The sequence below is a fragment of the Pseudonocardia hierapolitana genome (assembly GCF_007994075.1).
Classification (GTDB): Bacteria; Actinomycetota; Actinomycetes; order Mycobacteriales; family Pseudonocardiaceae; genus Pseudonocardia; species Pseudonocardia hierapolitana.
The window spans coordinates 508,990-621,225 of the sequence record NZ_VIWU01000001.1 but is presented as its reverse complement, the minus strand read 5'-3'; the positions used below and the strand labels follow the sequence as shown (position 1 = coordinate 621,225).

Below are 112,236 nucleotides of genomic sequence, written 5' to 3'. Positions count from 1 at the left end.
CTGCCAGGACGATCCCGAGCGCGATCGCCCGGCCGCCGGGCAGCGCCGCGATCCACGCGCCGGGCAGCGGGCTCGCGGCCGGGGTCGGCACCGCCGCGAGCCCCGCGGGGAACAGCACGAGGTGCTCGAGCACCAGCCGGGGTGCGCGCAGCAGGTCGGACAGGCAGAGCAGCAGCGCGGGCCCGGCAGCGGCGGCGGCGAACCGCAGGGCCGGTCCGCCGGTCCGCGCCACCAGCACGACCAGTACGAGGACGACCGGCCACGCCGTAGGCTTGATCCCGGCCGCGACGCCGGCGAGCACGGCGGCCGCCGCCGTCGCCCGCGGATCGCGGACCGCCGTGAGGCCGACCGCCGCGACGAGGAGGCCGGCGAGCGCGAGGTCGTGTCCCCCGGTGGCCATGGTCAGGCCGACGAGGGGGTTGCCGGCGAGCAGCCAGGCCGGGAGGGACCGCCCGGCACCGCCGGCCAGCGTGCCCACCCCCACCGCGCAGCCGGCCACCGCCGCGGCGGCGAACGCGAGCCGGGCGTCGGTCAACCACACGTCGCCTGCCAGCGCCCGGGGCATCCCGAAGAGCGCCATGCCGGGCAGGTAGGGGAAGTAGCCGTCCGGACCGGCCGCGGCCCCCGACGGATAGGGGCTCCCCGTGGCGAGCCAGCGCCGTGCGGCGTCCTCGATGACCCAGACCTCGGGTTGGGCGAACGGGCCGGGCCCGGCCTTGCCGCCGCGGGCGAGCACGAGGGCCACCAGCGGGACGACCCCGCCGGCGAGGCCCGCCGCCCAGGGGGCGGCCGGTCGCCGCGCGAGCGGGGTCGCCGAGAGGAGCAGGTAGCCGCCCCCGGCGACGAGCCCCCAGATCCGGTGCGCGGGCTGGTCGGTGACGGCGGCGAGCCCGAGCGCGGCCACCGCGAACACGGCGAGCAACGCGGGCACGCGCGATCCCCGCGTTGCAGCATGGCCACCTTCACGCCATCTCGTTGCACGGAGGTGGCCATGCTGCAACGGGCCAGGGCGGGTCGGCACGCCGCTCGACGCTAGGAACGGCGGCGCGTGACGGCGTCCCGCCGGGGAGCCGTCCGCGGGCCCGTGGACGTGGCTCCGCAGGGGGACGTCCGGGCTGCCGCTGATCCGTAGCATCGGCGGCGATGTCCTCCGCCCCCGTGCTCGCGGCCCTCCGGAGCGCCGTGTGGCAGCTGCTGGCCGGTCCCGATCGGGCGGCGGTCGTCGTGCCCAACCGGGCCACGCGGATCGGGATCTGGTTCGGTCTCGCCGTCCTCTCCCTGATCGACCTCGTGCAGCTCGCCGGGGGCGGGGGCGACGACCAGCTCGTCGTCACGCTGCTCGCGCTCGCCCACGCCGGAGCGGTCGGGCTGGCGTTGCGCCTGCCGCTCACGGGCTGGCGCGTGTCGTTCGTGACGACCGCGGTGTCGCCGCTCCTCGTCTCGACGGCGGCGGTGCCCGGGCCGACGTCCACGCTGGTGCTGCACCTGGGCACGCTGTTCCTGCTCGCCGTCACCGTTCCGCCCGCTGTCGCCGCGCTCGCGGTCGCCGCCGCGCTGCTCGGCGGCGCCGGGTGGGCGCTCGCCGCCGGGACGCCCGGTGCGATCGTCGGCATCGCCGCGGCGCCGGTGCTGGTCGCCGGGCTCGGTGCGGCGCTGCGGTCGTTGCGCGGCACCGCCACCCGCCTCGCCGAGGCCGAGCGCGACACGGCCGCAGAGCAGGCCCGGCGCGCGGTGCTGGAGGAGCGCACGCGGATCGCGCGCGAGCTGCACGACGTGGTGGCGCACCACCTGTCGGCGATCGCCGTGCGAGCCGAGAGCGCACCGCACCGGGTGCCGTCGGCCGCGCCCGCCGCTGCGGAGTTCACGACGATCGCCGGTGCCGCGCGCGACGCGCTCGCCGACATGCGCAGGTTGCTCGGCGTGCTCCGTGCAGACGACCCCGACCGGCCCGGCGCACCCCTCCCGACCGTCGACGGAATCGCCGGCCTGGTCGTCGGCCTGCGCGGCTCCGGAATGGCCGTCGAGCTCGAGGTGGCCGGGACGCCGCGGCCGGTACCGGGGGACGTCGGGCTCGCGGCGTTCCGCGTGGCGCAGGAGGCGCTGTCGAACGCGGCCCGGCACGCCACCGGCGCCGCCGTGTCGGTGCGGGTGCGGTGGCTGCCCGACGCCGTGCGGGTGCAGGTCCACAACGGGGCCGGGGAGGACGCCGGGAGCGGCGGGGGCACCGGGCTCCTCGGCATGCGCGAGCGGGTGGCGGCCGTCGGCGGGTTCCTGGTGGCCGGGCCCGGCCCGGACGGCTACACCGTGGACGCGACCCTGCCGACGGGAGACCGGGGATGAGCCGGGAGATCGCCGTGCTCGTCGCCGATGACCAGGACATCGTCCGCGACGGGCTCGCCGCCGTCCTGGATGCGGCCCCCGGCATCCGCGTGCTCGACACCGCCGCGGACGGGCGGCAGGCCGTCGACCGGTCGCGCCGGCTGCGTGCGCTCGGCACCCCGGTCGACGTGGTGCTGATGGACGTACGGATGCCCGTGCTGGACGGCCTCGCCGCCACGAGGGAGCTGCTCGCCGACCCGGCGCAGCCGCCCACCCGGGTGCTCGTGCTCACCACGTTCGACCTGGACGAGTACGTCTACGAGGCGCTGCACGCCGGGGCGAGCGGGTTCCTGCTCAAGGACGCACCGACGGCCGAGCTCGCAGGCGCGGTGCGGGTGGTGGCGGCGGGGGACGCGCTGCTCGCCCCGACCGTCACGCGCCGTCTCATCGCCGAGGTCGCCGCGGGCGGACGCCCGAGCGGTCGCGAACAGCTCGCGGTGCTCACGGCGCGCGAGCGCGAGGTGCTCGGACTCGTGGCCCGTGGGCTGGCCAACAGGGAGATCGCGGCGGAGCTGGTGCTCGCCGAGGAGACCGTGAAGACCCACGTCGGCCGGATCCTCGCGAAGCTGGGCCTGCGCGACCGCGTGCAGGCCGTGGTGCTGGCGTACGAGTGCGGGCTCGTGGTGCCCGGGGCTACAGGAAGGCGCCCAGCATGAACAGGAGCGACTCCCACACGACCCAGGCCACGCCCAGGAGCAGCAGCACGACCACCGTGACCGCGGCCCACCACCGCCCGCCCTCGGCCCGGTTGGCGGAGTCGGCGAAGTCGCGGACACCCTCGAGGTAGCCCTCCACCGTGAAGGCGGGGCGTTGGCGCTGCATCCGGTCGAGGTGCGCGGCGAAGGCCTGGGCCTCCGGGTCGTCGGGGTCCAGCCCGAGCAGCTCGTCGTCGAACTGCCGGGATCGGCCCGGACGGTCCGGTTCGTGGAGATCGGGCATCCCGGCAAGGGTAGCGGGTAGCGTCCGCAGTCGTGGCGAGCAAGAGCGCGGCGGTGCTGCTGGCTGTCCCCGGCCCGGACGGCGACCGTGAGGTCCGGCTGACCAGCCCGGACAAGGTGTACTTCCCGGAGCGGGGGATCACCAAGGGCGAGGTCGTCGAGTACTACCGGGCGGTCGCGGCGCCGCTGCTGGGCGCGTTGCGGGAGCGTCCCACTAATCTCAAGCGCTACCCCGACGGCGTGGACGGCGAGTCGTTCTTCGCCAAGCGGCTGCCGAAGGGGGCCCCGCCGTACGTCGAGACCGTGCGCGTGACGTTCCCCAGCGGCCGCACCGCCGACTCGCTGTGCCCCACCGAGCAGGCCGTGCTGGTCTGGGCGGCCAACATGGGCACCTTCGACTTCCACCCGTGGCCGGTCCGGCGCGCCGACCCCGATCGCCCCGACGAGCTGCGCATCGACCTCGACCCGCAGCCGGGCACCGACTTCGCCGACGCCGTGGCCGTCGCCGCCGTGCTGCACGAGGTGCTCGACGAGGCCGGGCTGGTTGGCTGGCCGAAGACGTCGGGCGGGCGCGGTGTCCACGTGTTCTGCCGCATCCGCCCGGAGTGGGACTTCGTGGCGGTGCGGCACGCGGTGATCGCGATCGCGCGGCGGGTCGCCGACCGGCTGCCGGAGAAGGCCACCGTCGCGTGGTGGAAGGAGGAGCGCGGGGAGCGCGTGTTCCTCGACTACAACCAGGCCGCCCGCGACCGCACGGTGGCGTCGGCGTGGTCGGTGCGAGGCCGACCGCGCGCCACGGTGTCGATGCCGGTGACGTGGGAGGCGCTGCCGGACGTCGAGCCCGAGGACTTCGACGTGCGCACCGTGCCCGGGCTCTACGCCGACCACGGCGATCCGCACGCCGGCATGGACGAGGCGGTGGGCGGGCTCGAGACCGTGCTCGACTGGTACGCCGCGGACGAGCGCGACCGCGGGCTCGGCGACCTGCCGTATCCCCCGGAGTACCCGAAGATGCCCGGCGAGCCGATGCGGGTGCAGCCGAGCCGCGCCCGGACGCAGCCGGGCGACCCCGTTTGATCGGGACGGAGCCCACCGCCCGGTGGACGATGGGCTCCGGTTCGGCCTGCGTCAGACCGTGCGGCGGTCCCGGTCGACCAGGAAGCCGAGCGCGATCATGCCGACGGCAAGCACCAGGTGCAGCCAGTTGTCGGCCGTGTTGATCGGCACGAAGTTCACAGCGCTGCTCTGGTCGATCAGCAGCCCGTACAGCCACAGCACGGCGTAGACCGCGCCGCCGTAGATCAGGAAGTTGCGGGCCCCTGCCGCGCTGCGTGACATCGCCAACCCGGCGACGCCGAACAACAGGTGCACGATGTTGTGCAGCACCGAGACCTGGAACAGGCCGAGCAACATCGCCTCGGACTGGTGGCCGGCGAATGTCAGTGTGTCGAAGTTGGTGGTGATGCCGGGGATGAAGCCCAGAACGCCGACCAACAGGAACACGACACCCACGACGAGTGCGGCGAGCTGGATGGGCCGGCGGACGTTGACGGCACGGCTGCCTGGAGTGGCCATGGCGATCCTCCTCGGGAGGTTCCCGCTTCCTTGAGGAACTTCCTCGAGGGGCGAGGTACCCCCTTCGGAACGAAGCGAACGCATGGACCCTCAGCCGCTGACGAGGCGCTTCACGTAGCGGTGTGCCGGGACGTGGATGGGGCCGTCCGGCCCCTCCGCCCTGTGCTCGAACGGGCCCTCGTCGGTCCACCCGTTCCGCTCGTAGAACCGGCGTGCCCTGCTGTTGCCCGCGACGACGGCGAGCCACGCCCGGCTGTGCCCGTTCGCGCGGACGAGCCTCTCGGCCTCGGCGAGGAGGGTGGCCGCCACCGCCGTTCCCCGGTGGGCCTGCGCGACGTAGACCTGCTCGACCTCGTCGCCGACCACCATCACGAATCCCGCGACGGCACCGTCGACGACCGCGACCACCGTGTCGCCGGTCCGCTCGCCCGCGCGGACGTCGAACGATGCGTCCGTCCGCGCCGCGAGCAGCTCGCCGGGGACGTGGCCGAGGTGGCCGTCGCGCCAGCCGCTGCGCCAGATCCCGGCGACCGCGGGCGCGTCGTCGGGCCGTGCGGGCCGCAGGGTCACCACGCCGTCGCCGGTCGCCACGGCCCGGACACTACTGGTCGGCCGAACCCGGCTCCGCCATCCTGCGGTGCATCTTCGCCTTCAGGGCGTCGGGGATGACCTTGCCCACGGCCTCCTGCGCCCTCGTGCCCCGCGATCCGGCGACGACCCGCCGCTCGCCCTTCATGAGAGCCTCGAAGCCCTGCCTCGCGACCTGCCCGGCGTCGTCCTTGGACGACGCGCCGACCTTCGTGTCCTCCATGTCGGCGCGGCGGAAGAAGTCGGTCTCGGTCGGGCCGGGCATCAGCGAGGTCACCGTGACCGCGGTGTCGCGCAGCTCCTCCTGCAGCGCCTCGGCGAAGGACTGCAGGAAGGACTTCGACGCGTTGTAGACGGCCTGGAAGCTGCCGGGCATCGTCGAGGCGACCGAGGACGTGATCAGCACCCGCCCCTCGTCGCGGGCGGTCATGTCGCGCAGCACGTGCTTGGCCAGCCGCACGGTCGAGGTGATGTTGAGGGCGATGATCGCCAGCTCGTCGGCGAGCTCGGTGTCGACGAACGCGCCGCCCTTCCCGACCCCGGCGTTGAGGGCGACGGCGTCGAGCGGGCGTCCGGTGGCGGTGACCGCCGACCAGAGCTGCTCGACGCCATCGGCCGTGCGCAGGTCGGCGCGCACGGCGTGGACGTCGACGCGCGCGGTGCGCAGGTCGGCGGCCGCCGCGTCGAGCCGGGCGTCCTCGGCGGTGACGACGAGGTCGAACCCGTGCTCGGCGAACTCGTGGGCGAGCTCCCGCCCGATCCCGCTCGAGGCGCCGGTGACCAAGGCGAGTGGCCTGGTGGTGGACGAGGTCATGCGCGGGGGGCTACCCGGCCGGCGTTTCCGGCAACCCATCCGGGGAATGGCATGGGTCCGACGTCCGGATCGACCTCCCCGGGAGGAGTCCTCATGCGAGCGGTCACCTGGCACGGGAAGCGCGACGTGCGCGTGGACACCGTGCCCGACCCGACGATCCAGGCACCGACCGACGTGCTCGTGCGCGTCACCTCGTCCGGCATCTGCGGCTCCGACCTGCACCTCTACGAGGTGCTCGGCCCGTTCCTCGAGGAGGGGGACATCCTCGGGCACGAGCCGATGGGCGTGGTCGAGGAGGTGGGCAGCGAGGTCAACGCCCTGGCGCCCGGCGACCGGGTCGTCATCCCGTTCAACGTCTCCTGCGGCACGTGCTGGATGTGCGTGCGCGGGTTGCACTCCCAGTGCGAGACCACGCAGGTGCACGCCCACGGGAAGGGCGGGTCGCTGTTCGGCTACACGAAGCTCTACGGCCAGGTGCCCGGGGGCCAGGCCGAGTACCTGCGCGTCCCGTTCGGGGACACGCTGCCGATCAAGGTCCCGGACGGCCCGCCGGACGATCGTTTCGTCTACCTCTCCGACGTGCTGCCCACGGCCTGGCAGGCCGTCGAGTACGCGGCCGTGCCGAACGGCGGCTCGCTGCTCGTGCTCGGTCTCGGCCCGATCGGCGACATGAGCACCCGGATCGCCCGGCACCGGGGGACCGAGAACGTGATCGGTGTCGACCTGGTGCCGGAGCGGCTGGAACGGGCCCGCGCCCGCGGGATCACCGTGCTCGACCTGACCGATCACGGCCGGGACCTCGTCGACCACGTCCGCGAGCTCACCGGCGGGCGCGGGGCGGACGCGGTGATCGACGCGGTCGGGATGGAGGCGCACGGCTCGCCCATCGGGAAGCTCGCGCACCAGCTGACCGGCCTGCTGCCCGACGCCGTGGCCGCGAAGCTGATGGAGACCGCGGGCGCGGACCGGCTGAACGCCCTCTACTCCGCGATCGAGCTGGTGCGCCGCGGTGGCACGATCTCGCTCAGCGGGGTGTACGGCGGCATGGCCGACCCGCTGCCGATGCTCACCCTGTTCGACAAGCAGATCCAGCTGCGCATGGGGCAGGCCAACGTGCACCGCTGGGTGCCCGAGATCCTCCCGCTGCTCGTCGAGGGCGACCCGCTCGGCGTGGACGGCTTCGCCACCCACCACCTGCCGCTCGACGCCGCGCCCGAGGCCTACGCCACGTTCCAGGCCAAGAAGGACGGGATGGTGAAGACGCTGCTGCAGCCTGCGGCGGCCGGCGAACGTTCGTGATCACAACTCGCGCCGGGTCCACACGAACTTCGTCGGTCGCCCGCGCCAGTCGGTGATCACGGTCAGGTCGCCGTCCTCGAGCGCGCGCGTGCGGCGTTGTTCGCGCAGCGGGTCGACGGCCATGGTCTCCGGGTCGAGCGGCACGCCGCCGGCCTGCACCGGTCCGGGGAACCGGTGTCGTGGCCAGATCGGCTCGTCGAGCAGGTTGTCCCCGACCGCGACGCTCAGCAGCCCGGGGGCGGCGATCAGCCCGACCTCGTCCCAGACCGACACCCGCTCCGGGGTGCTGCGGTCCTCGGCACCGGGGATGGCCCTCCCCACCGCTTCGGTGCGGCTCGGTGGCCCGAGCACCGCCTCCAGGGCTGCGGGATCCGGCACCGGTACCCCGTCGAGGACCGGCCCGCCCGGCCCGAGATCCAGCTGCACGGCCAGTTCAGCGCGATCCGTCGATGCGATCGGTCACGTCCCGCGCGTCGGCCGTGCCGGCCGCGGCGGCCCGTAGCGATCGCATCGCGGTCCGGACGGCGTCCGCGGCCCCGCTCCGCCGTCGGGCGAGCGCGCGGGCAACGGCGGCGATCTCGTCGCCGGTCGCCACGACGTCGGCCGTCACCACATCAGCCGCGTCGGCGGTCAGGGCGGCACGGTCCTGGAACGGGCGACCCGTCCGGAGCGCCTCGGTGACCTCGTAGTGCGGGTGCAGTGTGGAGTCGGCCAGTGCATCCGAAAGGGCGCTGACCCCGTCGTCGAGGTGGTCCCCACCGCCGAGCGCGACGACGACGGACAGGTCGGGCGAGGCGAGCACCCGGGCCGCGGCCTCCGCGTGGTCCGCCCTCGCGGCGTGGTCGACCCACACCGCTGCCGAGCCGCGTGCGCGGGCCGGCAGCCCGTCGTGCCCGGTGAACAGAACGGCGACGTCGACGGCGTGCGATCCCGAGGTGGCGAACAGTGGCCCGTCCGGCCCGCGCAGCAGGGTCAGGCCCGCGACCCGGCTCTCGCCGGGATCGAGGTACCCGTCGGCGCCGTCGTCCAGGCATCGCACGATCGACCGGAACGGCCGCGGCGCGCCGCCGGGAGCGGTCACCGTCCCCTCGATGTGGCCGCCCTCGTAGCGCAGGCGGGTCGGGAACGGCAGTGGGTCGATGCCGATGTTGGTCACCCGGACCTCGACCCGCACCGGGGCGCCGATCGGGAAGCTGGACCGGACCGGGATCACGTCGACGCGGATGTCGTCCCGGTCGGCGACCGCGTCAGCGGTGGCCAGAGGCGTGGTGGTGTGCGCGGAGGCGAAGGGGAGCCCGCCCGGGCGGACGTAGATGTCGGGCCAGTGCTTGATCCGGTGCTTGTTCGTGGGGTGGAAATCCCACGTGATGTTGGTCGGGAACGGCTGCGTCGCCGTGCCCGCCGCCACGATCGTCGGCGTCGTCGTCATGAAGGTCGTCCCGGCGATGCCCTCGGACTCCTCGTGGATGAGGTTGAGGGCGTGCCCGAGCTCGTGCACGGCGGTCCGGAAGTACGGGTCGGCCTGCGTGCCGAAGCGCTGCCCGGCCGTCGTGCCCCACTGTGGATCGTTCGGGATGACCCAGTGCGAGGACAGGGCGGCACCCTCGCGGGGCACGTTGTTCGAGTCGGTCGCGAAGGCGTCGAACATGATCCCCCGCTCCGTGGAGTCCAGCCTGCGCACCGCGAGGATCATGTAGCGCCACTCCGCGTTCAAGTCGTTCTGGTCGCGCGAGGCGAGCAGCTGCGCGTGCAGCTCGGCGTCGCTCCAGGAGTCGCCGCTCGGCTGGGTGAGATTCGTGTTGCTCGCAGCCACGTCGGCTCGCCACTTCGAGCGGGCGAACACCGATGACCAGGTCTCCGTGCCGGTGGAGTCGCCCGTCGGGGGTTCGGACACCGCCACCCGGTCGATCTCGATCGTCATCCTGCGCAGCTCGTCGGCGACCCACCCCATCGACAGCGAGCCGGTGACGATGCCCATCGGGTCCGTGACCAGCCCGACGAGGAACTGCCCCGCGTCCGGGAACGCCGGTGGCGCCGGCACCCACACCATCTGCGCGGTGAACTCGCCCTGGTTGCTCCAGGTGCGGGTGACGTGGTCGAAGAGGTGTCGCTCGAACGTGAAGGTGAGTGTGCGATGCGCGACGGGCGAGAACGTCTTCGCCATGAGGTAGTAGCGGTAGTCCGCGAGGGGGAAGCTCGGAACGCCTCCCCGGGGATCGGGCCGCGTCGACCCGCGGAGGTAGAGGTCGCCGGACCCGTGCGCGCCCGTTCCGTGCTCCACCCGCATCGTGCCGGCGTACTGCAGTCCCGGCAACGGGAGCGTCGGCGGCAGTGGCCGGAACGTCAGGAGGTAGCAGCCCTGGCGGAGGATCTTGAACGCCTGGAGGGGGGAGGCCGGGGCGACCAGGGGCGGCGCCACGCCGTTCGCTGCCGCGAGCAGCGCCTCGATGGCGTCGATGCGCGGGAGCTCCGGCCCGGCGAGGTCGGCAGGCTCGATGGTCGGCGTGGTGTCGACGACCGTGGACGACGGGATGGTGCGGCTCATCGTGCCTCCAACCAGCGTGGGTGAGCGCGGCCTCGACGAGCCGCCGATTCGCAGGACGTCGCACGGGAGTCCCGTGATACGCCGGGGCGGCGGTATCAGGCGGAGCGTTCCCGACCTCTTCGGTCCACGCCACCCGATCGGGGGCGCGCGGCGATCTGCTGACTGGGGAGTTGGGCATGCCCACGATGTCCGAGCTGCAGGAACGCAGCAACGCGCTCTTCACCGACCGCCTCTCCGGACGGGCTGCCACGTTCGACGCGACGGCGCCGCCGCGGTTCCACTGGTTCGACCCGGACGATGCCGCCGATGCGGTGGCACTCACGGCCCAGATGGCGATCGCCAGCGCCCGGTCGGACTCGGTGGAGGGCGGCCTGGAGAGCGCGCTCGACCTGGCGGAGTCGCGCACCGATCTGCCGCCGCAGCTCGTGGCGCAGGCGATGGCGATGTTCGTGACGCACCACAGGCCCGCCCGCCGACTGGTCAAGCCGCGGACGGTCCGCGCGGTCCCGCAGTTGTTCGCCCCGTCCCGCGGTGCCGGCACCGCCGACGAGCCGCGGACCCCGACTCCGGAGGACGTCCTCGACTACTGGCGCGAGGACCCCTTCGCCAACGAGCACCACGAGCACTGGCACCAGGTCTACCCCTTCGCAGGACTGGTGCCGGCCGACTGGCTGGTCTGGGCCGACACGGCGGACCGGGCCGGTCTCGCGGCGCTGCTCGGGGCGATGGACGCCACCCACGACTGGCCGACCTTCCTCGTCTCGGCCACGCCGGAGGAGATCCGGGACACCTTCTTCGACCTCGTCAACGCGCAGCCGGACTTCGCGGCCGTCCTGCGCGGCCTCAGCCCCATCGCCTACCGCACGCTGTTCCGGCTCAACGACCGGCAGGGCGAACTCTTCCTCTACATGCACAGCCAGATGCTCGCCCGGTACGACGCGGAGCGGCTCTCGCTCGGCAGGTCGCGGGTCGAGGCGTTCGGGCCGAGCAACTGGGCCGCCCCCATCCCGGAGAGCTACGACCCCGGACCCGACTTGCCCGACTTCACGCCCCGCGGGCCGAACGAGAAGCTCCCCCAACGCGACATCGACCTGCTGACCACCTGGCACGCCGCCTTGGCCGCCGCCATCGGGTCCGGTGACCTGGTACGGCCCACCGGCCCGGCGCGCGCGGTCGACAGCGACCGTCTCGGAGAGGCCACCGAGGCGGCGGCCGCGCGCCTGACCGGCCTCGACCGGGCCACGTACCCGGGAATCCACAACTTCGGCCACAACATGCTGGGCGCGCTGCCGGACGACCAGGGCGAAGGCGTGATGATCAGCACGGTCGTCGCGATCCGCGACCCGATCTTCTGGCGCTGGCACAAGTACGTCGACCAGATCAATACCGCGTGGCAGGACACCCAGTCGGCCTACGACATGTCGGACACACCGCCCGTCGTCGTGCGTGATCGGCTCGCGGGCCCGCCGCAGCCGTGGGTCAGCCCGGATCTCGTGCTGGTGTCGACGGCCGGCCTCGCGGAGGGCGCCGATCCGACCGCGCTCTTGTCCAGCGCGATCGGGGGTGCGGTGTTCGACTCGCCGGTTGCCGCCGGCCCCATCGCGGGGGCGGCCGGGCTGGAGGCGGTCGACGAGCTGACCACCCGCATGACCGACAGCACCCTGTCCGACGGGCGGGTCATCACGCACCTCACCCACGACCCGTTCGCACTCGTCGTCCGGGTCCGCAACGCCGCTACGCGGCCGACCGCGATCACGGTGCGCTCCTTCATCGCCCCGGCCGCCGAGGCGGGCGACCGGACGATGTGGATGGAGCTCGACAAGTTCCTCGTCGAGGTTCCCGCAGGTGGCCGTGCCGTCCTCTACCGCCCCGACGCGGAGTTCTCCGTCGTGAAGAAGCCGGCCGAGACCGACCCCGGGTCGGTCCTGGAGGGCGAGGGCGACCCGAACGATCCCGACTACTGCGACTGCGGGTGGCCCTACACATTGCTGCTCCCGCGCGGGCGACCTGACGGTGCCGAGTACCGTCTCGCGGTGATCTGCACCGATGCCTCCCGGGACCTCGTACGCCCCTCCGGCGGCTGCGGCTCGATGAGCTTCTGCGGCGCAGTCGACCGGTACCCCGACACCCGCGACATGGGTTACCCCTTCTCGAGGCCGTTCGCCGACTCCCTGGCGGCGACGCTGCTTCGCGTCCAGTCCGCGGCGGGACGGTCTCTCACCATCCGGCACGTCGAGACCTGAGGGATCCGAGAAAGTCGGGGGCCGGGCCCGGCATGGCGGGATGGACCGGACGCCGTGGCGGCGAAGCTGATGGAGACCGCGGGCACGGACCGGCTGAACGCGCTCTACTCGGCCATCGAGCAAGCGCGTGCGATCACGCGGTGCGGGCGGCGAGCGTGGGTTGACCGGGGCCGGTGAGCTCCTCGACGACGCCGCGCCGGCCTGCGATCGCCATCAGCAAGGCCTCGCCCGGTCCGTGCACCTCGGGTCCGCGTCCGGACGACCAGCCGAGATCCGTCGCGACCAGCCGCAGCCCGCGGGCACGCCAGAACGCCCCGATCGGTGGGGCGAAGCGGGCGAACGAAAGGGCGGGGAGCAGCCGCTCCGGCGGGATGGTGCGCGGGGCGCCGAGGGGGCGGCGGACGTCCTGCTGGTGGATCACCGCGTCGAGCAGCGCGACGCGGCAACCGAAGCCGGTGGTGAGGCCGCTCGGTTCCAGGCGCTGTTCCAGCAGGGCGAGCAGTTCGTCCGGGCCGGCCTCGCGCATCTCGGCCACGCCGAGGGCGTTGGTCCGCGCGAGTCGGAACCGACCCCGGGCGAGCCGGCGGAAGATCTCCCGCCCGCGCAGTACCTCGTAGCTGATCATGTGGGCGACCACGTCGCGAACCCGCCAGCCCTCGCACAGCGTGGGCGCGTCCCACTGCTGCGGGGTCAGGCCGCTGAGGAATTCGAGGAGGTCGGCCCGCTCGGCGCGCGCGAGGTGCATCAAGGTCATCGACGGCGCACCTTACTTGCCGGCGTCCTGGTCCTGATCGATGTGTCGGTGGCTCGGCCCAGCATGGGCGGATGGAGCTGACGGGGAAGGTCGCGGTCGTCACGGGCGCAGCGGTGGGGATCGGCCGTGCCCTCGCCAGACGGCTCGGCGCGGAGGGCTGTGCCGTCGTGGTCGCCGACGTCGACGCCGAGAACGGCGCGCGCACGGCGGAGCTGATCGGACCCACGGCGGTGTTCGTGCCGGTCGACGTGCGTTCGGACGGCGACCTGTCGGCGATGGTCGCCGCCGCGGTCGACCGGTTCGGCGGCCTCCACGTTCTGATCAACAACGCAGGGGGCGGCGGGCACATCGGCCCGCACTTCCCCGACGCACCCGCTGCCGTGTGGGCCGCGAAGCTGGAGCTCAACCTGACCAGCGCGATGCGCGCCACCCAGCTCGCGCTGGCGCCGATGCGCACCTCCGGCGGCGGCGCGGTGGTCAACGTCGCCTCCGTCGCCGGCGTCGACGCCGAGGCCCACCGGTCCCCGGAGTACGCCGCGGCGAAAGCCGGCCTGATCCGGTTCACCACCGCCGCGGGCACGTGGCCGGGTGCCCGGGTGAACGGCGTGGTGCCGGGCTGGATCGCGACGGAGCGCGCCGCCGCGGAACTCGCCGCGATGACCCCGGCAGCGCGGGCCGCGGCGCCGATCCCCGTGCCGATGGACGAGGTGGCCGACGTCGTCGTGGAGCTCGTGCGTGACGACGCCGCGGCCGGCCGGATCGTGGTGCTCCCGGACCGCGCTCGGGGCTGAAGCGGAGCGAGCGGGTGCCGCCACCCGCCGGTGGCGTGGTCGTGCCGCACGCACCGGCGACGATCAAGGGCGGATGGCCGCGATCGAAGATCGACCTAGGAGCCGGCGATCATGCCGTTCGCTCCACCGCTCGACGGCGCGGTCGCCAGGCCCGCCCGGTCGCGCTCCACCTCCGCCCGGTAGGCGGCCACCTCACGGGCCTGCCGGTCGTCGTCCCAGCCGAGCAGCGGGGCGAGCAGCGCGGCGACGGCCGAGGCCGCGGGCAGCCCGGCGTCCGTGCGTTCGATCGCCAGGTGGGTGCGGCGGTGCAGCACGTCGACGAGCGTGAGCGCGCCCTCGTGCGAGACGGCCCGCTGGAACTCCACCGGCAGGTAGCCGTCGGCCCCGGGGAGCGGGCGGCCCAGCGCGGGGTCGGTGCGGATCGGCGCGAGGACGTCCGGCAGCTCGTCGCCGTAGCGGTGCAGCATCCGGCGGACGTGGTCCTCGGGCACGCCGTGGTCCGCGGCGAGCCGCGCCACCCGGTTGCTCACGGCCTGCCACCCGGCGGCACCGACGAGCGGGAGGTTCGCGGTCGGGGAGGGGGGAAGGCCGCCACCGAGGACCCGCCCGGCGGCGTCGACGGCGTCGCGCGCCATCCGCCGGTACGTCGTGTACTTGCCCCCGACGACCGTGACCATCCCTGCCGGTTCCTCGATCACGGTGTGGTCGCGGGAGAGCGCCGACGTCGTGGCGGCATCGCGCGCGACCGGCGCGAGGAGCGGGCGCAGCCCGGCGAACGTGCCGAGCACGTCGTCGCGGGAGAGCGGGCGGGCGAGGTACCGGTTGACGTTGCGCAGCAGGTAGTCGACGTCCTCCCGCTCGACGGTCGGCGCGCGGCGGTCCCCGTCGTACGCGGTGTCGGTGGTGCCGAGCAGCCAGTGCCCGAACCACTTCCGCAGGATGATCACCGAGTCCTCGGCGCGGGCGAGGATGCCCGTCCGCGAGTCGAACGCGCCCCGCTCCACCAGCAGGTGCACGCCCTTGGCCGGTCGCACCGCGAACGTCGGCGGGCCGGCCATCGCCTGGATCTCGGCCGCCCACACCCCGGCCGCGTTGACGATCATCGATGCCGTGATGTCGAACCGGCTACCGGTCTGGGTGTCCTCGACCGAGACACCGGCGACCCGGGGGCCGTCGCGCAGCACGCCCACGACGGGCGCGTGGCTGAGCACCACCGCGCCGTGCCTCGCGGCGGTGCGGGCGACGGCGAGCGTGTGCCGGGCGTCGTCCATGCGGCCGTCGTAGTACTGCAGCGCCCCGGTGACGACCCGCGGGTCGAGGCCGGGCGCCTCGCGCAGCGCGCCGCGCCGGGTCAGATGGCGGTGGTGCGGCACGCCACCGCGTCCTCCGGTGCGTCCGGCGGCCGCCATCAGGTCGTAGAGCAGCACGCCGGCACCGATGTAGGGCCGCTCCCACCGCTTCGTCAGCGGGAACAGGAACGGCTCGGGCGTGACGAGGTGCGGCGCGAGGGTGCGGACCATCAGGTCGCGCTCGTGCAACGCCTCCGCGACGAGCGCGAAGTTGAGCTGCTCGAGGTAGCGCAGCCCGCCGTGCACGGTCTTGCCCGACCGGGACGACGTGCCCGACGCCAGGTCACCGGCCTCGAGCAGCACGACCGACAGGCCGCGCGCGGCCGCGTCGAGGGCGACCCCGGCACCGGTGACGCCGCCGCCGACCACCGCGACGTCGAAGCCTCCCGCCTTCGCCGCGGCGAGCGCGGCCTCCCGGCCGGCGGGGGAGAGGTCGCCGGTCATCGCGCCACCGCCGCCGATGCCTGCCGGGTGGCCCAGAACGGCCGCGCCGCCTTCACGTGGTCGAGGTAGCGGGCGTAGCCGTCGGCGTAGAACGCATGCCGGGCGGGATCGGGTTCCACGACGTCCTCGGGGGCGGTCCAGGTCTCCACGTCGAGGTCCTCGCCCCGGGCGGCGGCCGCCGCGAGCACGGCGCCACGAGCCCCGACCTCCGGGGTGCGGGCGAGCTCGAGGGGCACGCCGAGCACGTCGGCGAACACCTGCAGCCACGGCCGGGACCGGGTGCCGCCGCCGCACGCGACGATCCGCGTGGCCCCACCGGCCGCGTCGAAGCAGTGGCGGGCCGCATAGGCGAGCCCCTCGCAGACCGCGCGGAGCAGGTCGTCCCGGGTGGTGGTCAGCCGAACGCCGGTGACCTGCCCGGACGCGTGCGGGTCGACGAACGGCGCCCGCTCCCCGGACGTGGCGAAGTAGGGCAGCACCTCCACGCCGCCCGCGCCGGGAGCGCTGGTCGCGAGGGCGGCGTCGATCGCGTCGACGCCGAGGCCGAGGGTCTGGAGCATCCAGTCCATCGACGCCGTACCGACCATCGCGGGCATCGCCCGCAGCCAGCGGCCCGGCTCGCCCGTCGCCACGGAGAACCCGGCCGGGTCGCCCTCCGTCGCGAGCCGATCGACGTGGACCATGCAGCCGAGCGTGGTGCCGACGATCAGCAGCGCGTCGCCGATCGCGCGGAGGCCGCCGCCGCGCGCGCACGCCGGGAAGTCGAAGGGGCCCGAGCTGATGGGCGTGCCCGCGGGCAGCCCGAGCAACGCGGCACCCGCGTCGGAGAGCTCGCCCCGGGGGACCGGCACGGTGATCGGCGCGAGGAGATCGCGCCGATGGGTCAGCCCCATGGCCTCGAGCGCGGTGTCGCTGTAGCCGATGCCGGTGCCGTCGCCGAAGGGCATGGAGCTGTCGCTCGGGTCGGTGGCGCGCTCGCCGGTGAGCCGGGTGAACACGGCGTCCTTGCAGGCCCCCGCCGTGGTGGCCCGGTCGAGTACGTCGGGCTCGTGCTCGTCGAGCCACGCGAGCAACGGCCCGGGCGCGCCGGGGAAGACCGTGGTGCCGTTGACGCGGAACACCCGCTCGGTCACCCCCTCGGCGTTCCACCGCCCGAGGATCCCGCCCGCCCGGCCGTCCAGCCACGAGAGCGCGGGCCGCACCGCCCGGCCGGCCTCGTCGGTGACCCAGCAGCCGTCGCCCTGCCCGGTGATCGCGACGACGTGCGGGGTCTGCCCGGCCGACACCTCACGCGTGACGTCGCCGATCGCCGCGACGATCGCGTCGAGGTCCTGCTCCACCCCGTCGTCGGCGGCGTGGACGAGTTCGAGGGGCCGGCCCGCGACCGCCAGTGCCTCGCCCTCGTCGTCGAAGAGGGCGGCCTTCACGACGGACGTCCCGGCGTCGATGCCGAGCCAGGTGCGCGTCATGACTTGTCCGGCACCGTCTGCCCGTAGGTGGTCAGCTTCTCCGCGACGCGGGCGATCTCGTCATCGGGCAGGATGTTCGGCTGCCCGAGCAGCTTGGCCTGGTAGTACATCTGGCAGACCCACTCCAGGTAGACGCTGCGGGTGTAGGCCTTCGCGATGCTGTCGCCGTAGGTGGTGGCCCCGTGGTTCTGCAGGATGGCGCCGAAGCGGCCCTCCATCGCCTTGATGCTGTTCTCCGCGAGCTCCGGGCTGCCGAACGTCGCGTACGGCGCGACGCGCACCGGCCCGCCGAGGAGCGCCACCATGTAGTGCACGGCGGGCAGCTCGTCGACCACCGCGGACAGCGTGCTCGCATACAGCGGGTGGGTGTGCACGACCGCCCTGGCGTCGGTGCTCTTGTAGACCGAGGTGTGCATCGGCACCTCCGACGACGGTTCGAGACCGTCCTCGAGGCTGTTGCCGTCCAGGTCGATCACGCAGATCGACTCGGGGGTGAGGTGCTCGTAGGCCGCGCCGCTCGGGGTGATCGCGATGTGGTCCCCCGAGCGGATCGACAGGTTGCCCGAGGTGCCGACGGTGAGGGCGTCGGCCTGCATCCGGCGGCAGTACTCCACCAGCTGGACGCGTTCGTCGTGCAGGAGCATGGGCGATCCTCTCGGGTATCGATCGGCGGGTCAGTCGGTGCGCCCCGCGACCTCGACGAGCACGTCGTTCTCGCGCAGCGCGGCCAGGTCGCGGGGAGAGACGCCGGCGTCGACGACGACGGTCGTGAACCGGTGCAGGGGCAGCAGCCGGTGCAGGGCGCTGCGGGTGAGCTTGGTGTGGTCGATCAGCAGGTGGCTGCGCGTGGCGACGTCCACCATCGCGCGCTTCACCGCGACGATCTTGTCCTCCTGGTGGAAGGCGTAGCCGTCGCTCACGGCGGACGTGCTGACGAACGCGGCGTCGAAGCGCATGGACTGCACCGCGTCCACGCACGTGGACCCGAGGAACGAGTCGTGCTGCACGTCGTAGTGCCCGCCGAGGGCCACGACCTGCACGTCACGCACCCTGGCCAGCTCGACGAGCGCGGCGAGGTAGTTGGTCGCCACCGTGAGCGGGGCGAGCGCGGCGAGGTGGGGGAGCATCTGCAGCGCGGTGGTGGAGTCGTCGAGGAGCACCGACATCCCGGGCTCGACGTGGCGGCAGGCGTGCTGCGCGATGAGCCGCTTGGCCTCCACGTTGGCCTTCGCCCGGTACTCGACGTTCGACTCGAAGGTGCCGCTGGGCTGGGCGGTCGCGATGCCGCGGGCCTTGCGGAGCACGCCCTGGCGCTGCAGTTCGTCGAGGTCGCGATGGATCGTCATGACCGAGACGCCGAAGGTCTCCGCGAGCTCCTGGGCCGACACCGAGCCGGTGCTGAGCACGAGTTCGGTGATCCGGGCCTGGCGGCCCTCGGGTCCGAGCGTCCGGGGCGCGTCCGGGACGGGCCCGGTGGCGTCCACCTCCCGCTCTGTCACCGCTCGCCTCCTTCGCCGGTCTGCTGCGACTGGCATCACAGCGTGCCGAGCCGGATCCGTCAAGCTTCGATGTGAACAACGCTGCTTTCGATGTGAAGTTCGAGAGGAAGCCGATCGAGGTGGGTCAGGACTTCACGGATCGCAGTGTGACAACAACGTGTTGACGTGAGAAGAGTGCCGTCTTACTGTGTCGCCGCGCACAGCGCTGTGGCTGGTAACCACAACAGTCGCTACGGCAGCGTCGAACGAAGGAGCACCGGTGCCCGATCCCGCGCCCGTCGACTCCCCGCTCTGGGTGGGGATCGACCTCGGCACGCAGGGCGTGCGCGCCGTGCTCGTCGACGGTGCGGGCGCCGTGCTCGGCAGCGGGTCGGCACCCCTGGAGAGCGACGTTCGCGCCGGTGAGCGGCACGAGCAGGACCCCGCCGACTGGTGGCGGGCCACCTGCATCGCGACCCGCGCCGCGCTCGCCGGTCGGGGCGAGCGGCCGGTCGGCGGCGTGAGCATCGACTCGACCTCCGGCACCCTCGTCGTCCAGGACGCGCAGGGGCACGCCGCCGGGCCCGCCCTCATGTACGACGACCGGCGGGCCGCCGCGGAGGCCGCCCGCGTGCAGGACGAGGGCGCCGAGCTGTGGACCGCGCTCGGGTACCGGATGCAGGCGAGCTGGGCGCTGCCGAAGGTGGCGTGGCTCGTGGCTCGCGACGCCGTGCCCGCCGGGCACCGGCTCGCGCACCAGGCCGACCACATCGGCGCGCGGCTGGCGGGTCACCCGCTGCCCACCGACTGGAGCCACGCGCTCAAGACCGGGTACGACCTGCTCGGCGACGCATGGCCGACGGCGGTGCTGGACCGCCTCGGCATCGACCCGGCCGTGCTGCCGCCGGTCGTGGCACCGGGGGAGCGGGTCGCCGTGGTCGCGGCCGCAGGCGCCGAGGAGTCGGGCATCCCGGCCGGCACGCCGATCGTCGCCGGCATGACCGACGGGTGCGCCGCGCAGGTGGCCACGGCCGCGCTGGCTCCCGGTCAGTGGTGCTCCGCGCTGGGCACCACGCTGGTGCTGAAGGGGTCGACGCGCGATCTGCTGCACGACCCGTCCGGCGCCGTGTACTGCCACCGGAACCCGGACGGCGGCTGGCTGCCCGGCGGTGCGTCCAGCACGGGCGCGGGCGTTCTCGCGAGCGATCTCCCCGGCGCCGACCTCGACGCGCTGACCGAGCGCGCGCGGGAGCGAGGGGTGCCCGCGGGTGCGACGTACCCCCTGGCCGGTCGGGGGGAGCGGTTCCCGTTCGTCGCGGACGGCGCGGAGGGGTTCGACGTCGGCGGGCCCGCCGACCCGGATCCGGTCGCCCGGTTCCAGCGCGTGGCGCACGGGGTCGCGTACGTCGAGCGGCTGGCCTTCGACGTGCTCGCCGCGCTCGGCGCCGACGTCTCCGGCCCGGTGACCGCCACCGGCGGGGCCAGCCGCAACGACTGGTGGACGCAGCTGCGCGCGGACGTGCTGCAGCGCCCGGTCGCGGTCCCGGAACACGCGGGCTCGGCGATCGGCTCGGCCGTGCTCGCCGCGGCGCCGCCCGGGCGGCTCGCGGCCACCGCCGCCGAGATGGTGCGGATGCGACGGAGGTTCGAACCGGATCCGTCCCGGGCGGACGAGCTGACCGACGGCTACGGCCGCCTGGTCGATGCGCTCCACGATCGGGGATGGCTCGAGCCGGAGTTCAGCAAAGCCACATTCAGGGCCGTGCAGGACGGCAATGTGGCTTTGCTGAACTCCGAGACCGCCGGCGGGGGCGCCTCATGAGCACCGAGCTCACCCTCGTCCGGCACGGGCGGACCGTCTGGCACACCGAGAACCGCTATGCCGGCGTCAGTGACGTCGCCCTGGACGAGACCGGGCGCGCGCAGGCCGTCGCGCTCGCCCGGTGGGCCGCCAACCAGCACTTCGACGTCCTGGTCTGCTCCCCGGTGCCGCGCGCGGTGGCCACCGCCGAACCGGTGGCCGCCGCGCTCGGGCTCGAGCCCGAGGTGGTCGCCGACCTGCGGGAGGTCGACTTCGGCATCGCCGAAGGCCGCACGCTCGCGGAGCTGCGGGTGAGCCATCCCGACGCCGCCGAGGCGTTCGTCGCCGACCCGGTCGCCAACCCGTTCCCCGGCGCCGAGTCGCCCGCTGCGGCCGCCGAGCGTGCGGTCGGCGCCCTGCGTGACGTCGCCGCCCGCCACCGCGGCCGGTCCGTGCTCGTGGTCGCGCACAACACGCTCCTGCGCCTGGCGCTGTGCACGTGGCTGGGTATCCCGCTCGCGCGCTACCGCGCCGTGCTCCCGCGGCTGGAGAACGCCGCCGCAACCCGCCTGCGTGTGCCCGCCGAACCCGATCGGCCGCCGGCACTGCTGGCTCTCAACGTCCCCACCTCTCCGGCCGTCACCGCAGACGAGCCGGCCCCGACCGCAGGGAGGACCGCATGACCCGCCGCGAGCTCTGGACCCCCAACCGACGTGACCTGCTGCGCATGTTCGGCGTCGGCGGCGCAGCCGTCGGCGCGTCGTCGCTGCTCGCCGCGTGCGGCCTCGGCACCGGCGGGGGCGGCCCCGCCACCGACAACGGTGCTGCCGAGGTCACGGGCGGCTTCGACTGGCGCAAGGCCGAGGGCACCGAGATCTCGGTGCTGCAGACGCCGCACCCCTACCAGGTGGCGTTCCAGCCGCTTCTGGCCGAGTTCACCGAGCTCACCGGCATCACGGTGAAGGCCGACCTGGTGGCCGAGGCCGACTACTTCACGCGCCTCAACACCGAGCTCGCGAGTGGTGCCGGCAACTACGACGCCTTCATGACCGGCGCGTACTTCATCTGGACCTACGGGCCTCCCGGGTGGATGGAGGACCTGAAGCCCTGGCTCCAGAACAGCTCCGCCACCAACCCGGACTACGACTTCGAGGACATCTACGAGGGCCTGCGCCGGTCCACCTCGTGGGACTTCCAGGTCGGCAGCCCGCTCGGCACCGGCGGCCAGTGGGCGATCCCGTGGGGCTTCGAGACCAACGTCCTCTGCTACAACAAGACCGAGTTCGACCGCCGCGGCATCCGGCCCGCCGAGACCTTCGACGACCTCATGCAGCTCGCCACCGACCTCACCGACCGGGCCAACAACAAGTACGGCATCGCGTTCCGCGGGTCCCGGTCGTGGGCCACCATCCACCCCGGCTTCATGACCCAGTTCACCCGCGAGGGGTGCAAGGACTACGAGAAGCAGGGCGACCAGCTCCAGGCCACCATGAACTCGCCGGAGGCCGTCGACTTCACGCGCAAGTGGGTGGAGCTCGCCCGCTCGGCAGGCCCGACCTCGTGGACCAACTACGAGTACCCCGACTGCACGGGCGACCTGGGCGCGGGCACCGCGATGATGGTGTACGACGCCGACTCGGCCACGTACCCGCAGAACATCGCGGGCAACAGCGCCCAGGCCGGGAACCTCGCGTGGCACCCCGGCCCCGCCGGCCCGGACGGCAACTACGGCACCAACCTCTGGACCTGGTCGCTCGCCATGAACTCGGCGTCGGAGAAGAAGCTCGCCGCGTGGCTGTTCATCCAGTGGGCCACCGGCAAGGAGGCCCAGACCAAGGCCGTGCAGACCGGGCAGGCCGGGTTCGCCGACCCCACCCGCAAGTCGGTCTTCGACGGTGCGTTCAAGCAGACGCTCGGCAACTTCCCGGGCTACCAGGAGACCTTCGAGAAGGTCATCGGCTCCACCGACATCAAGTTCACCCCGCAGACCCAGTTCTTCGAGACCACCGAGGAGTGGGCGGTGGCGCTGCAGGACATCTACGCGGGCCAGGACGCGAAGACGCGCCTCGACGCGCTGGCGGCGGCCAACACGACGGCGGTGAACCGTGCGAGCTGACGGAGGGCCTTCGTGACCACCACCGCCCCACCGAGGACCCCGGCACCGGCCGTGCAGCGCGAGCCACGGCCGGTGCCGGCCTGGCGGCGCGGGCTTCGGCCGTACGTGCTGTCGATCCCCGCGGTTCTGATCATCGTCGGGATCCTGTACCCGTTCGTGCTCGGCGCCTACTACGCGTTCCTCAACTACGCGGCGGTGGTGCGGCGGCCGGTGTTCATCGGGCTGCAGAACTTCGCCGAGATCCTGTCCGACCCGGCGTTCTGGACGAGCGTGCGGGTCACGCTGCACTACGCCGTGGTCGCCACCGTGGTCGAGACGGTGCTGGGTATCGGGATCGCGCTGCTGCTCAACCGGTCGACCCTGGTCGGACGGGTCTTCGAGCGGGTGCTGATCCTGCCGCTGATGATCGCGCCGGTGATCGCGGGCGTGATCTGGGGCCTGATGTTCAACCCCCAGTACGGCGTCCTGAACTACGTGCTGGGTCTCGGTTCGACGTTCGACTGGCTCGGCGAGAGCACGGCGATCTGGTCGGTGATCCTCGTCGACGTCTGGATCTACACGCCGTTCGTGGCGATCCTCGTGCTGGCCGGGATCCGGTCGCTGCCGAAGGAGCCGTTCGAGGCGTCGGCGGTGGACGGCGCGAGCTGGTTCTACATGTTCCGCCGGCTGATGCTGCCGATGATGTGGCCCTACATCCTGGTGGCGGTGATCTTCCGGTTCATGGACTGCCTGAAGATCTTCGACCACGTGTTCGTGCTGACGGCGGGCGGACCGGGCGACGCCACGCGCACGCTGCAGATCGGCGCGTACCAGAACTCGATCATCCAGCTGCAGTACTCGCAGGGCAGCACGTACATGTTCCTGCTCTGGGTGATCGTCTTCGTGACCGCCCGCTACCTGGTGAGCGTGCTGGGCAAGGCCCAGCGGCGCGCCGCAGGATCGGAGGAGTAGTGCCCCCCACCGGAGGTCCAGTGCGTATATCGACGGATCCAGGTTTCCGCTGGGTGTGCCGGCGGGCCGGACTCGTATTGGACATACTCGGCCGGTTCGCCGGTGCGGCCAGCGGGAAGCTGGGCCGTCGAGATATGTGCGGGACCTCCGGTGGGGGGCACTAATGGCTTCGAGGGAGCTGGGGCCGGGCGAGCGGCGGTTCTCGCCCGCGTCGATCGGTGCCGACGCGGCGCTGCTTGTGTGGTTCGTGTTCTCGCTGTTCCCGCTGGTCTGGATGGTGCTGCTCGCGCTCAAGACCAACGCGGAGCAGATCAGCACCTACTTCGCGTTCACCCCGACGCTGGAGAACTTCGCCACCGTGCTCTCGGAGGAGGGTGAGCGGCTGACCAGCGTGAACTTCACCGACGCGATCCTCACGAGCGTGATCAATTGCGTCGGCGCCGTGATCGTCTCGCTCGTGATCGGCATCCCGGCCGCCTACGCGGCGGGGCGCTGGCAGTACCGCGGCTCGAACGACGTGATGTTCACGATCCTGTCGTTCCGGTTCGCGCCCGAGCTGATGGTGATCGTCCCGCTGTTCGTGATCTACAACCAGATCGGCCTGTTCGACACGAACGTCGGCATGATCTGGGTGCTGCAGCTGGTCACGATGCCGCTGATCGTCTGGATCCTGCGCTCCTACTTCCAGGACATGCCGGCCGAGCTGGAGCAGGCAGCCCTGCTGGACGGCTACACCCGGCGGCGCGCGTTCGTGATGGTCGCGCTGCCGCTGGTGCGGCCGGGGATCGCGGCGGCCGCGCTGCTCGCGTTCATCTTCGCGTGGAACAACTACGTGTTCCCGCTGATCCTCACCGGGAGCCAGCACACACCGGTGACGGTGGCCGTCACCCGGTTCCTGGGTGGTGGCGGCCAGGCCTACTACAACCTGACGGCCGCGGCCGCGCTGATCGCCGCGCTGCCGCCGCTGCTGGTGGCGCTGTCGATCCAGCGCTACCTGGTGCGCGGGCTGTCGTTCGGGGCGGTGAAGTCCTAGTGCCCCCCACCGGGAGTCCGGCGCGCATCTCGACGGCCCAGCTTCCTGCTGGGCGTACCGGCGAACCGTCCGAGTACGCCCGGTACGAGGCCGGCCCGCCGGCACACCCAGCAGAAACCTGGATCCGCCGACACACGCACCGGACTCCCGGTGGAGGACACTAATGGGCACCCTCTCGGTGAAGGGCCTGACGGCGCATTACGGCAAGACGACCGCCCTGCACGGGATCGACCTCGACCTCGCCGACGGCGAGTTCTTCGTGATCCTCGGGCCGTCCGGGGCCGGCAAGACCACCACGCTCAAGAGCGTGGCCGGGCTCGTCGACCAGGTCGAGGGCGAGGTGCGCATCGCGGGCCGCGACATGACCGGCGTCGAGCCGTACGACCGCGGCGTCGCGATGGCGTTCGAGAGCTACGCGCTCTACCCGCAGAAGACGGTGGAGGAGAACCTGGCCTCCCCGCTGCGCTCGGGCCGCAACGGCACCTGGACGCCGCAGGAGCAGGCCGAGCGGATCAAGCAGGTCACGATGACCCTCGGCATCGACCACCTGCTGAAGCGCTTCCCGCGCGAGTTGTCCAACGGGCAGCGCCAGCGCACCGCCCTGGGCCGGGTGCTGGTGCGCCCCGCCGAGGTCTACCTGCTCGACGAGCCGCTCTCGCACCTGGATGCCAAGCTGCGGGCCGCCATGCGCGCGGAGCTCAAGCAGCTCGGCGAGCTCTCGGGCACCACCACGCTCTACGTCACGCACGACTACCAGGAGGCACTGGCGCTGGGCGACCGGATCGGGGTGCTTCGCGAGGGCAGGCTGGTGCAGGTCGGGACGCCCGCGCAGGTCTGGACGGAGCCGGTGGACACCTTCGTCGCCCGCGCGCTCGGCCAGCCGGAGATGAACCTCCTCGACGCCGAGGTGGACGCGGGCCAGGCCCGGGTCGGGAAGGCCTTCGCGGTCGGGGCGCCGGCATCCGACGGCCCGGTCAAGGTCGGGATCCGGCCCCGGGACCTCGAGATCGTCGACGGGCCTGCGCCCGCCGACCGGCTCGTGCTGAACGGGAAGGTCGTGCTGGCCGAGCGGCTGGGGCGGTCGGTCGAGCTGTCGGTGGACGTGGCCGGGGTGCAGGTCATCACCGTCACCTCCGACCACCGCGTGCACGAGGGTGGCGACGTCGCCCTCGCCGTCGACTGGGATCGCGTGCACGTCTTCTCGGCCGAGGGAGCCCGGCTGGGCGCCGCCCGGCGGCCCGAGGGTGCGCTCACCGGAGGGGCTCGATGACCACCGCTGCAACGACCAACGGCACCGCTCAGAACGCAACGGCACAGCGCCTGCGGCTGGAGTCGTTGCGCAAGACCTACACCGCCCGGGGCCGCGAGCCGTTCGAGGCCGTGAAGGGCATCGACCTGGACATCGAGCCGGGCGAGCTGGTGGCCCTGCTCGGCCCGTCCGGGTGCGGGAAGACGACCACGCTGCGGATGATCGCCGGGCTGGAGACCGTGACGTCCGGGCGGATCGTGATCGGCGACCGTTCCGTGGGCGACCTGCCGCCGGGCAAGCGCAACGTCGGCGTCGGGTTCGAGAGCTACGCGCTCTACCCGCCGCTGACCGTGCGGGAGAACCTGGCGTACGGGTTGAAGGCGCGGCGGGCGCGCGATGCGATCGCCCGCGTGGACGCGATCGCCGAGCGCCTCGAGATGACCGAGCTGCTCGACATGCGGCCTGCCAACCTGTCCAGCGGCCAGAAGCAGCGGGTTGCGCTCGCCCGCGCGCTGGTGCGCAACCCGCCGGTGCTGCTGCTCGACGAGCCGCTCTCGCACCTGGACGCCGGGCAGCGCCAGCGGGTGCGCCGGGAGCTGAAGGTGCTGCAGCGCGAGTTCGGCTACACCACGATCGTCGTCACCCACGACCAGCTGGAGGCGCTCAGCCTCGCCGACCGGATGGCCGTGATGGACGCCGGCGTGATCAAGCAGTTCGGCACTCCGGACGAGGTCTTCGACGCACCGGCCGACCGGTTCGTCGCCGACTTCGTCGGGGAGCCGTCGATCACCCTGCTGCCCGGCGTCGGGACCGGGAGCGGCGTCCGCGTCGGCGGAGTCGGCGGGATGGCGACGTCGGTGCACGTTCCCGACGGCCGCGACGTGCTGGTCGGCCTGCGCCCGCAGGACTGCCATCCGACCGACGGCCCAGGCCTGGAGGGGACCGTGCTGGTGTTCGAGGACCTGCTCGAGTTCGGGCTGGCCACCGTGGAGCTGCCCGGGATCGATACCCGGGTCGTCGCGCAGGTGGAGCCGGGACACCCGCTGCGGGCGGGCGACCCGATCACGATCGCGGCTCCACCGGAGCGCGTGCACGTCTTCGACCCGGCCACGGGGGAGCGGGTTCGATGAGTGTGGTGGTGTGTGCCGGCGACGAGTTCATCTCCGCCGATCTGCTCGCGCGCGCGCTCGCCGATGCGGGCGTCGAGGGGGAGTTCCGGCGGATCGACTCGGCGTGGCCCACCGAGCCGTTCGGCTCCATGGACGGCGTGCGGGAGGCGGCGGGCGACCCCGCCCGGCTCGCCGAACTGGTGCGCGGGGCCGACGCGTTGGTCACGCACCTCGCCCCGCTCACGGCCGAGGTCCTCGACGCCGGGCGGGGGAGCCTGCGGGTGGTCGGCGTGACCCGGGGCGGGCCCGTGAACGTCGACGTGCCGGCCGCGACGGCCGCAGGCGTGCTCGTCGCGTACCTGCCGGGGCGCAACCTGGGCGCGGTGGCCGAGTTCTGCGTCGGCACGATGATCTGCGCGATGCGCGGCCTCCCGGCCGCCGCCGCGGGGCTCGCGGCCGGGCGCTGGGACGCCGCGGGCTTCCGCTACGAGCGCACCGGTCTGGAGCTGCGCGCGGCCACCGTCGGGCTCGTCGGGCTGGGTGCGGTCGGGCTGCGGGTCGCCGAGCTGCTGCGCGGCTTCGGCTCCCGGGTGCTCGCGCACGACCCGTACGCGTCCGCGGAGGACGCCGAGCGGGTGGGCGTCCGGCTGGTGGACCTGCCGGAGCTGCTGGGCGCGAGCGACGTCGTCAGCCTGCACGCCCGGCTCACCCCCGAGACGAAGCAGATGATCGACGCCACCGCGCTCGCCGCGATGCGCCCGGGCTCGGTGCTGGTCAACACCGCCCGCGGGGAACTGGTCGACACCCGGGCCCTCGACGCTGCGCTGGCGTCCGGGCACCTGCGCGCCGCCGTGCTGGACGTGTTCGACCCCGAACCGCCCGCACCGGACGACCCGCTGCCGCGGCGTCCCGAGGTGTTCGCCACCCCGCATCTGGCGGGCGCGTCCCGCCAGGTCGCGGAGGAGTCGGCGGCGCGCATCGCGAAGGAGGTGGCGGCGGTGCTGGCGGGCGGCCGCCCGACGACCTGCGCGAACCCGGAGCTGTTGGCGTCGTCCTGAGCGTTGTGGAGCTTTGGCGCTGCTCAGTTCGTGAGGGCGGTCAGCCACTCCTGCTCCCGTCGTGCGATGTACTCGGTGTCCTGGCTCCAGGTCTCACCGTGGCCCTCGTCCCAGAGGCGGGCCCATGGCTGCACGCCGTTCGTGTGGCCCGCGGCCAGCAGGTCGCGCATGGCCCCGGCGCGGCGGGCGAGCATGGGCGCCAGGCGCAGGCGCTGCTCCTCGTCGAGCCCGTAGGCGTCGGCGAGCACACGCGCGCGGGCCGCGGCGTCGGTGCGACGCCGCGCCGGGTCCGCCGAGAGCGGCACGAAGGCCTTCACCGCGTAGGCGAGGTCCCACAGCCGTGAGCCGGGGCCCGCGCCGTCCCAGTCGATGAACGTCCAGGTGTCGCCGTCGGTCACGAGGTTCCACGGCGCCAGGTCGTGGTGGGCGATGATCTCGCCGCCGCCGTCGTCCTCGGGCGGGATGACGACCCGCCACACCGCGCCCGGCGGCGGGGTGAAGCCGGCGACCGCGTCGTGGAACTCGCGGATCATCCGGCCGACCCGCGCAAGCCGGGCGGGCGGCCCGACCTCGGCGAACCGGTCCGGCCACACGGTGGTGCCCGGCGCGAACCCGAGCACCTCGCGGCCCTGCTCGTCGAGCCCGAGCGGGCGTGGCGCCGCGCGGAAGCCGACCGCGTGCAGGTGCGCCAGCAGCGCGTGCACGGCGGGCGTCCACGGCCCGGCCGGCCTGCGCACGGTGTCGCCGACCCGAACGACGCCCACGCTGACGTTGCCCCCGGCGAGCGGGATCTCCTCGAGCACGCCTGCCAGCGTCGCCGATCGGCCTCCGATCCCGCACCCGGGTTGGTGGAACGCAGGCTTTCCGTGCGAGAACCGTGCGCGCACGCGACGAGCCTGGTGGGCATGAACACGGATGGGGTGACGGTGATCGGGATGGGCCCGATGGGCCGGGCGATGGCACGCGCGTTCCTGGCGGCAAGCCGGCCGACGACGGTGTGGAACCGGACGCCGGGGCGGGCGGACGAGCTGGTGGCGGCCGGGGCAATGCGGGCGGCGACGGCGGCGGAGGCGGTGGCGGCGAGCGAGCTGGTGGTGCTCAGCCTCACCGACTACCAGGCGATGTACGACATCCTCGGCGCGACGGGGGACGCCATCGCGGGGCGCGTCGTGGTCAACCTCAGCTCGGACACCCCGGACGCCACGCGCGCGGCGGCGGCATGGCTCGCCGACCGCGGTGCGCAGCTCGTGGCAGGCGGGGCGCTGGCCTCGGCGGACGTCGTCGGCACCGACGGCGCGTCCGTGCTCTACAGCGGCTCTCGGGAGGCGTTCGACGCCCACGAGGCGACGCTCGCCGTGATCGGGCGTCCCGAGTACCTGGGGGCCGACCACGGCCTCGCGCAGCTGCACTACCAGGCCCAGCTGCAGGTGTTCCTCACGACGCTGGCCGCGTACCTGCAGTCGTTCGCGATGTTCACCGCTGCCGGGATCCCGGCGCAGGAGTTCCTGAGCCGCGCGGCCCCGGGCGAGGACGTCGCCGTCCTCCTGCCCGACGCGGCCCGCGCCGCCGACGAGGGCCGCTACCCGGGCGAGCTCGCGAACGTGCTCATGATGGGCGCCACCGCCGATCACGTGGTCGGCGCCAACCGCAGTGCAGGCCTCGACACGGCGCTGCCGGACGCCGTCAAGTCGCTCTACGACCGGGCGATCGCGCGTGGCCACGGGCGGGACGGGTGGGCGAGCCTCGTCGAGGTGATCCGGAAACCGTCGTCGAGCTGATCGGACCGGACATAACAGCACTTATATAAGTGCTGTTACGATGCGGCGGTGACACCGGACCCGACCGAGCAGGGACGCTGGCGTCCACTGCGCCGGCTCCTGGACGCCATGGACGCCGACATCGCCCGCCTCTACACCGAGCGCGGCATCACGGGGGTGCGGCCGCGGTTCGTCGCCCCGCTGATCCGGCTCGGCCGCCGGGGCGGGATGACGATCCGGCAGCTGGCCGAGTCGCTCGAGGTCACCCACTCCGCGATGAGCCAGACCGTCGCCGCCCTGCAGCGGGACGGCCTCGTGACCACCGCAGCAGGCGCGGACGCCCGCACCCGCCAGGTCTTGCTCACCGAACGGGCGCGTGAGCTCCTGCCGTTCCTCGAGGCCGAGTGGCGGGCCACCGAGGAGGTGGTCGCCGAGCTGGAAGCCGAGATCCCCTACGCGCTCAGCCAGGTCGTCGAGGACCTGCAGGCGGCGCTCGACCGCCGTTCCTTCCACGACCGGATCGCCGACCGGATCGCCGACCGGTGAGCCTCCTGGTCGATGCGCGGCCCCTGCGCTCCAGCCCGCCGTTCCGCCGGGTGTGGGCGGGCACCGCCCTCTCGACGCTCGGCGGCCAGCTCGCCGTCGTCGCCGTTCTGCACCAGACCTGGGAACTCACCGCCAGCCCCGTGGCCGTCGGTGCGATCGGGCTCGCCCAGGCCGTACCGATGGTCGTGTTCGGGATCGTGGGCGGCGCCCTCGCCGACGCGGTCGACCGCAGGCGCCTGGTCCTCGGCACGACGCTCGGCCAGATGGTGGCCGCCGGGCTGCTGGCCGCGCAGGCGTTCGCGGGCCTTGACTCGCTCGCGGTGCTCCTCGGCCTCGTCGCGTTGCAGTCGGCCTGCGGGGCACTCGGCGCCCCCGCCCGCCGCACGTTCGCGGCCCGCCTGCTGCCGGCCGACCAGGTCGGCGCCGGGCTCGCGCTGTTCAACCTCGGCTTCCAGGTCTCGATGCTGGTGGGGCCTGCGATCGCCGGGGTCGTCGCCGCTGCATGGGGGGTCGGCGCCTGCTACGCCGTCGACACGCTGACCTTCGTCGCCGCGCTCTACGGCGTGGCACGCCTCCCGGCCCTGCCGCCCGATGGCACGGTCACCCGGCCGGGCCTCGCGGCCGTGGTCGCGGGATGGCGGTTCATCGCGGGCAGGCCTGCGTTGGCGGGTGCGTTCCTCACCGACCTGATCGCCACCGTGCTCGCCATGCCGATCGCGCTCTTCCCGGTGCTCAACGCCGACCGCTTCGGCGGCGACCCGCAGACGCTGGGCCTGTTCCTCTCCGCCATCGCCGTCGGTGGCATCGTCGCGGGGCTCGCGTCCGGGCCCGTCACGCGGGCCCACCGCCTCGGCCTGGTCATGCTCGCCGCGGCGGGCGTCTGGGGCGTCGCGCTCGCGGCCTTCGGGATGGCACCGGCGCTGTGGCAGGCGCTGGGCTGCCTCGCGGTCGCCGGTGCGGCCGACACGGTCTCGGTGATCTCCCGCGGCGCGCTCGTGCAGCTCGCCACGCCGGACGCCTACCGCGGCCGCGTCAGCGCCGTCGAGGACATCGTGGGCATGGCGGGCCCGTACCTCGGCAACTTCCGGGCCGGCCTGGTGGCTGGTGCGACCACGGCCGGTTTCGCCGCGATCTCGGGCGGCCTCCTCTGCGTCCTGGGCGTCGCGGCGGTCGCCATGGCGACCCCGGCGCTGCGCCGCCCCGGCATTGCAGCAAGGCCACCGTCACGCAAGGAGATGGAATGAAGGTGGCCATGCTGCAACGGGCTACCTCACATGTTGCGGCGGTATTGGCCGCCTACCTCGAAGAACGCCTCCGTCAGCTGGCCGAGGGAACACGTGCGGGCCGCCTTCATCAGCTCGTCGAAGACGTTGCCGCCACCCGTCGCCACGTCCTGCAGCCGCCGGATCGCGTCGGCGGCCTCCCCGGTGTGGCGGCGCTGGAAGTCGGCGAGCCGGTCGAGCTGGCTCTGCTTCTCCGCCTCCGTGCCGCGGGCGAGCTCGATCTCCTGCGGTTCGCCCGCCTCCTCGCGCACGAACGTGTTGACCCCGACGATCGGCAGCGACCCGTCGTGCTTGCGGTGCTCGTACAGCAGCGACTCGTCCTGGATCCGCCCGCGCTGGTAGCCGGTCTCCATCGCCCCCAGCACGCCGCCGCGTTCGGAGATGCGGTCGAACTCGGCGAGCACGGCCTCCTCGACGAGGTCGGTGAGCTCGTCGATGATGAACGAGCCCTGCAGCGGGTTCTCGTTCATCGACAGGCCCCACTCCTTGCCGATGATCAGCTGGATCGCCATCGCGCGGCGCACCGACGCCTCGGTCGGCGTCGTCACGGCCTCGTCGAACGCGTTGGTGTGCAGCGAGTTGGCGTTGTCGTAGAGCGCGCAGAGCGCCTGCAGGGTGGTGCGGATGTCGTTGAAGTCCATCTCCTGCGCGTGCAGCGACCGGCCCGAGGTCTGCACGTGGTACTTGAGCTTCTGCGAGCGCTCGTTCGCCCCGTACTTCTCCCGCATCGCGATCGCCCAGATCCGCCGGGCCACCCGCCCGATCACCGAGTACTCGGCGTCCATGCCGTTGGAGAAGAAGAACGACAGGTTCGGCGCGAAGTCGTCGATGTCCATGCCGCGCGCGAGGTAGCTCTCCACGAACGTGAACCCGTTGGCGAGCGTGAACGCCAGCTGGCTGATGGGGTTGGCCCCGGCCTCGGCGATGTGGTAGCCGGAGATGGAGACCGAGTAGAAGTTCCGCACCTTGTGCTGGATGAACCACTCCTGGATGTCGGCCATCATCCGCAGTGAGAACTCGGTGGAGAAGATGCAGGTGTTCTGGCCCTGGTCCTCCTTGAGGATGTCGGCCTGCACGGTGCCCCGGACGTTCTGCAGTGCGAACGCGGTGAGCTCCTCGCGCTCTCCCGCGTCCGGCTCGCGGCCCTCCTCGGCCCGGAACCGGTCGATCACCTGGTCGACCGCGGTGTTCAGGTAGAACGCGAGGATCGTCGGGGCCGGCCCGTTGATCGTCATCGACACGGACGTCGTGGGCGAGGTCAGGTCGAAGCCGTCGTAGAGCGCCTTCATGTCCTCGAGCGTCGCGATGGAGACGCCGGAGGTGCCGACCTTGCCGTAGACGTCCGGGCGGGTGTCCGGGTCGTGCCCGTAGAGCGTGACGGAGTCGAACGCCGTGGACAGGCGCTTGGCCTCGGAGTGCTGGGAGAGCAGCTTGAAGCGGCGGTTGGTGCGGAACGCGTCGCCCTCGCCCGCGAACATGCGGCCGGGGTCCTCGCCCTCGCGCTTGAACGGGAACACGCCCGCCGTGAACGGGAAGCGCCCGGGCAGGTTCTCGCTGCGCAGGAACCGCAGCAGCTCGGCGTCCTCGGTGAACCGGGGCAGCGCGACGCGCGGCACCTTGTTCCCGGACAGCGTCTCGCGGGTGAGCTGAGTGCGCAGCTCCCTGTCGCGGACCTTCACGACCATCTCGTCACCGGAGTAGGCCTCGACGACCTGCGGCCATTCGTCCAGGAGCGTCGCAGACGCGGCCGGCAGGTCCTGCTCGGCCTTCTGCAGGGCCTCGTCGACGGCGTCCCCGACCAGCTCGCGTGCCGTCCGCAGGTGCTGGCGCCGCCGCGCCGCCTCGACGTGCTTCGCCGTGTCGGCGTGGTAGCCGCGCACCGTCTCGGCGATCTCGGACAGGTACCGCACGCGCTGCGGCGGGATGACCGAGGCGTACTCGCTGGACGTCTTGCGCTCCGGGCGCCGCAGTCTGCCCTCGCCGACGGTGAGCCCGTCCTCGGTGAGCAGGTCGCGGACGTGGTGGTAGAGCGCGGTGACGCCGTCGTCGTTGAACGTGGCGGCACTCGTGCCGAAGACGGGCATGTCCTCCCAGGACGCTCCGAACTCCTCGCGGTTGCGCACCAGCTGCCTGCCGACGTCGCGGCGGGCGTCCTCGGCGCCGCGGCGCTCGAACTTGTTGATCGCCACGGCGTCGGCGAAGTCCAGCATGTCGATCTTCTCGAGCTGCGACGCGGCGCCGAACTCGGGCGTCATGACGTACAGCGAGCGGTCGACGAACGGCACGATCCCGGCGTCGCCCTGCCCGATGCCGGGTGTCTCGACGATCACCAGGTCGAACCCGGCCGCCTTGAGCACACCGATCACATCGCCCAGGTGTTCCGGGAGGCTGCTCTCCGTGCCGCGGGTGGCCATGGAGCGGAAGAAGACCCGGTCGCCGGTCAGCGAGTTCATCCGGATCCGGTCGCCGAGCAGCGCACCCCCGCCGCGGCGGCGGGTCGGGTCGACGGCGAGCACGGCGATCCGGAGCTTGTCCTCCTGATCGAGGCGGAAGCGGCGCACGAGCTCGTCCGTGAGGCTGGACTTGCCGGAGCCGCCGGTGCCGGTGATGCCGAGCACCGGGACGGGCCGCCGGGGTGTGAGGTCGAGACCGGCACCGATGCGCGCTCCGCCTTCGCTCCGCGCGGCGGGGAGGCGCCCCGTCTCGGCGAGGGTGAGCGCGCGGGCCAGGGTGGCCGGCTCGCCGGTGAACAGGCCGTCGAAGGACGCAGGGGGAGTGGCGGCGAGGTCGACGTCGCAGTCCCGGATCATCGTGTTGATCATCCCGGGCAGGCCGAGCCGCTGGCCGTCCTCGGGGGAGAAGATCCGCGAGACCCCGCGGGAGTGCAGCAGCTCGATCTCCCGCGGGACGATCACCCCGCCGCCCCCGCCGTAGACCTTGACGTGCCCGGCGCCGCGCTCGCGCAGCAGCTCGACGAGGTAGGTGAAGTACTCGATGTGGCCGCCCTGGTAGGAGCTGACCGCCACACCCTGCGCGTCCTCCTGGATCGCGGCGGTCACGACCTCGTCGACCGAGCGGTTGTGCCCGAGGTGGATCACCTCGGCGCCCTGCCGCTGCAGGATGCGCCGCATGATGTTGATCGCCGCGTCGTGGCCGTCGAAGAGGCTCGCGGCGGTGACGAAGCGCACCGGGTTCACCGGCACGTGCAGCTCTGCCATGGGTCGTCCTCTCACCCGCACCTCGATTTAGTTTGGCTTCCGAGTATCGGACGTGCAAGCTAACGCCGTGGTGACCTGTGCAACGCGGGGTCAGCGGGCCGACGAAGTGATGAGGGCGGCCTCGTCGCCGAGCAGGCCCGCCTCGGCCGCGGTCAGCGAGCGATCGGTGGCGCGCCGCGAGACGGCGTCGTCGAGCATGGCGAGCGCCTGCCCGCCGGTCGCGTCGAGGAACGCGGTGAGCATCGCCCCCGCCACGCCGGCGTACTCGTGTCCGGGTGCGACCGCGACCTGGGCGAGGATCACCGCGGTGAGGGCGACGTCGAGGTCGGGCGGGCCGTCGGTCGCGTTCGTCCAATCGATCAGCACCGGCCCGCGCGGGGTGAGCACGACGTTCGCGGGGTGCAGGTCGAGGTGGAGCACCCGTTCGTCTGCGGTGCCGGTGCGGGACGGGAGTGCGTGCAGCCGGGTGTGCAGGTCGGCGAGCACGCGGCCGGCGTCGCGGGCGTCGTGGTCGCCCGCCGCCACGGCGTCCAGGAGCACCGGCCCGTGCAGGCGTTCCATCACCAGATCGGTGCCGTCGGCGGCGAACACGGCGGGTGCGGGGAAGCCGTGGGCGGTGACGTGCGCCATCGCCGCAGCCTCGCGGGACACCTCCCCGCGGCCGTGTTCCCGGTACCGGCGCAGCACCCGCTGGTCGTCGAGCGCGTAGACGTCCGCCGTGCGGCCGGTGCCGATGAGCTTCAGGCCACCCGCCCCACGGGCGGCAGCTCGACGGTGGGCAGCTCCACGGTCGGCCGGTCGTCGATGCTCCGCGGGGGAGCGGGACGGGGGCGGCGCAGGCGCCGGGACACGATCGGGACGATGGCGCCGAGCGCCATCAGCGCGCCGCCGGAGGCGGCAATCCCGACAGCCGCGGACTCCGGCGCGACCATCACCAGCACGAATGCGACCCCGGGCCACCACAGGAGGGCCCGGATCGGGCCGGGGACCGACCATTCCCGCTTCTCTGGCGCCATATGCGTTTCCTACCCGGTCCGGTCTTCAGCCATGCGCGCACCCCCGGTACCCCTAAAGGTCTAGCGTCAGGGTATGAACCCCGCGGATGCGCTCGTCGACGAGAACCGTCGTCTGGGTGAACTTCTGGCCACCGCCGACCCGGAGACCCCCGTGGCGACCTGCCCCGGGTGGGTGCTCCGGCAGCTGCTCACGCACGTGGGCCGCGGCGACCGGTGGGCGGCGACGATCGTGCGGGAGCGGGCCGAGGAACGGGTCGACATCCGCACCGTGCCGGACGGCAAGCCGCCGGCCGATGACCCGGTCGGCTGGCTCGCCGACAGCGCCCGGCTGCTCGTCGACGCGGTGGCCGCCACCGGTCCGGACGTCCCGGTGTGGACCTTCACCGGCCCCAAGCCCGCCGCGTGGTGGATCCGCAGGCGGCTGCACGAATCCACGGTGCACCGCGCCGATGCGGCGCTCGCCCTCGGCGTGCCGTACGAGATCGAGGCCGCGCTCGCCGCCGACGGCGTCTCCGAGTGGCTCGACATCCTCACCGCACGCCCGGTCCCGGCCGACGGGCCCGCGCTCCCCGACGGCGCCACCCTGCACCTGCACGCCACCGACGACGGCCTCGGGGCGGACGGCGAATGGCTGGTGCGGTCCGAGGACGGACGCGTCGCGTGGGAGCACGGGCACGGCAAGGGCGCCGCGGCGGTGCGGGGGAGTGCGGCCGATCTCCTGCAGGCCGTGTTGCGGCGGATCCCGGCCGACGACCCGCGCCTGCAGGTGCTCGGCGACGCCGCGGCGTGGCGTACGTGGCTGGAGCGCACCCCCTTCTGACCCGCTCTTCTCCTCCCAAAGAATGACGTGACGATGCGACCTGCTCCCGATGCCCGGTCGCCGGTCGCGGTGCGAATCTCGAGAGGTGCTGGAAACCATCGGGATCGTGCTGATCGTGCAGGGGGTGGGCGGTCTCATCAACCGTCTCGCGGAGAGCGGGTCGAAGGGGTGGTGGCTGCAGCTCCACGTGCTCCCCGACGGCCTGCACATCCCGGCGAGCGTCGCGATGGGCATCGTCGGCGTTCTGCTGGTTCTGCGGTCGATGGCCGGTGAGCGCCGTCGCAAGTCCGCCCGGTGAGCACCCAGGTGGAGATTCTGGTTCAGCTGGCGCGGGACAATCCGATCGTCGCCCTGATCCTCGCGTGCGAGGTCGGACTGTGGGTCCTGCTCGGGCTCGGTCTCGTCGCGCGCTACCTGCTGCGGCTGCGCACGCTCAGCACGCTGCTGCTGGCCGCGATCCCGCTGCTCGACGTCGTGCTGGTCGTCGCCGTCACGCTCGACCTCCTGCGCGGCGCCGAGCCGCGGTCCGTGCACGGGCTCGCCGCGGTGTACCTGGGGTTCAGCGTGGCGTTCGGGCCGAGCATCGTCCGCTGGGCCGACGTCCGGTTCGCGCACCGCTTCGCGGGCGGCCCGCCGCCGGTGAAGCCGGCGAAGGGCACGTCGGAGCGGACCGCGCACCTGTGGCGGGAGTGGAATCGCGTTGTGGTCGCAGCCGTCATCACGTCGGTCGTGCTGGGCGGGCTCGTGCTGTTCGTCGCGACGCCCGAGCAGTCGGGGCAGCTGTCGTGGTGGATCGGGCGGGTGTGGGTGGTCGTCGGGATCTGGCTCGTGGCCGGCCCGCTGTGGGAGACGGGCTCGCGCGCAATGGACACTACGGCTGATCGTCGGTGACGAGGTCCATCAGTAGGCAGTCGTGCCACCCACCGTCGGTGGAGCGCTCGTACTGGCGCATCACGCCGATCGGCCGGAACCCGGCACGGGCGCAGCTGCGGATCGCCCGCTCGTTGTGCGCGGCCGGGTCGATGGTGACCCGGTGGTGGCCGCGGATGCGGAACAGGAACCGCGCCATCGCCCGCAGGGCGTCGCAGCCGAGCCCCTGACCCTGATGGTCGGGGTGCAACGCGAGGTCGAGCGCGGCGTGCCGGTGGTCGGGGTCGGTCTCCTCGCGGTAGAGGATCAGTCCGACGACCTCGCCGGCCAGCTCGATCGCGTAGCCGTGCGGTCCGAGCAGCTCGCGCCGCACCCGCTCCAGGTCGTAGCCGCCCCACCAGGGCGCGATCTCGGGGTGACGCAGGATCTCGAGGAACACCGGCACGTGCTCGGGCGTGGTCGGCCGCAGCACGACGGTCTGGCCTGCGATCGCGGACGGGGGTTCGGTGGCGGTCGCCGTCATGGGGAGCCCTTCATCGGGTGAGATCGAGCCTGGCGCGTTCCACGAGCGACCCCGACGACCGCGGCTGCTCGAAGATCGCCTCCGCATGACGGCCGCGCAGGTCGAGCGTGGCGATCGTGTTGCCGAACAGCGGTCCGAGCAGGCGCCGCCAGGACAGCGGCTTGGGCGGCGCCCCCGCCCGCAGCGCCCACCGCTCGGCCGCGCGGTGCGCCAGGCGGGACCAGGCGAGCCGGAAACCCGGCCGGACGAACCAGTGGATCTTGTTGTGCACCGGCGAGCACGTGAGCTGGTGGACGGGGGCCCGTGGGGCTCCCTGCAGGTCGGCCCGCGCGACGTAGCTGTGGTGGACGTCGCCGGAGAGCACGGTGACGCTGGCGATGCCGCTCGCGGCGGCGCGGTCGATCAGCGCGGTGAGCCGGTCGAACGAGGAACGGAACGCGGCCCAGTGCTCCAGGTCGGCGGCCCGCCGGATGGCCTCGGCGAACCGGCCGCGGCGACCGGGCCGGGCCGCGGCGATCTCGTTGACGGTCTCGAGGTCGCCGATCGCGTGCGGCAGCAGCCACGGGACCGACGTCCCGATCAGCAGGTGGTCGACCTCGCCCGGTGCCGCGGCCTGGCGCTCGATCCAGGAGAACTCCGACTCGCTCAACATGAGGTGCTGCCCGCCCTCGAGGATCCGCCCGTTCCGCGAGTCGATCATCAGCAGCCTGCTGCGGCCGACGTCCCACCGGAAGCTGAACCGCACACCCTTCGCGCCGTCGACCTCGGCGTCCGCGCGGTCGGCGAGCTCCACCAGCAACGGCCACGTGTCGCCGTCGTGCTCCACGATCTTGCGGTGGTCGGCGCTCGACCCGAGCTCGTCGGGGGCCAGGTTGCCGATGTGCTGGTACACCCAGTACGACGCCAGCGCGGCGCGGATCCGCTCGCGCCACCAGGGCTTCTCGTGCATCTCCGCACGCCATTGGGCCGAGGTGTTCCAGTCGTCGCGGACGTCGTGGTCGTCGAAGATCATCGCCGTGGGCACGGTGGACATCAGCCACCGGATCTCCGGGTCGGTCCAGGCGTCGCAGTACAGCCCGACGTACTCGTCGAAGCCGACGATCTCGTCGTCCGGCCAGTCCGGGTGCCGGTCGACCCGCGCGGCGATCCGGCGGCGGTTGCGGGGCGTCAGCTCGTCGGCGTACACCTGGTCGCCGAGCAGCAGGAGCGCATCGGGCCACTCCTCGTGCGGCCGGCCGGCCATGCGTGCCGCATAGGCGTCGAGGGCGTCGATCCCCAGCTGTGCCGACAGCTTCCGGTCGGTCACCTTGGAGTAGCGGCACGAGCCGAAGACGACCCGGTGGGCCTCGGCACCCCCGCGGGTGCGGATGACGCTCGGCGGGAATGGGCTCGTGGCCGGCGGCCACACCCGCTCACCGTCCACCGCCACCTCGTAGGGCGTCACGCTGCCCGGCGTGAGTTCCGTGACCGGCACGAGCGCGTAGTGGTACCCCGCCACCTCGAACGTCCGCGCGGTGCACCCGAGCACCGACACCGAGGCAGCCCGATCGGTCTGGACCCACACGGACGCCGTGGTCTCGCCGACGTGGCGGAGCACCGGCCCGAGTACGAGGGTCACGGGCCCACCCTAGTGAGTGACGGGCCCGTGCCGCCGTCACCGGCTGATACATCGCGCTGCTACGCAGATGTACGTATGGCGGCCCGTGCCGCCCATCCATGAACGTTCCGGGGAGGGCGCAGGATCACCACCACCTGGGAGCGACCGATGGCGAACGACTTCCCCCGCGTACTGCTGGACCTCCGGCACGGCGAGCACGTGGTCACGGACGAGCTCGCGCAGGCGCAGCTGCACGCCGCCGTCCCGGCGCCGACGTCGATCTCCGCGGCCATCCGGCAGGTGGACGCCCCCGGCCCGATCCAGGAGATCTCGACACCGTTCGGCTACCTGTTCCCCCAACTCGCGGACGACTTCCCGGCCGCTCACCTGGATGCGGATCCGGCCGAACAGACCGTCCGGGCGTTGAAGGCGCTCGGCGCGGCGATGATCGAGCAGCAGGCGTCGGATGCAGGCGGTGACTCGACACTCCCGCCGATCCTCACCTACTGGGGCCAGTTCGTGGACCACGACCTGACCGCCAACACCGACCGCGACGACGACCTCTCGATCACCGTCGACGACCTCCGTCCGCTGCGGCCGCAGCAGGTCGTCGAGCAACTGGTGAACCTGCGCGAGCCGCGGCTGAACCTCGACTCCGTGTACGGCAACGGGCCCAAGGCGTCGGGGCAGCCGGGGCAGGTCCCCTACGACGGGAACAAGTTCGTCATCGGTGAGCCGACACCGGCCCCGATCCCCACTCCGGTCGCCGGCTCCGACCTTCCACGAGTTGATCGCGTGGCCCAGATCGGCGACGGACGCAACGACGAGAACCTGATCGTCGCGCAGTTGCACCTGGCCTTCCTGAAGTTCCACAACAACGTCGTCGACTGGCTCGCGGGGCGCGGCGTCGACGACTTCGAGCGGGCCCGCGAGCTCACCACCTGGCACTACCAGCTCGCGACCGTCGAGGACTTCCTCGAGCAGATCGCCGATCCCGGCGTGGTCGACGGCCTCCTGGACGGCACGATTCCGCCGGCGTTCCAGCCCGACGAGCAGAACCCGTTCATGCCTCTCGAGTTCTCGGTGGCCGCCTACCGGTTCGGGCACAGCATGGTGCGCGGCGCCTACGACTGGAACCAGAACTTCGGAGCGCCGGTCGACGGCGGCAGCAACACGATCGACGACGCTCCGTTCGACCTGCTGTTCCGCTTCACCGGTCGCGGTGGGCTCAGCCCGAGGCCGGACCAGCCCAACCCGACACTCCCGGACAACTGGCCGGCCCAGTTCGAACGCCTCACCGGCGCCGAGCCGAAGCCGGCCGACCCGGACAACCGGTTCCAGAACCGGGTCGCGCGGAAGATCGACACGCATCTCGCCCCGCCGCTGGGCGACCTGCTCAACGAAGGCACCGACCCGACGACGGCCCCCGAGCGGATCCGCCGGCTGCTCAAGCGGCTGGCCGTGCGCAACCTGCTGCGCGGCTACCGGCTCGCCATCCCGACGGGGCAGGCGGTCGCCGCCGAGCTGGGCCTCGTACCGCTCACCAGCACCCAGCTGACCCGAGACGGCGGGCCGGTGGCGGACACACTGCTGGACAACCCCGAACTGCTGCGCGGCACCCCGCTGTGGTTCTACGTCCTCAAGGAGGCCGAGCTCGGTGGCGGGAACCGCCTCGGACCGGTCGGGAGCCGGATCGTCGCCGAGACCCTGATCGGCCAGCTCAAGGCCGACCCCGCCTCCTACCTGCGCACGAACTTCCAGCTCAGCGACGGCGTGACCAAACCGGACGGGAGCGAGGTCCGCACGATCATCGACTTCCTGCAGTTCGCCGGCATGCATCCCTGACCGCCGGGTGCCCGGCCTCCGGGCACCCGCGGGTCGTCTCAGGCGTTGTCGAGTGCGAGCAATGCGGCGCCGATCTTGCCGGCGTCGCCGCCGAAGGTCGCCGGCACGACGGGCGGGACGCCGCGTGCCGTGGGGGCGTACGCGTACTCGCGGGCCGTGGCCCGGGCGGGCGCGAGCAGCAGCTCACCCGTCTCGACCAGTCCGCCCCCGACGACCACGGCGTCGACCTCGAAGATGTTCGCCAGCGACGCGATGCCGACCCCGAGCCAGCGCCCGAGCCGGGCGAACAGGGCCTTCGCGACCTCGTCGCCCTGCTGGACGGCCTCGAGGACCGTGTGCCCGGTGACCTCGCCCTCCTCGGCACCGAGCCGGGCGATCAGCCCGTCCGGGTCGTCGGCCGCGGCGTCGCGGGCCATGCGCGTGAGCGCGGTGCCCGATGCGTACGCCTCGAAGCAGCCGTGGTTGCCGCAGCCGCAGCGGGGGCCGTCCGGGTTGAGGATGATGTGGCCCAGCTCGGCGCCGAGGCCGGTGGGCCCACGGTAGATCTTGCCGTCCATCACGAGGCCGCCGCCGATGCCGGTGCCGACCGTGACCAGCACCATGTTCGGGTACGGCTCGCCGAGGCGGGCCTCCGCGAGCGCGGCGACGTTGGCGTCGTTGTCGACGGTGACCGGCAGGTTGGTGACCTTCTCGAGCTGCTCGCGCACCGGCCAGTCGCGGTAGGAGTTGTTCGGCGCCCACAGCATCCTGCCCGCGGGCCACTCGACGATCCCGGCGGCGCCGACCCCGATCGTGACGACGTCGTGCTCCGCGCGGAGCCGTTCGATCATCGAGAGGAGCACGGTGGTGACCGACTCGGCGTCGGACTCCTCCGGTGTCGGTTCGACGAGCTCCGTCACCACGGTGCCGTGCTCGTCGACTACGGCGCCGGCGATCTTCGTGCCGCCGATGTCGAGCCCGATGGCCAGCCTGGGGGTCGTCACCCCCGAATGATGGCACCACCCGTTGATCGATACAGCGTTCGGTCGAATCAGCGTTTGGGTGCGCCGTCGGGCGGGGAAGCGCTCGACATGCTCCTACGACGAGTCGCCCGCCCCATGCTCGCCGCCTTGTTCATCCAGGGCGGCATCAACGCGCTCCGTGCGCCGGAGGCGCACGCGCAGGCCGCCAAGCCGGTGCTCGACGCGGTGGCACCGGCGGTCGACAAGGCGACCGAGGTCGCCCCCGTCGACCAGCGGCCCGACGACGTCATGCTGATCAAGATCGACGCCGGCGTCAAGATCGCCGCGGGGACGATGCTCGCGTTCGGCAAGTTCCCCCGCCTCGCCTCCACGGCACTGGCGGCGACGCTCATCCCGACGACGCTGGCCGCCCACCGGTTCTGGGAGGAGACCGACTCCCAGCGCAAGCAGGAGCAGCAGATCCACTTCCTGAAGAACGTCAGCATGCTCGGCGGCCTCCTGATCGCCGCGGCCGACACCGAGGGCAAGCCGTCCCTCGGCTGGCGCGGACGCAGGGCGGCGCGGCTCGCCGCGGCGCAGGCCGGCGTGGTGACGGGCGCCGCGGCCGACGCCACCGGCCGCGTCACCGGCGCGGTGCACGACGCGGGCGGCAAGCTCTCCGGATCCACGCGCCAGGCAGGCGGCACGGTCGCAGGCCTCGCCGCCGGGCTGGCCGGACTCGCCCCCGCCGCCGGCGCAGCCGTCTCCTCCCGGGCGGACCTCTCCTCGCGAGCCGCCGACCTGAGCCGCCGCGCCGCCAAGGCCCGCCGCAGGGCCGAGAAGCGTGGCGCGAGGCTGCAGAAGGTGGCCGGGAAGCGCGCCGCCCAGCTGCAGAAGGCCGCCGAGAAGCGCAGCGCGCAGCTGCGGAAGCGCGCGGCGAAGCGGGGCGCCGAGCTGCAGAAGCGGTTCGACCGGAGCCCCGGCCTCGCCACCAAGCTCGGCCACGACGTCGCCGCCCGCGCTTCGGCGGTCGGTCACGAGGTCGCCCACCAGGCCGGCGGGCTGGCCAAGGACGCGCGCAAGCGCGCCCACGCCCTCACCCACTGACGACCGTCACCGCGGCCCGGCACGCTGCGGTGGGTGCCGGGCGGCAGTAATAGCTGGTGCCGCCGCCCGAAGATCCCTCCGAGCACGACGTGAGCGTCGCGGCGATCGCGCTGCTGTGCTTCCCGCGGCGATCTCCGAGCGAAGATCGCCGCGAGAAGCACCTCAGGGTGCGGTCGACCGCATCGTCGTACTGTTCGCGCCCGCCCTCAGACGGTGACGATCGTCGCCTCGGTGCTGGGAGGCTCCGGGCGACGGCGGAACTCACCGCGGCAGCGGCGTTCGGTAGCCTCGCGGGGCCGGGGCGGTAGCTCAGCTGGTCAGAGCAGCGGACTCATAATCCGTCAGGTCGTGGGTTCGAGCCCCACCCGCCCCACTTCCGGTGCTGGTCAGAGCATCGGAGCAGTGGAGGCTCAAGATCAGCGCCACTCATTACTCGCGACAACTCTTGGACGCATGAAACCCATGGCGGCGCCGCGTTGAGAGCATCGCGGAGCCCTGCACCACAAGCACGAGACGAAGGGCATCGGCTGCCTGCCGCCCGTCTGCTCGCCGGTCCATGTAGATGTCCTGGATGATCGACGGCCAGGAGTGGAGCGGGTCCATTCGCTGCAGTCGCACAACCAGAAGCCGCGTCTCCCTGATCAGGTGACGCGGCGTCCGTGTTGCGAGGTGATCAAGGTTCGGCGATGGAGACGTTCGCCCTGGGCATCTCGTAGGTCAGCTTGCCGCCGCCCTTGATCTCCCTGGCGCCGGTGGTGGTGTGGCCCATGGCCGCGAGCTCGGACTCGGGGACTCCGACGGGTGTGCCGGTGGCGGTCCATCCGACCACGAAGAAGCACATGTCGAGCTCGTTGATGCAGAGGAGCGGGTAGGCCTGCGGGGTGGCGATGAGCGGGGCGTCGGGCAACGTCAGGCTCCGATCGAGGTGGCGGCCCAGGGGGTGAAGGTGTCCCAGGTGGCGCGGACGGGGTCGCCGATCGGGGAGGCGGCGCTCGCGAGCACGACGAGGACGAGCGCGAAGATCGGCGTGGCGGGCTGGGTCTGCTCGTTCACGCCGGTCTGTCTATCGGGTCGCGCGGACTCGCGTCTATCGGCCATTCCGCTCAGCCCGTGAACACGCTGCACGGCGTGCCGATCTCCGGCGCCGAGAACGAGCAGTGGACCCCCGACCGCATCCGTGGGCTCGCCCCGACGACGGTCGTCGAGATCGCCCCGCTGCCGGCACCTGCCCGGCGAAGCCGGAGCTCACCCCGCCAGCCCTCCCAGGACCAGTGTCAGGGTCAGCGCCGCGGCACCGTGACAGGTCCTGCTGATGCGGCCGGCGGCGCCTGCCCAAGATCTCATGGCGGAGGTTCGCCTGGGCCAGGCCGGCACGGCTCGGTCGGAGTACCGAACGGGGTCGGCCGGCCTCGTACTTCCGGTCGAGGGAGGGCGACGTTGCGGCACGGGTTGCCGAGACAGCGACGGCTCCATGGCTGGGCGAAGTCCGTGGCCGCGCCGCCCGGCCACGGTTGGCTCGCACCGAGTCTGGTGAGTGGCCCTAGTCCAGCGTGACGACGACCTTGCCCTTGGCGCGCCCCTGGTCGACGTAGGCCACCGCCTCGAGCGTCTCGTCGAACGGGAAGATCCGGTCGACGACCGGGCGGAGGTGTCCGGCGTCGATGAGCGTGGTGAGCTCTCGCAGCTGCGCCCCGCTGGCCCGCATGAACAGGAACGAGTACGTGACGCCACGCCGCTTCGCCCGGGTGCGGATGCGGCGGCTCAGCAGTGCGATGGCCGTGCGCACGAACCATGGCGCTCCGAGTTCCTTCGCGAAGGTGGGGTCCGGAGGGCCGCTGATGCCGATCACCAGTCCGCCGGGCTTGACCACCGTCAGCGACTTCTCGAGCGTCTCGCCTCCCAGTGGGTCCAGCACGACGTCGTAGTCGGACAGGACGGTGGCGAAGTCGTCGGTCTTGTAGTCCACGACGACGTCGGCGCCGAGGCTCTTCACCCGGTCCACGTTCGCGGTGCTCGTGGTGGTCGCGACGGTCGCGCCCAGGTGCTTCGCGAGCTGGATCGCCATCGTTCCCACGCCGCCGGAGCCGGCGTGGACGAGGACCTTCTGGCCGGCGGTCACGTGTGCTCGTTCGACGAGCGCCTGCCATGCCGTGAGACCCACCAGCGGTACCGCGGCCGCTTCCTGCATGGACAGTGAGGCCGGTTTGAGCGCGAGGTCCTCCTCGTCGATGGCGATGAGCTCCGCGAACGTCCCGATGCGGTCCTTGCCGGGCCGCGCGTAGACCTCGTCGCCCACCGCGAACCCCCGCACCGCGGGTCCCACGCGGGTGACGACGCCCGCCACGTCGTTCCCGAGCACGAACGGCGGCCGGTAGGGGAGGATGAGCTTGAACTCACCGTCGCGGATCTTGGAGTCCAGCGGGTTGACGCCGGCGGCGCGGACCCGGACCAGGACGTCGCGGTCTCGCAACTCGGGTTCGCGCACCTCGCCTGCCCGGAGTCCGTCCTTGCCGTAGCGCTCGACGACGAATGCCTTCATGGCGGCCTGCTTTCCTTGCGATCGATGCTTCGGCCCGCCGTCGGCGCACGGGTGTGCGGCGCGTCAGCCCTGTTGGATGGCGTCCAGGGCGGCGAGGGCGTTGTGGATGCCCTGCTCGAGGACCTCGTCGGCGAGTCGTCGGTCGGCCAGGGCGCGGGAGAGTTGCAGCGTGCCGACCAGCAGGGCGTAGATGCTGAGCGTCTTGGCGCGTGCCGACTGCGGGTCGCGCGGGGCCAGGCGGGAGGCGATGTCGTCGATGAAGGCCAGCACGGCGTCGGTGTACGCCTGTTTGGTGGCGTCGGAGCAGCGCCCGATCTCGTCGAGCAGGGCGGCGGACGGGCAGCCGTCCTCCGGGTTGTCGCGATGCTCGGCCGACAGGTAGGCGCGCACGAGCTGCTCGACGCCGGCGCGGCCCGGCGCCACCGCCTGGAGGCCCTCGTACTGCGTGCGGACCTGGTCGGCGACCGCGGTGGCGACCAGGTCCTCCTTCGACGCGAAGTGGGCGTAGAACGCGCCGTTGGTCAGCCCCGCGTCCGCCATGAGCGTGGCAACGCCGGAGCCGTCGATGCCGTCGCGCTTCAACCGGCGCCCGGCCGCCTCGATGATCCGCTGCCGCGTCGCCTCCTTGTGCTCCTTGCCGTACCGCACCACACGCTCCTCCCACGGACTGACACGCCCTATGAGAGTACGGTCATAATTTTATTTTGGCAAATAGCTGTCGCGGGCCGGCCGTCAACGCTATGGTCGTACGATCATAATCTCAAAATTCGGGAGCTGATGATGACAGCAACACGGCCGGTGGCGCTCGTGACGGGCGCGTCCTCCGGCATCGGCAAGGCGGCCACGCTCGCGCTCGCCGCAGCGGGGTTCCAGGTGATCGGGACGAGCCGCGACACCTCGCGAGTGACCCCTGGTGACGGTGTGACGCTGCTGGACCTCGACGTCACCAGTGACGAGTCGGTCGCCACCGTGGTCGAGAAGGTCATCGAGCGGTTCGGGCGCCTCGACGTCCTGGTCAACAACGCCGGGCTCGGCACCAACGGGGCCGCCGAAGAGAGCTCCGTCGGCCAGGCGCAGGGCGTCTTCGACGTCAACGTCTTCGGCCTCATGCGGATGACGAAGGCCGTCCTGCCGCACATGCGCGCCCAGGGACGCGGACGCGTCATCAACATCTCGTCCGTGTTCGGGTTCGTCCCCAGCCCCTTCATGGCCGTCTACGGTGCGTCCAAGCACGCGGTCGAGGGTTACTCCGAGTCGCTCGACCACGAGGTCCGGGAGCACGGCGTCCGGGTCCTGCTCGTGGAGCCCGGCACGACCAACACCCCGTTCGACGCGAACCTGCTGCTGGCCGACACCCCGTTGCCGGTCTACGCGCAGCAGCGGCACATCTTCGACGAGGTGGTGGCCGCCTCGTTCCGGAACGGCGACGACCCCGCCATCGTCGCCAAGGTGATCGTCAGCGCGGCCACCGACCAAAAGCCGAAACTGCGCTACCCCGCGGGCCCGCTCGCCGGCCGCGTCACCGTGCTCCGCCGACTCGTCCCCGCCCGGGCCTTCGACAAGAGCATTCGCAAGTTCAACCGGATGCCGGTCTGACGTCTGCCCTCCGAGCTCGCCCGGAGGGCTGACCGGTGCCGTCCGGCTTCGCGCTGCCTGACGGGGGACTCGAGCCGGTCTGCGTGCGTGGGGGGACCGGTGCTCGATCGGGAGAAGAGTCCGGGGCAGCGGTGGACGCGGGGCGTTCGGCTCGAGCTTCCATCTCCTGGGCGATGGCGGCCGCGAAGGCGTCCACGTCGGCCTCGGTGGTGTCGACGGTGGGCACCGGGATCAGCTTCAGCCCCGCCACCTTCTCGGGTGCGCCGCACTCGTCCAGGTTGATGTGCGCGGACTCCGGGCAGACCACCGCGCTCCACCGGTCGCACATCGCCTGCAGCCCGACCACGTTGGCGCCGCTGCCGTTGAAGACCGGGTAGACCTCGGCGTCCTCGCCGAAACGGTCCTCGATCAGATCGCGCAGCCGGGCGGTGTGGACGTCCGCGCCGTAGGCGGGCTGGTGTCCCACGTCGGCGGCGGCCAGCACCGCCATGACGTCCGGGTGTACCGATCCGGTCAGGCGGGGCCGCGGTGTCACTGACCCTTCTCGGTCAGCAGTGGGAAGGCGCCGTTCTCGTCGTGCACCTCGCGGCCCGTGAGGGCCGGGTTGAACACGCAGACGGCGCGGAACTCGGTGTGGGCGCGCAGGGTGTGGTGCTGGTGCGCGTCGACCAGGTACATCACGCCGGGCTCGAGGCTGTGCGTGTCACCGGTCTCGTCGTCGACCAGCTCGCCATGGCCCTCGATGACGTAGACGGCCTCGACGTGGTCGGCGTACCACATCGTGATCTCGGTGCCCGCGTGCACGACGGTGTCGTGCAGGGAGAAGCCGACCTTCTCCTCGGCGAGCGCGAGGCGTCGGCTGGTCCAGGTGGGGCCCTTCACCTCGCGCTCCGTGCCGATGACCTCTTCCAGCGAACGGACGATCATGGGCTGCGACTCCTCTCGGTTCGTCCTCGGCGGTGGGTCGGAAGGAACACCACGACCTTGACCGCCTGCGCTGCTCCCCGGGAAGTGGCATGAATGCCCATCGCCGACAAGATTCGGTCACGTGGGGCCGAGCAGTCTCAGCTGGGCTCGAGGATGGCGGCGAAGCGTCGCTCGGCGAGGTCGAACTGTCCGTCGATCTTCGCCTTGACGTCGTCGGCCAGCGGTGTGTCGGGTCGGGCGACGAGCTCGCGCAGCACCGGGACGAGCGGGGTGTACTTCACCGCGGCCCGGCGTACCTTCGGGCCGATCGTGTAGAGGATGCCGACGCCGTTGTCGGTGAAGTCGGAGACCTTGATCGGCCGAGCCCACGGGGCGGCGGCCAGGCTCGCCGCCACGTGCTCCCGGTACTGCTCGTCCTTGTCGCGGGCCGGGTCGTACTCGGGGTTGGTCACCGCGGCGACCAGCTCGGCCACCCGTGGGCCGAAATCGCGGGCGAGCACGGCCAACGCCGCCGCCGTGGCGTCCACCGGCGCGCCGCCCGCCAGCTCGTCGGGGTGGTCCTCGACGGCGTCGTGCAGCAACGCGGCGGCGAGCACGTCGACGTCGCGGACCCGGTAGTGGCACATGATCCGGATGCTGACGCGCAGCAGGTGGTTGAGGACGGGTTCGCGAGACCGGCGGTCATCGCGGTGCAGGCGCTCCGCGAGCCGGAACGCCCGTTCCAACACCGCCTGCTCGGTCTCGGGGAAGGAGGCGATCTCGAGCTGGAACCGCCTGCGCAGCCCCTGCTCTCCGTAGACCTCGGTGACGACGTGCAGCGGGAGGGAGAGGAGATACCTCGGCGTCAGCTCGTCCATGGGCGAGGTTAACCCGATCGATCATTTCGTTGATCCGTTCGTGACGAAGCGAACCGCAGTGCCGGCACCTCGCGCAGGCCCGAGTTCGTGGGCAGCCGGGCGAGCTCCAGGTCCTGCATGCGGAACCGCCTGCCGTCGATGCGCGTCACCGCCTCGACGGTCGCGGTGAGCTCGGTGGCCGCGCGCAGCGCGCCGACACCGGTGTTCAGCACCCGGACGGCGATGGTGTTCCGCCCGGCGCGCAGCCGGTCCGTGACGTCGACGGTGTACGGCGGCGCCCACGCCCAGCCGCAGGTCTCGCCGTTCACCAGGACCTGTGCGACCTCGCCCACCGGTGCGGTGACCTCGGCGCGGAACGACGCACCGCGCAGGCCCCGTTCACCGGCGACCGCCTGCGCGCGGGCGTGCACCGGACCGAGGTCGAGCAGGACGCGGCCGTCGAGGCGTTCGGCCGGCAGATCGACGGTCGCCTCGTAGGTGGCGGCGCCCGAGTGGTCGGCCCGCCCCGCGTCGTCCTCCCACCGGTGCGGCAGCGCGACCTCCTGCCGCACGTCCGGGGCGTCGGCGTACGCGACGGTCCACGGCCCGGCGAGGGCCACCGTCTCGACCGGGCCTGCGGCCGGTGCGGCCGGGACGTCCGCGTCGGGTGCGGGCAGCGCGACGACGACGGCTGCCTCGTACGGCTGCAGCTCCAGCGGCACCCCACCGTCGCGCACCTCGATCCGGTGGGCCCGCCCGGTGCGGGCGTCCCACCGTTCGAACGCGGTGGCGGCGTCGCGCGGTCGCAGGGTGAACGCGCGCGGGGACGGGCCGGTGTTCGCGACGAAGTAGACGTCGGTCTCGCCCGCGCGGCGGTGGGCGATTCCGATCTCCGGCGCGGCCGTGGCGTCCGGCGGCACGAGCGCGCCGAGCGCGGGCAGCAGCGCGTCGACGTCCTCGACACCGGTCCAGCCGTCGCGGTGCACGCTGCCGCCGACGGTGACGACGATGCCGCCCGCGGCGGTGTGCTTCTCGAGCAGGCGCGCGGTCGCCTCCGGCAGGTCGCACACGTTCGGCAGGACGACCACCCGGTACCGGCTCCAGTCGGCCTCCCGGAGGGCGGTGTCGTCGACGAGGTCGTAGTCGTACCCGGCCTCGCGCAGGGCGGCGGGCAGCGCCTCGCCGATGTGCCAGCGGGTGGCGTGCCAGAGGTCGAGGTAGCCGCGGGTGCCGGGGGTGAAGTGCTGCGCGGCGTCGCGGCTCGGCGCGTAGAGGGCGACGTCGACGACCGGGTCGCCCTGCCGCATCAACCAGCAGAGGCGGTGCAGGTACCGGGTGAGCTCGGGCATCGCAGGCCACCACGGGTTGGCGTCGTTCAGCGCCCCGGACGCGTAGAAGATCCAACCGGGGGCATGCGCGTCCGGCGGGGAGTACGGCCAGCCGTGCCCGATGAGCTGGTTGACGCCCAGGAGGAGGTGCTCGTGCGCCTCACCGGCGAGGTCGAGCGGGGTGGCGGCGAAGGACGGCGAGTGCACCCAGGTCCACGTCTCCGAGGAGACCACCGGTCGCTGGTACAGGTGCGCGGCCGACGTCGCCCACTTGGTCTGCGTGACCGAGCGCCATCCCCAGCCCTCGCCCTCCGGGAGGTCGGCGTGCCGGTAGGCCGACAGCGTGCCCGGCGGCTGCCCGTAGCTCTGGATGCGGAACAGGACGCCGTGCTCGTTCGCCCATTCCCGCACGACGGCGACGAAGTTCTCCTCGTAGAGCTCGCCGAGCGTCGCCGCGACGTCGGCGCGGACCCGTTCGCATCCCTCACCGCGGGTGTGCAGCAGGGGCAGTACGGGCAGGAGGTCGTAGCCGCGGCGGGCGTGGAACTCCGCCGGCAGATCCGGGGTCCAGTCCGCGCCGTACACCTCGAGGCTGTCGCAGAACACCGCGGTGACGAGCCCGCTCGGGACGGCCGTGAGGATCGGGTCGGCGACCGCCCGCAGGTGCGCCTCGGTGGCGGCGCGGCTGCAGTGGTCGAGCACCGGGCCCTCAGCTCCGGCCGCGGCGCGCTTGACGTTCTGGCCGGTCGGGCTCGAGACGGCGAGGAGGACCATCCGCGGTCCCGAGCCCTCCGGCACCTGGACCGCGCCGTCGCGGATCGACAGCTGCTCCCACGTCGAGGGTGGCTCCTGCTCCGAGCCGTCGCCGATGTACGCGGCGACGAGCTCGTCACCCGGCCACGGCTGGGCGGCGGCGATCCGCATCGCGCGTCGCGGCACCTCGCGCACGTCCCACCGCAGCCGGCGCGCGGCGGTCTCGTCGGTGATGTGCGGGCCGCCGTACGACCAGCCGCTGCCGAGCGTGACGTCGAAGCGCATGCCGAGCCGGGACGCCGTCTCGGCGGCGAACCGGAGCCGGGTCAGGTGCCGTTCGGAGAGGAACCCGCCGGCGTCCCGCTCCGCCCGCGACGTCGACAGCGGGTACACCGCGGCGACCTCGACGCCGCCGATGCCGGCCGCCGCCATGGCCTCCAGCTCGCGCGCCAGCTCGGCCTCCTCGACGAAGGGGCCGAACCACCACCAGCGCATCATGATCCGGCCGTCCGGTGGCGGGGCGGCGAAGCCTTCTCGCAGCGAACGCACGGCCTGCCCTGGTGACGGCATCGTCTTCGGCTCCTCTGATCGCCCGGAATTGGAACGTATCAACCGGTGGCGCGGCTCACAAGGCGAGATCAACGGGCCTTGCCGATCGTGGGCCAGGGAAGTGGTTGAAGCGATTCAGAGGCGCGTGTACCGCCACACGGGCGAGCTCGTAGAGTTCGCCTCCGTCGTCGATGTGAGGGGTGGGCACATGGCCGGACGGCTGGACGGGAAGGTCGCGCTGATCACGGGGGCGGCGCGCGGGCAGGGGCGCAGCCATGCGGTGCGGCTCGCCGCCGAGGGTGCGGACGTGATCGCGGTGGACATCTGCCGCCAGATCGACACCGTCGCCTATCCGCTCGCCACGACGGGGGACCTGGCGGACACCGCGAGCGAGGTCGAGGCGCTGGACCGCCGGATCGTGACGGCCGAGGCGGACGTGCGGGACGCGGACGCGGTGGCCGCGGCCGTTGCCGACGGGGTCGAGAAGCTGGGTGGGGTCGACATCGTGCTGGCCAACGCCGGCATCGGCATGGTCCGCCAGGACGTCGCCGCGCCCGCCGCGTTCCGCGAGGTGCTCGACGTGAACCTGGTCGGTGTGTGGAACACCGTGCACGCCGCGGCGCCGATCATGATCGAGCAGGGCCGGGGCGGGTCGATCGTGCTGACCGGCTCGACGATGGCACTGATCGGGCGTGGCGGTAGCGGGAACGCGGGAGCGGACGGGTACGTGGCGAGCAAGCACGCCATCGTCGGTCTCACGCGGACCTGGGCGAACTGGCTCGCCAGGCACAACATCCGCGTGAACTCCGTCCACCCCACGGGCGTGAGCACGCCGATGATCCACAACCAGGCGATCCAGGAGATGCTGGCGTCGCTCCCGGCGGACGGTCCGGACATGACCAACCTGCTCGACGTCCCGCTGATCGCGGCGGAGGATGTCAGTGCCGCCGTTGCCTGGCTGGTATCCGACGAGGCCCGCTACGTGACCGGCGTGGCGCTGCCGGTCGACGCCGGCATGACGGTGAAGTAGTCGGCGCTTTGACGCACCAGCGGGTTGCTATATCTTCTATGGCAACTCAGTGGTTGCTATTCAATGGAGGTTGACATGGCGTTCCCCGACCGCATCGAGCGGACCGTCGAGCTCGCCCACCCGCCGCAGAAGGTGTGGGCGGCGATCACCACGGCCGAGGGACTCGGCACGTGGTTCGGCCACAAGGCCTCGATCGACCTGCGCCCCGGCGGTGCGGCGGAGCTGACGTGGGACGACGGCGCCACCGCGAACCTGCGCGTCGAGCGCGTGGAGGAGCCGGCGGTCTTCGCCTTCACCTGGCACATCTACGGACTTCCCGAGGAAGACCCCCGCCGCACGTACGTCGAGTTCACGCTCGAACCGGTGGGCTCGGGCACGCGGCTCACCGTGGTCGAGAGCGGCTTCGCGCAGCTCTCGGACGACGCCTACCGCGCCGCGTTCGACGGCAACACCGACGGCTGGCGGCGCGAGCTGGCCGAGCTGGTCGAGTACCTCGATGCCGCCTGACATCGAGGCTATCGCCGAGCAGGTCTTCGTCGCGCTGGCGGACCCGAGCCGACGCGCCATCCTCGCCATGCTGGCATCGCACGGGCCTGCCACCGCGACGGATCTCGCCGAACGCCTGCCGATCACCCGGCAGGCGATCGCCAAGCACCTCGCCCTGCTGTCGGATGCGGGCCTGGTGACAGCGCAACAGGGGGAGCGGCGTCGGGTGCGGTACCGGCTCCGTTCCGCCCCGATGCGGGTGGCGCAGCAGTTCCTCGCTGCGCTCGCCCGCGACTGGGACGGATCCCTCGATGCGTTGCAGGAACACCTCAATCGATGAGGGCAGGTCCGCAGGGCCCGCGGGAGTCAGTGAGCCCGAGCAGCAGAGGCCGGCATCGGGGGTGCGAGCCGGGTCTGCCGCCACATCCCGAAGGCCAGTGGCCACAGCGCGACGATGGCGGCCGCGCCCTGCATGTGGAACTGCACCGCGCCCAGCGGAACGAAGCGGGCCGCGGCCCACACGACGAGCGCGGTGACGACGAGGCGGGTGAGCGGGCGGCTCAGGATCCGCGCTGAGGCGATGCCCTGCGCGAACCCGATCACCCCTACCGCGAAGAGCAGCACGCTCGTGGCCAGTACCGAGATGAACCACGGCTGGAGCACGGCCTGCGTGGCCGCGGCATCGCCGCCGGTGCGTACGGCCGTCATCGGCGCGAACTCGAGCCCCGGCAGGAAGCCGTACAAGACGCTGCCGACGATCACGAACGGCAACGCCCACGGGCTGAACCGTTCCTCGCCCGCGTCGCGCAGGCGGGCCCGGATCGCGAGGAACGCCAGCGCGACGAGGCCGGACGCCACCGCCGTGAGCAGGTGCACGATCCCCCACCACGTCGTGTGGGCCGCGACGGCGTGGGCGACGGCCTCCTCGTCCGGCAACGTCGCGATGAAGGGATGGGTGACGAGCGCGACGAGCAGTACCACGGGTGCGAGTGCCACACCGGCCGCTCCGCGACGCGCCCTCGTTGTCGATGGAGACGGGGTTGTCATGGCGAGGAGGATCGAGCCCGGCGGCGGGCCGTCGCTTCGGGCGAACTGTCCATGTCGGGCCGGCGGCCGGAATGGGTGATTCTGCGCAGCAGCCCGGCCGCTACACCAGCTCGTGCCGGAAGGCGTAGGCCGTGGCGCCTGCCCGCGATGCGACGCCGAGCTTGGAGAAGATGTTGCTGACGTGACGGGCAACGGTCTTCTCGCTGATGACGAGTCTGTCGGCGACCTCGCGGTTGGTCGCCCCCGTTGCGACGAGGCGGAGGACGTCGACTTCCCGCGGGGTCAGCCCGCCCGGAGCGGGCTGCTTCCGTGCGCCGGACAGCTCGGCGGCCCGGGCCAGCGCCGGAGCGGCCCCGAGCTGCTCGAACACGCGACGCGCGGCGTCCAGCTCCATGGCAGCTGAATCGTGGTCGCCCAGCTCACCGCACGCCTGCGCCATGAGCAGGCGTACCCGTGCCGCCTCGTACGGTGCGTCGACGCCCTGCCATGTCGTCCATGCACGGCGCAGCACCCGGTACGCACCGTGAACGTCACCGTCGGCGAGCATGACGGCGCCGCGTGCCGACTCGGCGACCGCACGCAGGTAAGGAGCCTCGAGAACACCGCTGAGCTCGTCCAGGTCGTCCACCGCCGGCCTGGCCGCATCGACGTCGCCGGCGGCCAGGACGATCTCGACGAATGCGGCCAGGACGCGGGCGCGTTTCACGCGGTCGCCCTCGGCCTCCGTCACGACGTGGCGGATGGCCGCCGCCGCGTCACCGATCCGGCCTTGGGCCAGGCGCAGCAGGGCCAGGCCCGGTTGTACGGGGTGGCCGGCCTCGCCCGCCTTGCGGTAGGCCTGCTCGGCGCGCGACAACTCACCGCGCAGGCGCAGCAGCTCTCCCCGCTGGTAGTGCGCCATCCCGAGCACCGGGTCTCCGGGCGGCTCGGCGAGGTGCTGGCACGCCTGCTGCACCTCTGCCATGGCGTCCGGCCAGTCGCCGCGCAGCTGCATGAGCTCCGAGCGGTGGATCAGGCACTGACCGCGGTAGGGCTTGAGGCCTTGCTGGCCGGCGCACCAGCGACTCAACGCCACCGTCCACTCCTGGGCCCGGCGCCAGTCGAAGATGTCGCGGCACGCGATGATCAGCGCGCAGTAGACGATCCCGGCAGCGACGGCCGAGACCTCGCCGGTGGTCACCGCGAGCATCGCCTCGTCGAGCATCGCCACCCCGTCGGTCGCGTTGCCCATCGCGACCAGCGCCTGGCCGCAACCCAGCCGGCTCAACGCCACCAGATCCGGGTCACCGAAACGGTCGGCGATACCCGCGGCTTCGCGGAACACCTCGTGTGCCGTGCTCGGGTCACCGGACTGCAGGGCCTGCAACGCGCCGGGGACCAGGAGGTAGCCGCGTTCGACGGTGTCCCGCGCCGGCTCCAGCAGGCGCCCTGCCCGGCCCAGCCAGCCACCGCCCTCGGCGTGGCGACCGCGCAGGAACAGGAAGATGCCGAGCCAGAACGCGCAGCGCACCGCCCGGCCCACCTCGCCCTGATCGAGGAACGCGAGGTGGGCTCGCTCGAGCCCCTCGGCCGCGGCATCGTCCCTGCCGATCAAGTAGGCGGCCATCGCGAGCCGGTCGAGGTCCTGCGCCTCGAGCCGCGCGTGCTCGTCGGCCGCCGCCAGGGCCTCGTAGGCGTCACGCCAGGCGTGGAGCGCGTACGACTCACGACCGCGCTGCACCGCGTCGGTAGCGCGCATCCGGTCTCCCGTCGGGAGGAACAGCTGGAGTGCCGAGGGGTGCCAACGGTGCACGCACCGGACCCCGACCGGCAACCCGGCTCACCCGTCCTGGCTCCGGACCGCGCGGAGCCGGGCTGCGAAGCGCTCGGGGTCCTCGACGAACCCGATGTGGTCGCCGGGGAACATGATCGGCTCGACGTCCAGCGCGGCGGCGAGGGCGCGAGAGGCCCGGTCGCAGTGCTGGCCTGCCGACTCCTCGCCGATCCCGATGACGACCCGGGGTGCCGCCGCGTGCAGCGCCTCGAGGTCGGGCTGCCAGTGGACGGTGCCGCGCAGCTCGTGGGTGAACCAGCGGTGCTCATCGGCGACGACCTGAGGGTCGCGCTCTCCGCCGAACATCTGCCCGAGCACGCCGTCGGGCAGCACGATGTTCGCCTGGTCCATGAACTTCGCCCATGCCCCGAGGGTGTCGCCCGTCAGGTAGGTCGCGATGATGTCCTCGGTCTGCGCGGCGAGCTGCTCGCGGTTCGCCAGCAGCGCGAAGGACGGCGGCTCGTGCGCGATGCTCGTCCGCACGAGCTCCGGGTGGGACTGGACGAGGGCGAGCGCGGTCACCGCGCCGCCGCTCGACCCGAACACCGTGGCCGGCCCGGCGTCGAGGTGCACGATGAGCCGGGCGAGGTCGTCCGCGCGCAGATCCGGGGTCGAATCCTGGTCGGGGTCGTCGAGCGGGCTGCGGTGGATGCCGCGCGGATCGGTGGTGACCACGGTGTGGTCGGCGGCGAGCTGGTCGGCGAGCGGCGCGAACGCCGCCGCGTCCATCGGCGCGCCTGCGAGCACCACGAGCGGGCCGGAGCCGCGCACCTCGTAGTGCAGGCGCGCGCCCGGGACGGTGAGGGTCGAGACGGTGGCGATCGTCGCGTGCGACAACGCGTCCTCCTGGAGGCTGGTGGGAACCGGTCAGGAGGGGAGTCGCACGCCGCAGGCCGGAATCATCGCCACTCGCCGGACGGATGTGCGCAGCAGGCGGCTCACCCGGCCGGCGGGGCCGGTAGCTGCCGCAGCACCGCCACGGCCACCGCGTCGATCACCGTGTGCAGGCGGGCCTTGGCATCGGCCCGGTTGACCGGCAGCCGGGATGCGGTGGCCTTGTACGCGCGCAGGATCCGGAGCACCGTCCACGCCTGCTCCGCGGTCGCCGCGCCGTCACCGGCCTCGGTGAGCGCCGTCAGCCTGGCGAGCTCCGCGCCGAGGTGGAGGCTCATCGCGCCGCTGACCTGCGCCGCGATCTCCGCGGGAAGCGTCGCCAGTGCCCCGGCCCTCTGCTCGCTCCAGAACCGGTCCAGGCTCACGCCGGCGGCCGGGAGCGGCAGGGTGGGGATCGTGGCCCGCAGCGCGGCGGCCTTCGTGGCGAGCGGGCCCGGCCACCGCGCGAGCTGCTCGGCGACGATCTCCTGGAGCAGGTCGGCGAGGTGAACGACCTCCTGGCGGTCGAACTCCCGCAGCGCGGCGCCCGCCGTGCGGGCCTGCTGAGCGGCCCCGATCAGGTCGTCGGCGGCCGCCTCCAGCGCAGCCGGATCGGGTGCCGTCGCGGTGGCCGTGGTGTCGAACGCGATGGCGGCGGCGGTCAAGGCCCTGACGGTCCGCCCGCTGAGCGCGGCCGCATACGTGGGCCGCAGCGCGATCGCGGCGAGCAGGGGCCCCCACATGCGGGCGTCGCGCTCGGACGTGAGCCGCTTCTGGTCCTCGCGCATCTCCGCGAGCCGTCGCCGCAGGCCCGCCATCGGATCACCGGGCGGCGCGAGCTCGCCGAGCAGGACCTCGCCGGCCTCCAGCCCGAGCTCGATCGCCACCATCCGCACGGCGCGGGCGACGCGGACCTGCTCCGGGCTCCCGGCGGGGAAGAGCAGCCGATCGGGATCGCCGGGATCGGTGGCCCTGTCCATCCGCCGCACGACGCCTTCGATGGCATCCTGCGCCTCGCGCGCCGGGTCCACATAGCGCCGTGCGTCCGTGGACCCGGTGGCGAGCATCGCGCTCCACCGGTCGAGCGCCGTGATCAGCGCCGGGTCGAGCGGTCCGAGCACGTCCAGCAGGCGGCGATGGCGCCGCTCGCCGGAGAGGTCCTCGTCCGACCTCGGTGCGTACTGGCGGAGCTGCTCACGCATGTCGACGTACAGCGTCGAGAGCCGGGCGCGGAACAGGCGGGCGGCGAGCCGGTCGGGGGTGCCGTCGTCGAGCATGACGAGGGCGTGCGCTGCGGCGCGCAGGGCCTCGCGTGCCCGGTGGCCGGCCACCTCCTGAGCCGTGGCGTTCGGCAGGGGCGGCCGCTCGTCGAGCAGCACCGCGCCGCGCCGGTCAGGGAGTGGTGCGGCTCCGATCCGGACACCGCTGCCGATCTTCGCGGCGGTCGGGGCGGATCGGAGCGTGATGCGCTCGGGCGCGGCCGATGGCCTGCTCGTCTGCGATCCGCGACTCGGGACATCTCGGTCGGAACCGGTGGACGCGCCGGGTGGCTCCCACCCGACCCGCGTTCCGGGCGGGACGATCACTGCGCCCGTGCCGGTGTCGGGTGCCATGACGAACCGCGCAGCGGGGATTCCGCCGGAGCGTGAACGGAACGCGCGTCGTCGTACACGGGCCCTCCCCGGAGTACGCGATGTCGCGCGGGTGGGAACGCACAGAGGCAACGACCGGAGTCTATGACCGCGCGGTGGCGGAGATATGGCCTGGAAGGGTGAGCACCCGCCCGCAATCCAGCGAACACCAAGCTGGGTGCTACCCCAATCGGGGTTGCCGGACGGGACCGGTCGCGGTCAACGGCCTTCGCGGAACTGCTGCGCGCTTCAATGACGGGCATGAAGGCATACGGCTTCACCCGGTACGGCGGCCCCGAGCACGAGTCCTACCTCGACCTCCCGGTGCCCGAGCCCGGGCCGGGAGAGCTCCTCGTGCGCGTCGCGGCGGCTGGGGTGAACCCGGCCGACTGGAAGGTGCGCGCCGGACTGAGGCGCACCGACCTGCCCCTCGAACCGCCCGTGGCGCTCGGCCGCGAGGTCGCCGGCACCGTGGAGCGCGTCGGGGGAGGGGTCGAGGGGTTCGCGCCCGGCGACGAGGTCTTCGGCGGCACGGTCGGCTCGGCCGGCGGGTGGGCGGAGTTCGCGCGGGTGCCGGCGTCCTTCGCCGCGCTCCGCCCGTCCGAGGTCGCCGTCACCGACGCGGCGGTCCTGCCCGTCGCCGCGGCCACGGCGTACGACGCGCTGGTGCAGCTGGCGCTCCCGCCGGGCGCGACGCTGCTCGTGATCGGCGCGGGCGGCGGGGTGGGGCTGGCGGCGGTGCAGCTCGCCGTGGCCGGCGGGGTCGAGGTGGTGGGCATCGCGAGCCGGGGCAAGCACGACCTGCTGGCCGCGATGGGTGCCACCGCGCTCGCGCCTGGCTCGGAGGTGCGCGGCACCGTCGACGCGGTGCTCGACCTCGTCGGTGGCGAGGCGCTGCGCAGCGCCCTCTCCGGGCTCGGCGGGAACCCTCCGGTGATCGTCTCGGCGGCCGACCACGCGGGCGTCGCGGCGCTCGGCGGGCAGCCCGTGGCACGGGTCCGCAGCGGCGAGCGGCTCGCCGCCGTTGCGCGCCTGGTCGCCGAGGGGGCGCTCGACCCGCGTGTCACCGACGTACGGCCGTTCGACGAGGCCGCGAGCGCCCTGGCCGTCGTAGAGGGCGGGCATGCACTGGGGAAGATCGTCCTGCGCATCCCGTAGAAGTCACTACCCTCGGTCGATGGCGCTGCGTGAATACCTCGTGGGCGAGGTCGCCGAGGACTTCGCGGACGGTGTGCTGAGCCGGCGAGAAGCCCTGCGCAGGCTGGGGCTGCTCGGGCTCGGGGCCGCGGCGGCGGGCGCGGTGCTGTCCGCCTGCGCCGCCGAACCCGCCGCGCCGCCCCCGAGCGCGCCGCCGCCGCCCGCCGACCCGCCCGGACGGGCGCAGAGCGTCGGCCCGGGACAGGAGATCCGGTTCGCCGGGCCTGCCGGTGAGCTGATCGGGGCCTGGGCGGCCCCCGCCGGTGCCCGTCCGCACGGTGCACTGCTGGTCGTCCACGAGAACCGCGGCCTGACCGAGCACTTCCGGGACCTGGTCGGCAGGCTGGCCGGGGCCGGCTACGGCGCGCTGTGCGTCGACATGCTCTCGGCCCAGGGCGGCACGGCCGCGTTGACCGATCCGGCGCAGGCGCCGACCGCGCTGGCGGACACGCCGGGGGACGCGCTTCTCGCCGACCTGCGCGCGGGCATCGACGAGCTGGGGCGCCGCGTACCCGGCGCGAAGGTCGGCATGGTCGGGTTCTGCTTCGGCGGCGGGATGACCTGGCAGCTGCTTCAGGCCGGGGAGCCCCGGCTGACCGCCGCCGTCCCGTTCTACGGGCCGGTGCCCGAGCAGCCGGACTTCAGCCGGGTCACCGCGGCCGTCCTCGCGATGTTCGCCGGGCTGGACGACCGGGTGAACGCCGGCCGGGAGCGCGCCGAGGCGGCGATGCGGGCCGCCGGGGTGACGCACTGGATACGCACCTTCGAAGGCGCCGACCACGCGTTCTTCAACGACACCGGCCCCCGGTACGACGCGGACGCGGCCGAGCAGGCCTGGACCGAGATGCTGGACTGGTTCGAGCGCCACCTGGCCTGACCGGCCTTGTGTGAAGTACCCACGGGGTCTGTGAAGTGGGCCGGTGGGGTCGCGGGTCCCGGTTGACCGGCCTCGGCTACAGTGCGGGGAAGTCCTCAGACAAGTAGAGGTGTTCGCACGTGGTCGCCCAGCTCCAGCGGCATCCGCTCGCGGCGCAGGTCGCCGAAGCGTTGCTCCAACGCATCCGGGCGGGGGAGTGGCCACTGGGGCACCGGCTCCCCGGCGAGACCACGTTGGCCGCGCGGCTGGGCGTGGGACGCTCCACGCTGCGCGAGGCGATCCGCGAGCTCGCCGGCAAGGGCGTGCTGGACAGCCGCCAGGGCGCGGGCGTGTTCGTCACGGCGTTGGACGTCGTCGAGGACTGGGACGCGGTCCTGCGCCGCGCCGACGTCGCCGCCGTGATCGAGGCGCGCATCGCCATCGAGGCGGAGGCGGCAGGGCTGGCGGCAGGCCGGCGCACGCCCGCGGACGTCCGGGGGCTGCGCCGCGCGCTCGTCGCCCGCGCGCCCGCTGGGCGGTCCGTGGACGATCACGTCGACGCCGACATGGCATTCCACCGCGCCGTGATCGTGGCGGCGCACAACGAGGTGCTGGTGGAGCTGTTCGACGCGTTCGTACCGCGGGTGCGCACGGCCATGGTCCACATGCTGCGGGCGCGCCCCCTGGCCTCCGAGGAGGCCGACCACGGCGCTCATGCGGAGCTCGTCGACGCGATCGCGCGGCGGGACGTGCCGGCGGCGGCCGCGGCGAGCCGCACCCACCTCACCGCGTTGAAGGAGGCGCTCGCATGAGGACGCCGGTCCTCGAACTGGAGGACGTGACGTTCCGCCGTGCCGGCACGCAGATCCTGCACGGCGTGTCGTTCACGGTCGGCTCGGGCGAGCACTGGGCGCTCCTCGGACCCAACGGCGCAGGCAAGAGCACCGTCCTCGGGTTCTGCGGAGCCGTCACCCACCCGACCACCGGCGTCGTGCGCGTCCTCGGCCGGCAGCTGGGGCGCGTCGAGCTGCAGGCACTGCGCCGCAGCATCGGGCACGTGAACCCGCGGCACCCGCTGCGCTCCCCGCTCACCGTGCTGGAGGTCGTGCTCACCGGGCTCACCGGCAGCATCGAAGTGCCCCCGCGCTGGACGCCCGACGCCGCCCAGCTCGCCATGGCGCACGACCTGCTGGCCGCGTTCGGGCTCGCCGGGAAGGCGGAGGACCGCTGGCCCACGCTCTCGCAGGGGGAGCGGGGCCGGGTCCTCATCGCCCGCGCCCTGATCCCCGGGCCCCGGTTGCTGCTGCTGGACGAGCCGTCCACCGGGCTGGACGTCGCCGCGCGCGAGCAGCTGCTCGAGGCGATCGACGGGTTGGACACCACCCATCCCGGCACGGCGTCGGTGCTGGTCACCCACCACCTGGAGGAGCTGCCGACCACCACCACCCACGCCCTGCTGCTCGCCGACGGGCGAGTGGTCGCGGCCGGCCCGGTGGGCGAGGTGGTGACGAGCCGCAACGTCAGCGCGGCCTTCGCCCACCCCATCGACGTCGAGCGCCGCGACGGGCGGTGGAGCGCCCGAGCCCGCCGCCTGTCCTCCCTCTCCGCGGCAGGCAGCTGACCGCGCAGGCCCCTCACATCCGCGTGCCGCGCCCCGGGTGCGCGCGAGTCGTGCTCTCGGTGCGGGGGAGGGCCTCGCCCGCAGGCCTGCGGAGCCGGTGTCGTGGCGGCTTGGGCACCACCAGGTCGAGCGGGGGCACCGGGTAGTCCGAGGCAGGCTCCACCATCGCCGGGCCCTCCACCTTGCGGTCCGGCACCAGGAACGCCACCAGCAGCACCACCGCCAGCGCGATCCCCAATCCGATCAGCAACGCCGACACCTGACCACCGCTGGTCCGCCAGGTCCGGATCGCGAAGATCGCCAGGATCCACAGCAGGCTGCCCGGCACCAGGACCTTCCAACCCAGCCGCATGAACTGGTCGTAGCGCAACCGCGGCAACGTGCCCCGCAACCAGATGAACACGAACAGGAACACGAACGTCTTGATCAGGAACGCCACGAACTGCAACCAGCCGCTGGAGTTGAGGAACGACAGCGGCCACGGCCACATCCCGCCACCCAGGAACAGGGTGGTGGCCATCGCCGACACCGTCACCATGTTCACGTACTCGGCCAGGAAGAACAGCGCGAACTTCAGCGACGAGTACTCGGTGTGGAACCCGCCCACCAGCTCCGACTCCGCCTCCGGCAGGTCGAACGGCGCCCGGTTGGTCTCCCCCACCATCGAGATCACGAACGCCACGAAACTCGGCGCCAGCAACAGCAGGTACCAGCCGCTTGCCTGCGAGGCCACGATGTCCGCCGTGGACAGCGACCCCGCGTACAGGATCACCCCCACGATCGACAGGCCGAGCGCGATCTCGTAGGAGATCACCTGCGCCGCCGAGCGCAGCGCCGCCAGCAGCGGGTACGGCGACCCGGACGCCCAGCCGCCCAGCACGATCCCGTACACCCCGATCGAGGAGCAGGCCAGCACCACCAGCACCCCGACCGGAAGGTCGACCAGCTGCAGCACCGTCGGCTCGCCGAAGATCGACACCTCGCCGCCGAACGGGATCACGGAGAACGCCACGAACGCCGGGATCGTCGAGATGACCGGGGCGATGAAGTACACCCGCTTGTCGGCCATCAACGGCATGATGTCTTCCTTCAGCGCCAGCTTGAGGGCGTCGGCCAGGGACTGCAGCCAGCCGCCCGGCCCCGTGCGGTTCGGCCCGGGGCGCTGCTGCATGCGGCCCACCACCTTGCGCTCCCACACGATCATGAACATCGTCAGGAGCAGGCCGAGCACGAACAGGGCGCCGACCTTGAGCAGGATCAGCCACAGCGGGTCGTCGGCGAGGAGTTGCTGGACGCGGGTCATGCGCGGGTGGCCCGGTCGAAGAGGGCGACGAGCTCGCCCGTGTAGCCGTCGACGTCGAGGTCGGGGTCGGTCGCGACGAGGGTGGCCAGGCCGTCGAGGGCCTGGCGGAGCGTGACCGCCATGACCCGCGGGTCGAACTCCCGGAACTCCCCGCGGGCCTGCCCCTCCCGGAGGATCTGGGAGACCACCTCGAACTCCGGCTCGTGGGCCTCCATCCCGAACCGCTGGGTGCCGTCGGGGCGGCGGAAGTTGGCCCAGACGTCCCGCACCGCGACCACGTGCCGGCGGTACTCGGCGTAGAAGCGGGCGCTGCCCCGGATGAACCCGCGCAGCTTGGCCGACGGCGTCGGCTCGGCGAGCACGAACGGCGCGATGTACTGCCCGGCCGTTCTGAACACCTCGTCGACGACGGCCTGCATGAGGTCGTCCTTCCCGGCGAAGTGGTACGAGATCAGCCGGGTGCTCGACAACCCGGCCCGCTCGGCGATCCGGGCGAAGGACGCCTGGTTCAGGCCGAGCTCGGCAACCGTCTCGATCGCGGCGTCGACGATCTGGGCCCGCCGTGCCGTGGCGGTGACGGTCCGCTCGCCGGTGCGCTTTACTCGCATGAGTAAACATTACCTCGAACGAGTAAGACGCCCTCGCGAGTGGTTGGCCGTCTCGCCGCGCGGGGTCAGTCGGAGGGCCCTCTCCGTGTGGGCACCCAGCCCAGCGAGGACGCGGGGCACTCGAACATGTCGTCGAAACGGCAGTCGCAGCGGTGGCATGCGCCCGCGAGCTTGGCGGGGTCGGTGCCCAACCGGAGGGTGATCTCTACGAAGGTGCAGCAGTGTGCGTGGTCGCCGCGGATCGTGATGGAGCGACCCGTGGACTCGCCGCACGAGCAGGGGTGCACCTGCGAGCTGTCCTGAACGGGGGTCATTGACGGAGTTTGGGCTGCTCACAGGCCTTGTGCCAGGTGACGACGGATCGCCTCACCTGCACGGGGAACCTCGCTCCACGGCCTGAGCAAGGGATTTTCCGTGGCGGACGCAGCGGAGCGGGCGGAAAGTCTGGCCGATCGGGTGACCCCGGACGCCGTTCTCTGACTAGAGTCAGAGAATGGATGCGGCCATGGTGGCGCAGGTGCGCCGGTTCAACCGCACGGTCACCCAGCGCGTCGGCGCGCTCCAGGAGGAGTTCCTCGGACGCGGGCGGCCGCTCGGGGCAGCGCGCGTGCTCTGGGAGATCGGGCCGGAGGGTCGGGACGTGCGGACGTTGCGCGCCCAGCTCGGCCTCGACTCGGGCTACCTCAGCCGGCTGCTGCGCTCGCTGGAGGCCGACGCCCTGATCACCATCGAGGCCGACCCGTCCGACCGGCGCGTGCGGCTGGCGCGGCTCACCCCGGAGGGCGTCGCCGAGCGGGAGGCCCTCGACCGGCGCAGCGACGATGTGGCCGCCGCGCTGCTCGCACCGCTCGCACCGGCACAGCGCGACCGCCTGGCCGCCGCGATGGCCGACGTCGAGCGGCTGCTGCGCGCCGGCATGATCGAGATCGCGGTCGCCGATCCCGCGCATCCGGACGCGCGGCACTGCCTGCGCGCGTACTTCGCCGAGCTCGACCGACGGTTCGACGCCGGCTTCGACGTGGAGCAGAGCAACCCGGCGCCCGATGGGGGGCTGCGGCCGCCCGCGGGGATCCTGCTCGTGGCGCGGCTCGGCGCCGAGCCGGTGGGCTGCGGGGCGCTGAAGTTCGGGGCCGATGGGGTGTGCGAGGTCAAGCGCATGTGGGTGTCGTCGGGCGTGCGCGGGACGGGTCTCGGCCGTCGTCTCCTCGGCGAGCTCGAGACGCGTGCCGCCGAGGCCGGCGCCCGCGTCCTGCGCCTCGAGACGAACCGCACGCTCGTGGAGGCGATCGCCCTCTACCGCTCCGCCGGCTACACCGAGGTCCCGGCGTTCAACGAGGAGTCCTACGCCCACCACTGGTTCGAGAAGCGGCTCGCGCCCCGGGGCGCGGAAGGTGGTGCGTGACCGCGCTGTCTCCGTGCACGCACCCGCTCTCCGCTCGCGCTACCCGTCGACGGGTGGCGCCGACCGCGAGGAGACGCGTGGGCCGGGACGGGGTGCGCGGGCGACGCAGGCTGCAGCGGTGATCAGTCGTCGACCGCCCGGGTCTCCCAGAGGATCCGGCCGGTCGCGCCCGACTGACCGAACTGCGGGTTGGGTGCGGCGGCCGTGAACGTCGCCACCTGGCCGGGATGGACGTCGAGAGGGTGGTTCGCGACGATCTTGCCGTCGGCGGACACCTCGAGGCGGCCCCGTGCGGGCGCCGTGCCGGAGTTGGTCACCGTGACGGTGACGTTGCACGTCTGCGCGGTGCAGAGCGGGTCGGGCTGGAGCTGGATCCCGACGTTCGGGCGTTCCTGCAGCACCTGGGCCAGCGTCTTCGGCGCCGCTTCCTGCCGCACCCGGGCGGCCGCGCCGGCCACCGCGGCGATCTCCTCGTCGGTCGGCCGGACGACCGGCACCGGGGGCGTCTGCGGGTTCGGCGCGACGTCGACGGCGAGCAGCGGGTGGGCATCCTCGCTGCCCACGACGACCCGCCGGACGCCGTCGAAGAGCACGATCCCGGCTCGCCCCTCCACGAGCTGCTGCTCCAGCGCCTGCCACCGCCCGGGCTCCTCCCCGCGTACGAATGCGGAGAGCGCGGGGCCGCTCAGGCGCAGGACGGGGTCGATCTCCTGGGTCTCGGTGAGCGGTTCGGCCACCCAGGCGCCTGCGAGGTCGTCGGCCCGTGTGGGGTGGTGGTAGAGCCACCATTCCTTGTTGGCGCGGATCAGCGCGCCCGCCTCGTCCCAGAGGAGCTCGGCGGTGGCCCGGCCGCCGTCGCGCGACAGCGTGCCCGATGCTCCGTCGGCCGTGACGGTCAGGTCGAACCGGATCTCACCGCCGTCGTTCGCGGCGACGGCGCCCTGGTAGCGGGCACCGGGCCAGCTGCCGGCATCGGTGGCGGCGGAGGTGGCGAGGTCGGCGGGGTTCGTGCGGGCGACCGAGAACACCAGCGCGATGCCGGCGGCCACGGCCACGAGCACCCCGACGACGGTCAGCGGCCAGGCCCGCCGCTTCGCAGGCCTGGTGGTGGCGCTCGAGCCCAACACCGAGGTCAGGGCCGTGGCATGGCCACGGCCCTTCGGCGTGGGCAGCGGCCACGACTGCGAGTTCCCACGCCTGCGGTCGTCCGAGGGGACCGACCAGGAATCCGTGGGGGGCGGCTCCTTGTCGAAGGCCCAGGCATCCGTGCCGGGCGGAGGCGAGGGCGGGGGTCCGGCGGCCGGGGCCGGGGTGACCTGGGGCGGTGCCGCGGCGGGCGCGCTGATCTGCGGCATGGGGCCGGTGGCGTCGGCGGGGTGCATCTGCGCCCCTGCCTGCGTCGCGGGGAGGCCCGCCCCATGAGGGCCGACCGTGGTCGCAGGAGCCGGTGCCTGTGGGGCGGCGGGCGGCGGAGCGACCGCGGCGAAGAGACCGGTCGACGGTTCCGGTGCGGTCGGCGCCGCAGGGGCGCGGGGCGGGCCGGCCGGTGTGAAGAGGTCGGCCGACGGGAGGGGGACCGGATCGGTGCCGGTGCCGGACGATGGCGTGGCCGGTGTGAAGAGATCGGTCGGCGGGGCCGGGACGGGCTGGACCGGCACACCGGGTGCGGGCGGGGTGATCTCGCCCGGCGGGGGTGTGTCGGTGGGGCCGGCGCTCGCGTGAGGAGGCGGGGTGGCGCCCTGGAAGCGCGGGACGGCGTCCGCGACTGCCGGCCGGCCGGGAGGAGGCGGCCCGGCGGTCGGCGGGGCCGGGGCGGGCTGGACCGGCAGACCGGGTGCGGGCGGGGTGATCTCACCGGGCGGGTGTGTGTCGGTGGGGCCGGTGCTGGCGGGAGGGGGCGGGGTGACCGCCGGGGTGGCGCCCCGGACGGGCGGGACGGCGTCCGCGACGGGCAGCCGGCCGGAAGGAGGCGACCCGCTGGCCGGCGGGGGTGGGGCGGGCACAGCCGGATGGGGGCCGGTGTCGGCGGCGGGGTGCAGGCCGTTCGCGGGTTCGAAGAGGCCGGCCGGGGGCGTGCTCGGCTCCGGCCCGGTGGGGCTCGCGTCGAAGAGCGCGGCTCCCGCCGGTGGCGGGGTGCTGTCCGGCGGCGTGGCGCCGTTCGGGGCGGCGCTGTTCGGGGCGGCACCGTCCGGGACCGCGGGGAGCGGCCCGGTCGCGAACCAGGGCGGTGCGGGCGTGGTCGGGCCGGCGGGTGCGACCACCGGCTGGGCCGCGGTGTCGTCGCCTGCGCCGAACCAGGGAGCATCCTGCGGGGTGGGCAGCGGGCCGGTGGGGTCGGCAGGCGCCTGCACGGGCAGCGGTCCGGTGGCGTCGGCCGGGCCGACGGCACGCGATGAACCGCCGGTGACGTCTCCGGCACTCCCGGTGACGTCGACGGGTGCGGGGCTCTGGCCGGTGCTCGTGTCCGCGCCGGTTGCGTCCATCCTGGTCCCTCCCCCCGTCGGCCACGTCCCGATCACATCCGTGAGCGGACGACGGACGGCTCGGTGGCAGCTCGCCCAGTACCGTGTGCGCCGGATCACGCCCGTCGCGCAGGCGTGCCCGCCCCAGCTTCGCACGCCCCCCGGCGGGCCCCTCGCGCACCCGTGGATCAGGGGTCGGGCAGGGTCACCGTCTGGTGCACCGGGCAGTTGTCCGTGAAGATCAGCGCGACGTTGTCGCCGGTCCGCTCGACCCCTCGCCCGAAGTTGTTCTTCTCGGGGTCGCAGAGGCAGCCGACGCGCAAGGCGTCGAGATGGCCGGGGGCGAGGATCTTCCCGTCCGCCCGCAACGGCACCCGGTACGCCTTCGTCTCGTCGATCTGGATCATCACGGACGACGGGGGCTCCTCGTGGCGGGCGGCGGGGTCCTCGACGAGCCTCGCCAGCTCGTCGTCCACCCCCATGGCGACGGGCCTGCGGACGGTCGGGCCGTCGTCGCGGTGCGGGTGGCCCTGCACCAGCGCGACCGAGGCGCTCGTGTCGACCGTCACCTCCTTCGTGACGATCGAGAAGGCGTCCCGGCCGCGGCAGATGTGGACGTGCACCTGCGAGTCCAGGCCCTCGGGAAGCTCGGCGGCAGCGGCGGTGAGCAGCTCGATGAGTTCGCCGATCTTCACGTCTCACTCCTCGAAGGGTCGGTGCACCATGGGGACGCCCGGGCGGTAGGCGAGGTGGCGGTGGCTCGGCGCGTTCAGGACGGTCAGATCGGCGCGCGCCCCGACGCCCAGGTGGCCCACGTCGGTGCGGCGCAGCGCGGCGGCGGCCCCGGCCGTGGCCGCTCGCACGGCCTCGGCGGGCGTCATCCGCATCTCCCGCACCGCGAGCGCGATGCACAGCGGCATGGACGAGGAGAAGCAGGTTCCCGGGTTGCAGTCGGTGGCGAGCGCGACCGTGACGCCCGCGTCGAGCAGGCGCCGCGCGTCGGGGTAGGGCTGGCGGGTGGAGAACTCGACGCCCGGCAGCAGGGTGGCGACGGTGTCGCTTCCGGCGAGCGCGTCGATGTCGGCGTCGGTCAGGAACGTGCAGTGGTCGACGCTCGCGGCACCCAGCTCCACCGCGAGCCGCACGCCCGGACCGGGCGCGAGCTGGTTGCCGTGCACGCGAAGGCCGAGCCCGGCGCCCCGGCCCGCCTCCAGCACCGCGCGGCTCGCGTCGCCGTCGAAGGCGTGGGGCGACGCAGGCTCGCAGAACACGTCGATCCAGCGGGCGTGCGGGGCGCAGGCCGTGAGCATCGGGCCGGTGACGAGCGCGACGTAGTCGTCGGTGCGGCCCCGGTACTCGGGCGGCACGACGTGGGCGCCGAGGAACGTCGTCTCCTCGGTGACCTCGCGGGCGAGCCGCAGGCTGCGCTCCTCGTCGGCGACCGAGAGCCCGTAGCCGCTCTTGATCTCGACGGTCGTGGTGCCCTGCGCCCGCAGCTCGGCCATCAGCGTGGCCAGCCGGGCGCGTAGCGCGTCCTCGCCCGCGTCGCGGGTGGCCGCGACGGTGGAGGCGATCCCGCCGCCGTCGTAGGGCACCCCGGACATGCGCGCCTCGAACTCCGCCGACCGCTCACCGGCGAACACCAGGTGCGTGTGGCTGTCGACGAAACCGGGGAGCACCGCGCGCCCCCCGACGTCGGTCCGGGCGTCGGCGGCCGGCGCGGCAGAGGCGGGCCCGACCCAGGCCACCCGACCGTCCTCGACCACGAGCGCGGCGTCCGGGAGCAGCCCGAGCGGGCCGTCGCCGCACCCGGGGTGGTTGGTGACCAGCTCGCCGATGCCGGTGACGAGGTGGGCGATCATGCGTCCTCCCAGAGCGGGGCGATCGCGTCGGCGAGGAGGCGGGCCACGTCGCCGACGACGTGGTGGCCGTCCTCGACGACGACCCGGCCGTCGACCACCACGGTGTGCACGTCCTCTGCCCCGGCCACGAGCACCGCCTGGGCGGGATCGATGCCGGCGGTGCGGGGTCGGTCGAGCGCGACCGCCACCAGGTCGGCGCGGGCGCCGACGGTGATCCGGCCGGCCTCGGGCCAGCCGAGGGCTGCGTGCCCGTCGACGGTGAGCGCGTCGACGAGCGCCGCCGGTGGGAGCCGGCCGCGCTCGCCGGTGGTGAGCCGCTCCGAGTACTCCGCGAGCCGGGCCTCGGCGAGCAGGTCGGCCTGCACGTGCTGGTCGCTGCCCAGTGCGATCGGGCACCCGACCTCCCGCAGCGCGCGGAACGGGCCGTGACCGTCGGCGAGGTCGGCCTCGGTGCTCGGGCAGGCGCAGACGGTGGCGCGGACGCCACCGAGCAGCGCGATGTCGTCGTTCGTGACGTGGGTGGCGTGCACGGCCGTGGTCACCGGGCCGAGGGCGCCGTGCTCGGCGAGCAGGGCGGCCGGGGTGCGGCCGTGGTGGGCGAGGCAGGCGGCGTTCTCGGCGGGCTGCTCGGAGAGGTGGACGTGCAGCGGGCGTCCGGGGACGACCACGCGGGGGAGTTGTTCGGCGGGGACGGCGCGCACGGAGTGGATGGCGGCACCGACCCGCAGCGCCGGGCCCTCGGTGAGGTCGGCGACGCGGGCCCCCCACGCGTCGGCGTCCCCGTCGGAGAAGCGCAGTTGCACGTCGTCGAGCGGGGTGTGGCCGCTCCCGTCGAGACCGCCTGCGAGGTAGCAGGTGTCGAGCAGCGTGAGCCGGACGCCCGCGTCGGCCGCGGCCTGCACGAGCGCCGCACCCATCGCGTTCGGGTCGGCGTACCGGACACCGCCGGGGCCGTGGTGCAGGTAGTGGAACTCCCCGACGCACGTGACGCCGCCCAGCGCCAGCTCGGCGTAGGTGGCGCGGGCGAGCGCGAGATAGCTGTCCGGGTCGAGGCGGGCGGCGACGGAGTACATCCGCTCGCGCCAGGTCCAGAACGTGCCGCCGCGGTCGTGCGTGCGGCCGCGCAGGGCCCGGTGGAACGCGTGACCGTGGGCGTCGGCGAAGCCGGGCAGCACGAGCCCGGCGAGCCGCATGTCTCCCGGCGCCGGCGCCTCCTCGCGCACGTCGGTGATCCGAGCGCCGTCCACGACCACCCGCACTCCTGCCCGCGGCCGGCCCTCGATCCAGGCGAGTTCGCACCAGAAGTCGCTCACCGGCGCCCCCGGCGGTTCAGGAAAGCCACATTGCTGTCCTGCAAGGCCCTGAATGTGGCTTTCCTGAACTTCGGGCCCGGTCCCGGATCGCCTCGCATCGCAGCACAGCCACCTTCATGCCGGCTCGTTGCTGGAAGGTCGCTCTGCTGCGACTCCCTCGGTCATGGGGACGCGCAGGCCGTGCGTCTCCGCGGTCTGCGCCGCGAGCTCGTAGCCGGCGTCCACGTGGCGCAGAACGCCAGTTGCGGGGTCGTTGGTCAGGACGCGTTCGATCTTGGCTGCCGCGAGGTCGGTGCCGTCGGCCACCGTGACCTGCCCGGCGTGGATGGAGCGGCCGATGCCCACCCCGCCGCCGTGGTGGATCGACACCCAGCTCGCCCCGGACGCCGTGCTGACCAGCGCGTTGAGCAATGGCCAGTCGGCGATGGCGTCGGAGCCGTCGGCCATGCCCTCGGTCTCGCGGTAGGGGGAGGCCACCGAGCCGGTGTCGAGGTGGTCGCGGCCGATCACGATCGGCGCGCTGATCGTGCCCTCCGCGACCAGCTCGTTGAAACGCAGCCCGGCCCGGTCCCGCTCGCCCTGCCCGAGCCAGCAGATCCGCGCCGGCAGGCCCTGGAACGCCACGCGTTCGCGGGCAGCACGGATCCAGCGCTGCAGCCGGTCGTGGTCGGGGAAGAGCTCGAGCACGGCGTCGTCGGTGGCGGCGATGTCGGCGGGATCCCCGGACAGGGCGGCCCAGCGGAAGGGGCCCTTGCCCTGGCAGAACAGCGGCCGGATGTAGGCGGGCACGAAACCGGGGAACGCGAACGCGCGGTCGTAGCCTCCCTTGCGGGCCTCGTCGCGCAGCGAGTTGCCGTAGTCGAACACCTCGGCGCCGGCGTCGAGGAACCCGACCATCGCCTCGACGTGCCGGGCCATCGACTCGCGCGCCCGGTCGGTGAACTCCTCGGGCTTCTTCGCGGCGTAGTCGTCCCAGTCGCCGAGGTCGATGCCGTCGGGCAGGTAGGAGAGCGGGTCGTGGGCCGCGGTCTGGTCCGTGACGATGTCGACCTCGACGCCGCGGCGCAGCAGTTCTGGCAGCACCCGCGCGCAGTTGCCGACCAGCCCCACCGACAGTGCCCGCCGCTCGGACCGAGCCGTCGTGCAACGGGCGACGGCGTCGTCCAGGTCGGTGGCGAGCTCGTCGAGGTAGCGGTGCTCGACGCGCCGCCGCAGGCGGGCCGGGTCGACGTCCACCACCAGGCACACGCCGCCGTTGAGCGTGACCGCGAGGGGCTGCGCGCCGCCCATGCCGCCACAGCCGCCGGTGACGGTCAGCGTGCCGGAGAGGGTGCCGCCGAACCGCTTCTCCGCAACGGCGGCGAACGTCTCGTAGGTGCCTTGCAGGATGCCCTGGGTGCCGATGTAGATCCACGATCCCGCGGTCATCTGGCCGTACATGGTGAGCCCGAGCCGTTCGAGGCGGCGGAACTCCGGCCAGGTCGCCCAGTCGCCGACGAGGTTCGAGTTGGCGATCAGCACCCGTGGTGCCCACTCGTGCGTGCGCAGCACCCCGACCGGGCGGCCGGACTGGACGAGCATCGTCTCGTCGTCGGCGAGCGTGGTGAGCGTGCGGACCATGGCGTCGAACGAGGCCCAGTCGCGGGCCGCGCGCCCCGTACCGCCGTAGACGACGAGGTCGTCGGGTCGCTCGGCCACCTCCGGGTCGAGGTTGTTGCAGAGCATCCGCAGCGGGGCCTCGGTCTGCCATGACCGGGCCGTCAGCGTCGTGCCGCGCGCCGCGCGGACCGGACGAGCACCCTCCACGACAACTCCCTCTCGTCGGTGACTACCCGACGAGACTGCCGTTCCTCGGCCGGGAACGCGAGGACCTGATCCGGGCGACGAGCGCCGGGCCGGCCAGGAGCAGCACCGCGAGCGCGAGGACGACGATGCAGATCGGCCTGGTGAAGACGATCAGCAGGTTGCCGTCACCGATCGAGCTGGTCTGGACGAGGGCCTTCTCGAACAGCGGCCCGAGCACCAGGCCCAGCACGAGCGGGGCGGTGGGGAAGCCCAGTCGCTTCATCGCGTAGCCGATCAGGCCGAACACGAGCACGACCCACACGCTGAACGTGTTGTTGGAGATCGCGTACGCCCCGAGCAGGCTCGTGAACAGGATCAGCGGGTAGAGGTAGCCGTAGGGCACGCGCAGCAGCTGCGCGAACACCGGGGCGAGCGGCAGGTTGAGCACCAGCAGGATGAGGTTGCCGATGAAGAACGACGCGAGCAGCCCCCAGACCAGCTCCGGCTGCTGCTCGAACAGCAGCGGCCCCGGCTGGATGCCGTAGATCGTGAACGCGCCCAGCAGCACGGCCGTGGTGGCGCCGCCGGGCACACCCAAGGTGAGCGTCGGCACGAAGTTGGCGTTCGCCGCGGCGTTGTTGGCGCTCTCCGGCGCGGCGACGCCCTCGATCGCGCCGTGGCCGAACTCGTCCTTGTGCTTCGAGACCCTCTTCTCGATCCCGTACGCCATGAACGACGCGAGCGTGGAGCCCGCTCCGGGCAGGCAGCCGAACAGGAACCCGAGGCCGCTGCCCCGCAGGATCGACCCGCCGGAGCGCCGCAGGTCGTCGCGGCTGATCAGCAGCTCCCGGAAGCGCGCCCGGATCGGCGCCGCGGCGCCCTCGCGGATCTGGTGCAGCACCTCGCCCACGGCGAAGAGACCGATCATCACCTCGACGAACGGGATGCCGGACAGCAGGTCCACCGAGCCGAACGTGTAGCGGGCCACCCCGCTGCCGGTGTCCACGCCCACCATCGCGATCACCAGCCCGAGCACCGCCATCGTCGCGCCGAGCACCCGGTCCTCGCCGGAGAAGCTGACGATCGTGGCGAGCCCGAGCACCATCACGGCCAGCATCTCCGGCGGCCCGAAGCGCAGAGCGAAGTCGGCGAACGGGGGAGCGAGCGCCATCAGCAGCGCGAGCGAGATGATCGCCGCGACGAACGAACCGATCGCCGAGATCGACAGCGCGGCGCCGGCCCGTCCCCGCCGGGCCATCTGGTAGCCGTCGATGGTCGTGACGACGGTGGCGGCCTCACCCGGTGTCGAGATGAGGACCGAGGTGATGGTGCCGCCGTACTGGGCGCCGTAGTAGATCCCGGCGAGCATGATCAGCGCGGAGACCGGCTCGAGCCCGAGGGTCAGCGGCAGCAGGATCGCGACGCCGGTGGTCGAGCCGAGACCGGGCAGTACGCCGATCACCGTGCCCAGCAGCACGCCGACGAAGCACCACAGCAGGTTCTCGACGGTCAGGGCCGTCTCGAAGCCGAGCAGCAGGTTGTCGAGCACGGCTCACCACCCCAGCAGGTCGCCGACCGCGCCCGTCGGCAGCGGGACGTCGAGGAACTCGCCGAAGACGCCGTGACCCGCGGCCACGGCCACCACCGCGACGAGCAGCGCCACCAGCGGGGGCCGCCGCTCGACGAACGCGGAGACGACGAACACGAGCAGGCCGAGGGCAGCCAGGAAGCCGAGCAGGGGGACCAGCAGCACCGCGATCGGGACCACGCCGACCACCGTCCACAGCTGCCGGACGCGCTGCGCCTCGGTGCGCCCGAACGCGTCCACCCCGGACTCCGGTTCCGGCGGTTCGCTCGCGCGGGGGCGCCGCAGCCGGACGAGCAGCTGCCCGGCCGACAGCAACAGGAGCAGCAGGCCCGTGACCATCGGGAGCAGGCCGGGGCCGACGCGCCCCTCCTCGCCGAGGATCCCGTAGCCGAACGAGGTGCCGAACACCGCCGCCCCCAGGAGCGCGAGCACCCCGAACCCGACGGCCTGCGCGCGCGGGCCCGCGGTCTCCGTCGCGGGAACGCTCACGACTTCAGCGCCTCCTCCAGCAGCGCCCGGTTCTCGTTCAGGTACGCGACGAACTCGTCGGCGGGCGCGGTGATCGGCTGCAGGTAGCTCTCCTCGACGTAGGACCGGTACTCCTCGGTCTCGAGCGCGCGCCGCAGCGTCTCGACCCAGTAGGTGCGCTGCTCCTCGGTGATCCCGCCCGGGGCGAGCACCCCGCGGAACTGCGCGAACGACACCGGGATGCCCTGCTCGGTGGCTGTCGGGATGCCCTGCAGCTCGCCGTAGTCGTAGCGCTGCTCCGCGAACGCGCACACCGCCCGCAGGTCGCCGGACTCGAGCTGCCCGATCACCTCGCCCGGGTTGAGCGAGGCGATGTCGATCTGCTCGCCGAGCAGTGCGGCGATGAGCTCCCCGCCGGACTCGAAGGCCACCCGGTCGAACTGCACGCCGGTCTCGTTCTCGGTGAGGCTCAGGACGATGTTGTCGAGCCCGGTCGTCCCGCTGATCCCGGCCACGACGCGCTGGCCGCGGGCGGCCTCCACCACGTCGGGGCAGGTCTGGTACGGCGCATCGACCGGTACCACGAGGAGCGTGAAGTCCTCCGCGATCTTCATGATCGGGGTGAAGTCCTCGTACGTGAACTCGACGTCGCCGCTCGCCGGCAGGGCCAGCAGCGCGGTCTCGGTGGCGAGCAGCGTCTCCGCATCGCCATTGCGGCCCAGGAAGTGCGAGTAGCCGACGGCGCCCGACCCGCCCTCCCGGTTCTCGACGGAGACGCCGACGTCCGGTGCGGCGGCCTCGATCGCCGCGGCGAGCGCGCGGCCGGCCCGGTCGCTGCCGCCGCCCGCGGCGAACGGCACGATCATCGTGACGTCGCCGTCGGGCTGCCAGCCACCGGCCGGCACGTCCCCGCCGCCGTCCCCACCGGAGCACCCGGCGAGCGCGAGCGCGCCGGCGACCGCGATCGCCAGCGGGATCCTGGTGCGTGCTCGGTCCCTCATGCCGGGTCCTCCCTCTCGCTCGTGCCGGACGGGTCGGGCGGTGCGTCGCCGAGGGCGGCGGTGCCCTGGGCGGCGAGCTGGTGGATCTCGCTGTCCGAGTAGCCGACGGCCCGCAGCGCGTCGGTCGTGCCCTCGCCCAGCAGCGGACCTGCGGCGTCGCGGACCGCCGGGGTGCGCGAGAAGCGCATCGGCGAGCCGAGCTGGCGGACCGGCCCGAGGACGGGGTGCGGGGCGTCCCAGAAGTAGCCGCGCCGGTGCAGGTGGTCGTCGGTGAACACCTCGGCGTAGTCGGCGATGGGGGCGCAGGGCACCCCGGCCTCGTCGAGGGCGCGCACCAGGTCGGCGCTCGTCCAGCCCCGGGTGACGTCCTCGATCTCGGCGATCAGCGCCCCCCGGTGCGCGTGCCGGGTGAACGCGTCGGCGTAGCGCGGGTCGGCCCGCAGCGCGCCGAGGCCGAGCACCTCGCACAGCCCTTCCCAGGTCTTCGGGGTGACGGCGCCGAGGGTGACGTGCCCGTCGACGGTGCGGACGGCCTGGTAGGGCGCGGTGCTCTGGTGCGCCGACCCCATCGGCCGGCCCACCTCGCCGGTGGCGAAGTACTTGCCGGCCTCCCAGACGGCGAAGGAGACGCCCGCCTCGTACAGCGACACGTCGACGTACTGGCCCTGCCCGGTGCGGTCGCGCTCGCGCAGCGCGGCGGTGACGGCGAGCGCGACGTACAGCGCGCAGACCAGGTCGCAGATCGGGACGCCGATCTTCGTCGGCTCCCCGTCGGGGGTGCCGGTGATGCTCATCAGGCCGCCGCGGGCCTGCGCCATGATGTCCAGCCCGGGCAGCGCCGCGAGCGGACCGTCCTGGCCCCACCCCGACGCCGAGGCGTAGACCAGGCGCGGCGCGATCGCCCGGACGCTGTCGTAGTCGAGCCGGAGCTTGCGCATCGCGCCGGGCCGCAGGTTCTCCACGAGCACGTCGGCCGAGGCGGCCAGGCGCAGCACCGCCTCCCGCCCGGCGTCGGACTTCAGGTCGAGCGCCACCGAGCGCTTGTTGCGGTTGAGCCGGGCGAACGGCGAGCTGTGGCCTTCGACGAACGGGCCCGTCGCGCGGACCGGGTCGCCCGAGCCGGGCAGCTCGATCTTGAGCACGGTGGCTCCGAGGTCGGCGAGCTGCATCGTCGCGAACGGCGCCGCCATGAACGCGCCGATCTCCAGCACGGTGATGCCGGTGAGCGGGGGCGTGGGGGCCCGGTCCAGCACGCTGCGCCTCCGGTGTCTTGGCGGCAATGGCAAGTTGAACTATTGTCTACAGAAGTTCGTCGCCAGGAGACAAGGGTCACAGCCAGATCGGTTTCGAGGGGGTGCTGGGTGCCCGCCCCGTCCGCCCGGCGTATCGAGGCGCCGCCGAGCATCACGCAGCTCGCAGCGTCCGCCGTGCGCAAGATGATCTTGGCCGGCGAGCTTCGGCCCGGTGACCGCGTGGTGGAGAACCAGGTCGCCGCCGCGCTGGGGGTGAGCAAGCCGCCGTTGCGGGAGGCCCTGCGCGTGCTGGAGCAGGAGGGGCTCGTCGTGCGGTCCCCGCGCCGCGGGGTGGTGGTGACCCCGCTGACGCTGCACGACGTCTACGAGATCGTCACGCTGCGCCACGACCTGGAGCGCCTCGCCGTCGACCTCGGAGTGCCCTGCCGCGCGCCGGAGCGCATCGAGCGCTGCCGGCAGGCGTACGCGGCGCTGGAGCAGGCCGCGGAGGCGGGTGACGCGGCCGCCGTCACCGAGCGGGGCTTCGCCTTCCACGTCGCCGTCGTCGGTCTCGCGGGGCACCGCAGGCTGGAGGAGGCCTACCGTGCGCTGGCGCTGCAGCTGCACCTGTGCATGGCGATGAACCGCAGGGTCCGCAGCAGCCACGAGACCCTCGCCGGGGACGCCCGGCGCCACCGCCGCATCCTCGAGCTCGTCGAGGCGGGTGACCCCGCCGCCGTGCACCACGAGTTCGCCCACCACGGAGACCGCAGCTTCCTGCTGGAGGCGGGCGAGACCTTCCCCGGCGGCTCGCCGGAGTCCTTGGCCTGGCTGGAGCAGGTGCGCCTGCAGGAGACGAACCCCGGCTGAACAGGAGCAACGCATGCGCATCGTCCTCGGCAACGACCACGCGGGCTTCCCGCTGAAGGAGCACGTCCGCTCCGTGCTGGAACGGCTGGGGCACGAGGTGGTCGACGTGGGCACGCACACCGCCGATCCGGTGGACTTCCCCGACGTCGCCAAGGCCGTGAGCGCTCCGGTCCGGGCGGGCGAGGCCGAGCGGGGAGTGCTGGTGTGCGGCACGGGCGTGGGCGCCGCGATCGCGGCGAACAAGATCGCCGGGATCCGCGCGACCGTGGCCCACGACACCTACACCGCCCGCCAGGCCGTCGAGCACGACGACGTCAACGTGGTGTGCCTCGGGGCGTGGCTGGTGGGCCCCGCGATCGCCACCCAGGTACTCGAGGAGTTCCTCGCCGCGCGCTTCAGCACCGACCCCGCGTTCCGGCGCCGCGTGCAGATGCTGCACGACATGGAACGCGAGATGGCACCCGACACCGCCTGACACCCGCAAAGGAGCGGCCAATGGCGAACCCTGCCGAGACGACGGAGTTCCTCACCTACCCCGAGCCGCCGCCGAACCTGCGGCGCAGGCTCACCCTGGTCACCGCCCTGTCCGTCCTGGGCCCGGGCGCGATCGTCGCGTCGGCGAACATCGGCACCGGCGAGATGGTGTTCGCCGCGCGCGGCGGGGCGCTCTTCGGCTACGCGCTGCTGTGGGCGTTCCTCGTGTCGGCGGCGGCCAAGGCGGCGCTCGCATACTCGTTCAACCGGTACACCGTGGTCACCGGCGAGCACCCGATGGCGCGCTGGGCCACCCTGTTCCGCGGCCCACGCGGCTGGTTCACGCTGCTCATGGGTGTGGTCTCGATCGCGGCCGTCCCGTCGTGGGTGGGCGGGCTCGGGGTCGCGCTCGGCGATCTGATGGCGACGATCACCGCGGTCGGCACCGGCGCGCTGTGGGCCACCGGGTTGATCGTGCTGTCCGGGCTGCTGTCCTGGTTCGGCGGCTACGAACGCCTGGAACGCGCGCAGACCGTGATCGTCGGGTTCATGCTGCTCGCCATCGCGATCAGCGTGGTGGTGCTGCAGCCGGACTGGCTCGCCGCGCTGGCCGGGCTGCTGCCCACCGTGCCGGAGTACAACCCCTGGGTCGCCGACGCCTACCCGGACGTCGCCGAGCGCGCGGTGTGGCTGGAACTCGCCGTGTACCTGGGCGCGGTCGGCGGCGGCACCTACGACTACATCGGCTACGCCGGCATGCTGCGCGAGAAGCGGTGGGGGATGCTCGGGCGCCCCGACCAGGCCGGGCTGGCCGAGCGCCTCGCGGCGCTGCCCCGCGGGGCCCGGCTGCCGCTGTCGGAGGACGCCGAGCAGGTCGCCCGCGGTCGTGCCTGGAGCCGTGCTCCCCTGGGTGACACGGTGTTGTCCTTCGTCGCGATCGTGGTGTTCGCGTGCATGTTCATGATCAACGGGGCGTCCCTGCTGGCCGAGCAGCAGCAGATCCCCGAGGGCAACGACACCCTCACCTACCAGGCCCAGTTCCTCACGGCCGTGCACCCGACGCTCGAGTACCTCTACTACGTCGCGGTCTTCTTCGCGTTCTTCGGCTCGCTGTACGCGTTCTGGGAGCTCTACACCTACACCGCGTACGAGACGCTCTCGCCGGTGTTCGGCCGGCTGCGCCGCACCGGGCAGCGCGCACTGCGTCCGTGGATGTACGGCTACATCCTGCTCGCGAGCCTCGCGCTGGTGTGGACGGTCGGCGAGCTGGTGGTGATCGTGACGCCCGCCTCGGTGCTCGGCGGCCTGCTCACCTCGGGCCTGTTCTGCCTCGCGATCCTCTGGACCGAGCGGAAGGTCCTGCCCCCCGCCTACCGCCTCACGACGGCGGGCCGCTGGTGGGTGCTGCTGTCCGGGATCCTGCTGACGGTGCTGGGGGTGGTCTCGACATGGCAGCTGCTCACCTGACGGCCCGGCGCCGGACGTTCAGGAAAGCCACATTCAGGGCCTCGGAGGCCCGGAAAGCCACTTTCCTGGCCTCCCGGCGAGCGAGGGGGTCGCGATGAGGCCCGGCAGCGCCGTCGCCACCGCGTGCCTCGCGGTGCTGTCGGTGTGGCACGTCACCGACGGGAGACCGGTGTGGGCGGCCGTCTTCGCCGGGCTCGCGCTGGTGCAGCTCGGCTTCGCCCTCCGCGGGACGAGCGCGCGGGTCCGGCCCGCCGCACCCGCCGGTGCCGCCGACCCGGCCCGCCGGATCTGGGTCCGCATCGCCGTCGCGAACCTCGTGCTGGCCGTCGCCGCGGTGTTCTGGTTCCCGCCGCTCGCGCTGGTGCTGGCCGGGCTGGGCCTCTACTCGGCCCACCGTGCCCGGGCACCCCGTCCCGCTCCGGGCTGAGACGGGCGGGACGACCGGCGTGCACAGCCGCAGGAATCTGCTGCGAGCACGCCGGTACGGACCCTCAGCCGAGCCCGCCGATGACGATCCCCCAGGACTTGATCGAGCGTTCCGCGACCACCCCGACCTCCGCGAACGGGTCGCGGTCGAGCAGTTCGCCGATCTCGGCCGCGCTCTCCCCTTCGAAGATCAGCATCCCGCCCGGCGCCTCCTCGGGGCCCCACGGTCCGCACACCTTCAGCTTCCCGGCCTCGTGCAGCTCCCGCAGGAACGCCCGGTGTGCGGGCCGGTGCTCGTCCCGCTTGTCGTCCGAACCCTCGGCGTATGTGTAGAACACCGCGAACAGGCTCACGTCCGATTCCTCATCTCGTCGATCTCGTCATCTCTCGTTCGTCGATCGTTCTCATCCTCACCTCGCGCGATCAGCGGTCAGCCAGGTTCGACCCCCCTTTCTCGACGCGCCGGTCAGCGGGTCAGCGGGCGAGCCAGCCGCCGTCCACGGGGAGCACCGCGCCGTGGACGTAGTCGGCGGCGCGGGAGCAGAGGAACAGCACGGCGCCTGCGATGTCGGTGGCCTCGGCCCAGCGCCCGGCGGGGATGCGGTCGAGGATGGCCCGGCTGCGCTCCGCGTCCTCGCGCAGGTCGCGGGTGTTGGCCGTGGCGACGTAGCCGGGGGCGACGGCGTTGACGTTGACGCCCTTGCCGGCCCACTCGTTGGCCAGCGCCTTCGTCAGACCGGCCACCGCCGACTTGGACGAGGTGTAGCCGGGCACCAGGACCCCGCCCTGGAAGCTGAGCATCGACGCGGTGTTCACGATCTTCCCGCGGCCGCGGCGGACCATCGCCCGCCCGACCTCGCGGGACAGCACGAACGTGGCGCGCAGGTTCACGTCGAGGACGTGGTCGAAGTCCACGTCGGTGTGCTCGGCGGCGGGGGCGCGCCGGATCGTGCCGGCGTTGTTGACCAGGATGTCGACCTCGCGCGTGGCGAGGTCCGCGGCGAGCGCGGCGACCTCGTCGCGGTCGGCGAGGTCGGCCGCCACGGCGAGGAACTTCCGGCCGCGTCCCTCGACGGCCGCGCGGACCTCGGTGTCGGCGTCGGGGCGGCCGGAGACGACGCCGATGACGTCGGCACCCGCCGCGGCGATGCAGTCGGCGACGGCGAGGCCGATGCCGCGGCTCGCCCCCGTCACCACGGCCAGCCGGCCTTCGATGCCGAAGAGGCTCTCCGCGTAGGCGGCGGGGCTGGTCGCGTGGGTCATGGCGAGGGTGTGCTCCTACTCGTCAGGGGGTGTGGCCGAGCGCGGCGGAGATCTTGTCGGCGGCCGCGATCGCGTACGGCGCCATCGCTGCGACCTGCTCGGGGGTGTGCTCGAGGCTGAGCGTGGAGATGCTCAGCCCGTACTTGATGGTTCCGGTGTGGTCCCGCACGGGCGCCGCGACGCAGCGCACGCCCGGGGCGTTCTCCCCGTCGTCCTCGGCGAAACCGCGCTCCCGCGCGGTGGCGACGACCCGGCGCAGGGTCTCCAGTTCGGTGATCGTGCGGTCGGTGCGGGGAGCCAGGCCGGTGCGTTCCGCGTAGCGGGCCAGCCCCTCGTCGGTGAAACCGGAGAGCACGACCTTCCCGATGCCCGAGGAGTGCATCGGGATGGCCAGGCCCACCCGCGAGGGCATCTGGTACGGCTTGTCCGAGTCGGCGCGGATCAGGTAGATGATCTCGTCGCCGTTCGCGACACCCACGTGCACCGTGCAGTGCACCTGGGCCACCAGCTCGTCGACGATCGGCTGGGCGATCGCCGAGATGTCGATCTGCTGCAGCGCGCGCCCGGCGAGCGACAGGATCGTCGGTCCCGGCAGGTACTGCCCGTCCGGGCCCACCGCGACGTACCCCCGGTCCACCAGCGTGGACAGGATCCGGTGGACGGTGGCCTTCGCCAGCCCCGTCGCCTCCACCACGTCGGTGAATCGTGGATGCTTCAGCACCGCCGACAGCACGAGCAGGGTCTTCTCGCTCGCGCTGGCACGTTCACCGGTGGCCGGGGTCTCGGGGGGCATGTCTCACCTGTCCGGGCTCAGCGCGTCACCTCATCTCGGTGATGGGGACGCCGTCCATGTCGTCGAAGCACTGATTCTCCCCTGCCATCGCCCAAACGAAGCTGTAGCTGGCCGAGCCGAACCCGCAGTGCACCGACCAGCTGGGGGAGATCACGGCCTGGCCGTCGGCGACCAGGAGGTGCCGGGTCTCCGTCGGCTCGCCCATGAGGTGGACGACCCGGGCGTCGGCCGGCAGGTCGAAGTAGAGGTAGGCCTCCATCCGCCGGTCGTGGGTGTGCGCCGGCATCGTGTTCCACATGCTGCCTTCGTGCAGCGTGGTCACGCCCATCACGACCTGGCAGCTGCGCACGCCGTTCTCGTGGATGTACTGGTTGAGCGTGCGCCGGTTGGAGGTGACGCCGTCGCCGAGCTCGCGCACGGTGCCGCTGCCTGCCTCGACGAGCGTGGCCGGGTACGCCGTGTGAGCCGGTGCGGAGAACAGGTAGAACCGCGCCGGTTCGTCGCCATCCGCGGAGGCGAACGTGACGTCCTGCGCGCCCCGCCCGACGTACAGGCAGGACCCCTTTCCCATCTTGTGGTCGGTGCCGTCCACGGTGATCGCGCCGGCGCCACCCACGTTGACGATCCCGGCCTCGCGGTGCTCGAAGAAGTGGTCGCTGCGGATCTCCGGGAACCCGGGCAGCGCGACGGCGCCGGTCACCGGCTGGATCCCGGCGAGCACGACGCGGTCGTGGTGGGTGTAGACCGCGCGCACCTCGTCGGCGACGAACAGGTCCTCGACGAGGTAGCGGCGGCGCAGCTGTCCCGTGTCCATCCCGGGTATCTGCTCCGGCGAGGTGGCGTAGCGCTGCTCCATGGGAGTCCTTTCTCCTAGAGGAGGCCCAGCAGGCCGGGCAGCCAGAGCGACAGCCCCGGCGTGAAGATCACGATGATGAAGACGACGACGAGCGCGACGAAGAACGGGACGAGCCTGCGGACGACGGGTTCGATCCCGAGGTCGGCGACCTTCGCGCCGACGAACAGGATCGTGCCGACCGGCGGCGTGATCGTGCCGATGCAGACCCCGAGCACGATCATGATCCCGAAGTGGACGGGATGGATCCCGAAGCTCTCGACGATCGGCAGGAAGATCGGCGTGAAGATCAGCACGGCGGGTGTCGCGTCCATGAAGCAGCCCACGACCAGCAGCACGAACGCGATGAGCAGCAGGATCAGCACCGGGTTGGTGGTAAGGCCGAACAACCCCTCGGACACCGTCTGCGGGACCCGGGCGAACGACAGGACGAAGCCCATGACCGTCGAGACGCCGATCAGGAACATGACGACGGCCGTCGTCTTCGCGGAGTCGATGAGGATGCCCGGCAGCTGCCGCACGGAGATCGCGCGGTAGACGAACGACAGCAGTAGCGCGTACAGCACTGCGATGCAGGACGCCTCGGTCGCGGTGAAGAGGCCGGCGAGGATGCCGCCGATCACGACCACGATGAGCAGCAGCGCCGGCACCGCGTCCAGCAGCACCTTGAGCGACCGCGTGAGGCCGATCCGCTCGGTCACGCGCAGCTCGGGCCGGCTGCGGGCGTACAGGTGCACGGTGACCATGCAGACCAGGGCCCACGCGATGCCGGGCAGGTAGCCGCCGACGAACAGCGCGGCGACCGACGTGCCCGACACCAGCGAGTAGACGATCATCAGGTTGCTCGGGGGGATGAGCATCCCCGACGGCGCCGAGGCGACGTTGGCGGCTGCGGCGAAGCTGCGGTCGTAGCGCTCCTTCTCCTGCAGCGGTGTCATGACCGCGCCGACGGCGGCGGCCGCCGCCACCCCGGAGCCGCTGACGGCCCCGAAGAGGGCGTTTGCCGCCACGTTCGTCTGTGCCAGCGAACCCGGCGCCCGGCCGACCAGCACCTTCGCGGCGTCGATCAGGCGCAGCGCGATGCCGCCGTTGTTCATGATCACGCCGGCCAGGACGAAGAACGGGATGGCCAGCAGCGGGAACGAGTTGATCCCGCGGAAGATCTGCTGGGCCGCGGCGAGCACGCCGTCCTCGGTGCCGAGGAAGACGAACATCGCCGCGAGCGACGACAGACCGACGGCCACGCTGATCGGGGCGCCGATGACGAGCAGCACCGCGATCCCGACCAGCAGCAGGAGGGCGGCGAGCGAGACGGGGTCCATGCCGGGACGTCCTCCCTAGACGAGCTCGAGTTCGGTGTCCTCCACCGGGCGCTCGGCGCCGGTGAGGATCTGGACCAGGTGGAAGAGGGTGTAGAAGGCGATCAGGGCGCCGCTGATCGGCAGGGCCAGGTAGAGCGGGCCCACCGTGATCGGCAGGCCGGTCAGGTTCTGGTTCCAGGCCAGCTGCGACACCAGGAACCCGCCCCACAGCAGCACCAGCCCGGTGAAGATCAGGATCGCCAGCTGGACGGCTATCGCCAGCACGACCTGTGCCGTCCGCGGCAGGCGGCGCACGACCACGTCCATTGCGACGTGGCCGCGCTCGCCGAACACGAGCGCCGCGCCGAACAGGCCGAGCCAGATGAACAGGTACTTGGCCAGCTCCTCGGACCAGCCGCTCGGGCTGCCGAGGACCTGCCGGGCGAACACCTGCCACGACACGTCGAGCACGAGCGCGGCGAACAGCACCACGCAGACCGCGGTCAGCGCGCGGTCGAGTGCCACCTTGACGGCGGTCATGTCGGGCCCCCGATCAGCCGGCCGTGGCGGCGGCGCGCGCCTGCTCGTGGATCCGGCGGGCGACGTCACTGGTGAGCTTCTGCTCGACGAGCGGGCGGATCGCCGCCGCGAACGCGGTGGTGTCCACTTCGTTGAACTGCGCTCCGGCGTCCTTCGCGGCCTGGGTGACCCGCGCGATCTCGGTCTTCCAGAGCTGCCCCTCCTCCTCGACGGCGGCGCGGACCTCCTCGGTGAAGATCGTGCGGTGCTCCGGGGACATGCCCGCGAGGACCGCCGGGTTGATGATCAGGTAGTCCGGGAGCATGAGGTGGCGGGTGTAGCTGTAGTACGGCGCGACCTCGGAGTGCTTGGAGTTGAAGTAGGTCAGCTCGTTGTTCTCGGCGGCGTCGATGACCCCGGACTGCAGGGCGGTGTAGACCTCGCCCATCCCCATCGGCGTGCCGCTGCCGCCCATCAGCCGGATCATCGCGATGTTCGTGTCCGACTCGATGACCCGGACCTTCATCCCGGCGAGGTCGGCCGGCGTCGTGATCGGGCCTCGGGGGTTGTACATCGAGCGGACGCCGCCGTGGAACGCGGCGAGCACGTGGATGTTCTGCCCGTCGAGCGAGGAGTAGAGCTCGGAGACGATCGCGGGGTCGTTGGCGACCTGGCGCTGGTGGTCCTGCGAGTCGAACGTGAACGGCAGGTTGAAGGCCACGAAGTCGGGGTTGAAGTTCTCCAGCAGCGGGCTGGCGACCATCGACATGTCCAGCGCCCCGGACTGCACCAACTCGATCGTCTCGCGCTGGGCGCCGAGGGTCTCGTTGGGGTAGACCTCGATGCCGTACCGGCCGCCGGTGCGCTCGGCGAGCCGCTCGCCCATGGCCTGCATGGCGATGAACTGCGGGTGGTTCTCGGGCTGGTTGAACGCGACCCGGAACACCGTCTCGGCCGACGCCGCTGCCGAGCCGCCCGCGGCCCCGCCCGCGTCGACAGCGCCGGGAACCCCGGTACCCGCGCTGCACGCCCCCACCAGGAGCACCGCCGCAGCCGCCCCCGCGAGCGCGGCTGCCTTTCCTCGTCTCATGCCGGACTCCCTTGTCAGCTGATCCAAGAATGGAACTCAGTTCCGTGACACGGAACAAGCTAGAGCACGCGGGCGGACCTGTGCAACGGGGTCCCCAGAGGTCGGACGTATGGTCGGCGCGGGCCGGGCGCCAGGCGCGGCCGTGGAAGGAGGGGTGACGCGTGCGCCGTCTGCAGCAGGTCAGCGAGCTCGCCGGCCGGTGGTTCCCACTGATCGTGGTCGTGGCCGGGGCGATCGCGCTGGCCGTCCCCGGGGCGTTCCGCGGCTGGTCGGCAGCGGTTCCGTGGCTCCTGGCGCTGATCATGCTCGGCATGGGGCTGACGCTGCGGCCGGTCGACTTCGCCTACGTGGCCCGCCGGCCCGTCGCCTTCGTCCTCGGCGTCGTGGCCCAGTTCGTGATCATGCCGGGGCTCGGCTGGCTGCTGGCCACGACGCTGCCGCTGAGCCCCGAGCTCGCCGTCGGCGTGATCCTCGTGGCCTGTGCACCGGGCGGCACGGCGTCCAACGTGATGGTCTTCCTCGCCAAGGGCGACACCGCGCTGTCGGTGGCCATGACATCGGCGTCGACGCTGCTCGCGCCGATCGTCACCCCGCTGCTGGTGCTGGCGCTCGCGGGCCGGTTCCTCCCGGTCCAGCCCGGTGCGCTGTTCGTGTCGATCCTGCAGATCGTGCTCGTCCCGGTGCTGCTCGGCTTTCTGCTGCGGCGCTTCGCCGGGCGGCAGGTCGAGAAGGTGGTGCCCGCGCTGCCGCTGATCTCCGTCGTCGGGATCACCGCGGTGGTGATGGCCGTCGTCGCAGGGAGCGCGGCGGCACTGCTGGCGTCCGGGCTGGTCATCCTGGTCGCCGTCGTGCTGCACAACGTGCTGGGCCTTGGCCTGGGCTACCTCGCGGCCCGGCTGTGCGGGCTCGACGAGACCGCCCGCCGGGCGATCTCCATCGAGGTCGGGATGCAGAACTCGGGCCTGTCCGCGAGTCTCGCCACCACCCACTTCAACCCGGTCGCGGCGCTGCCCGCTGCGGTGTTCTCGGTCTGGCACAACGTGAGCGGCTCGATCCTGGCCGGCTACTGGGCCCGCCGCCCGACCACGGCGCCCGCAGACCGAGTGCGGTCTGAGTCGTAGGCGCCGTCCCCGCGCCGGGGAGTGGGCTTCGAGGTCAGTCCAGCAGGCCGGGGAACAGCAGCGAGAGCTCCGCGGGGTATGTCGCGATCAGGCGCAGCTCGTCGTCGGTCAGGGGTCGGCCGGTCATCGCGTTGCACAGCTGCACCAGCTCGAACGACCGCGCCTCGTCGGCAGGCTCGATACCGAGACCGTCCATGACGTGGCGGAACCCGGCCTTCCCGCCGTACTCGCCGGTGAGCACGACCCGCCCCGGACGGGTGTGGTGGTCGTCGGGGAACGGGCCGAGCGTGGCCTCGTCGTACAGCTCGTAGTTGCCGTGGTCCTTGAGCGCGCCATCGGCGTGGATGCCGGACTCGTGCGCGAAGGCGTTGCGGCCCACGCCGACCTGGTTGTGGGGCAGCGGCTGGCCGAACGCGTAGCTCGCCCACAGTCCGAAGCGGCGGGCCCAGCTCAGGTCGAGGGCGTCGCCGATCTCCGCGTCGATCCCGAAGCCGTGCTCGAATGCGAGGATCGTCGACAGCAGGTCGGCGTTGCCCGAGCGCTCCCCGATGCCGTTGACGCAGGTGTTGATCCAGGCGTCCTGCCCGGCATCGAGGTCGCCCAGCGCGCCGGACACGGAGTTCGCGACGGCCATGCCGAGGTCGTTGTGGCAGTGCGTCTCCACGGGCATGCCGGTCGCGGCCGCGAGCGTGGCGAAGCGTTCCCGGATGCGGCCCGGGGTGTCGCCGCCGATCGTGTCGCAATAGCGGACGCGGTCGGCGCCCGCCTCCTTCGCGGCGAGGGTGAACTCCAGCAGGAACCCGTCGTCGGTGCGCGACCCGTCCTCGGCGTTCACGCCGACCGTCTCGGCCCCGCCCTGTTTCGCGACGCGGACGGCCGCGGTCATCTCCCGGATGATCGCGTCGCGGGCCAGTTTGCCGCGGAACTTGTTCTCGATCATGTAGTCGGACGTGGAGATCGACAGGTTGTAGTGCCGCAGGTCGAGCGGAACGGCCTTCTCCACGTCCGCGACGACGCCCCGGCACCAGCCGGCGAGGCGCAGGCCGCCGAACGCGCCCGCCTTCTCGAGGGCCACCTGCGCCCGCACGTAGGGCACCTCGTGACGCAGGAACGGGAAGCCGATCTCGGACTGGGCCACGCCGAGCCGGCCCAGGTACCAGTTGACCATCGTCTTGCCGAACTTGGACAGGCCGGTGCGTGCGGTCTGCACGCCGTCGCGGTTGGTGACGTCCAGGAAGTGCACTCGTGGCATGCGCCGACGTTGACACAGGTTCTCAATGTGTATCAATATTGATTTTAATCAATATATTGTCAGGAGTGCGGGTGGAGGAGATCGACGCCGCCGAGGCCGCGCGCCGGCTCGGGGTCAAGCCGGCGACGCTGTACGCCTACGTCAGCCGGGGCGTGCTGCGCAGGCGGCCGGGCGCAGACGGGCGCCGGAGCGTGTTCGACGCCGCCGAGGTGGATCTGCTCGGCCGCCGTGGCAGGCCCCGCCGCGCGGCCGAGACGGAGCTGGTGGTCGAGTCCGCGCTGACCGCGCTCGTGGGCAATCGGCCCTACTACCGGGGCCGGGACGCGCTGGCGTTGGCCGGCTCGGTCCGCTACGAGCAGGTGGCCACGTGGCTGTGGACGGGGGAGCCGGAGGCGTTCACGGAGCCGGTGGAGGGGTGGCAGGTGGCGCCCGGGGCAGGTCCCGCGGTGCGGGACGCGCAGCGTGGCCTGCCCGGTGACCTGCTGCCGCTCGACCGGATGCCGGTGATCGTCACCGTTCTGGCGGGCCTGGACCCGCTGCGCTTCCACCTCGACCCGCCGGCTGTCGTGGCGGCGGGGAAGACCATCGTGGCCGGGCTCGTGGAGGGCCTTCCGGTCCCGGAGGGTGGCGCCCGGCTCGGCGGCTCCGTCGCGCAGCGGCTCTGGAGCCGCCTCACCGCCCGCCCGCCGGACGGCCTGGTCGACGTCCTCGAGGCCACGTTGGTGCTGCTCGCCGACCACGAGCTGGCGGCCTCCACGCTCGCCGCGCGGGTGGCCGCGTCGGTGCGGGCCGACCCGTACGCCGTGGTGCTCGCAGGGCTGGGGGTGCTCTCCGGCCCGCTGCACGGCGGCGCCTCGCTCGCCGCGGAGCGGATGCTCGCGGAGATGCGGGACCCGTCCGACGCGGCACGCGTGATCGGCGACCGGCTGCGCCGCGGCGAGCGCATCCCCGGTCTCGGGCACCGCGTCTACACCGGTGCCGACGGTCGCGGCGTCCGGTTGATGGAGCTGCTGCGGGCGGCCGTGCCCGGCCACGAGCGGCTGGCCGCTGCCGAGGCCGTCATCGCCGAGGCCGGACGCCGCAAGCTCCCTGCTCCCAACATCGACCTCGCCATGGCGTCCCTCGCGCGCGTGGCGGGCATGGTGCCCGGCGCCGGCGCGGCGATCGCCGCGGTGGCCCGCACGGCGGGCTGGCTGGCGCACGGGATGGAGGAGTACGCGCGCGGGCGGATGCTGCGCCCGCGCGCCGTCTACACCGGCCCGCCGCCGGGCTCCTGACACCCGAACGGACCCGCCCGACGTGGTCGGGGTCACTCATGGCAAATTATGAGTACGGCGTACCCCGGTTCCCGATGCCTCGTTGAGGTGATCGGGGTGGTCGAGGGGACGGCTGCCTGCAGGGGGGGATCATGATCGAGCTCGACGGCGTCACGAAGGTCTACGGCAACGGCGAGGTGAAGGTCCGGGCGCTCGGCCCGGTCGACCTCCTCATCGAGGAGGGCGACTTCGTCGCGATCATGGGCCCGTCCGGTTCGGGCAAGAGCACGATGATGAACATCCTCGGTTGCCTCGACGTGCCGAGCGGCGGCCGCTACACCCTCGACGGGATCGACGTCAGCAAGCTGCGGGACAACAAGCTCGCGGCCATCCGCAACACCCGCATCGGGTTCGTGTTCCAGTCGTTCAACCTGATCGCGCGCACGTCCGCGGTGCGCAACGTCGAGCTACCGCTCATCTACGCCGGGGACCGCTCCAACCGCAGGCAACGCGCGCTGGCGGCGCTGGAACGGGTGGGCCTCGGTGAGCGGGCCGGCCACATGCCCAACGAGCTGTCCGGTGGGCAGCAGCAGCGGGTTGCGGTGGCGCGGGCGCTGGTGACCAATCCCGCGATCATCCTGGCCGACGAGCCCACCGGGAACCTGGACACCACCTCGACGGTCGAGGTCATGCGGTTGCTGGAGGAGCTGAACGACGCAGGCCGCACCGTCGTGCTGATCACGCACGAGCCGGAGGTCGCGGAGTTCGCCAAGCGCGTGATCGAGCTGCGCGACGGCAAGATCGTGCGGGACGTGCGGCAGAAGCAACTGGTCGCCTCGTGATCTGGGAGGTCGTGCGCATCGCGCTGCGTGGCCTGCGGGCCAACAAGCTGCGCTCCGCGCTCACCACCCTGGGCATCATCATCGGTGTCTCGGCGGTCATCCTGCTCACCGCGCTCGGCAACGGGATCCAGGCCGGGTTCAACGAGCAGTTCGGCTCGCTCAACACCCAGATCACGGTGACCCCCACCGAGGGCGGGGTGCCCGGCGGCGGCCGGGCCCGCGACCTCACCGAGAACGACCTGGAGGCGCTGCTCAGGGACGCGCCGGACGTCGCGACCGCCATCCCGATCGTGGGCGGGGCCGCGCTGTTGCAGCGGGAGGGCGACCAGTACCGCACGTCGGTCACGGGAACGACGGCCGACTACTTCCCGATCACCGACCGCGAGCTGACGGCGGGGCGCCCGTTCAACGAGCAGGAGGTCCGCTCCAACGCCAAGGTGGTCGTGCTCGGTCCCAACCCGGTCAACGAGCTGTTCGGCGGCAACGCGACATCCGCGCTCGGCCAGGAGATCCGGATCAGCCGGGCGGTTTTCCGGGTGATCGGCGTCGCGGAGGCCACCGGGCAGCAGGATGACGTCGCGATCATGCCGCTCGGGGCCGCGCGCAGCTACCTCACCGGCGGCGACGACGAGCTGGACACCATCATCGTGCGGGCGTACTCCGCCGAGGCGGTGACCGCGGCGACGAACCAGATCACGACGGTCCTGTCCGACCGCCACAACATCCGCGACCCCGCGAAGCGCGACTTCGAGGTGCAGGCGCTCCAGCAGCAGATCCAGGAGGCCACGCAGTTCCTGTCGTTCCTGACGCTGTTCACCGCTGCGGTCGCCGGGATCTCGCTGATCGTCGGAAGCATCGGCGTCGCGAACATCATGCTGGTGACGGTCACGGAGCGGACCCGGGAGATCGGCATCCGCAAGGCGATCGGCGCCCGGCCGCGGGTGATCCTCCTGCAGTTCATGCTCGAGTCGATCTTCCTGTCCGGGCTGGGCGGGCTGATGGGCATCACGCTCGGTGTGGGTCTCTCGCTCACCGGTGCCGCGATCCTGCCGCAGCTCATCCCCGATTTCCCGGCGCCGGCCGTCGACCCCATGTCGATCGTGCTCGCCTTCACCATCAGCTTGATCATCGGCCTGATCGCGGGCGGTTACCCGGCGCACCGCGCGTCGCGGCTGCGTCCGATCGAGGCCCTCCGATACCAATGACCCGCGCGAGAGTCAGACCAGAAGTGATCAAGGCAGGAGCTCCCATGTCCCGAACGACCGGTCGGCGCGCCTGGGCGGCATGCGCCATCGGTGCGGCCGCGGTGCTGGCCCTCACGGCCTGCACCGCGGAGCCGCCGCCACCGCCGACGCTGCGCGTGGACCGCGGCTCGGTGCAGTCGACCGTGTCGGCGTCCGGGACCCTCGTCGCGATCTCCGAGCAGACCCTCGGCTTCCCGCGGCGCGGGCAGCTCACGGAGGTGCTGGTGGGCGTCGGCGACCAGGTCGTGCCCGGCCAGGAGCTCGCGCGCATCGACGACTTCGCGCTCCGCCAGACGCTCCAGCAGGAACAGGCGAACCTCGCCGAGGCGCAGGCCGAGCTGGACCGCGCCCAGGGCAACAACCGCGTGAACGCCACGGGGCGCACCCTCGACCAGGCGCGGGAGATCCTCGAGGCGGTCAAGAAGCAGGTCGACGAGACCAACGACTTCAACGAGGCCGCCACGAAGCGGGCGCGCGAGCAGCTCGACTTCGACAAGAAGGTCCTCGACCGCGCCTGGGACACGCTGCGCCAGACCGAGGACACCTGTGGGGACGGGGACGACAGCTCGTCCCTGAGCAGCACCGAGGACGACCAGGAGACGCCGGCCCCGACGACCCCGCCCACGACGCAACCCCGGTCCCGGGACGACGACGAGAGCACCGAGGGTGCGTCGTTCACCGTGGAGGGCATCGCGTACAGCCCGGCCCAGACCCCGTCCTGCCAGGAGCAGATCGCCTCCGCGCGCACCGCCGTCGACAACGCGAAGCGCACCGTGCTCCAGTCGGAGGCCGCGCTGGACCAGGCGAAGCACCAGGAGGACGTCGACCGGGCCGCCGGGCAGGTGTCGATCGAGCGGGAGCAGCAGACCGTCATCTCCGCCGAGAACGACAGCGGCGCCGCGCGCAACGACCGGCCCGCCGACATCGAGGTCCGCAAGGCCCAGCTGCGCAACGCGCAGGCGGCGGTCCGGGTCGCGCAGCAGGACGTCGACAACACGGTGCTCTACGCCCCGACTGCAGGCACCGTGTCGGCGATCAACGGCAGGGCGGGCGAGTTCGTGGGCGAGGCGTCCGGCACCACCCCGGTGGCACCCGGAAGCACCGCGACGATCCCCGAGAGCACCGACCTCGCATCCGACAGCGGCTCCGGTGGCACGGGGGGCGGCAGCCCGCTCATCGTCCTGAACAACCTCGACACGTTCCAGCTGGTCGTGCCGTTCGAGGAGTCCGACGCGGCGCGCATCGCGGTCAACCAGCAGGTGGAGGTCACGGTCGACGCCATTCCCGACCTGCGGGCGCCCGCAACCGTGCTCGCGATCGCGCCGACCGGGACCCCGTCCAACGGGATCGTGCAGTACAACGCCACGATCGTGCTCCGCGAGGGCGACGCCCGGCTGCGCGACGGCCAGACCGCGCTGGCAGACGTGATCACCGAGTCGGTGGACAACGTGCTGCGCATCCCGTCGGCCGCGGTCCGGCGCGAGGGGGCGAGCACGATCGTCGACGTCCGCGGCCCGGACGGCCAACCTGTTCCGACCCCGTTCGATGCCGGTGCCGTCGGCGACGAGTACACCCAGGTGCTCTCCGGTCTGCGGGAGGGCCAGGAGCTCCTGCTCCCGCCCGCGCCTCCCGCTGCTGCCGCCGGTGGTGGTGGCGGCCCGGGCGGTGGGGGCTGATGCGGGGTTCTCCTCTACAGACACCGCGTGGCACCGGCGCTAGCGTCGCCGTGTGATCGCAGTCGCCGAGGTTCCGCCCCGCGCGCGGGCAGCGTGGGGCGGCCTCGGCGCGCTGGCGGCCGGCGTCGCCGCGCTGCTGCTCGCGGTGTCCGGTCGCTACGGCTACCACCGCGACGAGCTGTACTTCCTGCGGGCGGGACGTGAGCCCGCGTTCGGTTACGTGGACCAGCCGCCGCTCACGCCGTTCCTCGCCCGCGCGATGGACACGGTGCTGCCCGGCTCGCTCACCGGGCTGCGCCTGCCGTCCGTGCTCGCCGCGGCCCTGGTGGTGGTGCTCACCGGCCTGATCGCCCGCGAGCTGGGCGGAGGGCGCGGCGCGCAGCTGCTGGCCGCGGCGAGCATGGGTGTCTCGGCGGTGTTGCTCGTCGTCGGGCACCTGCTCTCGACCACCACGTTCGACCTGCTCGCCTGGACCGCCCTGACGTGGCTGCTGGTGCGCGCCCTGCGGGACGGGGGCGCGGTCTGGCTCGCCACGGGCGCCGTGGCCGGCCTCGCCGTGCAGAACAAGTCGCTGCCGCTGGTGCTGCTCGCCGGCGTCCTCGTGGGCGTGCTCGCGGTGGGGCCCCGGGCGGCGTTGGCGAGCCGCTGGCCGTGGCTGGGCGCGGCCGTGGCGCTCGTGATCTGGGCACCGAACCTGGCCTGGCAGGCCGCCAACGGGTTCCCGGTGTTCACGCTGTCTACCGCGATCGCGGGCGGCAGCTCCGGCAGCAGCGAACCGTGGTACCTCTTCCTGCCGTTCCAGCTCGTGCTCGTGAGTCCGCTGCTCGTGCCGGTGTGGGCGCTGGGCTGGTGGCGGTTGGCCCGCGACCCCGCGCTGCGCACGTGGCGGGCCTTCGCCGTGGCGTACGTGCTGGTCGCGGTGCTGTTCCTGGTGACGGGCGGCAAGCCCTACTACCTCGCGGGCTTCTTCCCCGTGCTGCTCGCGGCCGGCGCGCCCGCGGTCGTCGAGTGGGCCCGCCGCGGCGCCCGCCGCATCCGGTCCGGCCTGATCGTGGCCGCTCTCGCGTTGAGCCTCGCGATGTCGGCCCTGCTCATGCTGCCGCTCGTGCCGGTCGGCGAGCTGGCGCGCACGCCGGTGCCGGACATCAACTACGACGCGGGGGAGACGGTCGGCTGGCCGGAGTTCGCCGCCACGATCGCCGCGGTGCACGCGCAGGTGCCGGCGGGCGAGCGCGTCGCGGTGCTCACCGGCAACTACGGGGAGGCCGGCGCCGTCGACCGGTTCCTGCCCGCGCTCACCCCGGCGCACAGCGGGCACAACTCGTACTGGAGTTGGGGTCCTCCTCCGGAGGAGGCCGCCACGCTGATCGTGGTCGGACTGGACGAGACGCAGCTGCGCCGGTGGTTCGGCGCGGTCGAGCTCGCCGCGCGCGTCGACAACGGTGTGGGTCTGGACAACGACGAGCAGGGGGAGCCGGTCTGGCTGGTCCGCGAGCGGCGCGTGCCGTGGTCGCAGCTGTGGCCGCAGCTGCGCCACATCGGGTGAGCAAATCGATTGCGGATCCGCCGGCCGGGCTGGATCTTGTTCCGGTGCTGGTCCGCCGTGAGCTCCCGGGTGACGCGCCCGTCATCGCCGACGTCCACGCCGAGGCGTTCGCCCCGATGTACCCCGACGCCACCCCGGTCGAGCCGGGGCTGGTCGACGCCCTGCGCGGGAGCGATGCGTGGCTGCCGCCGCTGTCGCTCGTCGCCGAGATCGACGGCTCGGTGGTGGGGCACGTCTGCGTCACGCGGGCGACGCTCGGCCCCGACCGGCTGCCCGCGCTCGGCCTCGGCCCGCTCGGCGTGCGGGAGGCCCACAAGCGCCGCGGGGTGGGCAGTGCCCTCATGCACGCGGTGCTCGGCGCGGCGGACGCGCTCGACGAGGGCGTCGTCGTGCTGCTGGGGCACCCCGACTACTACCCGCGGTTCGGCTTCCGCCCCGCCGCCGAGCTGGGGATCGAGCCCGAGGTGCCGGAGTGGGCGTCTCACTTCCAGGCCCGCCCGTTGACCGCGTACCGCCCGCAGCTGCGCGGCGCGTTCCGCTACGCCGCCCCCTTCGGCGAACTCTGACCCAGCGGGCGATTGCCCGGACCCCTGAAGGCGTCCAGCATCCCGGTGCATGGCCACCGACGTGCAGTGGAGCGAGCTGCAGCGCGACCCGCGGCGCGTCGCGGCCCTCGCCGACCGGGGCGACGTGCGTGTCCGGCGGCGCGACGGGGTGGCGCTGCTCCTGGTGCGGGAGGACCGCGCCGAGGCGGCGGCCGATGGCGCCCTCGCCGCCGCCCGGGCGCTGCGCGCCGCGCTGCTGCGCATGGACGACGCGGCGCACGAGGCGCTGACCGGGGAGTTCCCGTGGGTCGGCCTGCTCCCGATCGACGATCGGCGCCGCTTCACGGGCGACTTCGCGCGCGCCGTGCAGGCGTCCGCGGAGCTGGGGCGGTGGGACGTGCTGTCGCAGCTGCTGGTCGAGTGGCGGGCCACGGCGGCGATCCACGCCGATCCCGGCCTCACCGCCGAGCTGTCCCGGCCGGTCGGCGACGACCTCGGTCCGGTCCCGGCACCCGGGGGGAGCTGAGGGGATGCCCCGCGGATGGGAGCCGCGGTTCGCCACGTCCGAGGCCGCGAAGGGATGGGAAGAGCTGCGTCGCGTGGCCGCGGGGGCAACGGGGGAGGCCTGGACCGCGCTCACCGAACGCCCGGCCCGGCCCCACGACCCGGCCCGCCAGCACCGGCTGCACGGGCGGCTCGCCGAGCGCGAGGTCGGCGGGCGGAGGCTGCCGCAGTGGCAGTACGAGCTCGCCGGGGGCGGGCGGATCTGGTACTGCCCCGACGTCGAGCGGCGCGTCGTGTGGGTCGTGGCGGCCGCGCCGGTGCACCCGACGGTCCGTGGGTGAGTTGTGGCGGAGACCCGGGAGCCGTGATCAGCTGTACGTCACCCCGGTGAGCGTGTGGATCAGCATCGTCAGCGTGCTCTCCGCCCCCGTCCCGAACGCGGTGGCCAGCGCGTAGCCGATGGCGGCGTCCTGCGGCCGGACGTCGGCGCCGGGCGTCCACACCGCCATCAGCTCCACCGTCTCCGGCTCCAGCATCAGCTCGCCCAGCCGTCGGCCGTCGCGGGAGAGCAGGCTGCCGTCCTCGTCGGAGGGGCGGAAGTGGTAGTGGACGCCCTCCACGTGGGTGTCCACCCGGAACGAGCCGCGGGTGAACCGGCCCCGCCCGGGGATGAGCGTGGCCGGCGTCCCGTCGACCGTGAGCGTGAGGTGTGCGGGGTCGCGGGTGCCGATCGGCACGTAGGCGGACACCTCGGCGGTCCCCGACCGGCGCAGGTGCACCGCGGGGAAGCCATCGCCTGCGACCTCGACCCGTCCCCGCTCGACGTCGGTGTGGACGATCACCACGCCGTGCAGCGGATCCTCGACGGTGCAGCTCTGGATCAAGGGCACCGGGGAACGCTATCCGATGGAGCCGGCCTCGCCGTCCCTAGATGTAGCGACTCAGGACGTTGTTGACAGTTCGGTCAGCGTGTCGGCTTGATCGAGGGAGGACCTCCGGGCGGAGTGGGTGTGTCTCACGCACTCGCTCCAGGCCCAGGAGGTCCTCGTGGCGCACCGTAACGCCCGCACCACCGTCTTTGCGCGGCGGCTCATCGTCGAACGCTTCCTCGCCGGGTGGCCAGCGGCGCGGATCGCCGAGCAACTCGGCGTCTCCCGAGCGACGGTGCACAAGTGGGTCCGCCGCTACCGCGAGGAGGGCTGGGACGGACTTGCCGACCGCTCGTCGCGGCCGCACACCAGCCCGAACCGCGTCGCCGCACAGATCGAGGACCGCATCCTCGAGTTGCGAGCCACCGCGCATCGGGGAGCGGTGTTCCTGGCCGGCGAGCTCGGCCTGGTCGCCTCCACCGTCGGCCGGGTGCTGGCCCGCCACCAGGTGCCGCACCTGGCCGCGATCGACCCGATCACCGGCGCACCGGTCCGGCGCCGCCACTGCGGGATCCGCTACGAACGCCCCCACCCCGGGGATCTGATCCACATCGATGTCAAGAAGTTGGGCCGGGTCCCTGACGGCGGCGGCTGGCGGCTGCACGGGCGCCGAGAAGCCCGCCAGAGCGGAATCGGGCGCGGAATCGGGCGCGGGATCGGCTACGACTACCTGCACGTCGCGGTCGATGACCACTCCCGGCTGGCCTACATCGAAGCGCTGCCCGACGAACGCGACACCACCTGCGCCGGGTTCCTGCACCGGGCCGTGGCCTGGTTCCGTGAGCACGGCGTGCGAGTGCTGCGGGTCCTGACCGACAACGCCAAGGTCTACCGGATCGGGCAGGACTGGCGGGCGGTGTGTGTCGCGCTCGGGATCCGGCGCCGGTTCACCAAACCCGGCTGCCCCTGGACCAACGGCAAAGCTGAACGGCTCAACCGCACCCTGCTGACCGAGTTCGCCTACGCCCAACCCTGGCTGTCCAACCACGACCGGCTCACCGCCCTGGACAGCTGGGTCGAGCACTACAACACTCGACGCGCCCACTCCGCCCTCGGCGGCCGCCCTCCGATCACCCGACTCGCCGCATGACCGTCAACAACCTCCCGAGTCAGTACACCTAGACGGGTGCCAGGCGGGGTGAGCGAAGATCGCGTCGGGCACCCGGCGACGATATTCGCGCCGGTGTGCTCCGCCGACCGATTTCCGCAACCGGCGCCGCCGACCTGCCGGCGCGTGGCGGGCCTACTCTGGACACGTGAGCACGCACCACCCCCATCCCGGCCGTCCCGACCCGGCCAGCCCGTGGGTCTTCGCCACGCGGGAGCTGGGGCGCCGTCCCGGGAACATGCGCGCCTACAGCAGGCGCATCCCGGCGCCGGCCGGCCCCGCGCGCCTCGGACTGGAGACGATCGCCGTTCCCGAGAGCGCGCCGATCGAGCTCGACGTCCGGCTGGAGTCGGTCACCGAGGGTGTGTACGTCTCCGGCACGGTGCACGCGCCGCTGTCCGGCGAGTGCGCCCGTTGCCTCGACGCTCTCTCCGACGAGATCGACGTGGAGCTGTCGGAGCTGTTCGCCTACCCGGACAGCGTCACCGACGAGACCACCGACGCCGACGAGCTGCCACGGGTGGTGGACGAGCTGGTCGACGTCGAGCAGATCGTGCGCGACGCCGTGGTGCTCGCCCTGCCGCTGGCCCCGCTCTGCCGCGACGACTGCGCCGGACTGTGCCCCGACTGCGGGGAGAAGTGGGTCGACCTCGCGCCCGACCACGGGCATGAGACACTGGACCCTCGGTGGGCCGCTCTCCAGGAGCGCCTGTCCGCCGACTGAGACCCGAGTACTACGCCCCGCTACTCACTGCTAGGAGATTTCACGTGGCTGTTCCGAAGCGCCGGATGTCGCGGTCGAACACGCGCTCGCGCCGGGCGCAGTGGAAGGCCGCTGTCCCGACCCTCGTCGCCTGCTCCAACCGGGCCTGCCGGGCCACCAAGCCCCCGCACGTCGCCTGCCCCACCTGCGGCACCTACGACGGCCGCCCGGTCGTCACCCCGGCCTGACGACGGGCGGATGGCGGAACGCGCCCCGCAGGGGCCCGCGGACGATCGCGGGCCCCTTCTCGCGTCGTTGGGAGTGAAGGTCTCCGAGGAGCTCCTCACCCTGGCGCTCACCCACCGCTCGTACGCCTACGAGAACGGCGGGCTGCCCACCAACGAGCGCTTGGAGTTCCTGGGCGACTCAGTGCTGTCGATCATCGTCACCGAGCGGCTCTACCGGGACCACCCCGAGCTGCCCGAGGGGCAGCTCGCCAAGCTCCGCGCGAGTGTGGTGAACATGCACGCCCTCGCCGGTGTGGCCGCCACCCTCGGGGACAACGGGCTCGGCGCCCATCTGTACCTGGGCCGCGGCGAGGAGCTCACCGGCGGCCGGGAGAAGGCGAGCATCCTCGCCGACGCCACCGAGGCACTGATCGGCGCCGTCTACCTCGAGCACGGCCTGGACACCGCCCGCGAGCTCGTGCACCGGCTGTTCGACGCCCTGCTGCAGGGCGCGCCGCTGCTCGGGGCGGGCCTGGACTGGAAGACCAGCCTGCAGGAGCTCACCGCGTCCGCCGATCTCGGAGTGCCCGAGTACCGCATCACCGAGGACGGGCCGGACCACCTCAAGGAGTTCACCGCCACGGCGGTGGTCGCGGGCCGCGAGCTCGGCTCCGGGGTCGGGCGCACCAAGAAGGAGGCCGAGCAGAAGGCGGCCGAGCTCGCGTGGCGCACGCTCACCGCGGAGGCCGCCGCGGGCTCCGACGCCGGTTCCGGGTCGGCGAGCTAGCCTCCGCACGTGCCCGAGCTGCCCGAGGTCGAGGTCGTCCGCCGCGGCCTGGCCGACCACGTCCTCGGCCGCAAGGTCGCCGAGGCCACCGTGGCGCACCCGCGCGCCGTCCGCAGGCACGTCGAAGGGACCGCCGACTTCGCCGCGCGGCTGGTCGGCCACACGATCAGCGGCGTCCGCCGCCGCGGCAAATACCTCTGGCTCGAGCTCGACCACGCCGACGACGGTGACGACGCGGTCCTCGCGCACCTCGGGATGAGCGGGCAGATGCTCGTCGCCGACGCGGACCGCCCGGACGAGACCCATCTGCGCGTCCGGCTGCGGTTCGCCGACGCCGGCCCCGAGCTGCGGTTCGTCGACCAGCGGACGTTCGGCGGGCTGTCGGTCCACCCGCTGGTGCCGGCCGCGGGCGGGGGACTCGTCCCCGCTCCCGTCGCCCACATCGCCCGCGACCCGATGGACCCCGCTTTCGACCTCGACGAGGCGGTCGCCGCCATCCGGCGCCGCCGCACCGGGCTCAAGCGGGCGCTGCTCGACCAGACCGTGGTCTCGGGCATCGGCAACATCTACGCGGACGAGGCGCTGTGGCGGGCGCGCCTCCACGGCGCCCGGCCGACCGAGAGCCTCACCCGTGGGCAGGGCCGCGCCGTGCTCGGCGCGGCCACCGCCGTCATGGCGGAGGCGCTCACCGCGGGCGGCACCTCGTTCGACGCGCTGTACGTCAACGTCAACGGGGCATCGGGCTACTTCGACCGCTCGCTGGCGGTGTACGGCCAGGCGGACCGCCCGTGCCCGCGCTGTGGCACCCCGATCCGCCGCGACGCATTCATGAACCGCAGCTCCTACACCTGCCCCCGCTGCCAGCCCCGCCCGCGCAACCCGCACCCCTGAGCGTGCATCGCCGCGGTGTTCATGACCATCGCCGTGAGCAGCGACCTGGACGACAGCTGGGGAACCGGCTGGATCGGACCGTCCTCGACTACGCGGTGCCGGCGGTCGGGATCGCGGGTATCGGCGGGTTGGCGATGGCTCTCCACCGCTCGATGGGGGTTCGCCCCCGCCGCAGAGCTGCCGATGTGAGCTGGGACAGCACGATCAGCGGCGTCGTGGCCACGCTGGTGTTCCTCGGCGGAAGCCTGGCGCTGCGGCGCACCGCCGTCGCCGAGGCGGCGCCCGAGCGGCCGGAGGCGGGCTAGCCGGTGGCGTTCACACCTGCGCCGGGGTTCGACGAGCTGATCCACGCCCCGACCCGGCTCTCGATCGTGTCGCTGCTCGCGGCCACCACATGGGCCGAGTTCGCCTTCCTCCGCGACAGCCTCCGGCTGAGCGACTCCGCGCTGTCCAAGCAGATCTCCACCCTGGAGCAGGCCGGCTACGTCACGGTGAACAAGACCGGCGCCGGACGGCGCAGCCGCACCTACGTCAGGCTCAGTCCCCGGGGCAGGGACGCGTTCGACGGCCACGTCGCCGCACTGCAGAAGCTGGTCAACGTCTCCGCGCCCGCAGAGGAACCCGCTTCGTAGGCTTCGGGGCGCGGTCAGGCCTGCCCCCGCTCGTAGTACGCCACGAGCTGCGGGTCCGGCGGCGGGACCTCCAGCGGCTCGCCGCCCGCCCGCAGCGACGCGGTGGCCTGCACGCCCGCGGCCACGCTCATCCGGGCCGCCACGGGGGAGGTGTCCGTGCGCCCGCCGTCGCGGACGAAGCGCAGGAACTCCGCCATGAGCGGCCCGTCCGCGCCCGCGTGGACCTCGGTGCTCGGCGGCAGGACGTGCTCGGCGTCGGCGTCGGGCGCGTAGCCGGATCGCCGCCGGTTCCACACCTTCACGACCGCGCCGGAGCCGTCGCCGAAGTTCTCGAGCCGTCCCATGTCGCCGATCACGGTGTAGTTGCGCCAGTAGTCCGGGGTGAAGTGGCACTGCTGGTACGCGGCCAGCACGCCGCCGCCGAGCTGCAGGTTCACCAGCGAGAGGTCCTCGACGTCGATCACGGGGTTCAGGTCGCGCTGGGCGCGGGGCGGCCAGTGCCGGTCCGGGGCCAACCAGTCCGCGGGCTTCGGCGTGCCGGGCGCGCGGCGGTGGCCGTCGCCGTACACGCGCAGGGAGCCGAACGCGCTCACCCGCTCCGTGTACGCGCCTGCGAGCCAGTGCACGACGTCGAAGTCGTGCGCGGCCTTCTGCAGCAGCAGCGACGTGGTGCACCGGCGCTCGGCGTGCCAGTCCTTGAAGTAGAAGTCGCCCCCATTGCCGACGAAGTGGCGTACCCACACCGACTGCACGGCCCCGATGTCCCCGCGCGCGACGATCTCCCGCATCGTGCGGACCACCGGCATGTGCCGCATGTTGTGCCCCACGTAGAGCCGGTTGCCGGTCTCCCGCGCCGTCCGCAGCACCCGGTCGCAGTCCTCGACGGTGGTGGCGAGCGGCTTCTCCACGAACACGGCCTTGCCCGCCTCCAGCGCGGCGCAGGCCAGGTCGGCGTGGGTGTGGTCCGGGGTGATCAGCAGGACGGCGTCGACGTCCGCGCGGTCCAGCAGCGCGCGGTGGTCGGTGTGCACGTCCGCACGCGGGTGACGCTCGTGTACCGCCCGCCGCGCGGCGTCGGCGTCGACGTCGGCCACCGCCACCACCCGGGCCGTCCCGGGCACTTCGGCGGCGGCGGCGAGGCCGGCGCGGAAGCCGGCGCCGACCACCCCCAGCTGTATCAATTCGCCTCCGCTTCGCTCCGGCGGGCTTGCGGGCCTTCGAGGCACTGTCCTGCTCCTCCGGTGCTCGGTCGCTCGTTCCTCGCTCCCTGCGCGCCTCCCCCGCAGAACAGCGCCGGCCCGCGTGCGGGCAGCCTCGGCCTCCCCACATCGGCACGGGTCACGCCGGTTCCCCGGTCCGCACCGACTCGTAGGCGCGGGACACGAGCCGCAGCGACCGCAGCCCGGACTCGCCGTCCGGCTGCGGGCGCCGCCCGTCGCGGATCGCGGAGACGAACTCGTCGAGCATCGGCCCGTCCCCGCCCGCGCCGAAGTCGAGCCGCAGCGGCGCGCGCGTCGCCTCGGAGAACCCGTGCACGGCCTGCGCGAACGCGTCCATGTCGGCGATGCCGTCCTCCCCGACCAGCCGCAGCGTGAGCCCACCCCAGGTGGGGTAGTGCTCGGGAACCGACCAGCTGCAGTCGATCGTCGCGACCACGCCGCCCGGGTAGCACAGCGAGACCATCCCGCCGGTCTCCACGCGGGCGCTGCCGTAGATCATCCGATTGGCGAAGGCCTGGACGGACTCGGCCTCGGCCCCGTCGAACAGGCAGTCGAACAGGTCGGCGAGGTGCACGGTGTGGTCCATCATCGCGCCGCCGCCCGCGAGCACCGGGTCGGCGAACCAGGCCCGCGCCGTCGGGAGCTTGCCGTTGTTCGTGCCCGTGGCGGCGACCACCCGGCCCAGCGCGGGCAGGGTGGCCTGCAGCGCGCGGAACTGGCGGGAGAACCGCACCGGGTAGGCGACCATCAGGTGGACGCCTGCCGCCGCACACGCCGCCACCATCGCCTCGCCGTCCTCGACGGTCGTGGCCATCGGCTTCTCGCACAGCACGTGCGCCCCCGCCGCGGCGGCGAGTTCGGTGAGCTCGCGGTGACGGGAGTTCTCGGAGCAGACGACGACACCGTCCGGCCCCCAGTCGAGCAGCTCCCGGTAGGTGCCGAAGTAGCGGGTGACGCCGAGCCGCTCGGCGAGCGCGCGGCCGCCGGACTCGCCGGGCGGACGCTGTCCGGCGTCCGGGTCGGTCACGGCGAGCTCGACGTCCGGGCGCCCGGCGAGCAGGCCGATGTAGCTCAGGGCGTGCAGGTGGGCCAGGGACATCACGCCGATCCGCAGCGTCATGCCGGCACCCCCACCGCGTCGACGACCTCCGGGCGGCCGCTGGCGAGCGAGGCGTTGGCCGCCGCCGCGATCCGGACGGCCGCGACGCCGTCCGCGGCGCTCACGCGTGGTGCCGGACCGCCGGTGAAGGCGGCGGCGAACTCGCGGATCTCGGCGATGAACGGGCTCTCCACCAGGGAGACATCGGGCAGCAGCCGCTCTCCGCCGTCGCCGGACGGCGCTCCGGTGTCGGTGCGGAACGACGGGTCGGTCGCCGAGTCGTGGGAGAGCATGCCGTCGGTGCCCGCGGCGTGGAAGCCGTACCGGAACCGCGTGCCCGGGCGAGCCCATGTGCCGGTGACGGTGCTGATGGCCCCGCCCCGGTGCCGGGCGACGACGTGCGCCGACACCACTCCGGTCGCGGTCCCCGGAGCGCTGTCGGACAGGCGCGCGTGGACCGTCTCGACCTCGCCGCCGAGCCACCGGGCGAAGTCGAGGTCGTGGATCATCTGGTCCATGATGATGCCGCCCGAGCGCTGCGGATCGGCGAACCAGCTGCGGCGGGGGCGGGCCCCGCAGCGGTCGAACCTCAGTACGGCGGGGGTGCCGATGGCCCCGCCGGCCACGGCGGCCTGCAGCGCCACGTACTCCGGGAAGTAGCGCACGACGTGCCCCGGGTAGAGCTGCACCCCGGCGGAAGCGCACGCCTGCGCCATCGCCTCGCCCGTCGCGGCGTCGAGGGCGAGGGGCTTCTCGCACAGGACGTGGCGCCCCGCCGCCGCGGCGGCGAACACGATCTCGGGATGGGTGTACGTCGGGGTGCACACGTCGACGACGTCCACCGCGGCGAGCAGTTCGTCGAGGCTGGCCACCACGTGGCCCGCGCCGTGCCGCGCCACCAGCTCCGGCGCTCCGTGCAGCGAGTACACGCCGACCTCGGCGCCCGCGTGGCGCCAGGCCGGGAGGTGGGCGTTCGCTATCCCGCCGGCGCCGACCATTCCCACACGCAATGCGTTGATGTCGCTCAACCTTTCGTTCCGGAGAGGGCGATGCCCTGCACGAACTGCCGCTGCAGCGCCAGGTAGGCGAGCAGCATCGGGATCGAAGCCATGAGGGCCCCGGCCATGAGGACCGGGTAGTTGGTCCACTCCTGGCCCTGCAGGCTGGTGAGGCCTGCGCTGATCGGCATCGACGCCGGATCGGTGTTGACGACCAGCGGCCACAGCAGGTCGTTCCAGGAGTGCATCACGGTGATCACCGCGAGCGCTGCGAGCGCGGGTTTGACCAGCGGCAGCATCACCGAGAAGAAGATCCGGAACCGGCCGGCGCCGTCCAGCAACGCGGCTTCCTCGAAGTCCTTCGGGATCGTGGCGAAGAACTGGCGCAGCAGGAACGTGCCGAAGGCGGAGAACAGGCCCGGGAGGATCAGGGCGGGCAGGCTGTTCAGTAGCCCGAGGCCGGACATGATCTGGTACTGCGGGAGGACCAGCAGCTGCTTGGGCACCATCAGCACCGACAGGAACAGCGCGAAGAGCAGCTCCCGCCCGCGGAACTCCAGCCGGGCGAACGCGTAGGCGCCGAGCGAGCAGAAGGCCAGTTGCCCGACCGTCACGGCCGCCGCCACGATCAGCGAGTTGACCAGCTGCTGGCCGAACGGGAGCGTGGCGAACACGTCGGAGAAGTTCGACCACAGCCACTCGCGGGGGAGCAGGGTCGGCGGCACGCTCGCGGTCTCGGGCTGGGACTTGAAAGCGGTGAGCACCTGCCAGACGAACGGGCCGATCATCGCGACGGCGCCGGCGACGAGCACAGCGTGCGTGACCACCGAGCCGAGGCGCGACCCGCGGGCGCTGCGGGAGCGGAGGACGGTCTCAGACATAGTGCACCCACCTGCGCTGCAGCCGGAACTGGACGAACGTGAGGGCGCCGATCAGCAGCATGAGCAGGAAGGCCAGCGCGGTGGCCGTGCCCTTGTCCGCCTCGACGAAGGCCTTCTCGTAGAACAGCGAGACGATCGACTGCGACGCGCTGAACGCCGGGTTCGCGGTCGCGGAGGCGCTCATGACGTACACGAGGTCGAAGATCTGCAGCGTCGCGATGACGTTGATGATCGTGCAGAAGAAGATCGTGGGCGTCAGCATCGGCAGCGTGATGCGCCAGAACCGTTGCCAGCCGTTCGCGCCGTCGATCTCGGCCGCCTCCCAGTACTCCTTCGGGACCGCCTTGATGCCGGCGATGAAGATCACGAGGTAGTAGCCGATCTGCGACCAGACCTGCACCACGCCGATGGCGAAGAGCGCGGTGGTCGGGTTGGAGACCCAGTAGGTGCCGGGGATGCCGAAGATCCCGAGGAACTGGTTGAGGAGGCCGAAGTCGCCGTTGTAGAGCCACTTCCAGACCAGGCCGCTGGCGACGGGCAGAGTGATGAACGGGATGAAGTAGAGCGCGCGGTACACCGTGACCCCGTGCAGGCCCTCCCGGTTGAGCAGCACCGCGAACAGGATCGCGAACGGCAGCGTGAGCAGGCCGATCAGCATGTAGAGCAGCGTGTTGCCCAGCGCGCTCCAGAACGTCTCCAGCTTGAACACGCCCACGTAGTTGGCGATCCCGGTGAAGGTGTTGCCGCCGAACGGCCCCCACGCCGTGAAGCTGAGCGCGAACGTCGACACCGCGGGGTAGAGGTAGAAGACCAGCAGGCCCAGGCCCACCGGGGCGATGAACAGGTAGGCGCTGTGGTGGCGGCGCCGGGGCCTGCTGGGCCGCCGCGCGTCCGCATGCTGCTGCGCCGGCCGGGTCGCGAGCTGGGTCATACCGCCGACTCCTTCGCGAGGACGACGTCCATGTCGCCCGCCAGGAGCCGCGCCGACACCTCGATCGGACGGCCGCCGGGGCCGACCCACGACGGGCCGAGGATCTGCAGCTGCATCCGCTCCCAGGTCATGGTGTTGACCGAGGCCGGATAGGCCGTGGCGTAGGGGACCTGGTCGATGAACGACTGCATGCGGAACTCCGGCTTGGCGTCGAGGAAGGCCTGCTGGGTGCCCGCGAAGCTGGGCAGGATCGTGCCGGACCGGCCCTGGATCTCGCCTGCGAGCCGCCCGGCCATGAACTTCACGAGCTCGTAGGCGGCGTCCGGGTACGGCGTGCGCGCGTTGACGACGTTGGCGAGCCCGTGGATGACGGTGCCCTGCTGCACGCCGCGGGGGAGGACGGCGAGGCCGGTGCGGGCGCGGACGGCCGGGTCCTCGTACGGGTCGTTCGAGTCGTTGGGCAGGCCGTTGTACATCGCGAGCTTCCCGCCCTGGAACAGCTCCCGCGACCGGGTGTCGGCGTTGGCCATGGCGTTGGGCGCGAGGTCGCGGTCGATGGCGCCGGTCAGATGACGCAGGCCGCCGATCGTGGCCTCGTCGGCGAAGCCGGAGCGGCCGTCGCGCAGCACCCACCCGCCGTTCTGGAAGATGGCCGGGTACAGGTCGCGCTGCCGGTCCAGCGCCGCGGAGAACCCGAAGACCGCCGAGGCCGGGTCCCGCACCTCGGCCGCCGCGTCGAGCACGTGCTGCCACGTCCACGTCTCGTCCGGGTACGGGATCCGGGCGCGGTCGAACAGCTCCCGGTTGTAGAAGAGGCTGATCGTGTCGAAGTCCTTCGGCACGCCGAACTGCTCGCCGGAGTACCGGTAGAGCTCCACCAGGTTCCGCGGGTGCTCGGCGAGCGTCACGCCGTCGCGGCGCAGCCGGTCCGACAGCGGCAGCAGGGTGCCGTACCGGGCGTACATCGCGATGTTGGGGGCGTTCATCCAGAACACGTCGGGCGCCCCACCGCCGACGATCGCCGTCTGCAGCCGCGGCCAGTACGTCGCGAACGGGGTGAGCTGGATCTCGACGTCCACGTCCGGGTGCTCCCGGCGGAACTCGTCGATGACCTCCTGCATGGCGGGGACCTGGTCCTTGTCCCACATGCCGTAGCCGATGCGCGCCCGCCCACCGTTCGGCAGGAACGCGGGCCCTGACGAGCCGGCGCAGCCGGCGACGAGCGGGATCGCGGCCAGGGATCTGAGCAGGGTGCGACGGGGAACCGGCGTCATTGCAGGACTCCTCACGGGATGGGGCGGGTGGGAACACCGAGCGGCGGCGTGACCAGCGCCGCGAGCAGCGGGCTGTGCCGGACGGCGAGCTGGAGCGCGGATCGCACGGCGCCCAGGGCGACGGCCTCGGGCCCGAGCTGCGACAGCACGATCGGCATCGTGTTGAACACGGGCCGGTCGAGATGGCGCTCGACGCCCTCGACCAGGGGGCGCCCGGAGCGCGAGACGCCGCCGCCGAGCACGACCATGTCCGGGTCGAACGACTTGACCAGGAACTCGACGACCCGCGCGAGCCGCCGGTAGAACTCCTCCACGAGCGCGGCCGCGTGCTCGTCACCGGCCTGTGCGGCGCGGAAGACCGAGCCGATCGCGTCGGGGGAGTCCGGGTCGCTGCCCGGCGTGGCGAGCAGCTCCTCGGTGCTGAAGTAGAGGTCGGGGATGCTGCCGATCTCGCCCGCCGCGCCGTGCCGACCGGTGTGCAGTCTGCCGTCGACGATGATGCCGGCGCTGGTGCGGCGGCCCGCGAGGACGTAGACGACGTCGTCGACCAGCCGTGCGGCCCCGATCCAGTGCTCGGCGAGCGTGGCCATGTTGGCGTCGTTGGCGACGGTGACCGGCACCCCCGCCCAGCGCCCGAAGTGCTTCTCGACGTGGAAGCCGGTCCAGTCCGGGATGACGGTGCTGAGCGTGATCCGGCCGGACGGGTCCACGATGCCGGGCACCCCGAGGCTCAGTGCGAGCGTCTCGCGCGGCTCGACGCCGAGCTCGGCCACGGCGTCGGCCACGAGCGACTGCACGGCCGTGCGGCGCTCGGCGCCGGGCGTCGACCGGCTGATGGGGCGGGTGACGGTGTGCCGGGTGGTGCCGGTGATGTCGGCGACCATCGCGGTGAGCAGGTTGACCCCGACGTCCACGCCCACGACGAAGCCTGCGTCCGGGTTGAGCCGGTAGGTGCGGGCGGGCCTGCCTGCCTGGCGGCCCCCGTCCGGCGGGTCCTGGGGATCGCGCTGCTCGACCCACCCGAGCCTGCCGAGCTCGGTGAGGATCGAGTCGACGGTGGGGCGGGACAGGCCGGTGCGCTGCGCGAGCTCGGCGAGCCTGCTGCCCTCGTCCACGCGCAGAGCCGTCAGCACGCTGACGGTGTTGGTGTGCCGCTCCGCGGAGGAATCGGAGGCCAATGCGCTGCCCCTGTCTCGAGGTTCCGACCCGATCGGGGCATTACGCTAGGCAGGTTTCATAAATGGGGCAAGAGGGCGGCGGCACGGGGTGACGCTCGCGCCTCCCGCAGCGAGCGCCTTCCCGTGACCGGATCGGGAGGGACCATGGACGCGTCGCCGCACGAGTTGCAGGAGTTGCTCGCCGTCGTGCGCGGCTAGCAGCGTTCGCGGGCGGTGACCGTCGCGGCCGACCTCGGGATCGCCGACCTGCTGCGGGAGGGCCCGCGCACCTCCGACGAGCTGGCCGTGGCGACGGGCACGCACGCACCGGCGCTGTACCGGCTCCTGCGGGCGTTGGCGTCGATCGGCATCTTCTCCGAGGGCGCCGGGCGGCGGTTCGCGCTGAACCCGACGGGCCAGTACCTGTGCCGCGACCACCCCGTCTCGGTCGACCCCGCCACGCGCATGTTCGGCGCCGACTACGAGTGGCGGGCGTGGGGGGAGCTCGCGTACAGCGTACGCACGGGCGGGAATGCCGCCGCGCACGCCCTAGGAGCGCCCTGAGCAACTCCGACCTACTGCGCGTCGCCCAGGCGGCGCCCTCGCCGCGTTGGACGATCGCACCGATACAACAGCGGTATCGGCGCGATCGTCCGCCTTGCGATGGCACCACCTGGACGCCGCTCGCTACGGCCGGAGTTGCTCAGGACCCTCCTGGGCTGCGACGTCTGGGAGTACCGGCGCAGGCACCCCGAGCACGGCGAGGTCTTCGACGCGGCGATGCGCACGTTCTCCCGCGTGGACAGCGCTGCCGTCCTCGCCGCGCACGACTTCGGCCGCTACGGCGTGGTGGCCGACATCGGTGGGGGCACCGGCGCGGTGCTCGTGGCGGTGCTCGCCGCCCATCCGTCGGCGCGCGGGATCCTGTTCGACCAGCCGCACGTCGTCGCCGGCGCCGACTCGGTGCTCCGTGCCGCAGGCGTCGCCGACCGGGTGCGCGTGGAACCGGGCGACTTCTTCGCGGCGGTGCCGTCGGGAGCCGACGCCTACGTCCTCGCCCGCGTCCTGCACGACTGGGCGGACGAGGATGCGCTGGGCATCCTGCGCAGCGTGCGGGCGGCGATGACCCCGGACGCCCGGGTGCTCCTCGTCGAGGCCGTCGTGGGTCCGCCGAACGAGGATCCATCGGTGAAGTTCCTCGATCTGATGATGCTCGTCTCGGCCGGAGGGCAGGAGCGCACCGAGGACGAGTGGCGGACGCTCCTCGCCGCAGCCGGCCTGGAGCTCACCGCTGCCACCCGTGCCACGTCGAACATCGTGATCGAGGCGGCGCCGGCCCGGAGCCGATGACCGGCGCTACAGCCAGCCGCGGCGTTTGAAGACGAGGTAGAGGGCCAGGCCGAGCAGGAACATCAGTACCACCGCGAACGGGTAGCCCAGCGGCCAGTCGAGCTCGGGCATGTGCGTGAAGTTCATGCCGTAGACCGAGGCGATGAGCGTGGGGGCGAAGAGGATCGCCGCCCACGAGGAGATGCGCTTGACCTGCTCGTTCTGCTCGTAGCCCGCCTGGGTCATGCGGGCCATCTCCTCGTTCTGCCGCTGCCCGACGAGCGCGGCGTTGACCTGGAGGATGTTGGCGAGCAGCTGCCGGAACGCCTCGATGCGCTCCAGCACGCGGGTGGCGTGGTCGGCGACGTCGCGCAGCGCACGCCGCAGCTCGAGGTCGGCCTCGCCCGCCTTCTCCTTCAGCCGGTCCCGCAGCTCGTCGAACATGTCCGACAGCGGCTCCACGGCCCGCTGGAACTCGATGACCTCGCGGGAGAGCTGGTAGATCCGCTTGGACACGCCCGGATCGCCGCCGAAGACCTGCACCTCGATCTCGTCGATGTCGTCCTGCAGGCCGTCGAGCACGGGCGCGTAGTCGTCGACGATCTTGTCGAGCACGGCGTAGAGCACCGAGTACGGGCCGTTGTCCAGGAGGTCGGGCTCGCGCTCCAGCCGCTGGCGCACCTGCGCGAGGTCGGGCTTCTCCGCGTGCCGGACCGTGATGACGAAGTCGGGCCCGAGGAACAGGTGCACCTCGCCGATCTCCACGACCTCGACGTGGTCGACGTAGCGCGCCGGGCGCAGCACCACGAACAGCACATCGCCGTAGCGCTCGACCTTGGGTCGCTGGTGCGCGCTGATCGTGTCCTCGACGGCGAGGCCGTGCAGCGAGAACTCCTCCGCGACCGCCTGGATCTCCTCCGGTGTCGGGCGCAGCAGGCCGATCCAGCAGAAGCTGCGTCCCTGGTCGGGACATTGCCGCAGCTCCGCGAACGTCCGGTCCAGGGAGCTCGGTGCCGCGGCGCGCTTGCCGTCGATGTAGATGGCGTTGTCGACCACGGACATGCGGCGAGCGTAGCCGCAGGTGACGGCATTGGTCGGAGCGGGAAAGCAGGGGCATGGCGATCGACGGGAGCGCGGGTCCCCGCCGTCGCCGGCTCGCGTTACCCGCGCTGCTGCTGGGCTCGTTCATGGGCGTGCTCGACCCGTTCGCCGTCACGGTCGCGCTGCCGGCGATCCGGTCCGATCTCGGGGCGACCGCGGCCCAGGCGCAGTGGATCGTCGCAGGCTACGGCGCGGTCTACGGGACCGGACTCGTCCTCGGCGGGCGGCTGGGCGACCGCTACGGGCGGCGCCGCCTGTTCCTCTCCGGCATGAGTGCGTACGCCGCGGCCTCGGCGCTCGCCGGGACCGCGCCCG

Annotated in this window: 111 protein-coding genes and 1 tRNA gene (1 of these 112 only partly in view); 54 read left to right on the top strand and 58 right to left on the bottom strand. The window is 72.8% G+C overall.

The genetic code is table 11. From position 1 onward, the window contains the following. The first annotated feature begins 1,143 nt into the window (after nt 1–1,143). Together FHX44_RS03015 and FHX44_RS03010 are read left to right on the top strand one after the other, a co-directional pair. The gene (locus FHX44_RS03015) at nt 1,144–2,340 is read left to right on the top strand and encodes a sensor histidine kinase (RefSeq protein ID WP_147254056.1); all 1,197 of its coding nucleotides are present in this window, start codon (nt 1,144–1,146) and stop codon (nt 2,338–2,340) included. Beyond that, nucleotides 2,337–3,035, top strand: a complete 699-nt coding sequence (locus tag FHX44_RS03010) for a response regulator (protein WP_147254055.1) — start codon at nt 2,337–2,339, stop codon at nt 3,033–3,035. The genes FHX44_RS03015 and FHX44_RS03010 overlap by 4 nt, the downstream gene beginning before the upstream one ends. Here FHX44_RS03010 and FHX44_RS03005 read toward each other — a convergent pair. Then, the gene (locus tag FHX44_RS03005) at nt 3,013–3,318 is read right to left on the bottom strand and encodes a hypothetical protein (RefSeq protein ID WP_147254054.1); all 306 of its coding nucleotides are present in this window, start codon (nt 3,316–3,318) and stop codon (nt 3,013–3,015) included. The genes FHX44_RS03010 and FHX44_RS03005 overlap by 23 nt on opposite strands. A 32-nt stretch (nt 3,319–3,350) precedes the next feature. Between FHX44_RS03005 and ligD the strand changes: the two genes are divergently transcribed. After that, nucleotides 3,351–4,394: a non-homologous end-joining DNA ligase gene (gene ligD, locus FHX44_RS03000; RefSeq protein ID WP_147254053.1), complete on the top strand. Its 1,044-nt coding sequence runs from the start codon at nt 3,351–3,353 to the stop codon at nt 4,392–4,394. A 51-nt stretch (nt 4,395–4,445) separates the two neighbouring features. Here ligD and FHX44_RS02995 read toward each other — a convergent pair whose 3' ends face one another. From FHX44_RS02995 to FHX44_RS02985, 3 genes are all read right to left on the bottom strand, one after another. Then, nucleotides 4,446–4,892 carry a DUF4383 domain-containing protein gene (locus tag FHX44_RS02995; RefSeq protein ID WP_147254052.1) on the bottom strand — a complete coding sequence of 149 codons (447 nt, stop codon included), beginning with the start codon at nt 4,890–4,892 and terminating at the stop codon, nt 4,446–4,448. 90 nt (nt 4,893–4,982) lie between these two features. Further along, nucleotides 4,983–5,483, bottom strand: a complete 501-nt coding sequence (locus FHX44_RS02990; protein WP_246170177.1) for a GNAT family N-acetyltransferase — start codon at nt 5,481–5,483, stop codon at nt 4,983–4,985. A gap of 10 nt (nt 5,484–5,493) precedes the next feature. Continuing rightward, nucleotides 5,494–6,294: an SDR family NAD(P)-dependent oxidoreductase gene (locus tag FHX44_RS02985; protein ID WP_147254051.1), complete on the bottom strand. Its 801-nt coding sequence runs from the start codon at nt 6,292–6,294 to the stop codon at nt 5,494–5,496. A gap of 93 nt (nt 6,295–6,387) precedes the next feature. On the opposite strand from FHX44_RS02985, the gene FHX44_RS02980 reads away from it, so the two are divergent. Continuing rightward, complete coding sequence (locus FHX44_RS02980; RefSeq protein WP_147254050.1) at nt 6,388–7,593, top strand: zinc-dependent alcohol dehydrogenase; 1,206 nt, start codon at nt 6,388–6,390, stop codon at nt 7,591–7,593. Here the strand turns inward: FHX44_RS02980 and FHX44_RS02975 are convergent, their stop codons facing one another. Both FHX44_RS02975 and FHX44_RS02970 read right to left on the bottom strand, forming a co-directional pair. After that, nucleotides 7,594–8,019: a hypothetical protein gene (locus FHX44_RS02975; RefSeq protein WP_147254049.1), complete on the bottom strand. Its 426-nt coding sequence runs from the start codon at nt 8,017–8,019 to the stop codon at nt 7,594–7,596. It lies immediately after the preceding gene. Between the two features lie 7 nt (nt 8,020–8,026). Next, nucleotides 8,027–10,138 (bottom strand): hypothetical protein, encoded by a 2,112-nt coding sequence (locus tag FHX44_RS02970; RefSeq protein ID WP_147254048.1) that lies wholly within the window; start codon nt 10,136–10,138, stop codon nt 8,027–8,029. Between the two features lie 176 nt (nt 10,139–10,314). On the opposite strand from FHX44_RS02970, the gene FHX44_RS02965 reads away from it, so the two are divergent. Further along, entirely contained in the window at nt 10,315–12,381 is a 2,067-nt protein-coding gene (locus tag FHX44_RS02965) for a tyrosinase family protein (protein ID WP_147254047.1), read from the top strand. 133 nt (nt 12,382–12,514) lie between these two features. Here FHX44_RS02965 and FHX44_RS02960 read toward each other — a convergent pair whose 3' ends face one another. Then, nucleotides 12,515–13,135 carry a maleylpyruvate isomerase family mycothiol-dependent enzyme gene (locus FHX44_RS02960; RefSeq protein WP_147254046.1) on the bottom strand — a complete coding sequence of 207 codons (621 nt, stop codon included), beginning with the start codon at nt 13,133–13,135 and terminating at the stop codon, nt 12,515–12,517. A gap of 71 nt (nt 13,136–13,206) precedes the next feature. On the opposite strand from FHX44_RS02960, the gene FHX44_RS02955 reads away from it, so the two are divergent. Beyond that, complete coding sequence (locus FHX44_RS02955) at nt 13,207–13,926, top strand: SDR family NAD(P)-dependent oxidoreductase (protein ID WP_147254045.1); 720 nt, start codon at nt 13,207–13,209, stop codon at nt 13,924–13,926. A 95-nt stretch (nt 13,927–14,021) separates the two neighbouring features. Here FHX44_RS02955 and FHX44_RS02950 read toward each other — a convergent pair whose 3' ends face one another. Genes FHX44_RS02950 through FHX44_RS02935 form a run of 4 tightly spaced genes read right to left on the bottom strand, consistent with a single transcriptional unit; the run spans nt 14,022 to nt 18,687 of the window. Further along, nucleotides 14,022–15,719, bottom strand: a complete 1,698-nt coding sequence (locus FHX44_RS02950; RefSeq protein ID WP_147254044.1) for a glycerol-3-phosphate dehydrogenase/oxidase — start codon at nt 15,717–15,719, stop codon at nt 14,022–14,024. Further along, nucleotides 15,716–17,188, bottom strand: coding sequence for an FGGY-family carbohydrate kinase (locus FHX44_RS02945; protein ID WP_147254043.1), 1,473 nt, complete (start codon nt 17,186–17,188; stop codon nt 15,716–15,718). Before FHX44_RS02945 ends, FHX44_RS02950 begins: the two co-directional genes overlap by 4 nt. After that, the gene (locus FHX44_RS02940) at nt 17,185–17,832 is read right to left on the bottom strand and encodes a class II aldolase/adducin family protein (RefSeq protein WP_147254042.1); all 648 of its coding nucleotides are present in this window, start codon (nt 17,830–17,832) and stop codon (nt 17,185–17,187) included. The genes FHX44_RS02945 and FHX44_RS02940 overlap by 4 nt, the downstream gene beginning before the upstream one ends. A 30-nt stretch (nt 17,833–17,862) precedes the next feature. After that, on the bottom strand, nt 17,863–18,687 hold the full coding sequence (locus FHX44_RS02935) for a DeoR/GlpR family DNA-binding transcription regulator (RefSeq protein ID WP_246170176.1): 825 nt from the start codon (nt 18,685–18,687) through the stop codon (nt 17,863–17,865). 259 nt (nt 18,688–18,946) lie between these two features. Here FHX44_RS02935 and FHX44_RS02930 point away from each other — a divergent pair, with 259 nt between their 5' ends. The 8 genes from FHX44_RS02930 to FHX44_RS02895 all read left to right on the top strand — a co-directional run bounded on the left by FHX44_RS02930 (nt 18,947) and on the right by FHX44_RS02895 (nt 27,983). Next, on the top strand, nt 18,947–20,488 hold the full coding sequence (locus FHX44_RS02930) for an FGGY-family carbohydrate kinase (protein WP_147254040.1): 1,542 nt from the start codon (nt 18,947–18,949) through the stop codon (nt 20,486–20,488). Beyond that, on the top strand, nt 20,485–21,150 hold the full coding sequence (locus tag FHX44_RS02925; protein ID WP_147254039.1) for a histidine phosphatase family protein: 666 nt from the start codon (nt 20,485–20,487) through the stop codon (nt 21,148–21,150). Before FHX44_RS02930 ends, FHX44_RS02925 begins: the two co-directional genes overlap by 4 nt. Beyond that, nucleotides 21,147–22,583 carry an extracellular solute-binding protein gene (locus tag FHX44_RS02920; RefSeq protein WP_147254038.1) on the top strand — a complete coding sequence of 479 codons (1,437 nt, stop codon included), beginning with the start codon at nt 21,147–21,149 and terminating at the stop codon, nt 22,581–22,583. The genes FHX44_RS02925 and FHX44_RS02920 overlap by 4 nt, the downstream gene beginning before the upstream one ends. Nucleotides 22,584–22,595: 12 nt before the next feature. Next, nucleotides 22,596–23,534, top strand: a complete 939-nt coding sequence (locus FHX44_RS02915) for a carbohydrate ABC transporter permease (RefSeq protein ID WP_147254037.1) — start codon at nt 22,596–22,598, stop codon at nt 23,532–23,534. Between the two features lie 163 nt (nt 23,535–23,697). Next, nucleotides 23,698–24,567: a carbohydrate ABC transporter permease gene (locus FHX44_RS02910; RefSeq protein ID WP_147254036.1), complete on the top strand. Its 870-nt coding sequence runs from the start codon at nt 23,698–23,700 to the stop codon at nt 24,565–24,567. A gap of 163 nt (nt 24,568–24,730) precedes the next feature. Beyond that, on the top strand, nt 24,731–25,837 hold the full coding sequence (locus FHX44_RS02905; RefSeq protein ID WP_147254035.1) for an ABC transporter ATP-binding protein: 1,107 nt from the start codon (nt 24,731–24,733) through the stop codon (nt 25,835–25,837). Beyond that, nucleotides 25,834–26,946, top strand: a complete 1,113-nt coding sequence (locus tag FHX44_RS02900) for an ABC transporter ATP-binding protein (RefSeq protein ID WP_147254034.1) — start codon at nt 25,834–25,836, stop codon at nt 26,944–26,946. The genes FHX44_RS02905 and FHX44_RS02900 overlap by 4 nt, the downstream gene beginning before the upstream one ends. Then, nucleotides 26,943–27,983, top strand: a complete 1,041-nt coding sequence (locus FHX44_RS02895) for an NAD(P)-dependent oxidoreductase (protein ID WP_147254033.1) — start codon at nt 26,943–26,945, stop codon at nt 27,981–27,983. The genes FHX44_RS02900 and FHX44_RS02895 overlap by 4 nt, the downstream gene beginning before the upstream one ends. 23 nt (nt 27,984–28,006) lie before the next feature. Here the strand turns inward: FHX44_RS02895 and FHX44_RS02890 are convergent, their stop codons facing one another. Further along, nucleotides 28,007–28,786 (bottom strand): phosphotransferase, encoded by a 780-nt coding sequence (locus FHX44_RS02890; protein WP_212612304.1) that lies wholly within the window; start codon nt 28,784–28,786, stop codon nt 28,007–28,009. A 102-nt stretch (nt 28,787–28,888) separates the two neighbouring features. Here FHX44_RS02890 and FHX44_RS02885 point away from each other — a divergent pair, with 102 nt between their 5' ends. From FHX44_RS02885 to FHX44_RS02875, 3 genes are all read left to right on the top strand, one after another. Further along, nucleotides 28,889–29,761: an NAD(P)-dependent oxidoreductase gene (locus FHX44_RS02885; RefSeq protein ID WP_212612303.1), complete on the top strand. Its 873-nt coding sequence runs from the start codon at nt 28,889–28,891 to the stop codon at nt 29,759–29,761. A 108-nt stretch (nt 29,762–29,869) separates the two neighbouring features. After that, on the top strand, nt 29,870–30,286 hold the full coding sequence (locus tag FHX44_RS02880) for a MarR family winged helix-turn-helix transcriptional regulator (RefSeq protein WP_147260885.1): 417 nt from the start codon (nt 29,870–29,872) through the stop codon (nt 30,284–30,286). Beyond that, the gene (locus FHX44_RS02875; RefSeq protein WP_147254031.1) at nt 30,283–31,530 is read left to right on the top strand and encodes an MFS transporter; all 1,248 of its coding nucleotides are present in this window, start codon (nt 30,283–30,285) and stop codon (nt 31,528–31,530) included. The genes FHX44_RS02880 and FHX44_RS02875 overlap by 4 nt, the downstream gene beginning before the upstream one ends. Before the next feature lie 26 nt (nt 31,531–31,556). Here FHX44_RS02875 and icmF read toward each other — a convergent pair whose 3' ends face one another. From icmF to FHX44_RS43050, 3 genes are all read right to left on the bottom strand, one after another. After that, nucleotides 31,557–34,787 (bottom strand): fused isobutyryl-CoA mutase/GTPase IcmF, encoded by a 3,231-nt coding sequence (gene icmF, locus FHX44_RS02870; RefSeq protein ID WP_147254030.1) that lies wholly within the window; start codon nt 34,785–34,787, stop codon nt 31,557–31,559. A 90-nt stretch (nt 34,788–34,877) separates the two neighbouring features. Next, nucleotides 34,878–35,474 (bottom strand): phosphotransferase, encoded by a 597-nt coding sequence (locus FHX44_RS02865; protein WP_246170175.1) that lies wholly within the window; start codon nt 35,472–35,474, stop codon nt 34,878–34,880. Between the two features lie 53 nt (nt 35,475–35,527). Then, nucleotides 35,528–35,803: a hypothetical protein gene (locus FHX44_RS43050; protein WP_170308677.1), complete on the bottom strand. Its 276-nt coding sequence runs from the start codon at nt 35,801–35,803 to the stop codon at nt 35,528–35,530. Between the two features lie 73 nt (nt 35,804–35,876). Between FHX44_RS43050 and FHX44_RS02860 the strand changes: the two genes are divergently transcribed. The 3 genes from FHX44_RS02860 (at nt 35,877) to FHX44_RS41915 (ending at nt 37,514) form a co-directional block, all read left to right on the top strand. After that, a complete protein-coding gene (locus FHX44_RS02860) occupies nt 35,877–36,623 on the top strand; it encodes a maleylpyruvate isomerase family mycothiol-dependent enzyme (protein WP_147254029.1) in 747 nt (248 codons plus the stop codon). Nucleotides 36,624–36,708: 85 nt separating this feature from the next. Beyond that, the gene (locus FHX44_RS02855; protein WP_147254028.1) at nt 36,709–36,921 is read left to right on the top strand and encodes a hypothetical protein; all 213 of its coding nucleotides are present in this window, start codon (nt 36,709–36,711) and stop codon (nt 36,919–36,921) included. 8 nt (nt 36,922–36,929) lie between these two features. After that, entirely contained in the window at nt 36,930–37,514 is a 585-nt protein-coding gene (locus tag FHX44_RS41915) for a hypothetical protein (RefSeq protein ID WP_170308744.1), read from the top strand. On the opposite strand, the gene FHX44_RS02845 is transcribed toward FHX44_RS41915, so the two are convergent. Then, nucleotides 37,495–38,016, bottom strand: coding sequence for a GNAT family N-acetyltransferase (locus FHX44_RS02845; RefSeq protein WP_147254026.1), 522 nt, complete (start codon nt 38,014–38,016; stop codon nt 37,495–37,497). The two genes, FHX44_RS41915 and FHX44_RS02845, sit on opposite strands and share 20 nt — an antisense overlap. Nucleotides 38,017–38,026: 10 nt before the next feature. Then, entirely contained in the window at nt 38,027–39,634 is a 1,608-nt protein-coding gene (locus FHX44_RS02840) for an alkaline phosphatase D family protein (RefSeq protein ID WP_147254025.1), read from the bottom strand. Nucleotides 39,635–39,781: 147 nt separating this feature from the next. Between FHX44_RS02840 and FHX44_RS02835 the strand changes: the two genes are divergently transcribed. Further along, nucleotides 39,782–41,458, top strand: coding sequence for a peroxidase family protein (locus tag FHX44_RS02835; RefSeq protein ID WP_147254024.1), 1,677 nt, complete (start codon nt 39,782–39,784; stop codon nt 41,456–41,458). Between the two features lie 38 nt (nt 41,459–41,496). Here FHX44_RS02835 and FHX44_RS02830 read toward each other — a convergent pair whose 3' ends face one another. Further along, the gene (locus tag FHX44_RS02830; protein ID WP_147254023.1) at nt 41,497–42,441 is read right to left on the bottom strand and encodes an ROK family protein; all 945 of its coding nucleotides are present in this window, start codon (nt 42,439–42,441) and stop codon (nt 41,497–41,499) included. Nucleotides 42,442–42,528: 87 nt separating this feature from the next. Between FHX44_RS02830 and FHX44_RS02825 the strand changes: the two genes are divergently transcribed. Beyond that, complete coding sequence (locus FHX44_RS02825; RefSeq protein ID WP_212612301.1) at nt 42,529–43,506, top strand: DoxX family protein; 978 nt, start codon at nt 42,529–42,531, stop codon at nt 43,504–43,506. Nucleotides 43,507–43,804: 298 nt separating this feature from the next. Then, nucleotides 43,805–43,879, top strand: a tRNA-Ile gene (locus FHX44_RS02820). 300 nt (nt 43,880–44,179) lie between these two features. Here FHX44_RS02820 and FHX44_RS02815 read toward each other — a convergent pair. The 4 genes from FHX44_RS02815 to FHX44_RS02805 all read right to left on the bottom strand — a co-directional run bounded on the left by FHX44_RS02815 (nt 44,180) and on the right by FHX44_RS02805 (nt 46,693). After that, nucleotides 44,180–44,413, bottom strand: coding sequence for a hypothetical protein (locus FHX44_RS02815; protein WP_147254022.1), 234 nt, complete (start codon nt 44,411–44,413; stop codon nt 44,180–44,182). Nucleotides 44,414–44,415: 2 nt separating this feature from the next. Next, nucleotides 44,416–44,559: a hypothetical protein gene (locus FHX44_RS41910; protein ID WP_170308743.1), complete on the bottom strand. Its 144-nt coding sequence runs from the start codon at nt 44,557–44,559 to the stop codon at nt 44,416–44,418. A gap of 487 nt (nt 44,560–45,046) precedes the next feature. Continuing rightward, entirely contained in the window at nt 45,047–46,045 is a 999-nt protein-coding gene (locus FHX44_RS02810) for an NADP-dependent oxidoreductase (RefSeq protein ID WP_147254021.1), read from the bottom strand. A 63-nt stretch (nt 46,046–46,108) separates the two neighbouring features. Next, nucleotides 46,109–46,693, bottom strand: coding sequence for a TetR/AcrR family transcriptional regulator (locus FHX44_RS02805; RefSeq protein WP_246170174.1), 585 nt, complete (start codon nt 46,691–46,693; stop codon nt 46,109–46,111). 132 nt (nt 46,694–46,825) lie between these two features. On the opposite strand from FHX44_RS02805, the gene FHX44_RS02800 reads away from it, so the two are divergent. Beyond that, a complete protein-coding gene (locus tag FHX44_RS02800) occupies nt 46,826–47,641 on the top strand; it encodes an oxidoreductase (RefSeq protein WP_147254019.1) in 816 nt (271 codons plus the stop codon). Here FHX44_RS02800 and FHX44_RS02795 read toward each other — a convergent pair. The 4 genes from FHX44_RS02795 to FHX44_RS02780 form a co-directional block, all read right to left on the bottom strand. Further along, nucleotides 47,622–48,176: a beta-eliminating lyase-related protein gene (locus FHX44_RS02795; RefSeq protein WP_212612300.1), complete on the bottom strand. Its 555-nt coding sequence runs from the start codon at nt 48,174–48,176 to the stop codon at nt 47,622–47,624. The genes FHX44_RS02800 and FHX44_RS02795 overlap by 20 nt on opposite strands. Beyond that, nucleotides 48,173–48,568, bottom strand: a complete 396-nt coding sequence (locus FHX44_RS02790) for an ectoine synthase (RefSeq protein WP_147254018.1) — start codon at nt 48,566–48,568, stop codon at nt 48,173–48,175. Before FHX44_RS02790 ends, FHX44_RS02795 begins: the two co-directional genes overlap by 4 nt. 137 nt (nt 48,569–48,705) lie before the next feature. After that, complete coding sequence (locus FHX44_RS02785; RefSeq protein ID WP_147254017.1) at nt 48,706–49,425, bottom strand: HD domain-containing protein; 720 nt, start codon at nt 49,423–49,425, stop codon at nt 48,706–48,708. An 8-nt stretch (nt 49,426–49,433) separates the two neighbouring features. Then, entirely contained in the window at nt 49,434–52,055 is a 2,622-nt protein-coding gene (locus tag FHX44_RS02780) for a glycosyl hydrolase (protein WP_147254016.1), read from the bottom strand. 187 nt (nt 52,056–52,242) lie between these two features. Between FHX44_RS02780 and FHX44_RS02775 the strand changes: the two genes are divergently transcribed. The 3 genes from FHX44_RS02775 to FHX44_RS02765 all read left to right on the top strand — a co-directional run bounded on the left by FHX44_RS02775 (nt 52,243) and on the right by FHX44_RS02765 (nt 53,890). Further along, the gene (locus FHX44_RS02775) at nt 52,243–53,064 is read left to right on the top strand and encodes a mycofactocin-coupled SDR family oxidoreductase (protein ID WP_147254015.1); all 822 of its coding nucleotides are present in this window, start codon (nt 52,243–52,245) and stop codon (nt 53,062–53,064) included. Between the two features lie 75 nt (nt 53,065–53,139). After that, complete coding sequence (locus FHX44_RS02770; RefSeq protein ID WP_147254014.1) at nt 53,140–53,571, top strand: SRPBCC domain-containing protein; 432 nt, start codon at nt 53,140–53,142, stop codon at nt 53,569–53,571. Continuing rightward, nucleotides 53,561–53,890, top strand: a complete 330-nt coding sequence (locus tag FHX44_RS02765; RefSeq protein ID WP_147254013.1) for an ArsR/SmtB family transcription factor — start codon at nt 53,561–53,563, stop codon at nt 53,888–53,890. Before FHX44_RS02770 ends, FHX44_RS02765 begins: the two co-directional genes overlap by 11 nt. A 26-nt stretch (nt 53,891–53,916) precedes the next feature. Here FHX44_RS02765 and FHX44_RS02760 read toward each other — a convergent pair whose 3' ends face one another. The 4 genes from FHX44_RS02760 to FHX44_RS02745 all read right to left on the bottom strand — a co-directional run bounded on the left by FHX44_RS02760 (nt 53,917) and on the right by FHX44_RS02745 (nt 58,896). Continuing rightward, complete coding sequence (locus tag FHX44_RS02760) at nt 53,917–54,546, bottom strand: hypothetical protein (RefSeq protein WP_147254012.1); 630 nt, start codon at nt 54,544–54,546, stop codon at nt 53,917–53,919. Between the two features lie 151 nt (nt 54,547–54,697). After that, nucleotides 54,698–56,335 (bottom strand): helix-turn-helix transcriptional regulator, encoded by a 1,638-nt coding sequence (locus FHX44_RS02755; RefSeq protein WP_147254011.1) that lies wholly within the window; start codon nt 56,333–56,335, stop codon nt 54,698–54,700. Nucleotides 56,336–56,416: 81 nt separating this feature from the next. After that, the gene (locus FHX44_RS02750; protein WP_147254010.1) at nt 56,417–57,247 is read right to left on the bottom strand and encodes an alpha/beta fold hydrolase; all 831 of its coding nucleotides are present in this window, start codon (nt 57,245–57,247) and stop codon (nt 56,417–56,419) included. A gap of 101 nt (nt 57,248–57,348) precedes the next feature. Further along, nucleotides 57,349–58,896, bottom strand: coding sequence for a hypothetical protein (locus FHX44_RS02745; RefSeq protein ID WP_147254009.1), 1,548 nt, complete (start codon nt 58,894–58,896; stop codon nt 57,349–57,351). A 279-nt stretch (nt 58,897–59,175) separates the two neighbouring features. Here FHX44_RS02745 and FHX44_RS02740 point away from each other — a divergent pair, with 279 nt between their 5' ends. From FHX44_RS02740 to FHX44_RS02725, 4 genes are all read left to right on the top strand, one after another. Then, entirely contained in the window at nt 59,176–60,072 is an 897-nt protein-coding gene (locus FHX44_RS02740) for an NADP-dependent oxidoreductase (protein WP_147254008.1), read from the top strand. Between the two features lie 19 nt (nt 60,073–60,091). Next, nucleotides 60,092–60,988 carry a dienelactone hydrolase family protein gene (locus FHX44_RS02735; RefSeq protein ID WP_147254007.1) on the top strand — a complete coding sequence of 299 codons (897 nt, stop codon included), beginning with the start codon at nt 60,092–60,094 and terminating at the stop codon, nt 60,986–60,988. A 119-nt stretch (nt 60,989–61,107) separates the two neighbouring features. Further along, nucleotides 61,108–61,779 (top strand): FadR/GntR family transcriptional regulator, encoded by a 672-nt coding sequence (locus FHX44_RS02730; RefSeq protein ID WP_147254006.1) that lies wholly within the window; start codon nt 61,108–61,110, stop codon nt 61,777–61,779. Next, entirely contained in the window at nt 61,776–62,588 is an 813-nt protein-coding gene (locus tag FHX44_RS02725; RefSeq protein WP_147254005.1) for an ABC transporter ATP-binding protein, read from the top strand. The genes FHX44_RS02730 and FHX44_RS02725 overlap by 4 nt, the downstream gene beginning before the upstream one ends. Before the next feature lie 13 nt (nt 62,589–62,601). Here FHX44_RS02725 and nuoH read toward each other — a convergent pair whose 3' ends face one another. Then, nucleotides 62,602–63,891 carry an NADH-quinone oxidoreductase subunit NuoH gene (nuoH, locus tag FHX44_RS02720; protein ID WP_147254004.1) on the bottom strand — a complete coding sequence of 430 codons (1,290 nt, stop codon included), beginning with the start codon at nt 63,889–63,891 and terminating at the stop codon, nt 62,602–62,604. After that, nucleotides 63,888–64,499, bottom strand: a complete 612-nt coding sequence (locus FHX44_RS02715) for a TetR/AcrR family transcriptional regulator (RefSeq protein ID WP_147254003.1) — start codon at nt 64,497–64,499, stop codon at nt 63,888–63,890. The genes nuoH and FHX44_RS02715 overlap by 4 nt, the downstream gene beginning before the upstream one ends. Nucleotides 64,500–64,992: 493 nt before the next feature. Between FHX44_RS02715 and FHX44_RS02705 the strand changes: the two genes are divergently transcribed. Next, a complete protein-coding gene (locus tag FHX44_RS02705; protein ID WP_147254001.1) occupies nt 64,993–65,901 on the top strand; it encodes a bifunctional helix-turn-helix transcriptional regulator/GNAT family N-acetyltransferase in 909 nt (302 codons plus the stop codon). 122 nt (nt 65,902–66,023) lie between these two features. Here the strand turns inward: FHX44_RS02705 and FHX44_RS02700 are convergent, their stop codons facing one another. The 9 genes from FHX44_RS02700 to FHX44_RS02660 all read right to left on the bottom strand — a co-directional run bounded on the left by FHX44_RS02700 (nt 66,024) and on the right by FHX44_RS02660 (nt 77,633). Further along, on the bottom strand, nt 66,024–68,384 hold the full coding sequence (locus FHX44_RS02700; RefSeq protein ID WP_147254000.1) for a hypothetical protein: 2,361 nt from the start codon (nt 68,382–68,384) through the stop codon (nt 66,024–66,026). 167 nt (nt 68,385–68,551) lie between these two features. Further along, nucleotides 68,552–69,058 (bottom strand): hypothetical protein, encoded by a 507-nt coding sequence (locus FHX44_RS02695; RefSeq protein ID WP_147253999.1) that lies wholly within the window; start codon nt 69,056–69,058, stop codon nt 68,552–68,554. 3 nt (nt 69,059–69,061) lie between these two features. Then, nucleotides 69,062–70,225, bottom strand: coding sequence for an imidazolonepropionase (gene hutI, locus FHX44_RS02690; RefSeq protein ID WP_147253998.1), 1,164 nt, complete (start codon nt 70,223–70,225; stop codon nt 69,062–69,064). Continuing rightward, nucleotides 70,222–71,538, bottom strand: a complete 1,317-nt coding sequence (locus FHX44_RS02685) for a formimidoylglutamate deiminase (protein WP_147253997.1) — start codon at nt 71,536–71,538, stop codon at nt 70,222–70,224. The genes hutI and FHX44_RS02685 overlap by 4 nt, the downstream gene beginning before the upstream one ends. A 114-nt stretch (nt 71,539–71,652) precedes the next feature. Continuing rightward, nucleotides 71,653–73,344: a urocanate hydratase gene (locus FHX44_RS02680; protein ID WP_147253996.1), complete on the bottom strand. Its 1,692-nt coding sequence runs from the start codon at nt 73,342–73,344 to the stop codon at nt 71,653–71,655. Between the two features lie 22 nt (nt 73,345–73,366). Continuing rightward, the gene (locus tag FHX44_RS02675; protein ID WP_147253995.1) at nt 73,367–74,872 is read right to left on the bottom strand and encodes a tripartite tricarboxylate transporter permease; all 1,506 of its coding nucleotides are present in this window, start codon (nt 74,870–74,872) and stop codon (nt 73,367–73,369) included. A gap of 3 nt (nt 74,873–74,875) precedes the next feature. Further along, the gene (locus FHX44_RS02670; RefSeq protein WP_147253994.1) at nt 74,876–75,400 is read right to left on the bottom strand and encodes a tripartite tricarboxylate transporter TctB family protein; all 525 of its coding nucleotides are present in this window, start codon (nt 75,398–75,400) and stop codon (nt 74,876–74,878) included. Further along, nucleotides 75,397–76,380 (bottom strand): tripartite tricarboxylate transporter substrate binding protein, encoded by a 984-nt coding sequence (locus tag FHX44_RS02665; protein ID WP_147253993.1) that lies wholly within the window; start codon nt 76,378–76,380, stop codon nt 75,397–75,399. The genes FHX44_RS02670 and FHX44_RS02665 overlap by 4 nt, the downstream gene beginning before the upstream one ends. Next, nucleotides 76,377–77,633 carry a CaiB/BaiF CoA transferase family protein gene (locus tag FHX44_RS02660; RefSeq protein ID WP_246170173.1) on the bottom strand — a complete coding sequence of 419 codons (1,257 nt, stop codon included), beginning with the start codon at nt 77,631–77,633 and terminating at the stop codon, nt 76,377–76,379. The genes FHX44_RS02665 and FHX44_RS02660 overlap by 4 nt, the downstream gene beginning before the upstream one ends. Before the next feature lie 108 nt (nt 77,634–77,741). Between FHX44_RS02660 and FHX44_RS02655 the strand changes: the two genes are divergently transcribed. The 4 genes from FHX44_RS02655 (at nt 77,742) to FHX44_RS02640 (ending at nt 80,850) form a co-directional block, all read left to right on the top strand. Beyond that, complete coding sequence (locus FHX44_RS02655) at nt 77,742–78,482, top strand: GntR family transcriptional regulator (protein WP_246170172.1); 741 nt, start codon at nt 77,742–77,744, stop codon at nt 78,480–78,482. A gap of 13 nt (nt 78,483–78,495) precedes the next feature. Continuing rightward, nucleotides 78,496–78,957, top strand: a complete 462-nt coding sequence (gene rpiB, locus FHX44_RS02650; RefSeq protein ID WP_147253992.1) for a ribose 5-phosphate isomerase B — start codon at nt 78,496–78,498, stop codon at nt 78,955–78,957. Between the two features lie 20 nt (nt 78,958–78,977). Then, complete coding sequence (locus FHX44_RS02645; RefSeq protein ID WP_147253991.1) at nt 78,978–80,423, top strand: Nramp family divalent metal transporter; 1,446 nt, start codon at nt 78,978–78,980, stop codon at nt 80,421–80,423. Nucleotides 80,424–80,517: 94 nt separating this feature from the next. Then, nucleotides 80,518–80,850, top strand: coding sequence for a hypothetical protein (locus FHX44_RS02640; RefSeq protein WP_147253990.1), 333 nt, complete (start codon nt 80,518–80,520; stop codon nt 80,848–80,850). Between the two features lie 64 nt (nt 80,851–80,914). On the opposite strand, the gene FHX44_RS02635 is transcribed toward FHX44_RS02640, so the two are convergent. From FHX44_RS02635 to FHX44_RS02605, 7 genes are all read right to left on the bottom strand, one after another. Then, a complete protein-coding gene (locus tag FHX44_RS02635) occupies nt 80,915–81,202 on the bottom strand; it encodes a YciI family protein (protein WP_147253989.1) in 288 nt (95 codons plus the stop codon). A 121-nt stretch (nt 81,203–81,323) separates the two neighbouring features. After that, nucleotides 81,324–82,112, bottom strand: coding sequence for an SDR family NAD(P)-dependent oxidoreductase (locus tag FHX44_RS02630; protein WP_147253988.1), 789 nt, complete (start codon nt 82,110–82,112; stop codon nt 81,324–81,326). 22 nt (nt 82,113–82,134) lie between these two features. After that, nucleotides 82,135–82,905 carry an IclR family transcriptional regulator gene (locus FHX44_RS02625; RefSeq protein WP_147253987.1) on the bottom strand — a complete coding sequence of 257 codons (771 nt, stop codon included), beginning with the start codon at nt 82,903–82,905 and terminating at the stop codon, nt 82,135–82,137. 25 nt (nt 82,906–82,930) lie between these two features. After that, a complete protein-coding gene (gene kduI, locus FHX44_RS02620; protein WP_147253986.1) occupies nt 82,931–83,761 on the bottom strand; it encodes a 5-dehydro-4-deoxy-D-glucuronate isomerase in 831 nt (276 codons plus the stop codon). A gap of 14 nt (nt 83,762–83,775) precedes the next feature. Further along, the gene (locus FHX44_RS02615) at nt 83,776–85,080 is read right to left on the bottom strand and encodes a TRAP transporter large permease (protein ID WP_147253985.1); all 1,305 of its coding nucleotides are present in this window, start codon (nt 85,078–85,080) and stop codon (nt 83,776–83,778) included. A gap of 15 nt (nt 85,081–85,095) precedes the next feature. Next, complete coding sequence (locus FHX44_RS02610; protein WP_147253984.1) at nt 85,096–85,599, bottom strand: TRAP transporter small permease; 504 nt, start codon at nt 85,597–85,599, stop codon at nt 85,096–85,098. Nucleotides 85,600–85,612: 13 nt separating this feature from the next. Further along, nucleotides 85,613–86,668 carry a TRAP transporter substrate-binding protein gene (locus FHX44_RS02605; RefSeq protein ID WP_147253983.1) on the bottom strand — a complete coding sequence of 352 codons (1,056 nt, stop codon included), beginning with the start codon at nt 86,666–86,668 and terminating at the stop codon, nt 85,613–85,615. 161 nt (nt 86,669–86,829) lie between these two features. On the opposite strand from FHX44_RS02605, the gene FHX44_RS02600 reads away from it, so the two are divergent. Further along, nucleotides 86,830–87,789, top strand: coding sequence for a bile acid:sodium symporter family protein (locus tag FHX44_RS02600; protein WP_147253982.1), 960 nt, complete (start codon nt 86,830–86,832; stop codon nt 87,787–87,789). A 34-nt stretch (nt 87,790–87,823) separates the two neighbouring features. Here FHX44_RS02600 and FHX44_RS02595 read toward each other — a convergent pair whose 3' ends face one another. After that, nucleotides 87,824–89,041 (bottom strand): LeuA family protein, encoded by a 1,218-nt coding sequence (locus FHX44_RS02595; RefSeq protein ID WP_147253981.1) that lies wholly within the window; start codon nt 89,039–89,041, stop codon nt 87,824–87,826. 71 nt (nt 89,042–89,112) lie between these two features. Here FHX44_RS02595 and FHX44_RS02590 point away from each other — a divergent pair, with 71 nt between their 5' ends. The 8 genes from FHX44_RS02590 (at nt 89,113) to FHX44_RS02555 (ending at nt 96,995) form a co-directional block, all read left to right on the top strand. After that, nucleotides 89,113–90,318, top strand: a complete 1,206-nt coding sequence (locus FHX44_RS02590; protein WP_147253980.1) for a citrate/2-methylcitrate synthase — start codon at nt 89,113–89,115, stop codon at nt 90,316–90,318. A 131-nt stretch (nt 90,319–90,449) separates the two neighbouring features. Beyond that, nucleotides 90,450–91,139 (top strand): ABC transporter ATP-binding protein, encoded by a 690-nt coding sequence (locus tag FHX44_RS02585; RefSeq protein ID WP_147253979.1) that lies wholly within the window; start codon nt 90,450–90,452, stop codon nt 91,137–91,139. After that, nucleotides 91,136–92,344 (top strand): ABC transporter permease, encoded by a 1,209-nt coding sequence (locus FHX44_RS02580; RefSeq protein ID WP_147253978.1) that lies wholly within the window; start codon nt 91,136–91,138, stop codon nt 92,342–92,344. The genes FHX44_RS02585 and FHX44_RS02580 overlap by 4 nt, the downstream gene beginning before the upstream one ends. A gap of 44 nt (nt 92,345–92,388) precedes the next feature. Next, complete coding sequence (locus FHX44_RS02575) at nt 92,389–94,059, top strand: HlyD family efflux transporter periplasmic adaptor subunit (protein ID WP_147253977.1); 1,671 nt, start codon at nt 92,389–92,391, stop codon at nt 94,057–94,059. Nucleotides 94,060–94,111: 52 nt separating this feature from the next. Continuing rightward, entirely contained in the window at nt 94,112–95,605 is a 1,494-nt protein-coding gene (locus FHX44_RS02570) for a glycosyltransferase family 39 protein (protein ID WP_246170171.1), read from the top strand. A gap of 44 nt (nt 95,606–95,649) precedes the next feature. Further along, the gene (locus FHX44_RS02565) at nt 95,650–96,171 is read left to right on the top strand and encodes a GNAT family N-acetyltransferase (protein ID WP_147253976.1); all 522 of its coding nucleotides are present in this window, start codon (nt 95,650–95,652) and stop codon (nt 96,169–96,171) included. 49 nt (nt 96,172–96,220) lie between these two features. Continuing rightward, nucleotides 96,221–96,676, top strand: coding sequence for a hypothetical protein (locus FHX44_RS02560; protein ID WP_147253975.1), 456 nt, complete (start codon nt 96,221–96,223; stop codon nt 96,674–96,676). 4 nt (nt 96,677–96,680) lie between these two features. Further along, nucleotides 96,681–96,995 (top strand): hypothetical protein, encoded by a 315-nt coding sequence (locus tag FHX44_RS02555; RefSeq protein WP_147253974.1) that lies wholly within the window; start codon nt 96,681–96,683, stop codon nt 96,993–96,995. Nucleotides 96,996–97,022: 27 nt separating this feature from the next. Here the strand turns inward: FHX44_RS02555 and FHX44_RS02550 are convergent, their stop codons facing one another. Beyond that, complete coding sequence (locus FHX44_RS02550) at nt 97,023–97,544, bottom strand: hypothetical protein (protein WP_147253973.1); 522 nt, start codon at nt 97,542–97,544, stop codon at nt 97,023–97,025. A 157-nt stretch (nt 97,545–97,701) separates the two neighbouring features. Between FHX44_RS02550 and FHX44_RS02545 the strand changes: the two genes are divergently transcribed. The 6 genes from FHX44_RS02545 (at nt 97,702) to FHX44_RS02520 (ending at nt 101,931) form a co-directional block, all read left to right on the top strand. Continuing rightward, nucleotides 97,702–98,673, top strand: a complete 972-nt coding sequence (locus FHX44_RS02545; protein WP_147253972.1) for an IS481 family transposase — start codon at nt 97,702–97,704, stop codon at nt 98,671–98,673. 166 nt (nt 98,674–98,839) lie between these two features. Beyond that, on the top strand, nt 98,840–99,415 hold the full coding sequence (locus FHX44_RS02540; RefSeq protein ID WP_425469105.1) for a YceD family protein: 576 nt from the start codon (nt 98,840–98,842) through the stop codon (nt 99,413–99,415). A 44-nt stretch (nt 99,416–99,459) separates the two neighbouring features. After that, the gene (gene rpmF / locus FHX44_RS02535; RefSeq protein ID WP_075949936.1) at nt 99,460–99,642 is read left to right on the top strand and encodes a 50S ribosomal protein L32; all 183 of its coding nucleotides are present in this window, start codon (nt 99,460–99,462) and stop codon (nt 99,640–99,642) included. Nucleotides 99,643–99,652: 10 nt separating this feature from the next. Continuing rightward, nucleotides 99,653–100,408 (top strand): ribonuclease III, encoded by a 756-nt coding sequence (gene rnc / locus FHX44_RS02530; protein ID WP_147253971.1) that lies wholly within the window; start codon nt 99,653–99,655, stop codon nt 100,406–100,408. A gap of 9 nt (nt 100,409–100,417) precedes the next feature. After that, nucleotides 100,418–101,299 carry a bifunctional DNA-formamidopyrimidine glycosylase/DNA-(apurinic or apyrimidinic site) lyase gene (mutM, locus tag FHX44_RS02525; RefSeq protein WP_147253970.1) on the top strand — a complete coding sequence of 294 codons (882 nt, stop codon included), beginning with the start codon at nt 100,418–100,420 and terminating at the stop codon, nt 101,297–101,299. Nucleotides 101,300–101,607: 308 nt separating this feature from the next. Continuing rightward, complete coding sequence (locus FHX44_RS02520; protein WP_147253969.1) at nt 101,608–101,931, top strand: winged helix-turn-helix domain-containing protein; 324 nt, start codon at nt 101,608–101,610, stop codon at nt 101,929–101,931. Between the two features lie 14 nt (nt 101,932–101,945). Here the strand turns inward: FHX44_RS02520 and FHX44_RS02515 are convergent, their stop codons facing one another. From FHX44_RS02515 to FHX44_RS02485, 7 genes are all read right to left on the bottom strand, one after another. Then, entirely contained in the window at nt 101,946–103,112 is a 1,167-nt protein-coding gene (locus tag FHX44_RS02515) for a Gfo/Idh/MocA family protein (RefSeq protein WP_147253968.1), read from the bottom strand. Nucleotides 103,113–103,269: 157 nt separating this feature from the next. Next, the gene (locus FHX44_RS02510; protein ID WP_147253967.1) at nt 103,270–104,271 is read right to left on the bottom strand and encodes a Gfo/Idh/MocA family protein; all 1,002 of its coding nucleotides are present in this window, start codon (nt 104,269–104,271) and stop codon (nt 103,270–103,272) included. Next, complete coding sequence (locus FHX44_RS02505) at nt 104,268–105,278, bottom strand: Gfo/Idh/MocA family protein (RefSeq protein WP_212612299.1); 1,011 nt, start codon at nt 105,276–105,278, stop codon at nt 104,268–104,270. The genes FHX44_RS02510 and FHX44_RS02505 overlap by 4 nt, the downstream gene beginning before the upstream one ends. Continuing rightward, nucleotides 105,275–106,129 (bottom strand): carbohydrate ABC transporter permease, encoded by an 855-nt coding sequence (locus FHX44_RS02500; RefSeq protein WP_147253966.1) that lies wholly within the window; start codon nt 106,127–106,129, stop codon nt 105,275–105,277. Before FHX44_RS02500 ends, FHX44_RS02505 begins: the two co-directional genes overlap by 4 nt. Continuing rightward, nucleotides 106,122–107,060 (bottom strand): carbohydrate ABC transporter permease, encoded by a 939-nt coding sequence (locus FHX44_RS02495; protein ID WP_147253965.1) that lies wholly within the window; start codon nt 107,058–107,060, stop codon nt 106,122–106,124. The genes FHX44_RS02500 and FHX44_RS02495 overlap by 8 nt, the downstream gene beginning before the upstream one ends. Further along, nucleotides 107,057–108,334: an ABC transporter substrate-binding protein gene (locus tag FHX44_RS02490; protein WP_147253964.1), complete on the bottom strand. Its 1,278-nt coding sequence runs from the start codon at nt 108,332–108,334 to the stop codon at nt 107,057–107,059. Before FHX44_RS02490 ends, FHX44_RS02495 begins: the two co-directional genes overlap by 4 nt. Before the next feature lie 11 nt (nt 108,335–108,345). Then, nucleotides 108,346–109,512, bottom strand: a complete 1,167-nt coding sequence (locus FHX44_RS02485; protein ID WP_147253963.1) for an ROK family protein — start codon at nt 109,510–109,512, stop codon at nt 108,346–108,348. Nucleotides 109,513–109,725: 213 nt separating this feature from the next. Between FHX44_RS02485 and FHX44_RS02480 the strand changes: the two genes are divergently transcribed. Together FHX44_RS02480 and FHX44_RS02475 are read left to right on the top strand one after the other, a co-directional pair. Next, nucleotides 109,726–110,055: a methyltransferase family protein gene (locus FHX44_RS02480; protein ID WP_147253962.1), complete on the top strand. Its 330-nt coding sequence runs from the start codon at nt 109,726–109,728 to the stop codon at nt 110,053–110,055. Nucleotides 110,056–110,190: 135 nt separating this feature from the next. Beyond that, nucleotides 110,191–110,841 carry a methyltransferase gene (locus FHX44_RS02475; protein WP_170308741.1) on the top strand — a complete coding sequence of 217 codons (651 nt, stop codon included), beginning with the start codon at nt 110,191–110,193 and terminating at the stop codon, nt 110,839–110,841. Between the two features lie 6 nt (nt 110,842–110,847). Here the strand turns inward: FHX44_RS02475 and corA are convergent, their stop codons facing one another. Next, nucleotides 110,848–111,882: a magnesium/cobalt transporter CorA gene (gene corA / locus FHX44_RS02470; protein ID WP_147253960.1), complete on the bottom strand. Its 1,035-nt coding sequence runs from the start codon at nt 111,880–111,882 to the stop codon at nt 110,848–110,850. 53 nt (nt 111,883–111,935) lie between these two features. On the opposite strand from corA, the gene FHX44_RS02465 reads away from it, so the two are divergent. Then, nucleotides 111,936–112,236, top strand: the start of a protein-coding gene (locus tag FHX44_RS02465) for an MFS transporter (RefSeq protein ID WP_147253959.1). It continues 1,103 nt past the right edge of the window; the window shows 301 of its 1,404 coding nt (coding positions 1–301); it begins with the start codon at nt 111,936–111,938; the stop codon falls past the right edge of the window.

Bases quoted from the DNA above. Each gene is read 5' to 3' on its own strand.
- FHX44_RS03015 (WP_147254056.1), top strand. From the start codon at position 1,144: ATGTCCTCCGCCCCCGTGCTCGCGGCCCTCCGGAGCGCCGTGTGGCAG.
- FHX44_RS03010 (WP_147254055.1), top strand. From the start codon at position 2,337: ATGAGCCGGGAGATCGCCGTGCTCGTCGCCGATGACCAGGACATCGTC.
- FHX44_RS03005 (WP_147254054.1), bottom strand. From the start codon at position 3,318: ATGCCCGATCTCCACGAACCGGACCGTCCGGGCCGATCCCGGCAGTTC.
- FHX44_RS02995 (WP_147254052.1), bottom strand. From the start codon at position 4,892: ATGGCCACTCCAGGCAGCCGTGCCGTCAACGTCCGCCGGCCCATCCAG.
- FHX44_RS02985 (WP_147254051.1), bottom strand. From the start codon at position 6,294: ATGACCTCGTCCACCACCAGGCCACTCGCCTTGGTCACCGGCGCCTCG.
- FHX44_RS02980 (WP_147254050.1), top strand. From the start codon at position 6,388: ATGCGAGCGGTCACCTGGCACGGGAAGCGCGACGTGCGCGTGGACACC.
- FHX44_RS02970 (WP_147254048.1), bottom strand. From the start codon at position 10,138: ATGAGCCGCACCATCCCGTCGTCCACGGTCGTCGACACCACGCCGACC.
- FHX44_RS02965 (WP_147254047.1), top strand. From the start codon at position 10,315: ATGCCCACGATGTCCGAGCTGCAGGAACGCAGCAACGCGCTCTTCACC.
- FHX44_RS02960 (WP_147254046.1), bottom strand. From the start codon at position 13,135: ATGACCTTGATGCACCTCGCGCGCGCCGAGCGGGCCGACCTCCTCGAA.
- FHX44_RS02955 (WP_147254045.1), top strand. From the start codon at position 13,207: ATGGAGCTGACGGGGAAGGTCGCGGTCGTCACGGGCGCAGCGGTGGGG.
- FHX44_RS02950 (WP_147254044.1), bottom strand. From the start codon at position 15,719: ATGACCGGCGACCTCTCCCCCGCCGGCCGGGAGGCCGCGCTCGCCGCG.
- FHX44_RS02945 (WP_147254043.1), bottom strand. From the start codon at position 17,188: ATGACGCGCACCTGGCTCGGCATCGACGCCGGGACGTCCGTCGTGAAG.
- FHX44_RS02940 (WP_147254042.1), bottom strand. From the start codon at position 17,832: ATGCTCCTGCACGACGAACGCGTCCAGCTGGTGGAGTACTGCCGCCGG.
- FHX44_RS02925 (WP_147254039.1), top strand. From the start codon at position 20,485: ATGAGCACCGAGCTCACCCTCGTCCGGCACGGGCGGACCGTCTGGCAC.
- FHX44_RS02920 (WP_147254038.1), top strand. From the start codon at position 21,147: ATGACCCGCCGCGAGCTCTGGACCCCCAACCGACGTGACCTGCTGCGC.
- FHX44_RS02910 (WP_147254036.1), top strand. From the start codon at position 23,698: ATGGCTTCGAGGGAGCTGGGGCCGGGCGAGCGGCGGTTCTCGCCCGCG.
- FHX44_RS02905 (WP_147254035.1), top strand. From the start codon at position 24,731: ATGGGCACCCTCTCGGTGAAGGGCCTGACGGCGCATTACGGCAAGACG.
- FHX44_RS02900 (WP_147254034.1), top strand. From the start codon at position 25,834: ATGACCACCGCTGCAACGACCAACGGCACCGCTCAGAACGCAACGGCA.
- FHX44_RS02895 (WP_147254033.1), top strand. From the start codon at position 26,943: ATGAGTGTGGTGGTGTGTGCCGGCGACGAGTTCATCTCCGCCGATCTG.
- FHX44_RS02885 (WP_212612303.1), top strand. From the start codon at position 28,889: ATGAACACGGATGGGGTGACGGTGATCGGGATGGGCCCGATGGGCCGG.
- FHX44_RS02880 (WP_147260885.1), top strand. From the start codon at position 29,870: ATGGACGCCGACATCGCCCGCCTCTACACCGAGCGCGGCATCACGGGG.
- icmF (WP_147254030.1), bottom strand. From the start codon at position 34,787: ATGGCAGAGCTGCACGTGCCGGTGAACCCGGTGCGCTTCGTCACCGCC.
- FHX44_RS43050 (WP_170308677.1), bottom strand. From the start codon at position 35,803: ATGGCGCCAGAGAAGCGGGAATGGTCGGTCCCCGGCCCGATCCGGGCC.
- FHX44_RS02860 (WP_147254029.1), top strand. From the start codon at position 35,877: ATGAACCCCGCGGATGCGCTCGTCGACGAGAACCGTCGTCTGGGTGAA.
- FHX44_RS02845 (WP_147254026.1), bottom strand. From the start codon at position 38,016: ATGACGGCGACCGCCACCGAACCCCCGTCCGCGATCGCAGGCCAGACC.
- FHX44_RS02835 (WP_147254024.1), top strand. From the start codon at position 39,782: ATGGCGAACGACTTCCCCCGCGTACTGCTGGACCTCCGGCACGGCGAG.
- FHX44_RS02825 (WP_212612301.1), top strand. From the start codon at position 42,529: ATGCTCCTACGACGAGTCGCCCGCCCCATGCTCGCCGCCTTGTTCATC.
- FHX44_RS02810 (WP_147254021.1), bottom strand. From the start codon at position 46,045: ATGAAGGCATTCGTCGTCGAGCGCTACGGCAAGGACGGACTCCGGGCA.
- FHX44_RS02800 (WP_147254019.1), top strand. From the start codon at position 46,826: ATGACAGCAACACGGCCGGTGGCGCTCGTGACGGGCGCGTCCTCCGGC.
- FHX44_RS02790 (WP_147254018.1), bottom strand. From the start codon at position 48,568: ATGATCGTCCGTTCGCTGGAAGAGGTCATCGGCACGGAGCGCGAGGTG.
- FHX44_RS02785 (WP_147254017.1), bottom strand. From the start codon at position 49,425: ATGGACGAGCTGACGCCGAGGTATCTCCTCTCCCTCCCGCTGCACGTC.
- FHX44_RS02780 (WP_147254016.1), bottom strand. From the start codon at position 52,055: ATGCCGTCACCAGGGCAGGCCGTGCGTTCGCTGCGAGAAGGCTTCGCC.
- FHX44_RS02775 (WP_147254015.1), top strand. From the start codon at position 52,243: ATGGCCGGACGGCTGGACGGGAAGGTCGCGCTGATCACGGGGGCGGCG.
- FHX44_RS02770 (WP_147254014.1), top strand. From the start codon at position 53,140: ATGGCGTTCCCCGACCGCATCGAGCGGACCGTCGAGCTCGCCCACCCG.
- FHX44_RS02765 (WP_147254013.1), top strand. From the start codon at position 53,561: ATGCCGCCTGACATCGAGGCTATCGCCGAGCAGGTCTTCGTCGCGCTG.
- FHX44_RS02755 (WP_147254011.1), bottom strand. From the start codon at position 56,335: ATGCGCGCTACCGACGCGGTGCAGCGCGGTCGTGAGTCGTACGCGCTC.
- FHX44_RS02745 (WP_147254009.1), bottom strand. From the start codon at position 58,896: ATGGCACCCGACACCGGCACGGGCGCAGTGATCGTCCCGCCCGGAACG.
- FHX44_RS02740 (WP_147254008.1), top strand. From the start codon at position 59,176: ATGAAGGCATACGGCTTCACCCGGTACGGCGGCCCCGAGCACGAGTCC.
- FHX44_RS02735 (WP_147254007.1), top strand. From the start codon at position 60,092: ATGGCGCTGCGTGAATACCTCGTGGGCGAGGTCGCCGAGGACTTCGCG.
- FHX44_RS02725 (WP_147254005.1), top strand. From the start codon at position 61,776: ATGAGGACGCCGGTCCTCGAACTGGAGGACGTGACGTTCCGCCGTGCC.
- nuoH (WP_147254004.1), bottom strand. From the start codon at position 63,891: ATGACCCGCGTCCAGCAACTCCTCGCCGACGACCCGCTGTGGCTGATC.
- FHX44_RS02715 (WP_147254003.1), bottom strand. From the start codon at position 64,499: ATGCGAGTAAAGCGCACCGGCGAGCGGACCGTCACCGCCACGGCACGG.
- FHX44_RS02705 (WP_147254001.1), top strand. From the start codon at position 64,993: ATGGATGCGGCCATGGTGGCGCAGGTGCGCCGGTTCAACCGCACGGTC.
- FHX44_RS02700 (WP_147254000.1), bottom strand. From the start codon at position 68,384: ATGGACGCAACCGGCGCGGACACGAGCACCGGCCAGAGCCCCGCACCC.
- hutI (WP_147253998.1), bottom strand. From the start codon at position 70,225: ATGATCGCCCACCTCGTCACCGGCATCGGCGAGCTGGTCACCAACCAC.
- FHX44_RS02665 (WP_147253993.1), bottom strand. From the start codon at position 76,380: ATGAGGGACCGAGCACGCACCAGGATCCCGCTGGCGATCGCGGTCGCC.
- rpiB (WP_147253992.1), top strand. From the start codon at position 78,496: ATGCGCATCGTCCTCGGCAACGACCACGCGGGCTTCCCGCTGAAGGAG.
- FHX44_RS02645 (WP_147253991.1), top strand. From the start codon at position 78,978: ATGGCGAACCCTGCCGAGACGACGGAGTTCCTCACCTACCCCGAGCCG.
- FHX44_RS02640 (WP_147253990.1), top strand. From the start codon at position 80,518: ATGAGGCCCGGCAGCGCCGTCGCCACCGCGTGCCTCGCGGTGCTGTCG.
- FHX44_RS02630 (WP_147253988.1), bottom strand. From the start codon at position 82,112: ATGACCCACGCGACCAGCCCCGCCGCCTACGCGGAGAGCCTCTTCGGC.
- FHX44_RS02625 (WP_147253987.1), bottom strand. From the start codon at position 82,905: ATGCCCCCCGAGACCCCGGCCACCGGTGAACGTGCCAGCGCGAGCGAG.
- kduI (WP_147253986.1), bottom strand. From the start codon at position 83,761: ATGGAGCAGCGCTACGCCACCTCGCCGGAGCAGATACCCGGGATGGAC.
- FHX44_RS02615 (WP_147253985.1), bottom strand. From the start codon at position 85,080: ATGGACCCCGTCTCGCTCGCCGCCCTCCTGCTGCTGGTCGGGATCGCG.
- FHX44_RS02610 (WP_147253984.1), bottom strand. From the start codon at position 85,599: ATGACCGCCGTCAAGGTGGCACTCGACCGCGCGCTGACCGCGGTCTGC.
- FHX44_RS02605 (WP_147253983.1), bottom strand. From the start codon at position 86,668: ATGAGACGAGGAAAGGCAGCCGCGCTCGCGGGGGCGGCTGCGGCGGTG.
- FHX44_RS02595 (WP_147253981.1), bottom strand. From the start codon at position 89,041: ATGCCACGAGTGCACTTCCTGGACGTCACCAACCGCGACGGCGTGCAG.
- FHX44_RS02585 (WP_147253979.1), top strand. From the start codon at position 90,450: ATGATCGAGCTCGACGGCGTCACGAAGGTCTACGGCAACGGCGAGGTG.
- FHX44_RS02575 (WP_147253977.1), top strand. From the start codon at position 92,389: ATGTCCCGAACGACCGGTCGGCGCGCCTGGGCGGCATGCGCCATCGGT.
- FHX44_RS02560 (WP_147253975.1), top strand. From the start codon at position 96,221: ATGGCCACCGACGTGCAGTGGAGCGAGCTGCAGCGCGACCCGCGGCGC.
- FHX44_RS02555 (WP_147253974.1), top strand. From the start codon at position 96,681: ATGCCCCGCGGATGGGAGCCGCGGTTCGCCACGTCCGAGGCCGCGAAG.
- rnc (WP_147253971.1), top strand. From the start codon at position 99,653: ATGGCGGAACGCGCCCCGCAGGGGCCCGCGGACGATCGCGGGCCCCTT.
- FHX44_RS02510 (WP_147253967.1), bottom strand. From the start codon at position 104,271: ATGACGCTGCGGATCGGCGTGATGTCCCTGGCCCACCTGCACGCCCTG.
- FHX44_RS02500 (WP_147253966.1), bottom strand. From the start codon at position 106,129: ATGTCTGAGACCGTCCTCCGCTCCCGCAGCGCCCGCGGGTCGCGCCTC.
- FHX44_RS02495 (WP_147253965.1), bottom strand. From the start codon at position 107,060: ATGACCCAGCTCGCGACCCGGCCGGCGCAGCAGCATGCGGACGCGCGG.
- FHX44_RS02490 (WP_147253964.1), bottom strand. From the start codon at position 108,334: ATGACGCCGGTTCCCCGTCGCACCCTGCTCAGATCCCTGGCCGCGATC.
- corA (WP_147253960.1), bottom strand. From the start codon at position 111,882: ATGTCCGTGGTCGACAACGCCATCTACATCGACGGCAAGCGCGCCGCG.